The sequence below is a fragment of the Haloarcula hispanica ATCC 33960 genome (genome assembly GCF_000223905.1).
Lineage (GTDB): Archaea > Halobacteriota > Halobacteria > Halobacteriales > Haloarculaceae > Haloarcula > Haloarcula hispanica.
In genome coordinates this window covers 57,672-170,331 of the sequence record NC_015944.1, presented here as the reverse complement: position 1 = coordinate 170,331, position 112,660 = coordinate 57,672, and the positions used below count along the sequence as shown (strand labels likewise).

The following is a 112,660-nucleotide window of genomic DNA, read 5'->3' as shown; positions in this document are numbered from 1 at the left end:
CACTCGTTATCGTCGGCCTCCGACGTGTCTCGAAGCTCGGTCTCGACGACGCTCTCATCTACAATAAAGACGAGAACGTCGATAGATATCTCAACACCGTCCTTGTGATGAAAGGAGTTCGTGGGCTTGTCATCGGTGGTCTCGTCTTTGTCGCTGCGCCACTCATCGGCCAGTTCTTTTCAGAACCGGCGCTAATCAGTATTGTACGCGCAATGGCAATCGGTTCGGTTGTCATGGGCTTTCAGAACCCGGCGATTGTCTACTTCAAGAAGGACCTGAACTTCCATAAGGAGTTCGCGTACGAAGTCGGAGCTGAAGCCGTGTACTTCATCGTCGCGTTCGCGTACGCGCTCGTGAACCCCACAGTTTGGGCCCTTGCATTTGCATATATAGCTCGAAACGTCGCCCGGTTCGGGCTCTCGTATCTGCTCCATGAGTACCGGCCGTGGCCGTCCTTCGATACGGACCTGGCGCGTGAAATGATAGACTACGGGAAGTGGATCACTGGCTCAAGTATCCTGAACTACATCAGCAACGAGGGTGACGACATCTTCGTCGGCTGGCTGTTGGGGTCAGCAACTCTCGGGTTCTATCAATTCGCGTATCGGCTCTCGAACGCCCCTGCAACCGAAGTAACACATGTGATTTCCCGCGTTACGTTTCCGGCGTATTCGAAGATCCAAGACGACATGGAAGCGCTACGGGCCGGGTTCTACCGAACGATTCGGCTGTCGACGTTTTTGGTCGCTCCGATGGCCGTTGGCATCGCAGTCGTCGCTGAGCCGTTTGTCCTCGCGTTTCTGGGTGAGCAGTGGTTGCCGATGGTCCTGCCGATGCAGATCCTCGCTATCTATGGCTTGATCCGCGGGTACATCGCTTCATTTGGCTCTGTCTGGCGTGCAACTGGGAACCAAGATTATCTGGTCAAGCTACAGGCGCTGACTATCGGCCTCATCGCCATCCCGATATACCCAGCCGCAACCGAGTTTGGGATTGCAGGTGTTGCGGCGACAGTCGTGGGTGTGTACGTATTCATTATGATGCCTTTGGACATGTATCTCGCTGCTGCTGCTGTCGAGGGGAGTCTCCAACGGTTAGCCATTGAGTTCGCCTACCCGCTTCCAGGGGCAGCGGCAATGGCCGCAGTAGTGCTGTGGGTACAAGAGATGATCTCAGTCATTCCAATCGTAGAGTTCGCGGTGCTTGTCGTCGTAGGTGCGGCTACATACGCGGTATCCGTTTTGTTGATGGAGGCTGGCAGCGAGTGGGGGATCATCAACGAGTTGCGGTCACTAGTAAGGACTATCTGATAGCTGTGGCCGTAATATTCTAACAGTCTATATGCCAGTATCCAACATATAACAGAGTAGTGAAACGACCAGAATGCTATCGATGAGAGTCTGCGTTCACGGACTCGGGTACATCGGGATGGCCACTGCGTCGTTGTTTGCGAACAACGGCCACGACGTAGTCGGATTCGATACCGATGACCGAGTCCGCAGCCAACTCAAACGAGGCGAGCCAGATGTTTCGGAAGACCAACTCGAATCCTATGTCCGAGCGGCAATCGATTCGGGCCTGACGATAAGTGATGAGCCGGTGCCGGCTGCATATCACATTATCTGCGTCCCGACACCGTATGACAAATCGGCCGGCAGTGCTGATCTCCGATACGTCAAAGAAGCCTCCCAGACTGTCAGCTCGTTGCTACGCCCCAACGATGTCGTCGTCCTTGAGTCGACCGTTCCCCCCAGCACGACGGCAACAGTGGTTGCACCGATACTCTCTCAGTCGGGATTAGAACCCGGCGAAGACATCGGACTGGGATACGTCCCCGAAACCATGCTCCCGGGGAACGCGATCACCGAATTACGTTCAAACGACCGGATCCTCGGCGGATACGACAGTGCATCTACTGCCGCAATCAAGAACCTGTATGAGGCGGTTCCCACGGGCAGTCTCAACGTTGCCCCTGACGCTACAACTGCTGAATTCGTCAAACTCGTACAGAACGCGTTCCGGGATGTCAATATCGCGTACGCCAACGCCTTAGCGCTCATAGCCAGAGACTATGGAGTTAATGTACGCGATGCAATCGAATTAGCGAACAGTCATCCACGAGTCGATATTCTAAACCCTGGACCGGGTGTCGGCGGTCATTGCCTCCCTGTAGACCCGTTCTTTTTGGGCGCTAATTCGGATAATACTGACCTGATCGACACGGCAAGGCAAGTGAATCAGCGCATGCCACATTACGTCGTCGACAGACTCGCTGAGGAACTGGGACCGCTCGACGACAAGACGATTGCTATCTTGGGCGTCGCATACAAAGGGAATGTCGACGATACGAGGAACAGCCCAGGACTCGAGATTGCACGGACGATAGTGGGCGCCGAGAGCGAGGCCCCCAGTCTTGAACCAGACCGGCAAGATACTACTTCGCTCCGTTTATGTGACCCCTATGTATCGAACAGTCGGTACGATTTGGAACCGCTTTCCGATGCTCTAGACGGAGCAGACGCGGCGGTACTGGCGACAGCACACGATGAGTTCGCAGACCTTTCGCCGGAGCGGGTCGGTTCGCTCCTCGATACCCGCGTAATTTTTGACACGCTCGATGTCCTCGACTCGGAAGCGTGGACGGAAGCGGGGTTCGACCTGCTGCGTATTTAAGGACAGGGTGCGGGGTTGAAACCCGTTCCAGTGTCAGTGCCGATACCAGACATCGACGTGGTGGGCCGGACCGTAGGACTTGCCGACGATATCCAGCTTTCCGTCACCGTTCATATCAACTAACTGTGCTTCGTGCGTGGGAATCCCGGAAACGACGGTGTGGTCCCGGAACTCTCCGTCCCCGAGGTTTTCGAAAACCAACTGCTCGGGACTGGCGTTTTCCCCGAGCGACATCTCACCGACGTAGATGTCGGGATATCCGTTCCCGGTCAAATCTGCGGTTTGAAGGCTATGTGGACAGAACAGATCGTCTTTGAGAACCGTCGGCGACCCCGCCGGATACTCGACCACAGCGAGGCGACCCGGATGCGTCCCGTACGTTGGTGAATCACCCTCAGAGAGAATGATTTCCGGCGTGCCGTCTTGATCGAGATCGGCAACGGTGACCCGCGTATCGTCCCAGCCCGTACAGACATCTGAACGAACCCAGTCGCCGTTGTCGTGGTGATATACGTTCGTCCCAGCAACCACCTCCTTCGTTCCGTCGCCGTCGATGTCGGCCACAGCGAGCCCCTCGATACGGATGTCTTCGTCGATGATGTGAGCGTTCGAATCAGGCCACGGTTCCTGGGACGGAGCAGCCGGAATATCGTAGTAGAAGACGGTTTCGCTGTCCTGTGAGAGTCCGATCAGTTCGGCGTCCCCATCGTTGTCGACATCAGCGACGAGCAGGTCGTGGTACTTCTCGAACCGATCGGATATCAGATGCTGTTGCCAGGGATCCGTCGGCGATTCCGGTTGCTCGTACCAGTACACATTCGACCGTCCGAATCCCTGTCCGACGACGAGGTCGACGTTTCCATCGCCGTCGATGTCTGCGAGGTCGGTTCCGACGCCAGGGTGGAGATCGGTCTCCGTCGCAAGCGTGTGCCGTTCCCACCCCGGGTTCTCGTACCAGAAGATGTTCGTCTCAAGCCGAGGTGTGACTCGACTGAGTGGCCCGTGTGTCGGAACCTGAATTCGATTGCCCGCGACCGAAATTGTCGGATTTCCGCCCATCCCCGTTACGATGATATCTGGTCGACCGTTGCCAGTCAGGTCCGTGGTTTCAAGACTACTTAGTTTGCTACATGGCGGGTCGTCATCGATACGTTCGTGAGAGAACTCCATGTCGACGGATTCGAGGGACACCGGTATTGTTATTCTAACCCTATCAGGGAAGGATCACAGGGGTACAGATTAGAGATTGATAGGATGTCTTATTGAGTCCGGACCTGGCCATCCTATATCCGTAATGCGCTATGTTACAATAGACAATCATTAGAATGATACCACATATGAGAATACAGTTCTATATTGGCAGCATAGGAAATGGTATAATGAGAATATAATCCCAAAACCCAATTTTCAGTAGCCATGACACCAGGTCAAATATATAGATACTGGACGACCTATCTCAGTTAACAGGAGGTACTCTTCTCTACAGTATGCCGTTCGAAACAAACACGTCTCAGGCGTTCGTCAGCCCGCGATAGCTATCGGACACATACTTTTTTATTAGTACGGCTGGCAGGTAGATGTAGCGATCAGATGTCGTCAGACAACGCCACACAGCCAGCAACACGTGCAGCGTCGCATCTCAGAACGCTCGACCTCGACGGCAAGTCGTGGATCACCGGCGTCGCCATAAACGGCCTCCTCGCCGAGGGGAGCGAGCAGTCCGTCACGGCTGCGAAAGACCTCGTCGACAGGGCCGTCGCGACACAGGACGACAACGGACAGTTGGGATACGGACCGAGCTACCCCATCGAGGTGTTCAGCCACGGCCGGGAGTACGAGGCCAGCTGGGAGCTCACGGTGAAAAAGTGCATGAACACCAACAACACGACCGCTATCGGCCACGGCGTGCTCGACTTTTACGAGCGGACGGGCGACGAGCGATACCTCGACGCGGCGAGGGGCGAGTACGAGTGGCTCCAGTCAGTCGACCGGACGGAAACGGGGGGTATCCCCCACCACGACCCGGAGGTTGCCGGAATCAAATCGCTGTGGATCGATTCGGTGTATATGATGTGCCCGTTCTTCAGCCGATACGCCGAGGCCGCAGACGAGCCAGCGGCCCACGACGAAGCCGTCACGCAGTATCTGGTTCACGCCGAGCATCTCCGCGATCCCCGGACTGGACTGTTCCGACACATCTGGGTCGAAACGCCGGATCACTACCCGCAAGGGGCGTTCTGGGCGCGGGGCAACGGCTGGGCCGCCGCGGCGGCCGTCGAAATCCTCGACCGCTTGCCGGACGACCACGATCAGCGCGAGGATCTGGTCGAGCGCTTCAGGGATCACTGTGAGAGCCTGCTCCCACTGCAAGACGGGAGCGGCTTCTGGCACAACCTCGTCGACGACACGGATACGCCCCTTGAGTCATCTGGGACGCTGATGTTTGCCTACGCGTTCAACCGCGGCATCGAACTCGGACTTCTCGACGAGTCGCAGTACCGCGATTCAGCGGATGACGCGCTCGATGCTGTGACGCATGTCGTCGACGACGAGGGCGCGGTCGGCCGCGTCGCCGGTCCCCCGGGCGGACCCGAAGCGCCGCTGACGGTGACGCCGTACGGGCAGGGCTGGTATCTCATGGCCGCCGATAGCGCGCGCTGACCCCGCCCCGGCGAGGCAGATTTTTTACCGGCCCGGGCGGAAACAGTGGTATGATCCGAAACCGAGCGACGCTTGCAGCAAGCTCCGCACACGAGGTGGCACTCGACTGTATCGAGGCCGCCATCGATGCGGCTGCGCCGGATGTTGCCACCCGGTCGGCCGTAAGCCGTGAGGGTGAGACGCTCACTATCGGTGAGACGACGTACGATCTCGACAGCTACAGCGACGTTGTCGTCGTCGGCGGTGGGAAGGCCGCCGGCGGTGTGACGCGCGCACTGGAATCCATTCTCGGTGACCGTCTCAGCGGCGGGCACGTCGTCGTCAAGCAGGCTGCCGACACCGACACGGTCAGGAGTTCCGTCGGGGACCACCCGTTACCGTCTGACCGCAACGTCGAGGCCACGACCGACATTCTCGAAACAGTCGACGACGCCGACGAGGACACGCTCGTTCTGTTCGTCCTGACCGGCGGTGCGAGCGCCCTTCTGTCGGCCCCGGCCGGAGAGCTGACGCTGGAAGCCCTCCAGACGACGACTGACAGGCTCCTGAGCGGCGGCGTTGCTATCGAGGAGATCAACGCCGTCCGCAAGCACCTCTCGGACCTGAAAGGCGGGCAGATAGCGCGGCGTGCGGCTCCCGCAACCGTCGCCGGCCTGCTTCTCAGTGACGTGGTCGGCAACGACCGCTCGACCATCGGAAGCGGTCCGTCGGTCCCGGACGAGACCACGTACGAGGACGCGCTCGCCGTGTTCGATAGATACGATCTCACCCCACCACCAGCGGTTCGCAAACACCTCGAAGCCGGACGGGACGGAAAAATTCCTGAGACGCCGTTTCCAGACGACCCGGCCTTCGACAGGGTCCGGAACTATCTCGTCGGCGACAATGCGACCGCACTCGAAGCCGCCGCTGTCGTCGCACGGGATGCCGGGTACGACCCGCTCGTACTCACATCTCGCCTGCGCGGGGAGGCCCGGGAGGTGGCGAAGCCGCTCGTTGCTATCGCCGAGGAGGCCACATCGACGGGGACTCCGGTCGAGCCGCCGGCCGTCCTCCTCGCCGGGGGAGAAACGACAGTCACCGTGACCGGAGACGGGGGGCAGGGCGGTCCCAATCAGGAGTTCGTCCGCTCCGGCGCACTGGACCACGGCGGCGACGCGGTCATCGCGGCCGTCGACACTGACGGCGAAGACGGGAGCTCCGTCGTGGCCGGTGCCATCGCCGACGCGACCGTCATCGACGACCGCGAGCGCGCTCGTGAGGCGCTGCTCGCAAACGACGCCGGCTCGTACCTCTCGGCGGTCGGGGCGACGGTCGAGACCGGGCCGACCGGCACGAACGTCAACGACGTGGCCGTTCTCGTAGTTCCTGACTCGACCGAGTGACGACTGCGTTTGCCGTGCCCGAGAGCTGGTTCATCGAGCCTTTGGGTCACGTTTATGACCGGACGCGCTGATACGTCACGTATGGACGCAAGCGATCAACAGATCGCGGCCAGCGCGCTTTCCTTGCCGGAAGAGACAATCGTCGAGGCCTGTGGTGATCCACAGCTCCCCGAACTCGGCGTCATCGAACAGAACTGGGAGACGGACCCGATAGCGCCGGACGACGTCGCAACACACGCGGCCCGGGCGGTCGAGTCCCTGTCCTTTGCCGACGTGCCAGAAGGCGGCGAAGTCGCGCTGGGCGTCGGCAGCCGTGGTATCGCGAACCTGCCCACTATTGTCGCCGGTGTCGCCGACGCAGTTTCCGACGCCGGCTACGAGCCGTTCGTCTTCCCGGCCATGGGGAGCCACGGTGGGGCTACCGGCGAGGGCCAGCGAACGATGCTGAACGAACTCGGCGTGACCGAGTCGGCTATCGGCTGTGAAATCCGGTCGACCATGGACGTGGTCGAGGTCGGGCGAACGCCGGACCGGGACGTGCCCGTCGTCGCAGACGATACGGCTGTGGCGGCTGATGCAATCATTCCCATCAACCGCGTCAAACCGCATACGGACTTCGACGGGCCAGTCGAGAGCGGGCTCTCGAAGATGCTCGTCATCGGCATGGGCAAGCAACGCGGCGCACAGATCGCGCACAAGTGGGCCGTCGACTGGTCGTTCCGGCGGATGATTCCAGAGATCACCGGGCAGTTGCTCGACGAGTTGCCGATTGTCGGCGGCGTCGCAATCGTCGAGGACCAGCACGACGAGACGACGCTGATAGAGGGCGTGCCGCCAAGTGGCTTCCTCGACCGCGAGGCGGAACTGTTAGAGACCGCCTACGAACTGATGCCCAAGCTCCCGTTCGATGAACTCGATCTCGTGGTATTCGACCGCCAGGGGAAGGAAATCAGCGGCCAGGGACTCGATACTAACGTCATCGGCCGCCGACCGTTCTCGATAAACGAGCCGGCTCCGGAGACGCCAGACATCAAGCGCATCTTCACACGCGGGCTGACAGAGAAGACTCACGGGAACGCGATGGGCGTCGGTTCAGCCGATGTCGTCCACGAAGATGTCGTCGCGGAACTCGACGCGCAGACGTCGCTGATCAACGCGCTCACCGCGAGCACGATTCGCGGGGTGAAAGTACCGCCAGTGGTCGACACCGACACCGTTCGCGTGCTCCGTGCGGCCGACACGATGCATCTCCACCAGCTCTACGCGTCACCCGCGCTGGTCGAGGCCGCACGCGACCGTGACGACCTCCGAGTCGTCGAAGCGCCGTCGCCGATCGAGTTCGACAACGGACAGCTCGTCGCGCCGTCGCTTCGCGAGTAGCTGCCGGTAGCGGACCTGTGGACTTGCACTGCAGAGCATGAACAGGACAAGCAATGGTACATAAAGGTCGTCAGAGCACGGATGCGCGACCTCAGATCCCGGGATCCAATCCGACGTACGCCCCCGACATACAGGTGGATATAAGCACGGTATAAATAACGGGCGTACACGCGTTAGGTACAATGTTTCCTGCCTGCACGCAAATAACAAGCCGCAGCGGTCGCTTACGTCGCCAACAGCTCGATAGGATGGCGCGGCTGCCGCTCCAGTAGCGCGTCGATCTGCTCCAGACAGGAGGTCCCACTGGCGACGACGGGCCGGTCCTGTACGCCGTCGTCTTCCAACTGGGTCCGGAGCCGGTCGCCAACGTCCATGCTCAGTTCGTAGTAATCGGACTTGTACCCGAAGCTCCCGGCCATGCCACAGCACTCCACGTCGGATGTAACAACGTCGTAGCCACATTCTTCGAGGACAGCGACGGTATGAGCTTCAAGACCGAGTGTTCGCTGCTGGCAGTGGCTGTGATACGCGATTTCCGCGCCGGTGACGGTCGAGAGCGACTCGACGGACCCTCCATTGTCGAGCAGCCCGAACACGTATTCGAACACCTCGTAACTGTTCTCCGCGATGTCGGTGAAAGACGACTCATCAAGGAGTCGCTCGTATTCGCGGGTGAACATCGCGTGGTCGCTCGGCTCGATAACGACCACGTCGCGGCCGTCTGCGATATGTGGTTCGAGGGCCTCTGTGACCCGCTCAGCGTGGTCTGTCGCCGTCGCAACCATACCCTGTGACAGCGGCGCGCGGCCGCTGGATGGTACCGGTGGGACCACCACATCGACGCCCAGCGATTCGAGCACCTTCACCGCGGCTTTGCCGCGCTCGACCTGTACGTGATTCGTGTACAGGTCCGGGTAGAGCACCGCCCGGCGCTCGGGGTTTGTGACCTGTGAGTCACGGGCAGCGGCCCAGTCGACGAGCGTCTCCCGCTCGAACGTCGGGAGGTCACGTCGCGGGTCGATACCCAGAATTAGGGCCATCGCTTGCTGTGCGACTGTCGTGTCGGCCAGCCAGTTCGACACCGGTGCGGTGGCGCTGCCGAGCTTTGCGACGGTCTCGAAGTTGCCGAAGAAGCGCTTTTGCAGTGGCGCACCGTCGTCCTCCTCGTCGGGCGTGAGTCCGTCGACGAGCCACTCTCCGGGAGCGTCCTTGTCGCGGTTGATCCGGTCCCGGACGACGGTGTTGATCCATGGGATATCGATGCCGACCGGGCAGGCGTTCACGCAGCGGGTACACCCGGTACAGAGGTCGTTGAACTCCTCGGCCACGTCCAGCCCTTCGATGCCGGCCTCCCAGCCCGTCGCAATGCCACCCGAATACGTCTCCCCGCCGAAGGCGTGGCCGCCGACGCTCTGAAAGTTCGCACACGAGTTCGAACAGGCGGAACATCGGATGCAGTACAGCGTCTCCCGAAGCTGCTCGTCATCTCGCATCTCCAGTCGGCCGTTGTCGATCAACACGAGATGGAAATCGCGGTCGGAATCGAATTCCGACAGCGGTGTTTCGTCGTCGGTGAAATCGACGACCGGCGTGTCGACTGGCGGAGTCAGCAGCGAGACGTACGACGTGATGTCCTGTCCGGTGCCCGAGCGACCGATGAGTTCGATGAACGGGTGGAGGTCTCCAACCGTCGGGATGACCTTCTCGACGCCGGCCACTGCGACGTGCGTGTCCGTCGCGGCCACGGTTTTGCGGGCGTTGCCCTCACTGGTGACCAGCGCCATCGTCCCGGTATCGGCCGTGACGAAGTTCGCACCGGTGATGCCGACTTCCGCGTCGATGATCTGCTCGCCCAGCTTTTTCCGGGCGAAGCGGGTCAGTTCCTCGGCCGTCTCCAGCGGCTCGTCGGGCTCGAACCGTTCGTTGAACAGCTCCGCGATGCTCTCGCGGGACTTGTGAATCGCCGGGGCGACGATGTGAGAAGGGGCTTCGTCGGCGACCTGCAACACCCACTCGCCCAGGTCCGTCTCGACCACGTCCACGCCATCTGCTTCGAGCGCTTCGTTGACCTCGATCTCCTCGCTGGTCATCGACTTGCTCTTGACGACCCGGTCAGCCGCTCGTTCGTCGACGACATCGCGAATGTAGTCGTTCGCGTCGGCGGCGTCGTCGGCGATGTACACCGTTCCCCTGTTCGCTTCGACGGTCTCCGTCAGTTGGTCGAGGAGATCTGGAAGTTCCTCGATGGCGTCCTCCTTGATACTCCGGGCCGCTTGCTTGAGTTCCTCGTAGTCTCCCAGGTCCGCGACAGAGTCGTAGCGCCCCGTGTTGAACCCCTGCGTGTTCTCCGCGACTGCCGCGCCCTCGGTCCGCATCAGTTCGCGGAGTTCGTCGGCGGTCGCCATCGTCACGCACCCTCCTCGACGATGATGACGTGGACTTCCTTGGGTCCGTGTGCGCCTTTGACGAGCGCGCCCATATCGGCTGTCGCGCTCGGTCCTGTTGCGATGATCGCGCTCCCACCGGTTTCGTTGAACCGTTCGTCCAGTTCTGCCACTGCCGCGTCCATATCGGGCTGGATGTCTTCCTCGTGAAGAATGGCGACGTGACGCTCGACAAACAGGCTCAGGAGTTCGCTGGCCTCTTCGGTCATCGAGAGGACGAGCGAACCGTAGTCGCCGATGCCGAGTTCAGCACCGGTTACGCCGGTGGTCGCTTCGCGAAGCGCGACCGGAGTGGGGTCGACCGTGACCGGCGTCCCCGTGAGAGAAAACGCCTCGTCCCCGGCCGTTTTGTCGAGCGCGATCCCGACTGCAGGCTCCGTGACTGCCTCCGTAACAGCGGCTTCGAGGTCGGACTCGGCAGTGCTTGAAACTGTCACACCCAATGCTTCGAGAGCGTCCTCGAACGACGCGCGTTTGCTTTTCATCTATGCGCGAACCGAAAACCTACATCATCATTTAGTTTTTGTCTGAAACGGGCGGAAGTCCGACAAATCCAGTGGGCTGCCGCGTATATCCAGCTACGCTGGGCATCGTTTTACTAGATCAGCAGACAGTTACTGTATTTACTTATATTGCCACTCGCCCGATGTAATCTGATTAATATATTCGCCACACAAATACATCCAAATATCGGTACTCTCTACCGACATCTCTCATAAATAGGTGTATAAACCATAGATGCATTACCATATACGGCATTAATGGCGGTATCACAGTTTCAACGGTGTGCGGTTATTTCGGATCGAGTAATACCCGGGAGGCAAGGGGTTTTGTGGGTTCTCCGAGAAATGCCGACAACGGACCGATGGACGACCAATCCGGTGCACCTCCAGATTCAGAGATTGTGACGTTACTCGAACAAGGAGAGAAAGCTGACGCACTGACAGCACTTGAGCGGCTTTCGATGGCCGGAGCGGCTGACCAGCAGGCGTGCTTGCGGTCACTCAAAGCGGCTGCTGACGACCAGCCGAAACTGTTCGACGGCGTACTGACGTCGCTCACTGTGTTTTTGCAGAATAGCGAGCGGCCGACACGGCTCACGACAGCGAAATTGTTCGTCACGGTCAGCGAGAGCGCGCCGGACAGCGTGGTTCCGGTTGTCCCGACGCTTGCCGAGCGACTGGCGGATGAGTCGGAGTTCTACTACGTTCGCGCCCGGTGTGCAGAGGCGCTGGGCTACGTCGCCGTCGACCATCCCGATGCCGTCGTCTCACCTGAGGTCGTGGCAGACCTGCGCATCGGCCTGGAGTTCGACAAACCAGAAGTTAGGGAGAAATTAGCGAAGGCGCTGGCCCACGTCGCCATGGGCCGTCCCGACAGACTCCGCTATCAGGTCGACTCGCTCGCCGAGCATCTTCGAGCGGACAGCGAACTGGTTCGATATCACCTGAGCACAGCTCTCGTCGTTATCGGCTCTGCGTGTCCCGAACGGCTTACAGACGCCAGGGAAGCACTCGTCTCGTGTCTCGAAGACGAAAGCAGATACGTCCGCGGGCGGGCAGCCGAAGCGCTGGGGTTGCTTGCCGGCACTAAGAGCGTGGAAGCGTTCCCGGAAGCACAACTCGAAGAGTTCACTGTGGACGAGGAGTTTGTTGCCGAGCGAGCCCGGTTCGCTCTCTCCCAGTATCGCGGGGCGGAACCTGCTGATGGCTTTACAGGAATAGCCGCGAGAGATGCAATCCGCACACAGACATCCGACATTGTCTCGGAGATCCGGACGCCGGAAGGCGATGACGGGTGCCCACACTGCGGGCTTTCGCTCCCCGAATCCGGCCCCCCGCTGTGCCCGGGCTGTGGCACCCCATTGTGAGGGCACAGTCGGTTTTCCTGCAGTTCCCACAGAAACCGCATTGTCTCCGTCTCTGACAGGGTCACGGTTGCAGTAGTTATCTGGTGCTGCGTCGTCTCGTAGCGATACCCATCAGAGCTATCTACTTCCGTGGAAGATCAGATGTTGCGTATGGGACATACAGACTTGGATGGAATAGACGTATATCTGGCAATTCCATCTCCAATTTTGAGATATATGACCGGAAATGTGTCAATTATATATTCATATTAGCGGTGGGCGTGAGTTAGAGACCAATAGCCGCTGTTGTAGTCGGTGGGACTGTCCCCACAACACCTCGCTGTTCAATCCTGCGGCCTGTTCTGCTGTAGAGAACAGCACGCGATTGACAGCAGTAGCACTCACACGATGGTGCTTAATCTCACAGTCAGTACAGAGGGGGCATAAAGTGATCCGCGATTCCTTCGTGAGATTACTTCTGATGCCGGGGTGACCGGAAACTATCTTTTCGACGCATGAAGATCAGGCGTCGTCGGTAGCGGTGTGTGGCAGTGAGGCCGTTCGTCCATTCCGATGGCGGCCACCAACAGAATAGAATAACAGTAGTACGCCCGTTATTCAAGAACCCATCAATTCGATGTAAGGGCCACCTGAATGGATTTTGTCGTGCTGAGGACCTGCCCGGTGATATCCTCCCTGAGGTATCGGCCGTTCAAACGCTCAACGGGGCCACAGATGCCCAGTGCAGCGATCCGATCACCACTGACGTCAGGTAGCGGGGCGGCAACACCGATAATCCCCTCGTACTGTTCTCCTCTACAGAACGCAATGCCGTCATCACGAACCCGGCGCAGTTCCTCGATGAGTTCATCTGGGTCGACGAGAGTTGCGTCAGTCGGTGCGACAAGCTCTCTTTCATCGAGAACCGATTCGACGCGATCACTCGGGAGCGACGACAGCAGTGCCTTTCCCGGAGCGTTGACATGGAGTGGCAACCGTTCGCCCGCGTGGAACGGGACTCCCCAGCCGTCCTCGGGTTCGGAGATCGACACCGGGACACCGGCCGTTTCTTCGAGGACGAACAGTGTCGCTGTCTCCCCTGTTGCCGTCGCGAGATTGTCCAGTTGTTGTTTCGCCGCCTGATAGAAACTGAGTCCATCACGCGTTCGCTCACCGAGAAACAACGGGCGGAGCGACGCCTCGTACTTCTCTGCGCGCTTGACCACGTATCCGGCCGCACGCAACGTCGAGAGGTGGTTATGGGCGACGCTCTTGGAAACCCCGACGAGATTGGCAAGCTCTGTAACGCCGACAGGCCCCGTCGCGTCGACAAGCGCTTCGAGGATAGCCACCGATGTCTGGGTTGCTTCGACTGCATACTGTGGTTCGTCGGTCATTGACCGTCGTTTCGACCCGCCGCGACAAAAGCCTGTTCACTAGAGCAGAACAGATGGTGGCATGTGCAGTAGGCCCAGAAGATATCCTACATTATTTATCACTATTTTCTGGATCGCTACGAGTTCCGACTGTCGAAATTTATTCGTTCTTCTCTCCAGAACAACTGCGGCCGGTTGCAAGGCACCGCGTCAAGTGTGGACTGTACTGTTCGAGTTCACGAATTGCTTCCATAGCGATACCGTGGTCAAGCGCCACGACGACCGCATTTCCGGACAGTATCGAGGAGGTCGTACTCGCTCACTCGGAATCCCCTGGAACGACTACTTTCTTCAGCCCCTCAGCGTTGCCCATCCGTTCAAACGCTGTCGGGAGATCGTCGAGCCCGATACGTTCGGTGATGAGCGTCTCGGCATCGATGCGTTCGTGTCTGAGCAGTGTTATCGCTCGCTCGAAGTCCTCGGTCGTCAGGGAGAACGAGCCGCGGTAGTCGACCTCGTCGAAGAAGACATCGAACGGGCTGATTTCCATTGTCGCTTCTTGGTCAGGGACGCCGAAGATGAGTGTCGAGCCACCGGACGCAGTCACAGCGTTGGCCTGCTTGATTGTCGGGACGAGCCCAATAGCCTCGGCGCCGACGTCGACCGGTCCGCCGGCCGCCGCACAGATCGCCTCCTCGGGATCTTCTTCGTTGGGGTCGACGACGGCATCTGCGCCGAGGTCGGCAGCCAGCTCTCGTCGTTCGTCATCAAGTTCGGAAACCACGATTGGGGCAGCGCCCGCGTTGCGGAACGCCTGCAGGAGCAGCAAGCCAATCGGGCCAGCGCCGATAATACCGACGCTGTCTCCGGGTTTGATGTCTGTCTGCTCGACGCCGTGGACACAGCAGGCGAGCGGTTCGGCGAGTGCGGCCCGTTCGAATGACATCTCGCCGATGTCCTCGACGTTGATCGCCGGGACGCGGACGTATTCAGCGAAGGCACCGTCGAGGATGGTGTCACCGGCACCGCCGATGCTCGTGTTGTTCTCACAGAGGTGCGTCTCCCCCTTCTTGCAGTACGAGCAGGCGTTACAGGGGACGGTGGGGTTGATTGCGACGCGGTCTCCGACCGCGAAGCCCTCAACGTCGGCACCGACTTCCGCAACGGTCCCGGCACCTTCGTGGCCCAGGACCAGCGGTGTCTCTGCGGCGAAGGTGCCGTGGTACATATGATAGTCGGTCATGCAGACGCTACAGGCGCCGACCTGAACGAGAACCTCGTCATCCGCAGGGTCCGGTCGGTCACGCTCTTCGACGGTAATTTCGCCGACATCGGTCAACGTGCTGGCGCGCATCAGTCGTCCTCCGACGGTCGGGTCGCGGTCGTCACTACAGCAGTACCTCGGTCGTGAGTTGGTGTGGGTCGGGTCATGGGTGGTCTGGGCCGTAGCCCGTTGTCACTGGTCCAGCCGAGCTGGACGCACACAGCGGACTCAGCCACGATCCGTACTATCGATGTTTTCGGACCGTGTATTAAAATCTTGCCACGGTCTCCCGTAATCGGGCGACAGAGGAATTCGTAGATAGAGGCGTCCTAGTACTGCAAACCGTCGGATCTCCCCCAGTGGGATGGGTATTCTACCTTACAGATGATTACCTTTATTATGCATCGGTAATTCGGTAGTGACGAGGCAAACTGGCATGACCAACTCCAACAGGCGGACGTTTCTGAAAGCGACAGGTGTCGGACTACTCAGCGGTCTCGCTGGCTGTACACGAGGCGGCGATGGCTCAGATGGGAGCGGAAGTGACGGCTCAAGTGGGGGTAGTGATGGCGGAACCAGCACCGACGGAAGCGATGGCGAGCTCGCGATTCCACTCAGCGAGTACGAGGACGCCGATATCGACTGGCGACAGTTCGAGGGGTCCTCGATCAACATCGGGGCCGTCCAGCACCCCTGGGTTTCGGCCATCAAACCCGCGGTCCCGGTCTTCGAGGAACTGACCGGGATCGACGTCGTCTGGAACGTCCTGCCCGAACAGCAGTTCCGGACCAAGCGCCAGACGGACGTCAGTACCGGCGCTGGGCAGTTCGACGTTTTCTACATGGATCAGGTCGTCAACCAGTTCCGCGAGGAAGGCTGGATCCAGCCGCTCGACCCGTTCTTCGATGATGAGAGCCTCTTCGACGAGGACTGGTACGATCCAGACGACCTCTTCGAAGCGTCGCGGTGGCAGGCTCACGGTGGCGGCTACAGCGACACATGGACCGGGATGCCGATTACCGTCGAAGTCCAAACGCAGTTCTACCGCAAAGACCTCTACGACAAGCACGACCTAGAGGTCGCGGAGACGCTCGAAGAGTTCCGTCAGAACGCACAGACCATCCACGAGAACGAGTCGGACGTCGTCGGCACCGTCGGCCGTGGCGACAAGGGCTACGGGATGAACATCTACATCCTCAACACGTTCCTGCGCGAGTTCGGCTCCTCGCTCTGGACCGAGTTCCCGACCGATTCCGGCCTCGACTCCGACGGCGTCATCAACGCCGCGGAGTGGTACGTCAGCCTGCTGCAGGACTACGGTCCCGAAGGCGCGTCCACGCAGACCTGGTCGGACGTGCTCTCGACGATGCAGGAAGGGCGCGCCGGCCACATCGTCTCCGACGCGAACCTGTTCTGGCCCGGACTCACCGGCTCTGACTCCTCGGTCGCCGACACGATTGGTATCGCGAAGGTTCCCAGTCCGGCTGATGGCCAGTTCTCGCCCAACGCGTTCAACTGGCAGATCTCCACGTCCAAAAACGCCCAGAACTCCGAGCAGGCGTTCCTGTTCATGGTGTGGGCGTCCTCGCAGCCGACCAACACCTGGATGCACGTCAAGGGCGACGCCGCCTTCTCCGTCCGCCAGTCCGTCTGGGAGAACGACGAGTTCCGCTCTCGCGTCGGCGAGAACTTCGCACAGGTCACCCTCGAATCCCTGCAGGAAGCAGCGCCGGACCCGTTCGACCGGAAGTACCCCGAATGGGGCCAGCGGTACTCGGAGGAACTGCAGCGCGCCATCGCCGGGCAGAAGTCCGCTGAGGAGGCGATGACACAGGCGGCATCCATCGCAGAAGACATCTACAGCAATTAAGTCTCAGCCACACCTGCGCCACAACACATCCCACAAATGAGTACACCAACGCAAACGGAAACGACACCTCAATCGACCTTCGCCAGGCTGCGGGACCTGTGGAACGACTACCTCCCGTACTGGTTCATGGCACCGATGGTGGCGGTGATGGTGATGATCACCTTCTTCCCCGGTGCCTACGACCTGTATCTCAGCCTGATCGCGGAGCCGACACTCGATGTATTCGCAGCTGATTTCGTGGGGCTGCGCAACTTCGAGACGGCGTTTACCCGCGGCGGCGCGATCCACTCGTTCGTCATTACGATTACTGTCGTCGTCAGCGCGCTGCTCCTCGAAACTATCCTCGGGTTCGTCCTGGCCGCGCTCGTCGCCGGCGTCGGCTCCGGCCGGGCGAAGTCGTTCTACCGGGTGTTGTTCATCATTCCGATGGCCGTCGCCCCCGTCTCGCTCGCGACCATCGGCCGGATCATGCTGAACAGCGAAATCGGAATTATTCCGTACGTCATAAACACCGGCACGCCGTTCGCAGCGCCGAATTTCCTCTCGGAAATCCCGCTGCTGACGGTTATTCTCTTAGACGCGTGGAACTGGACGCCGTTCATGTTCATCATCTTCTACGCCGGCCTCTCGTCGGTGCCGAAGACGCTCATCGAAGCGTCGCGCGTCGACGGTGCGCCGATGTGGCGTCGCTACGTCCACGTCATCATCCCCTACATGAAGCCAGTCGTGTTCGTCGCGACACTCATCCGGTTAATCGACCTGTTCCGAACGTTCGGCGTGGTGTACGGGCTCACGGGCGGCGGCCCCGGGACGGCGACCCAGCTCGTGAGCATCAACATCTACGAACAGATGTTCATCAACAACCAGATCACCGTGGCCGCAGCGATCGCCGTCGTTTACCTCGTCCTCGTCGTTGCACTGTGTAACGTCATCATTGCGAAGGTCGGCTTCGAGGGGGTGTGGGACTGATGGCGACAACGGATAGCGACTCCGCGACCGCGTCACAGCGACTCGACAAGGATACGCGTGAGACCATCGTCACGGTGGTTCGACACACCATTCTCCTGACGTGGTCGTTCATCGTGCTGTTCCCGCTGTACTGGCTCGCTTCGATGTCGCTGAAGCCGCCCGGAACAGCGAATTCGCTGCCCCCGGACTGGATCTTCCTGCCGACGGTGTACAACTACATCCAGTTGATCCAGGATTCCGGGTTCGTCGCGGCGTTCGCCAACAGCCTCGTCATGGTGTCGGCGTCGGTCGTCCTCGTGCTGTTGATCGGCGTCCCCGCCGCGTATGTGCTCTCGCGGTACGATATCCCCATGGAGCGGGACGTGCTCGTGTGGATACTTTCCTCACGAATGCTTCCGCCGATTGCCGTCGTGCTCCCCTTCTTCATCATCTTCCGGGAGCTCAATCTGTTCGACACGCGGGTCGGGATGGTGCTGATGTACGTCAGCATCAACCTCTCGCTCGTCGTCTGGGTGATGAAAGCGTTCTTCGACGGCATCCCCGAGACGCTGGAAGAGGCGGCCCGTGTCGATGGCGCGACCCAGTTCCAGGGCTTCAGGAAGGTCGTCCTCCCGGCGGCCAAGCCCGGCATTTTCTCGGTCGCCATCATCAGCTTCATCTTCGCGTGGATCGAGCTGCTGTTCGGGCTCGTGCTGACGAGCTTCGAGGCCGTACCGGTGACGCTGTTCGTCTACTCGTTCATCGGCTCGCGCTCGATCGAATGGGGGATGCTCGCGGCCGCCTCGACAGCGATGATCGTTCCGGTCGTCATCTTCCTCATCGCGGTCAACAAGTACCTCGCGGCCGGGCTCAGCTTCGGCGTGGTGATCAAAGAATGACGACGCTGTCCACACCACGACAGGTATCGCTCGCAAACGACGCCCCTGCGGCGGCGGTAGCTTCACTTAGCCGCACATCGGAGGCAAGATAATGGCAAAGATCACAATCGACGACGTTACGAAGCGATTCGGTGAAGGAGATGAGTCAATCGTCGCGGTCGACGACGTCTCGCTGGACATCCGCGATGGCGAGTTTATCGTCTTCGTCGGTCCGTCCGGGAGCGGGAAGTCGACGCTCATGCGCATCGTCGCAGGGCTGGAAACGCAATCCGAGGGCGATATCAGAATCGGCGATAAGGTGGTCAATCAACTCGGCCCGCGCGCCCGGGATATTGCGATGGTATTCCAGAACTACGCGCTGTACCCCAACATGACCGTCGAGGAGAACATGTCCTTCGGGCTGAAGATGTCGACGGACATGTCCGCCGACGAGATCGAGGAAGCCGTCACGTCCGCCGCCGAGATGATGGACATCGACATGCTGTTGGACGACAAGCCCGGCGAACTCTCCGGGGGACAACAACAGCGTGTCGCGCTCGGCCGCGCTATCGTCCGTGACCCGAACGTCTTCCTGATGGACGAGCCGCTGTCGAACCTGGACGCGAAGCTCCGGGCGGAGATGCGCACCGAGATCAACCGGCTCCAGAACGACCTCGACGTGACGACGCTGTACGTCACCCACGACCAGACGGAGGCGATGACGATGGGCGACCGGCTCGTCGTCCTCAACTACGGGGAACTCCAGCAGGTCGGCACGCCGCTGGAGTGTTTCTACCGCCCGGCCAACCAGTTCGTGGCCGGCTTCCTCGGCTCGCCGTCGATGAACTTCTTCGAGGGCACCGTCGAGGGCGGAACCCTCCGCGCGGACGGCTTCGACTTCGACCTGACCGAGCGGATGCAGTCCGCTGTTGGGAGTCGAAACGAACTCGTCCTCGGTATTCGGCCGGAGGATATGACGCTTCACGACCGGGCGAACTCGGGCCACGAGTTCGAGGCCGTCGTCGACGTCGTCGAACCGATGGGGAGCATCTCCTACGTCTATCTCCAGGCCCGGTCACAGAGCCACGAGCAGACGTTCATCGTCGAGACGGACGGACAGCGCCCCATCAGCGAGGGCCAACACGTCTACGTCGAGATTCCGGACCGGGACGTCCACCTGTTCGACCCCGCCAGCGGCGAGACGATCCACCAGCGCCAGCTCGGTGATGACGCCGAGATGGCACTCGAAGAGCAGATGAAGCCCGCCGAGTGACGGCGATACACGTCGTCGCACCCGCTGCGACCGACCGATATCTACACACGACACATGACAGATCAAGACATTGCACACTACGAGACGCGAACCGCTATCTGCGAGTACGGCCGGAGCCTGCTCGAAGACGATCTGACAACCGGGACCGGTGGAAACCTGAGTGCCCGACTCGACGAGAACCACATCGCGATCAGCCCGTCGGGAATCCCCTACGAGGAGATCGAACCGGAAGACGTTCCTGTTGTACGGATGGATGGCACTGTCGTTGAGGGCGACGTCGAGCCGTCGACGGAGCTACCGATGCATCTGGCGGTCTACCGCGAGCGGCCCGCGGTCGGTGGCGTCGTCCACACCCACTCGCCGTACGCGACGACGTTTGCCTCGCTCGGGGAGGCGATTCCCGCCTCCCACTACCTCCTCTCGTTTACCGGGACGGAGGTCCCCGTCGCCGAATACCGGACGCACGCGACCGAAGAACTCGGCGAAGCGGCCGTCGACGCGCTGGGCGAGTCGTTCAACGCCACGCTGTTGCGCAACCACGGCGTGCTGACCGCCGACGAGTCGCTGGACGACGCCTACACGGTCGCGTTGATGGTCGAGTACTGCGCCCGCATCCACCATCAGGCCCGGGCCATCGGCGAGCCGGAGATCCTCCCGGACGAGGAGATCGACCGGCTGGCCGATAAGCTCGACAGCTACGGACAGTGACCACTCGTGCGAACCACACCTGAGAGCATCCCATGAACCACGTCGCAATCGACATCGGAGCGAGCGGCGGGACGGTGTTCCTCGGCGAGGTGACCGAGTCCTCGTTCGCGGTACAGGAGGTCCACCGGTTCGACAACCGACCCGTCGAACGGGACGGCCGCTACGTCTGGGACGTCGACGCGCTGGTCGACCACATCGGCGACGGGCTCAGTGCGGCCGACGACCGCGCCGACGGCCTCGACACGGTCGGTATCGACACCTGGGGGCTCGACTTCGGACTCCTGGCCGACGGCGAACTGCTCCGGGACCCGGTCTCCTACCGCGACCCCGAGTCGACGGCCACACGCGAGCAAGTGTTCGAGGCCGTCGGCAAGCGGCGGCTGTTCGACGCGACCGGCATTACGAACTGGAACACGCCGAACACACTGTGGCAGCTCCACACCATCGCTGAGCGGGAGCCCGAACGCCTCGAAGAAACCGACGGCCTGCTCATGATGCCACAGCTCCTGTCCGCACGGATTGGAGGGGTGCCGGCGGGCGAGGTGACGATTGCCTCGACCACGCAGATGGTCGATCCCGAGGAACGAACGTGGGCCACCGACCTGCTCGAAGAGCTGTCGGTGCCGACTGACCTGCTCCCGCCGCTGTCTGAACCCGGACAATGTCTCGGGGCGGTCGATGACGACGTCGTCTCGGGGTTGTCTTCGCCGCCGGAAATAGTGACGCCGGCGAGCCACGACACGGCGGCGGCCGTCGCCGGCCTCCCGCTCTTCGAGGACGCCGCGTTCCTCAACACCGGGTCGTGGTTCGTCCTCGGCGTCGAGCGCGACGACCCGGTGCGGACGGACGCCGCCTTCGAACAGGCCGTCTCGAACGAACTCGGCGTCGACGGGTCCGTCCGGCTCCTGAAGAACATCAACGGCTTCTTCATGCTCGAAGAATGCCGCAAAGCGTGGCGCGAAGCGGGCGAACCGCTGGAGTACGAGACGCTGTTGTCGGCCGCCGAGGAGGCCCCGCCACGGGCCGCACTCGTCGATACGGATGCCGAGACGTTCGGCATCGACGAGCCGATGCCCGAGCAGATCCGGGCCTACTGCCGCCGAACGGACCAGCCCGTCCCGACGGGGCAGGGCAGCATCGTCCGCTGTCTCCTCGACAGCCTGGCGGCGAAAACGGCGCTGGAACTCGACGCGCTCGCGGCAGTCGTCGACGACCCGCCATCGCATATCGTGCTCGGTGGCGGCGGTGTTAGAAACGAGCTGTTCTGTCAGCTACTGGCCGACGCCACCAACCGCCCAGTGTCGACTGGCCCAGTCGAGGCGACGGCTGTCGGCAACGTCCTCACACAGGCCGTCGCCGCCGGAACGGTTTCTGACATCGAAACCGGGCGGCAGTTGGTCGAATCGGCGTTCGAGACGACGACATACGAACCGGGTACCGCTGGCGAGTGGGCCGACGTAAAAGACCGGTTGGCCGCACTGACCGACGCCTCGTCGCCCGAGGCCTGACACCTCACCGCGAGGTGTAGCCGCCGTCCATCACGACGGTCGACCCCGTCATGTACGACGACGCGTCCGACGCGAGGTAGACGACGAGTTCTTTCAGTTCCTCCGGTCGACCGAGTCGGCCCATCGGCGTGTTCTCGAGCCACGTTTCTTCCATCTCGGGGCTCTCTTCGAGCACTTCGTCGACGAGTTCGGTCCGCATGTAGCCGGGCGCAATAGCGTTGACGCGGACGCCCTGCTCGCCCCACTCGACCGCCAGTGACTGGGTCAGCATCCTGACGCCGGCTTTCGTCGTGTTGTAGCTGGCCTGTTTCTGCGGGACGTTCACGTCGAAGCCTGACATCGAGGAGACGTTGACGATGCGGCCCTCGCCCCGTTCGAGCATCTGCTGGCCGACGTGTTTGGCACAGAGAAAGACACCGTCGAGGTTGACCGATACGACCCGCCGCCATGACTCGATGCTCGTCTCCTCCGCAGGGGAGTTCTCGACGATCCCGGCATTGTTGACCAGTACGTCAATCGGTCCGAGGCGGTCGGTCACGTCTTCGACCATCGCCTCGACCGAGGCTTCGTCCGTCACGTCGACCTCCGTCGCGACGACGTCCGTTTGACCGTCGAGTTCTGCGGCCGTCCGTTCCGCTTTCTCGATGTTCACGTCCGCGATAGCCACGTCGGCCCCCATCTCGGTGAGCCCGGTCGCCATCTGTTTGCCGAGACCCTGCGCCGCACCGGTGACGATAGCTGTCTCTCCGTCGAGGGAGAAGCTGTCAACTACACTCATGCGTACGCTTGGTGCTCCGGTAGCCTCCAGCATAAATGTACGCCTATTTTTGTTACAGTCTTTGTCGGGCCGATATCGGCAGCCAGTCATTACAAGTACTCCCTCGCAGATAACATAGCTATGCAAATCACCGACTTCGAACTGTTCGCCGTGCCGCCGCGGTGGTTGCTTCTTAAACTGGAGACTGACGAGGGGATCGTCGGCTGGGGCGAGCCCATCGTTCAGGGCCGGTTGGAGACAGTCCGTGCCGCTGTTACCGAGCTTATCGAGGCGTATCTCCTTGGGGCCGACCCACTTCGAACCGAGTATCACTGGCGGAAGCTCTATCAGAGCGGGTACTTCCGCGGCGGGCCGATACTCATGAGCGCGCTCGCGGGCATCGACCACGCGCTCTGGGACATCAAGGGGCGGCACTACGGCGCACCGGTGCACGAACTACTCGGCGGGCACGTCCGCGATAAGCTACTCGTCTACCAGTGGCTCGGTGGCGATGATCCGCAAGACGTGGCCGCGGCCGCGAAAGAGGACCGAGAACGCGGCTACAGAGCGTTCAAGTTCAATTTCGCCCGGGAGTTTCGGCCGATTGAGACGCCGAACGCTGTCGATCATGCGGTTGAGCGTGTGGCTGCAATCCGTGACGCCGTCGGTGACGACGCCCTCGTCGGAGTCGACTTCCACGGCCGCGTCTCGAAACCGATGGCCGCGGATCTCGTCGAGCGACTCGAACAGTTCGATCTGATGTTCATCGACCAGCCGCTGCTCCCCGAACACGACGACTCGTTTGCCAGTATCGCCGAGCGGACGACTGTTCCGATAGCGACTGGCGAACGGTTTTATTCGCGTTATGACTTCAAGCGCCTCCTCGTTGACGACGGGGTGTCGATACTCCAGCCCGACGTGACCCACGTCGGTGGCATCAGCGAGATGCGCAAGGTCGCGTCGATGGCGGAAGCGTTCGACGTAGCCGTCGTTCCACACTGTCCGCTCGGCCCCGTCGCGTTCGCGGCGAGCCTGCAGGTCGGGTTCTGCGCCCAGAACGTCGTGCTGCACGAACAGGACCTCGATCTACACGACCCGACGACGAGCCAGCGACTCAAGGTCCTGGAGGACCCGAAGACGTTCCAGTTCGAAGACGGCTACGTCAAACGGCCGACCGGCCCCGGACTTGGTATCGATCTCGACGAGACTCTCATCCGCGAACTGGCACAGACAGAGGTCAACTGGTACAACCCGGTATGGCACCACGAGGACGGGAGCGTCGCGGAGTGGTAGCTGGACACGGCAACCCAATGGGGCGGCCCACCCTGTGTATTTTTATGGCTCTGTTCCGTGCCAACAGGTATGCGAACTGCTGTACTGGTAGAACCAAATGAGTTCGAACTGGAGGACCGTCCCAGACCGTCGCCCGGGCCCGACGACGTACTCGTTGCCGTTCGCGACGTTGGGATCTGTGGCTCCGACGTCCACTACTACGAACACGGTCGTATCGGCGACTACGTCGTCGAAGACCCGCTCGTCCTCGGACACGAGAGCGCCGGTGAAGTCGTCGAAGTGGGCGAGAACGTTACCCACCACGAACCGGGCGACCGGGTCGCGCTCGAACCCGGTGTTCCGTGCCGGCGCTGTGCCCACTGCAAGCGCGGCGACTACCACCTCTGTGAGGAAGTGACGTTCATGGCGACGCCGCCACACGACGGCGCGTTCACGGAGTACGTCTCGTGGCCGGCCGACTTCGCCTACACGCTCCCGGAGGCCGTTTCCACTGCTGAAGGGGCACTGTGCGAGCCGCTTTCGGTCGGCATCCACGCCTGCCGCCGCGGCAGCGTCGGAACCGGGGATACAGTGCTGATAACCGGCGCCGGGCCGATTGGGCTGATGGTGCTGGAGGCCGCGCGTGCCGCGGGCGCGACGGACGTAATACTGACCGATGTCGTCGACGAAAAGCTGACCTTCGCCGAAGAACGGGGAGCGGACCTGACCGTCAACGTTACCGAAACGGATCTCGATGCGGCGGTCGCCGAGTACACGGACGGCGTCGGTGCTGATGTGGTCGTCGAAGCCTCCGGCGCGGAGCCGTCGATCAAGTCGACAATCGACGTGGTCCGTCGGGGCGGCACGGTCGTTCTGGTCGGACTCGCCAGCGAAGCGGAGGTCCCAATCGACGTGCTGGAACTCATCGACAACGAGGTCGACGTCCACGGCTCGTTCCGGTACAAGAACACCTATGACGCGGCTGTCGACCTGTTGGCCGACGGCGAAGTCGACGTTGAGGGAATCATCGACTTCGAATCCGAACTCGAAGATATCGACGACGCGTTCCGCCGAGCGATGGAGCCGACTGTGGTCAAGGGCATGATATCACTTGATTCGTAACCGGCACTGCATTGAGAAGACTGTCCCGGAAAAAGCGCGATATGATAGATATACAGGTATTTCTGAATATTGGTAGTAATTTCAGCAGGCCCGTTGTACGCACGACCCCGTGACGCGATTCTGAAACAATTAATGAGGCGGTATATTATCTGAATGTACGGCCTCATAGCGCTTGAGGCCCATGTATTTGGGATCCGGAGGGTTTCGGCAGGTGCCCGAGAGATATAATTCTCCGACCTTCACACTGCCCAGAAATAGCCAGTATAGCGAAGTGAGATATTCTGTTTATTATAGTATTGCATGAAACTATTGCTTTTTCTAGATATCAGTTATATCCGGGTGGGACGTTCCATCAGAGCGGCGTGCCCGAGTGAGATACTCACGCACTGTGAGTAGCCGAACGGTTAAACCTCGCCACCGTTGTGGGCGGATATGGACCTCTCAATCGTCGATCTCTCTCCGGTCCCGAATGACGGAACTGCGGCTGACGCGTATTCGAACACCGTCGACGCGGCCCAGCAGGCCGAACGCCTCGGCTATTCCCGGTTCTGGGTGGCGGAACACCACGGGATGGGAAACAAGCTCGCCGGAACAACACCCGAGGTACTGCTCGGCAACCTCGCCGCCGAAACCGACTCCATTCGGCTCGGGTCGGGTGCGGTCCTCCTCAACCACTACAGCCCGTTCAAAGTCGCAGAACTGTTCGGCTCCCTCGATGGCCTTGCTCCCGGACGAATCGACGCGGGGCTTGGGCGGGCAAACGGGTCTCCGGCCGTGGACCGCGCGCTCGGGACGGACCGCCGCGTCCGGAACCCCGACGAAGACCACGCCGAAAAAATCGAAGCCGTCGTTTCGCACCTCTACGACAGCTACCCGGACGGACACGCGTACAGTGATCTGGAAATCCCTCGTTCAGATGCGGAGACGCCTGTGCCGTGGGTTCTCGGGTCGAGCCCGTCGAGCGCCGCACTGGCCGGCGAGCTTGGTCTGCGCTACTGTTTCGCCGCGTTCATCCGACCGGGGTTAGCCACCCGTTCCTTCGAGGAATACCGAACCCACTTCGAATCGTCGGAGTTGGCCGGCGGCGTCGACGAGCCACAGGGGATGGTCGCAGTGAACGCGGTCTGTGCCGAGACCGACGCGGAAGCGGCGCGGCTCCGCGCCGTGGCCGAAGCGTCGTTCAAGCGGATGGAGCGAGGGGTCGTTGGCACGACTCCATCTGTCGAGGAAGCGATCGACGAACTCGGAGCGGTGCCCGAACCGACGCCCGCCACGCTGGATGCCGGTGAGTGGCCACGAGCGATCTCCGGGAGCCCGGAAACGCTCAATAACCTTCTCGAACAGCTGTCTGATCGTGTCGGAGTCGATGAGGTGATGATCCAGCACGTCGTCGGCGACCACGCTGACGCGCTCCGCTCCCACGAGTTGCTCGCAGACGGTGTCGGGCTCACACCGCGCTGACTCTCTCTATTGGCGTGGGATGTAAACGGAGTTCTGTGTTATACTATCAAAAGTCCAGTTTATGCCACTAAATATTCGCTTGATAGTCTCTATTTGCGTTGTTTACACCACTATTTACCATATATGGAAGTATCTATTTCTGATTGTAGACAAATTACATAGATAGGGTTATTTTGGAGTGGTTTTCTATTTTGAGTGTCTTTTATATAAGTTCAAAAAGTTAGTGTGCCAGCAGTTCCAGATACCGGCTGTTCGGGCCAGCTTAGTCGTTTGCGGCCGCGGGTGCGAACGGTTCCGTCGCTTCAGCTTCTGACAGGTCAGACACCGGCGACCACTCTAGGTCACGCTCGTACTCGAAGGCACGGTGGTCCTGCGTGGGATCGACGACTGTCAACGAGAGCCAGTTGTTGTCGAGTAGGTCTGCCAGTTCCGGGTGTTCAGCGAGGACGCCGTTGACGCGGTCGACCGGAGCGTGGATGACCGTCGAGAGGCGGAGCGGCTGGTGGTACGGGTCGTCGTCGGCCGCCATCAGCGACTGGAGCGGCAGGCCGGTCATCAGGTCGCCGCCGTTGCCCTGGTAGACGCCGACGTTGCCGACGGGGTTGTGGGTCACCTTCGAGCCGCTCCCGTAGACGGCGTTGTCGACCGTCGAGAAGTAGTACTGGGTGTTGATCCACTGCGTGACGACCATCGGGCCGGTGAGTATCGCTTCCAGCGCCTCGCCGTCAGCGTCAGTCGACCAGTCGTAGGAGTGGAGGAACGCGCGGCCGCCGAGGTCGACATCACTCGTCAGTTCGCGGGGGCCGACGACGAAGCCGGCGTTGCCGGCCAGGCCCCACTCGGGGCGGGTCTCGGCCCAGTCGGCGGCGCGGCGCTCCGTCTCGGTGACCCCTGATGAGGTGTCGGCACCCATGGACTCGGCACGCTCGGCGGCCGCGTTCTCGCGGGCAGTGGCGAGGTCGGCGCGCAACTGGTCGAGATCGGCAGCGTGGCTCTCGGGTACGTCGCTGTCGTACAGTTCCACCTCGTCAGTCGTCGTGTTGTGTTCGCCAGCGAGGAAGACGGTGTCTTCGGGGATTTCGAAACCGCGGTCGCGGAGCGCGGCCCTGACCTCGTCGTCGTTGCAGATTTTCGCCAGCACGCGGGCGTTCGGGCCGCCGGGATTTCCGGCGCAGGCCCCACAGTCCAGACTCGAATCGTAGGGATTGTTGGTCGTCTCACTGGCATGCCCGGTGAAGACGACGAGGCGGCTGAACGTCTCCCAGCCCATCAGGTCGAACGCGGTGGCGGCGTACTCGACTTTCTCGTCGGTGGTCAGTCCCACCGGCAGGTCACCGGCGTAGGTGTGCTGGTGGTGGACGAGCGGGTCACAGAACTCGTGTTCATCGGGTACCGAGTCGTCGACCGCATCGAACAGGTCATGCACGCGCCCGGGGACGAGGGTGCGGGCTGCGAGCGCGAGGCCGTACCCGCTCCCGGCAGTCTCGACGTAGCCGTAAGCTGTGGCGGCGTTGGCCTCTACCGTTTCGATGATTTCGTCGGCGGTCTCACGGATGCCCGACAAGCGGTCGTGGCTCGCCTGGGTGTCGTCGTCGGTCGGCACGTCGGTGACGTGGTGCTGCGGGTCGAGAATCGGTGGACAGGCATTGACAGACACGTCGGTGTCGTATCCCTGGTACTCCATCGGGATCCCGAAGAAACCGGCGTACCCATGGGTCTCGTAGTCGCCCGCGGCCTCGATGTGACGGCGGATGATCTCCGAGCGCGTGTCGATACAGAAGACCATCTGTGCGTCCGGGCAGCCCGATTTGTCACTGTCGGCGAGCGACTGGCTCTCCGCGGCGACGGTCTCGACGAGGTCGCCGCGGTAGGTCGCCTCCCAGGCGCGCAGGAACGCCCCGGCGAGTTCGGCGGCCGGGTCCGGGTCGATGCTGTCGTTCGAGGGGGCGATATCAGCACCGACGGCATCTAGCAGGGCCAGACGCGCCGCGAGGTACCCCGCCAGTGAAATCGGGTACGCCGACTGCCACACGCCCCCGTCGTCGGCACGCTGCTTGATGAGTCCTGTCCAGCCCGGGAGGGCGGTCAGTTGCTCCTCGAAAACCGGCACCCACTGACTCACCGGGTACGGTGCGAGCACCGCTTCGATGGCCGCAGTCGGCGTTTCGGGCAGATCAGTAATAATTCCCTCGTCGGGGATTTCGCTGTCGTGCTCAGCCACTCCGCGGAAAGCTGTGTAGAATCCCGCTTCGCGGTTCGGCATCGACCAGTGGGCGCTCCCCTCGTCGAGGAACGTCGACAGCCACTTCGTCAGCACCTGGTCGACGCGGTCGGTGGCGGTGTCGGAATCGCTTTTCGAGGCATCGGTCGCTGTGGCCATCCGGTCGAGCAGTACCTCGGGGTCGTTCTCGTAGCCGGCCTCGGAGAGTTCCGCGTCGAGAATCTCCGGGTCTATCTGGCCGTGTTGTAGCGCCGCACGGAACGTCTCCGCGCTGGGGTAGCCACGGCCGCCCAACAGGTCGGCTGCCTGCGTGACTGCCTCACTGAACGGCTGGTCCTCGAACCCCGTGAGGGGGTTTGCTGTCACGAACGAGTGGATGGGCCAGAGGGAGCCGACGGTGGTCGCTGCGGTGTCGATACTGTCGTGGATGGTGGATTCAGTACTCATTGTAGTCCTCCGTAGCAGTGAGCACAGTGTCAGCTGCCGGTTGACCGGCGTTCAGCAGCGCCACGTAGAGGCGCTGGCTGCGCTCGTGAACCCCGGTCTCGATGCCGGTGTAGATGCCGACGAAGACGACGGCGATAATGCCGTGGAGCAGGGTCAGTTCCGTCGTTGCCGGGCTGACAGGCATGAGCCCCGAGACGCCCGTATAGACCGCGGCGTAGATGACGATAGCCGGGAAGAAGACCACTGGGACGGCCCCGTAGCGGGCCGCCGTTGGAAGCGAGGTATGCTGTACGGCGCTACGGGCCGCGTGGAGCGTCGTGAACACCACAAAGAACGTCAGCAGGAGGCCGCTGCCGACCTTCGTCCCTTTCCCCGTCAGCACCGCGAACACTGCGCCGCCGGCGATGCCGGTCAGCAGTGTGACGATGACACCGATAATGCTCGTCGTCGTTCCTACCGTGTGTGGCGTCCCCTCGCTCGGGCTAGTGTGTTCAATTTGGCCGCCGGCACTGAGGAACTGGTAGGCCTTGTAGAAGCCGTGGAGGATGAGGTGGGTAATAGCAGCCCCGAAGAAGCCGAGGCCGGCCTGCATGATCATGAATCCCATCTGGCCGACCGTCGAACAGCCGAGTTTGCCCTTGATGTCAGTCTGGACCGACTTCAGGAGTTTCCCGCCGATGGCGCTTGCACCGCCGACGGCGACGATTGCGAGCATGAGCGCAGGGTCGACAGTGATGACTGGGGCGAAGCGGGTCAACAGGATGCCGCCGGCGTTGACGAATCCAGCGTGCATCAGCGCCGAGGCGGGCGTCGGTGCGGTCATCGAAGAGAGAAGCCAGCCGTGGAACGGGAGCAGAGCGGACTGAATCATCGCTGCGAGCACGAGCGCGCCGGCGGCGACCAGCCACACCGGGCCACCGAGTGCGTCGGCAGCCGCCGTAACTCCGGTGACTGTGGTCGCATCGGTCGTCCACCACAGCGCCGTTAGCGCGACGGCGAGAAGCGCGCTGCTGGCGATGAAGTACTTGCGGGCGACCGTCGCAGCCGCCTGTGCCTGGTCCCAGCCGCCGACGATTCCGATGAGTTTCGCCATCAGCAGCCCCATCGCGAGCCACAGCGCCCCGAACAGGGCAAGGTGGTCAGCCGCGACCAGTCCCATCACGACCACCGTGAAACCGAATACGGTGGCGAAAAAGCCCGTTTTAAGGCGGCTGCCTGCCAGGTAGCGGCGCGAGTAGCTGTGAACGATACCGCTGAAGAAGGTGGCGACCACCCACATCAGGACGGTCAGCCCATCGACAGCAACAACGCCGGGTATCTCCCACGCGACTCCGGTTCGGACCCGAACGGCAAGCACAGCAATGCTCGCGGCAAACATCGACCACACGAGCCATGTGAGTGCGACGGGTACGAGCGGCGAGTCAGCCGTCGTGTCCGGGAGTGATCCAACCGTCTTCGGTGAGTTGTGTCCTGACATCGTTTTTCGTGACTGATCACGGCAATCACGGAATGTGATTGACCAGTTCCGGTTGTCTTCATCCCTAGTGCGAACGGACTGATTATTAAATCCTTCTATACTACCAATTTGTTCCTAAAATAGTAGATTATAGAACATTATGTTTTTGTGGTTGAATCTCGGTCGAGAACCACCGCCAGGGGAGTAAGCGGGTACCTCGCGGCCTGTGCTGGCAACACCGTTCGATTACGAGTCCGCTGTACACACGTACACAGATTCGACTATGAGGGACCGAGTGAGTATTGAGATGGAGCGATATTACCAAACTGTTCGGAGAGGCTGCTCAGGAAATCAGATCGTTGCCGGGCATGAGACGGTTACTCTCATACCCTGTCTGACCGCGTCGTCCCGGGCACGCAGGTGTCCAGAGCGTAACCCTGTGGTCGCGGCGGCGTCGTCAGCTAGCTACCGTTTTCGGAATCGAACTTACCGAAAGGCGTCGTCTCATGGCTCCGAACGAGTACTTCGTCGGCCACTGTCAGGCCCATATCGAGAAGTGCCTGTGCGACAGGGGTGATATCGCTATCCGATTCGCCGACAGCCGTCACGAGGAGATTCTCCTCGCCGGTGACCAGTTCCTGTACCGATACCACACCGTCTATATCCAGAATTTTCGGGATTAAATCGCCTCGCTCGGGAATCGACGCAGTGCAGTAAAGCAGCATCCGGAGCGGATAGCCCGCCTGCTGATAGTCGACGTCAGCGCTGTAGCCCTTAATCACCTCGCTGGACTCGAGATGGTTAATGCGCTTGCGGACGGTGCTGTCGGACGTATCGGTTCGCTCTGCGATGTCCCCGGACGACATGTTTCGAGCATCCTCCTGTAATGCGTACAGGATTGCCCTGTCCACGTCGTCGATTTCCTCGTCAGCCATACTAGTGTGTCCACAGCAAGGACACTTTACTGTTGTACGTTCCCCCGATCCGCTGTTGTGGCTGTCAGCGGTAGCAGCGAGGTCTCGAACGCGCCAGCCGCAGTTTGTGAATAGATGCAGCATGTCTCAGGGTGGATAACAGCGGGGAAGTTGCGCTCTCGACGAGCATACGTGACACGGACTGCCGGGACAACCGACCGGAGTCCGTGACGGCGGCCAGTTTTCAGGCGCGCCTAAATTCCGAAGCAGTTATATATTTTTAGGTGGGCCTAACAACCATGTCGAGAGATGATACAAACCACAAGTCCCCGACTAGACGTGACTACATGAAGTATGGTGGCGCGGTGATAGGTGGGGGGTTGTTGGCGGGCTGTGTAGGTCAATCCGACTCCAAGTCAACTCCGAGCGAGCGAGGCACAGGCGACGGGTCGACCTCAATGGCCGAACCAACCACGGCTGATGACGGGTACTTGGTTACAATGTCGCCCATGGGAACCGTCGAGTTCGAAACGGTCCCCCAGAGTGTGTTCACGATACTGGGCCACCACGTAGACATGCTGGTCGCGCTTGGGCGAGGCGACGCGATCAACGCGATGCACGCGCCTGAATACCACCAATCGCTGTATCAGAAGTTCCTCCACCGACTGGAGGGAGTCTCAATCGACTGGGATGACCTGTACTCTTCGTGGCCGCCGTCGAAAGAGAAACTGTACGAACTCGATAGCGATGTCCATATAGCGGACCCAGCGAAGGTTGCGACGGCCGAGGGATGGGACGACAGTAGCCTCGAAGAGATAGGCTCGAACGTCGGCCCGTGGTTCGGGAACACGCTCAGCGGCACTCATCAGAAACCGCCATCAGGCTGGGCTGATGCGTACGAATACTATACGCTCTGGGAGATCTTCGGAAAGATCGCGCAGGTGTTCCGAGAGAGCGACCGGTACGAGGCACTCACATCGGTCCGCGAATCGATGCTGCAGACTATCAGAGCGGGCCTGCCCCCGGAACAGGAGCGGCCGAGCGCGGCCATGGTCCTGTTCTCCACATCCGACGAGAAAATATGGGGGTACAAAATGAACCATCCGGGCTACTACGCTGCCCACACCCGCCCGCTGGGTGCTACCGATGCGTTAGCCGACGCCGTTGGTGACGAGTACGGCGACGACGGGCGGAATATCACGCTCGACTCCGAACTGCTTCTCGACGCCGACCCGGACGTGTTGCTCGTCCTCGGGCCGATGACGGGGTACCACAACCTCGACGACATTCGGTCACAACTGGCAGACGACGAGGTACTGAGAAAGATAACTGCCGTCCAAGAGGGGCGGATATACGCTCAAGGTGCCCGTCGGCAGGGTCCGATCCTGAACCTGTTTCAGACTGAAATGACCGCGAAACAACTGTACCCCGACCAGTTCGGTGAGTGGCCGGGCTACGTCGACGGCGAGCCATACCCCGAACTCCCCGTCGAGGAACAGCTGTTTGACCGCCAGCGTGTCGCTGACGTAATCACGGGTGAGGGACAGTGACTGACCCCGGTAGACCGGCGCTTGAACAGCCGACACGCAGAGATTATATCAAGGGAGCCGGGCTGATTGCGGGCGGCAGTTTGCTCGCCGGGTGTTCGAGCAACTCCGCCACGGACTCTACCGCGACTGAGCCAACGGAGACAACCGAGACCCCAACAGCGACTGAGACTGAATCATACACTGTCAATATGGAGCCGGTGGGCGACGTTACGTTCCAGACGGTTCCCGAGCGATGGCTTCCCTACGGTGGCACCTACGCCGATATGGGCGTGGCACTCGGGCAGGCCGATGGCCTCACAGGTATCGGCGGGGCGGACCGCTACTACACGTACGTCTACGATGAGCTTCCCGGTGTGTCCGTCGACCAGGAGACGATTGACGCGAATCCGGAGGTCCGAACGAAAGAGGAGTTTTACGAACTCGACAGCGACGTGCACCTCTATGACCCAGGGATGCTCATCAACTGGTTCGACTGGTCGCAGTCGGACGTCGACGAAATCGCCGAAAACGTCGCTCCGTTCATCGGGAATCTGATCTTCCGTCGCTCCGACGAGTGGCACGACTACCGGTACTACACCCTGTATCAAGCCTTCGAGAAGGTTGCTGAGGTCTTCCAAGAACAGGCTCGGTACGAGGCGTTCAAACAGCTACACGACGACTACATCGCGGACCTGCAGAGTCAGCTCCCGCCAGCTGAGGAGCGTCCGAACGTCCTCCTTACGTTCGAGGGCACCGACGAACCGGAGTCGTTCTCGCCCTATCGGCTGAACGACAACGGCACGAGCAAGAAGCAGTGGCGTGATCTCGGCGTCACCGACGCGCTTGCCGGAACCGATATCGAGAACCTCAGCACAACCAATCGGGGCGAGTACGACTACGAAACGCTTCTCTCAGTCGATCCGGACGTTATCCTCGTCCGCGGCCACGAGCGAAAATCTGCGACCGAGTTCCGGGAGACCGTTCTACAGTTTATGCAAGACCACAGCGTCGGGAGCCAACTGACCGCGGTACAGAACGGACGCGTGTATCGCGGTGGCTACCTCCGACAGGGTCCGATTCACAATTTCTTCCTGACAGAACGGGCGGCCCAACAACTCTATCCCGATATCTTCGGCGACGTGACCTCAGACACCGAACTCTTCGACCGGGAGCGCCTCGCCGATATCGTCACGGGTGAGTTCGAATGAGTGGCCCGGACGGAGCAACGTTCGAACGACCGACGCGGAGAGAAGTCGTGAAAGGCGGTGGTACACTCGCCCTCGGTGGACTACTCGCCGGATGTTTGGGCAACAGCAGTCAGGAATCTTCGGAAGCTGGGACCGGTGACAGGGCCACGGATACCGAACCGAGCGCTACCGGGCCAGCGACTTCCGACGGAACGTATTCGGTGACGATGGAGCCAGTCGGAACCGTCGAGTTCGAAACTGTGCCCGAGACAATCGCCCCCTTCACCGCGGACTACATCGATATGCTGGTCGCGCTCGGTCACGGCGACGCAGTACAATCAATCTGGTACCGTGGACGGTACAAGACGCTGCACTACGAGGAACTCGATGGAGTGTCTATAGACCTCAACGCCCTCACACAGCTCTGGAGCGACGGCGTCTCGAAGGAGGCGTTCTACGAGATGGACGCGGATCTGCATCTCATCGATCCGCACGCACTGACACACTGGCTCAAAGCATGGGAACAGTCCGACCTCACGGAAGTCCGGGAGAACGTCGCTCCGTTTATCGGAAACCTCGTTTTCCGACGGACTGACGACTGGCACAACTACCGGTACTACAGCCTGTACGAGGCTTTCGAGAAGGTGGCTGAGATGGTTCAGGAACAGGCGCGCTTCGAGGCGATCCGTTCAATCCATGCCGAGCTAGCCGAAACGGTGCAGGCTCGGCTCCCGGCACCAGAGGAGCGACCGAACGCCGCGCTCATGTTCGCCGGCGAGGAGCCGGAAGCGTTCACGCCGTATCGGATCAGCGGGAACGGGGCCAACAAGGAACACTTCCAAACGCTCGGAATTGCCGACGCGTTCTCGGACACCGGAATCGAGGGGTACTCCGGCTCGGAGTCGCTCGATTACGAAGCGTTGCTGGAGATAGATCCAGACTCACTCCTTCTGCGATACCATCGCGAGGGGAAGACCCGTGAGGAGTTCGAGAACTCAGTGCTCGCCCATATGAAAGAGCACGAAGTGGGCAGCCGGTTGAGGGCCGTCCAGAACGACAGGGTGTTTCGCGGCGGTCCGATCTACACCGGCCCGTTGCACAACCTATTCATGATCGAACGGTACGCGAAGCGCTACTTCCCCGAGACGTTCACAGAGGCGCAGTTGTTCGACCGAGAACGCCTCGCGAGGATTATTACAGAAGGAGTTGCCGAGTGAGAGACAGGTCCGTGCCACCGCGACACCCGCTCTCAGAGGAGTAGGTGGATGTCCCCGTCGCGGTGGAAGCGGGTCGTATAGCTGAATACAAATAATTACTATAATTATAGTAAACTCATAGCAGCTTCTATTTACCCCGGCAGCGAATCTCAGTGCTGATGAATGAAATGACAGCAGCGACCGATACGCGCGGCCTCGAAACCGTGCTACTCGCGGTCGGTAGCCGCGACGACGCCCGCGTCGACACGCTCGTCGACGCCGTTACTGAAGTCACGGTGCCGACAGACGCGACAGTAATCATCGCACATGTGTTCGATCCGGACTCGTACCGGGAGGCGGTAGAGCAACTGCTCGAAACGCCGGACGAAAACATCGACCCGGACGAGCTGGCCGCACAGATGTCGGTCACCCAGGAGATCATCGACGAGCTGGAAGCCGAGTCGGTGACGACTGTCCCCCGTGCGACGACTGGGACGAGTGGGGAAGGTATCGTTTCCATCGCGAAAGACGTGTCCGCGGACCGCGTGATTGTCGGCGGGCGGCAGCGCTCTCCGGCGGGGAAGGCTATCTTCGGGAGCACGGCTCAGGAGGTGATGTTGAACGCCCCGTGCCCGGTTACGTTCGTTCGCGACCGATGACCGTGCAGACTGCGCTCCGGGCCTCGCCCGACGCCGCCCGCTCCCAGTGGCTTCGCCGTGGTACGAAAAGACTTGGAAAGACTTTTACACAGATTCGAGTTCATTTTTACACGGATGTCCACAGCCACCATACGGAACGTCCTCAGCGGTGACGGCGACCGGTTCGTCTACGTCGTCTCCGCGTTAGCCGCGCTGAACGGACTGTTGTTCGGGTTCGACACCGGGATCATCTCGGGCGCGTTCCTGTTCATTCAGGACTCGTTCGTCATGTCGCCGCTCGTCGAGGGAATCATCGTCAGTGGTGCGATGGCCGGGGCCGCGGCCGGTGCGGCCGTCGGCGGCCAGTTAGCCGACCGCCTCGGTCGCCGCCGCCTCATCCTCATCGCGGCCATCGTGTTCTTCGTCGGGTCGTTCACGATGGCTGTCGCGCCGAACGTCCCCGTCCTCGTCGCCGGTCGGCTTATAGACGGCGTCGCTATCGGTTTCGCGTCGATTGTCGGCCCGCTGTACATCTCCGAAATCGCGCCGCCCAGGATTCGCGGCGGGCTCACCTCCCTCAATCAGCTCATGGTGACCACCGGAATCCTGCTCTCGTATTTCGTCAACTACGCGTTCGCCGACGCGGGCGCGTGGCGCTGGATGCTCGGTGCCGGGATGGTCCCAGCCGTCGTCCTCGCTATCGGCATTCTGAAGATGCCCGAAAGCCCACGCTGGCTCTTCGAGCACGGACGGAAAGACGAGGCGAGAGCCGTCCTCAAGCGGACGCGGTCCGGCAGCGTCGAGGAAGAACTCGGTGATATCGAGGAGACCGTCGAGACACAGTCCGAAACCGGCGTCCGGGACCTGCTGGCTCCGTGGCTCCGCCCAGCGCTCGTGGTCGGGCTCGGACTCGCCGTGTTCCAGCAGATCACCGGCATCAACGCGGTCATTTACTACGCCCCGACGATTCTCGAATCCACCGGGCTGGGAAACGTGGCCTCAATCCTTGCGACAGTCGGTATCGGAACGATCAACGTGGTGATGACCATCGTGGCGATCCTGCTCGTCGACCGTGTCGGTCGTCGCCGACTGCTCCTCGTCGGTGTCGGCGGGATGGTCGCGACGCTGGCCGTCCTCGGTACTGTGTTCTACCTTCCCGGTCTCGGCGGGGGCCTCGGCGTCATCGCCACGATCAGTCTGATGCTGTTCGTGTCTTTCTTCGCAATCGGTCTCGGCCCGGTCTTCTGGCTCCTGATCTCTGAGATATACCCGCTTTCCGTTCGCGGGTCGGCGATGGGTGTCGTCACCGTCGCCAACTGGGGTGCGAATCTCCTCGTGTCGCTGACCTTCCCCGTCCTGACTGACGGCGTCGGAACCTCTGCGACGTTCTGGCTGTTCGGCCTCTGCAGCCTCGTAGGGTTGGTGTTCGTTTACCGCTACGTCCCCGAAACCAAGGGCCGGACGCTGGAGGCAATCGAAGACGACCTCCGGCAGAACATCTCGCTGGCTGACTGAGTCGACCATCGGAACGGCGGGCGGGTCCACCGCTCCCGCTTTTTACACCCCGAGGCGGTCTAACGCGCTGTCGAGCCTCGGGAGTCCGTCGTCGCCGAAAAACCGGACGTTCTCCAGGGCGTGGAAGGCGATATACACGTCGCGCCGTTCGTCGAAGTACCGCTCGGAGATATTGCGGTGGCGGCGGTACTCATCGTAGAACGCAGCGCCGATCGAGTCCAGTCGGTCGACGTACGCCAGGTCTACTTCAGCGTGGCCGAAATATATCGCTGGATCGAGGACGGCCCGAACGGTTCCGTCAGCCACGACAACGTTTCCGGGGTGGATGTCGCCGTGCAGCAGCGACGGCGTGGCCGGCTCGACGAGACGAGTATCGAGCGTTTCCGCCAGTCGCTGCACCCGGTCGAACTCGGTGGCTGGCAGAGCCCCAGCGTCCCGCGCAGTCCTTGCGAACGGGAGAAGCCGTCGCTCGCGGAAGAAGTCGATCCACGACTCGGTCCACGGGTTCGACTGGCTGAACGGCCCCGAAAGGGTATCGAACGGAAAGCCGAACGCGTCAGCCGAGACGTCGTGGAGAGACGCGACGTGGCGCGCGAGGTCGCGTTCGGCCCGTTCACCGAATCGGCCGTCTCCGCGGACGAACGACAGCACGAGCAGTTCCGGTTCGACGTGGAGGACGTCCGGAACGGGGAGCGGCGTGTCACGGTCGAGGTACTGAAGCATTGCCGCCTCGATTCCGAGCGGCGAGTCGTCGACTTTCACCGCCACGTCAGGACGGTCGCGAAACGTCACACGGTAGACCGACCCGACTTCCCCGCCGTCGAGTGCCGTCGCGCTTTGAGCGTCGGCGTCCAGTACGCTCGAAACCCGTTGTCGCACTGTCGCCGTCATCTGTTCCGCGCCCGTCTCCTCGTCCATATTCGGCATACGATAAGGCGTCCAATAGGTCTGTTTGTCTTCTGCCTCGGTAGCGAAAACAAAGCCATCCGAACCTCACTGCAGACTCCGATTACAGGCAGCACTCGAAACGAGTGGTGACGCTACACGGATCGGTCGGTGCTGTCACCGAACTGCACGACGAGGCGTTCCGTGGCGAGAGCGTACACTGTCATCTCTGTCCCCTTCTCCGAGTACCACGTTTCGGCGGGTTCGATAAGGTCAGCTTCACAGAGACGGTCGAGGTGATAGGAGACGCTCTGGAGCGAGCGGTCGACTGCATCGGCGATATCCGACGCGGTCCGCGGTTCGTTCCTGACCGCCCCCAGTATCTCCTGAGCAGCCTCAGACGAGAGAATCTGAAGGACGTCAGTCGGTTCGGTACCGTTGACTACGACGTTCGTCTGCTCTCGGGGTGCATAGTCAACTGGCGGGTGATGGGGGAAGACGCTTGCCATGGATTGTAGGGAGGGTATTGACGTTCGCTTCTGTTTGTTCGGCTCAATCCGAACAAACCAATCAAACAATTTAATACTTACGGAATAAATAGCCTGAGGTATGACGCAGCAGGACACGCGGCAAACAGGGCAGCCAGTTCGGATGCATGAGTGATGACGACAGCGCGGTCGCACGCGAACGCGTCATCGAATCGATGGAGCAATCGGCCGAGGTGTACGGCCTCAGCCGAAGCGCCGGGCGCATCTACGGCGTGCTGTACTTCGCATCGGACCCCCTCTCCATCCCAGAACTCGTCGAAGAAACCGGCTACGCGAAATCGACGGTGAGTAACGTCACACGGACGCTGTCGCGTATCGGGCTCATCCACCGCAGGTCGTCTGCAGGGGGCGGCAGACGAGTCCGGTTCGAGGCCGAACGTGAGGTCTGGTTCATCCTGCAGGACGTGTTCCAGCAGTACATCCAACGGGAAGTCCAGACGACGCTCAGGACCATCCGCCGGGCGGAAGAGCAGGTATCAGCAGAGACTCGCGAGCAAGAGCGCGTTCGAAATCTCCGTGAAACGTACGAAGACCTGGAGGAGATCGTACAGCTCGCGTCGGAGTACTCCGCCGCAGAACTCCGCGAGGCGCTCGAGTCCTACGAGCGGTAGTCACCGCGTTACCAGTAGACGGTGTACGTACACGTATCGTCACCGTTCCGACGACACGTCTGACCCGTTTCTTCGATGAACACGAACGCGCCGACCGGCGCGTATTGCTGGGCGACACCCCGGATGAGGCCACGGTCGAACGGGCACGGATACGGGTTCTCACACGTCACCTCGCCGGTCCGCTCGCCCACGGATTCGAAGCGATAGTGCCCGATATCCCCGCCACGGTGATTGCGCTGGTAGGCCTCGTCTATCGACTGGAGCCCCTCCGGAACAGAATCGAAATCGTTCGGCCAGTCAGCGACACGCGGGATCTGTTCGCCGAGTCGGTCGAGGACGTGCGGTTGCAGGTCGTCGGCAATCGTCTCGAACGCGTTCAGCCAGGCCTGTTGTGGGTACCACTCGTCGGCCGCCGGGTCGGTGATTCCCTCCGCATCGAGCGCCGTTAGCGCTCGTTCCCGGTACTCGTCTGAGAACTTCCCCATCGCCTCCTCGACTATCGTGAGTACCGTTTGCCCGTTGATTTCGACGGCTGGGTCAAACGCCTCGTAGGATGCCATTCTGTCCGGTAGTTCGCGGGGAAGGAAATAAAAACCGGCCATACACGCGGCGAATATGGCACTTTCAGCCCGTCGAGGGGAAGACAACCGCAGTTTTCTGCTCTACTGCCTGCAGTCCCAGTCTCTACAGCGCTTAGTCTTCACTCTTAGACGGGTCGCCGAGGGCTGGCGGCTCCATACAGACCGTACACGACAGCCCTGCCGTTACGACGCGTCCTGTGACTGTCCGCTACGTTCAGTACGGGCGTCGGTGACCCACGCCGGTCGATTCACTGTCGTCTCGCCCGAATCGAACTCGAAGGAGAGGTCGTATGTTTCCGGTGCCTTCCCTGCCAGTCTGCCCAAGGCGAGTTCTGCATACGTCCCCGCGGACTTCGTCAGGTCCCACGTAACTGTCGCGGAGCGAACGTCAGTCGTGTCACCGACTGTTCGCACTGTCCCCGTAGCCCCGGTGACGTGGTACGTTTCCCGCCCCTCGTACCAGCCGTTTTTCGGCTTGTAGACGGTCGCTGCCTGAGCGGCGTCGGCTTCCCGTTCGTATTCGACGAGGTACAGGCTCCTGACGACTACCGACGCCGCGCCCGAGACATCGTCCGCCACATCCTCTGACTCCTGCTTGAGGATGAACGTGACGGCCCCGTCAGTCCGGGTCTCCTGAAGGAGTTCCCGATCGGTATCGCTCTGGATCTGCTCTCGCCGGCGGTCGGTACTGCCGTCGTCGTCGACGACGATACGACTGTAGACCGGGTCGCCCGGCGACGCCTGATACTGTTCGGTTCGGACATCACCCTCGTCAATGAACAGGTAGCGGCCGCCGTCAGCGGTCACAGCGCCCTCGAATTCGAGCGCTGTTTCACTATCCGCGACAATCGCTCCCGACGCCCGGTATTCATCGGACTCGGGAACGGTAAACCGTTCGTCGACCGGGTTTTCCGCGTGTGGGCTCGCAGTACTGAACGGATACACGGCAGCGAAGACAAGCGCGAGACAGCATAGCGCTAGCACACCGTTCAGTAGTCTCGCGGTACGGCGGTCCATATCCGAGTACCAATACTGACCAACAAAAGCGATTCGGAAACCGGGACTTGGACTCCGAGTTTGTCGCTACTTCTTCGGGAGGGTCGCGATGAACTCGTTCGGCCCGATGCGGTCGACAGTGTAGCCCTCGGCGTCGAACGATTGTCGCTCCGCGGCCATCTGGTGATAGAGCGGCGTCGGCTTGTGGTCGTTGACAATCGTCAGTGCCTCTCCGCTGTCCAGTTCCTCGAACGCGTCGAAGATCTTCGGGTGTCGCTTCGGCGGTGGAATCTCTCGGAGATCGAGTTGCTGTTCTGCCATACGATCTATCGGTCGCTAGCTGCCGTAGAGAGCCTTTGTGCGAATATATTCAGCGCGGGAATCCGGCAGTGACGACACAGAGCCCGCATTCGGTTACGTCGACCGCATTACCGATACATTTCGGTGGCTTGTGTCCGATTCGTCGTCACGGACAGCTGTTTTGCAGTTCACGCCTGTTGATACCGCGTCGCCCACTTCGGTAACGACCGACGGTAAAGGCCGACGCCGACAGCGCCCAGGACGCCACCAGACCCACCGAGCGCGGCAAGCAGGGGCCCGGACAGCGGTGAGATGGCGAACCCGGCGATGAGGATCGGGACCAGCGGGAGGACCATTGCCGCGCCGAAAACAGCGAACAGGGCCGTGTCGAAGAGGAACTCGTTCGGAGAGAGGCCGGTGAGGTACACGGTGGTGCCGAAGATGTAGCAGGCGACACCGACGAGCAGGACGGCCCCGACGACCGCCTCGGCGACCGGCCCGCCACGCCAGGCCAGTGCGAGTCCGTAGAACGCGAGTCCGACCAGCGGGCCGAGCAGGAGGAACGCCCGGAACTTCCCCGCGAAAACGGCGTTCACAGAGAGGGGATGGGCGAAGTACAGGGTAACGTCGTCGGATTGCGTGAGCCAGTTATACGTCGTAAATCCCGAGAGCCCGAGAATCGCACCGAACGAGATTCCGGTCGACGGTGGCACGCCCGTTATCTGGCCGGCGAAATCGACCAGCGCGGCGGTGACACCAAACAGCACCGCCGCCGAGAAAAGGACCTTCCCGAACCCGCCTGCGCTCCGGTGGATGTCGAGCAGGCTCTTGGTCGCAACTGGGTCACCGATCCGTCGCCACCAGCGGCGGAAGACCGGTTCGACTGTTCGAGCGGAGCGAGGGGCGGTTGCGTCAAAGGTGAGCGCCCCGAGCAGAAAGACGCCGAGGATGACGGTCGCTGTCGCGCCGACCCGCAGGGGAGTCTGAGCGAGAAACAGGCCGTAGGGGGTGTAGGAGACGACATCGACACCACTGGCTAGCGCTGCACCGACTGCGACGAGTGGGGCCGCGAGTAGTGCCAGACCGGGAACGCCGCGGCCGGTGAGACCGAGGGCCGCAATCGTCGTTCCCATCCCGAGGACGAACGTCAGTGCCAGGGTCGTCCACAGAAGGGAGACAGTCGCAACGACGAGGAGAGGCCCGGCGACGCCATGGACTGCAAGCACCGTTCCCAGAGAGATCGGCAGCAGAAACAGCACTGCGTAGTAGACACTGTCCTTGACGACGAACAGCCCCAGCAACGTGTTCTGCGACAGCGGGAGCGTGCGGGCAGAGAACACCAGCAGCGTCACGTCACCGAGGAGGTTCCGGAGGGCATCCCGTCCCACAAATCCGAGAGACCCCGTGTGGAGACCGAAGACGAACACCAGTGCGTGGAGCCCGGCGAACACGGTTTTCGGTTCGGTCCCGGTAACAGCGAGAAGCTTGGCTGCGCCGCCAACGAGCAGGCAGATGAACACCGGAAACAGGGAGAAGTGACTGCCGCGGAAGAGCCGGCTGTGGAGTCGCCACTCCTCGCGGAGCATCTCGACGAACACCCTGCGCGCCCGACCGTCACTCATGTGTCAGAGGGTTGGCTCCCCGGTCCACTGTTGCGTCGACGTTGTCCAGAAACACGTCGAGGAGCGTTACATCGGCGTCGAGTTCCGCCGGACGGACGTCGGCGACGAGGTCGCCGCCGTACATGATGCCGACCCGCGAACAGAGTTCGGCGGCGACGTCTACGTCGTGTGTGGTGACGACGATTGTGTTGCCGTCGTCCCGGTAGGAGCGCAGGAAGCGCTTGACCCGCTCCTGAACGATCGGGTCGAGGTTCGCCAGCGGTTCGTCGATGAACACGACGGCTGGCTCGTGGAAGAACGCGCCGGCGATCATCACTTTCTGCTGTTGGCCCCGCGAAAGGTCCGATGACAGTGTATCGAGTTTCTCGGTAAAGCCGAGACGGTCGGCCCACGACTCGGTCTGCTCGGTCACCGCGTCGTCGGGCATATCCCGGATAGCACCGACGAAGTCGAAGTACTCGCGCGGCGTCATGAAACTCGGTGGTGACTCCTTCTCCGGGAGGATTCCCGCTCGTTCGCGGACCGCTGTTGGCTGCGTCGCCGGGTCGACACCGAGTACCGACACCTGTCCACCGTCCGGACTGAGCTGTCCGGTGAGTATCTCCATCGTCGTGGTCTTGCCAGCGCCGTTCGGCCCGAGCAACCCGAAAAACTCGCCGTCGTCGATGCTGAGCGAGAGGTCCGGTATCGCAGTCACGTCGCCGTACGACTTCCTGAGCGACTCGATCTCGATTGCTGTCACGGCGTTCTGCCTACCATCGTGGTTCTGTCGATATAAGTTGTTATACTGAATAAGAACATCCCAGATAATCAGACACCGGTTTCGTGGATACGTACATCTAAACTCGGACAACAGGCCGAAGGAGAAACTGTTTTAGGCAGTCCTAAACTATCGCTGGATACCCAAATGACGACCGCAAACCTGCAGAACGGAACAGCGGCCCGGTCCGCCGAGGGGCTGTCGAGCGATGCCATCGAAGCGGTGGCGTTCCTCGCCCGCTCGGAACACCGCCTTCGCGTCCTCGAACTCTTGTCTGACGGTCCCTGCAGTCGTGACGAACTGAGCGACCGGACGGGGGTGACGCGCGTGACGCTCAGTCGAATCCTCGGTGACTTAGAGGACCGTGACTGGATCACGCGACGGAACGGGGAGAAGGTGTACGCGCTAACCGGCCTGGGAAAGCTTGTTTACGACGATTTCACGCAGTTACTCGGGACGGTTTCCATCGGACAGGAGTATCCCGACGTCGTCCAGCGACTGCCGACAGACTGGTTCGACTTCGATCTGCGGTGTCTCGCCGAGGGACAACTCGTGGCCGACCAGAGTGCCGACCCACTCGCCGCGGCCCGCATCGTCGCTAACGCTATCCAGAACGCGTCGTCGTTCCGCTCGCTCCTAGGAACGTTCATCGCGCTCCCGATGTACACGTACGAGGAGGCGGTACGGGCAGGCAACGAAGCGGATGGGACCGTCGTGTTCGACACCGACCTGACCGAGACGATGCTTTCAGACGCTGACCTCCGTGGCCGCTGGCAGACTATCGAGGCCGCGACGGCGTCCGTGACGTACTACAGTCTCGACGAATCTGTTCCCTGCAGTATCGACCTCATCGACGGCGAAACGGTGTTTCTGACCATCGACCGGGAGCGCGACATCGGATTCGATATCATCCGCTGTACGCACCCCGATGTGATCGGGTGGGCAGCAGGAGTAATCGACGAGGCCCAAACGGCGGCCGCTCCGCTCAGCCACCACACTGACACCGCCGATACTTGAATACGGCCTGAATCGTCCACGCGATATGTATTAGACGGTACAATTGTCAGAGATGTTTTGGCCGAAGTGTCACTCGCCGTCCGTGTTGGTATAACTGTTGTTTGAGTAATCGATAGCTCTTAACACATGACAAGGTAGATATGTTATATGGCCCCGCATCGACTCCACCACCTCGCCCTCCTCTGTCTGGTCTGTGCGTCGCTCCTCGTCACTGCCATGCCCGCTGGTGCAGCGCCGCCGCCGCGGCCGCTGTGTGACGCCTGCGGTGACACGTTCGAATCGACGGCCGAGTCCCACGGCGTCTCGGTCACTGTCACCCACAGCAACGCTACCGTCGCCGTCAACGCCAACGGAAGCGCAACGTGGGTCGTCCACAACCGCCTGTCCGACTCAGATGGGGTTGCACGTCTCCGGGCGAACGAGAGCCTCCGAACCGCTATCGCCGACAGAGCGATGTGGGACACCGAGCTTCTGAGCGCGAACGTCTCCGGCGACGGCGTCATAACGCTGCGCTACCGCGAGGCCGATTTCGCCGAGCAGTCTGTCGGCGGGGCGGTCCGCACTGGCGAGTTTACCGAAGCCTACGGCTATCGAAACCTCGACGGCCTCGGCGCTGACCGCCTCGTCATCGTTGCCCCCGATGGGATGCGAGTCGGGCGGACCATTGACGGCGCGACCGTCTCAGACGACGGCCAGCGGATGACGCTGACCGAACTGAACGACGGGCGTGTCGTGACGTTCGTCCCCCGTGATACGGCCGTTGGGCCGGTGTTGAGTCTCCTCGCGGTCGGAACACTTCTCGGTCCCGTGATGGCGGTGAAGGCGCTCGCATACATCACGCTCCCCGCAGCGGTGTTTACCCTCTTGATCGGCGCGGCCGCTGGAGGGCTCTCTTGGCTCGATTGGGACCTCAAACGAGTCCGGGACTCCGCAGGCGTCGCATTCGCCGGGTTCGGCGCGTTAGCGACTGCCCTGTCGCTGCTTGGAGCGACGGGCGTTTTGCGGTTGGGTGGGATAGCGGCACCGCTGTTCGGTGGTGGCACTGCGCTGTTCGTGTGTGGAATAGCACTTTCACAGCGGCGTGTCCGTGAGCGTGCGAGCTATCGTGCGGTCGTTGGCGGTGCAGTAGTCGGAGCGGGCATCGCGCTGGGGGCGACGATAGTGGCGGCTCCGATGGTCGTCACGGACGGATTCACGCCCCCGGTGTCGGCGCTGTTAGTTCTTGGACCCGCGTTCGTGCTTCTCCCGGCCGGGTACGCAGTCGGCCACGGGAACCGTCGGTTAGCGATGAAAACGGCCGCTATCGGGTTCGTACTGTCGATGCTACCGGTACTCCCGGTACTGCCTGCGCCGTTCGGACTGGGCGTGCTTTTTGTCCCTATTGCCACAGCCAGCGCCGCCGTCGTTGCTATCGCCGGCCTCCCGATATTCCTCACCGGCGTCTCGCTCGGCGTTCCATCATCGGCCCACTGACCGATCCGCAGGCTGCAGTCGCAGTGAGTTGCTCAGCCGTGTGTGGCTGTGGCACTTCGTATCTTATTACTCGACAGATACTGACTGATAGCGTCGGTGTCACCTGATTGTGGCTGTGTTGCCATCAATACATAAGCGGGCGTACCGAACGACCGTACACGATGTCACAGACGTATTACAGCCGTAGCCTCGACGACGAGATTTCGGAACACCGGGACCCTGCTCACGACGTCGACCCGCTCTTCGTTAATCGCTGGTCGCCGCGTGCGATGGCTGGTGATTCGCTTGCTGAAGATGACCTGCTGCCGCTGTTTGAAGCCGCGCGCTGGGCACCGTCCGCATTCAACAATCAGCATTGGCGATTCGTCTACGCCACCCGTGAGGACGACGAATGGGAGTCGTTCCTCGGCCTGCTGAACGAAGCCAACCGCTCATGGGCACGCAATGCTGGCGCGCTCATCGCCGTTTTCTCGAAGGTCACCCTCGAGCACAACGGCGAGTCCGCTGGGACGCGTTCGTTCGATACCGGTGCTGCGTGGCAGAATCTCGCTCTGGAGGGCGCCCGGCGCGACTTGGCTGTTCACCCGATGGCGGGCTTCGACTGGGATCGGATCCACGAAGCTCTGGGCGTCCCAGAAGACGAATTCGACGCCGAAGCAATGATCGCCGTCGGTGAACGGGCTGATCCCGAGACGTTACCTGAGGACCTCAAAGAGCACGAAAAGCCGAGCGGTCGGAAACCACTTGACGAAATAGTCTTCAGCGGCCAGTTCGAATGAGCGATGGACTGAGATCTAAACACTAGCCTGAACGTTCACACTGGCCGTGGCGAGATCAGGACTCCCGACGATGATATCGAATTAACCGGTAGTCCTGAGAAGTGGATTAGCGGACCGGAACGCGATTACGAACCGATTGGGACGGTCTCGTGTTCCGTGCAGACCTGTTCCATTGAGTGACTGGACGATATTTCGACGGCTCCCGTCTCCAAGTAGCTACTCTTATACCTGTGGCCGTCAGAGGTATCGTATAGGCGGCCACAGCGGTGGGGTTGCCTCCCGTACCCATCCCGAACACGGAAGATAAGCCCACCAGCGTTCCGGGGAGTACTGGAGTGCGCGAGCCTCTGGGAAATCCGGTTCGCCGCCACCATTCATATCTGTTCATACGAACTGGCGAGCGACGCGGCCTCGCTGTAGGACAGTCGCGCCGCGGAGACCAGCATCACAGCAAGGTCAAGTTCCGGAGCACTCAGCCTGAATCGGTCAGTTTCGCTCGAAGCCGAATCCCTCATCACCGCCATCTCGCTGGACGGTCAGTACTGCGTTTTCGGATTCGTCCGTGACGGCCGCAGTCACCGAGCCCGTGACGAACTCCCGGAGGCGGCTCTGGGTCGGTTTGCCCATCACTGTGACATTGTAGTGAGCGGACTCGTTGATAATTGCCTCCGCGACATCGGGTGCTTCGAGATGCCACGTATCTACTGTGACTGCCTCGGGGAGGCGGCTTCGTGCTGTTTCGAACAGCGTCGATGCTCGTGCCACCGCAGTCTCGTCTTTCGTTTCGGACACATGGAAGAGGTCGACAGGTGCATCTGCACCCATCGCTAACGCGCCGCCGACGACAACGCCGAGGGCGGAATGCGTGCCCTCTGCAATCGGGACAAGTACCGACGAAATTCCCGAGTCAGCCCGTGAGTACGTGACTGAGACCACATCACACGATGCTTTCTTTCGCATCCGGTCGGCTGCGTCACCTCGGAGCCCCTCGCCGAATAATTCGGGCGTGTGCTCGTCCAGTACAGCCAACTGGACGTGGCGCTGCTGTGCGACGTTGATTGCTGTCTTGAGTGGCGTGTCGGTCTCTTCGACGATCAAATGCGCGTCAGCGGTGTGCGTCTCGTCCAGTCGCGCCTGCAGTAGCTTTCGACCGACGGACGTGGTCTCCGAACTCCGGGTAGCATCACCCGTGAACAGATCGAGAACGAGCAGTTCCCCGCCGACACCGTCTGCAATGTTCAGTGCCGTCTCGAACGTGAAGTCGTCGTGTGTCCCGAAAATCGGATAGAGGATTCGTTGTGGTGGCGCGGTATCGGACCGCTCCAGAAACTCCTGCAGACTAGTTTCAGCGTGAGCCATGCTACGTACTGATTGTTTATCCGCAATAAATACGCCGGTAGATTGTGCATACCGTAGTATGTATCGAATGCAATTCATATTCGCCAAAGAGCGGCGGCAGCGACACCCGAGCACAAGCGAGCGTAGTGAATGGTGACCCATAGACCGGAACTCGGGGCCAGTTCGGTTGCAAAAGCTGTCCCGATGAATAGTCCAGCGGAAATGTAGTTTGCCGCTTCCAGAGTTCCGGACGCCGACCCGGCCTGGATACCAGTATTTGAGAACCGCACGACCGCTGTGCACCGCCACAAACGTTATCACGCTGTCAGCGTCAGCATCCGCTCGTCGTGATTTCGAACCACAGGCCGGCGTCCGTCGCGCTCAGGGGAAAAAGGGATTGGCACGCACCCTGTAGTCCCCGTATGAGTCGGCGTCTCGACGAAATCGACAGGCGCATCATCCACGCGCTGCAGCAGGACGCTCGGAACATCTCGGCCCCGATGGTCGCGGAGGAGATGGACGTCTCTCCGGGGACGATTCGCAACCGCATCAATCAGCTCGAAGATGCGGGCATTATCAAGGGGTATCACGCCGATATCGACTACGAGCGGTGTGAGAGTCGCTTGACCAATCTGTTCGTCTGTAACACCTCTGCGAGCGAGCGGGAGAACCTGGCCAGAAAGGCGCTCACGGTCCCCGGTGTGGTGAACGTTCGGGAACTCCGGACCGGCCGCGGCAACCTCCAGATCAAGGCCGTCGGCGAGGAAATGAGTGACCTCACTCGGATCGCCCACCAGCTCAGCAAGCTCGGCCTGGAGATCGAGGACGAGGACCTGATTCAGGAGGAGTATTTCACGCCCTACGAACCGTTCGGGCCGGACGGCGCGAGCAAGCAGGGGGCGATGACCGACATGGTGTCACTCTCCGGCGGCGCGGAAGTGGTCGACGTGACCGTCAGTCCGGAAGCCCCGATTGTGGACACGACACTTCGTGATGCGAACGAACAGTCACTACTCGACGAAGAGGTCCTTATCATCGCTATCGAACGAGGTGACGAGATGATTACGCCGAAAGGCGATACAGAAATCCGTGCCGGCGACCTTATCTCCGTGTTTGCTCGGGACGGGGTACCCGAGTCGACGCTGGACGCGTTCGGTGAGACGAACGAACCGATTACGCCGTCGTAAACCCTGTCTGGTGACCGTTCTCCCGACGCAGGGTTTTGTACTGAATTGCACATCGCGCTTTTTTTGACCGCGTTCGAGCAGGCAGCCACTACAAGCGCTGATACCATATCCCAATTGACAGTATTTCGGAGTGCTGAATTTAGTAGGCATAAAATACGTATTCAGTAGTTAATCGGCAACACTTATTACGAGTCAGTATTCTAGCAGTGACTACGATCTCAGCAACAGCAGGGATAGGAGGCCGGAAGATGCGCCGACTGTCCGTACGAGGTACGCAACGAATATATGACTGTACTCGATACCCAACCGCCTGAAAGCGTCCCCGAGGAAGCGATCACTGCACTGCAGGACAGTAGTGACAGCCAACTCAGCGATATTGTCCATTACGCACAGCAATTGCTCCGCGAACACCCGCCGCTCACTGAGGCTATCGAAGCCCGGGAGGGCGAGACACTCGTTCGGACGGAGGACCACGGGGCATACACGATTGTCGTCGTGAAACGGCCTGACGAGACCGGAGAGGGGCGTGGCCCCTTCGCCTACCGTGTCCAGTGGGAACCCGATATCGAGGGTGAGGGCGGCAAGTACCGGTGGCACTATCTCGGGGAAGTCTTCGATTCGGAGCGGACGGTGAGTGAGGCGTGATCCCTGGTGTCTGCGGATTTTACAGCACCTAGCACACAGAACATATGTACATAATCACTGTCGGAGCAGGCGATATCGGAACGCCGCTCATCGAGATTGCAACGGGAACCGGAAACGAAGTCGTCGTCATCGAGCGGGACGCGGCGAGGGCGGACGAAGTCGCCAGCGAGTTCGACTGTATGGTCCTCAACGCGGATGCGACCGTCAAAGAGACGCTTGAGGATGCCGGTGCCGACCGCGCGGATGCCATCATCACGACGACGGACCAGGATGCGACCAACGTCATGGTGTCCCTCCTGGCACAGGAACTGGAAATCCCCGCAATCGTCTCGGTCGTCCACAATCCGGAGCACATGAACCTCTTTAAGCAGATCGGCGTCAATACGATGGAGAACCCACAGCGCCTCATTGCGGAGTCACTCTTCCGGTCCGTCGACCGGCCATCGATTGTTGACTACATGCGGGTCGGCGACGTTGCCGAAGTGTTCGAGATTACAGTCACCGAGGCGGCACCGATTGCCGGGCTGACACTCATTGAAGCCGACGAGGAGGGACTGTTGGATGCCGATACGCTCGTTGTCGCGATTGAACGGAAAGACGCCGACGCACCCATCACGCCCCGAGGGCAGACCCGTATCGAAGCAGGCGACCTGTTGACGGTGTACTCCGGATCGGGGGCGACGCCCGAGGTGACGGACATCTTCGGCCATTACGAAGACCACGCAACGAACGATTCGAACGGGTTCGGCCTATGAGCAGTCCGTTGCCCACCACTCTGAGAATCCGGTGACCGATATGCCGATGATGAGACTTCGATTACGCCGCTGTTTCCGCCTCGGTTGTCGGCCTAGTCGTTATTGCTAACATGATTGTAAACGGACGAACCGTCGGACGTGACGTCGGTCGCATCGTGCAAGCCATATCGTTGATGATGGTGATCTCGGTTCTCGTCGCAGCGGTAAACGGCGAGTTCTTCGCGGTTCCGGCCTTCATCATCTCGGCGCTCGTCATGGCCGCTCTCGGGAGCGGACTCGTCTGGCGCTATCAGGACGCCGAGCCGCCGGAGAAACGCGAGGCGATGGTCACCGCAGCCACAGCATGGGGACTTATCGGTATCCTCGGCGGCCTCCCGTTCCTCCTCATCGCATGGACCATCCAGCTCGACCCGCTCCCCGTCTGGATGAACACGCCAGCGATGGATGAGACCACAGCTGTGTTTCTCAACCCGCTGGATGCCGTGTTCGAAAGCATGAGCGGTTTCACCGGAACCGGGCTTACGGTGGCCGAAACCGAAGAGCAACTGCCGCGGTCGCTGCACTGGTGGCGGTCGTTCATCGAGTGGGTCGGTGGCGTCGGCGTGATTGTCCTGACCGTCGCTATTCTTCAACGCGGCGGCGGGAGCAGTGGCTCGTATACGCTCTACGAGAGTGAGGCCCGCTCCGAGAAGATTCATCCGAGCATCGTCACCACCGTCCGGGAGATCTGGAAGATCTTCGTCGGACTGACACTCGGCTCGATTGCCCTGTTCCTGCTGGCTGGCATGCCGTTATGGGACGCTATCAACCACGGGATGACCGGTATTGCGACGGGCGGCTTCTCCGTTCACTCGGCGTCGATTGGCTTCTACGACAGCCCGTTGATCGAGTACGCGACGGTGCCCGTCATGGTCGCGGGTAGTATCGCCTTCCCCATCCACTATCTGATCTTCAAAGGCGAAATACGGAACCTGTACGCCGACTTACAGACCCGGTGGGTGTTTATCTGGTTTACCGCTGGCTCCCTCGTCCTGACGGGGATTCTATACGCGAACGGTCAGTACGCGACACTCGAAGAGACGTTCAGGGTTGCGCTGTTCCAGTTCGTCTCCGCGACCTCAAACACCGGCTTCGGAAGCGCGTCAATCGGCGGCGGGACCGAGCAGGTATGGAGTGCGGGCGCGACACTGTGGGCCTGTCTCGGGATGCTCACTGGCGGTGCAGCAGGGTCGACAGTCAGCGGCCTCAAGCTCATCCGAGTGGTAACATTAGTCAAGGGGACCGTCTGGCAGATACAGGACGTGTTCCGCCCGCAAACCGCTATCAAGTACTTGCAGATCGGCGAGCGCCGTCTCAGCGAAGAACAGGCACAGCGCGAGTACACCGAAGCGACGGTCGTGTTCATCCTCTGGATTACGTTCCTCGTCATCGGTGTCGCGGTCCTGCTCCGCGTTCTCTCACCGGCTCACCCGCTCGAATACGTCATTTTCGACGTGATGAGCGCACAGAGCAACGTCGGCCTCAGCAGTGGCATCACTGGGCCAGATATGCCCGACACTGCGAAGGCTATGCTGATACTCAATATGTGGGTCGGCCGGCTCGAAATCATTCCCATCGCCGTACTGATCGGGTCGGTCCTGCAGCGACTCGATTTGTACCGACGCGGGTGACCAGTGCATCCACGCGAACGTAGCGCGGACTACAAGACACCGAGTTCGAACACTGCGAGATAAATCTGTCCGCCGCCGGCTACTATCATCACGACGGCTGCAAGCTGGTGCATTCGTTGCAGGTGCGTACCAACGGTGCGCCAGAGTTCGATGCCAGCGCCCGCAAGGAGTGTCACACCGACAAGCGGAATTGCTACCCCGAGCGCGTACACCGCCAGTACGAGAACGCTTGTGCGGAGTGGCAACGCGAGGGCCTGAGAGACCACACCGAAGAACAACGGGACGACACAGCCCGCTGCAGCGACCGCGTACACAGCACCGAACACACCGAACCCGGTTACCGACGCCGGTCGTGCTGGTAACGGGACGCGGAGTTCTGGCTCACTGTTCAGGAGCATCACGACGCCGAACGCGATCAGACCGAGTCCGATTACCGGTTCGAGCATCGGGAGTGCGTTTTTCAGTGGCTGCCCGAGTGCGAGGACGAGCAGCGCGACGAGGGTAAGCGCAAGGAGTGCCCCACCAGCAGCGGCGGTGGCAGGTGGTAGCATACCGACATCTCGGTCGCTCTCGTTCATGTAGTACCCGATATACCCCGGGAGCAGCGGGAACGCACACGGCGCGAAAAACGTCGTGATGCCTGCGCCCGCGGCGAACGCGAGTGTCCCGAGTACGGCAGCTCCGGCCATCTCACACCAGTGCGTCGAGTTCGTCTCGAAGCGTCCCTTCCCCGGCGAGTCCGCTGTGGCCGAACTGGACGGTCCCGCTCTCGTCAGTAATCGCGATGTACGGGAGTCCGTTCGCCCCGAGTGCCGCCAGCAACTCGCTTCCGGGGTCGAGGCCGACAGTCCAGACACCGCCGTTCCGGTTCCACCACGCGCTGATGTCAGCCCTCGTCAGTGTCTCGCTGGGCCGCTCGTTCGTCACTGAGACGAACGACACGTCAGTGTACTCGGGCTGCATCGCGTTTAGTATCCGGAGTTGGTCGTCACAGGGCGCACACCACGTAGCGAAGAGGTCGATCACCGTGACAGTTCCCGGGGTCGGCACGGCTGTCTCGCCTGCCGACGAGCCGTGTGCATCTAGCGTCTCCACGCGGATCGGAAGCTGTTCTGTGTTCCCGGTCTGGCTACCCGACAGCCCGTTCTGGGCAACCCATAGACTCCCACCGGTGAGACCGAGCCCTGCCATCGCTGCCACGACCTGTCGGCGGTTCACGCGTTTCTCACCGTGTTCAGGTCGGAAATGATGGTTTCTTCGTCCGGCGACTTCGAGCGGTAGGCACGCTCGACGAACCCATCAGCGTTGACCAGGAGCGTCAGTGCTGTGTGCGTGAACATGTACATATCCATGTCCTCAGGTTCGGTTCGCTGGAACACAACCCCGAACTGTTCCTGTATGACATCCTTGGCTCGCTGCTTCGACGCTGGCCGAAGGAACTGCCAGTTCTCGCTATCGACGTCGACGTTCATCTCGTCCGCGTACGCCCCGAGTCGTTCTGCAGTGTCACGAGCGGGGTCGAAGGTCATCGGGAGGAACCGGACCGCATCAGCGTAGCCGTTGTTCTGTGCGTGGCTCTGAATGTTCCGCTGGGTCGAGATGAGAACGGGGCACACGGTCTGGCAGTGGCTGTAAAAAAACGTGAGGAGGGCTGGGGTTTCAACGTCGCGCAGTCGAATCTCTGTGGATTCGGCCGGCGCAGGGACACTCACGTCCGGAATCTGCTCACCCCACGCAGGATACGGAACGTCGCTGCTCTCGAACTCGCGGTCGGGCTCTTCGAGGACGACATCGGGGTTCGAATCCCCGAAGCGACCACCACCGAGACACCCGGCGACTCCAACAATCGTTCCAACCGCACCGGTCGATTTGAGAACCGTCCGTCGGCGCATATGCGGTACTTGCGCCCTCTAATATTTGGCTAATCTGGTGTGACTCTCGTAAACCGTCTCTCGCCTGCTTTCGCGTGGTTTCGGACTCTGGGAACGGTAAAAGTACAGCGAAGCAAAGGAAATGGATTCCGGCCCGGTGTGACTCCGGTGCCTTGGAGTGACTCCTGTATTGGGAGTACGTATCACAGCTTACCGAGAAGCCGTGTACCTCGAACTATCTGGCGATCACAGCCGTGTATTACAGTTCCTCCCGAAGGATACTGGCCGTTCGCAGTGTGGCACCGTCGGCGTCTCCGGACGCCCACTGAACCGATATGTCGTCCTCACTGTACCGTGAGATAACATGGACGTGAGCGTGGCAGGCGTCTATCCGTGGTCGGTGGTGAACTGAACCCGGGAGGGCTATCATGCACCAACGACCACTTAGCCGACTGGGTGAGTTACTCGTCCTCGTCCTCCGGAGCGGGTTCGCGCTGGACCACGAACACCGGCCCGAGAAATCGCTCGGCGATCTGGTCGGCAGGCATCCCGAACACGAACGTCGCCAGGGACGGGTCGGTTTCACCCATGACAACCGTATCGAACGAGTCAGCTATGTCTGCAATCGCGTCGAGGGGATCCTGATCGCGGTCGATACGGGTCTCGACCCTCAAGGGGTCCATCCCGAACTCCGCCAACCGATCCGCCATCCCCCCGAGGAGTGTCTGGATATCGTCGTCCGTCGTGTCTTCATCCGCAACGTGATACAACGTTACGTCGGCGTCCATCTCTCCGAACACACTCGCGACGACACGGGCGAGGCGGTCGACCCCGATGGCCCCGCGGACTGGGACTAGCACGTCTTCGACCGGCCCCGTCGCGTTCGGAACGAGGACAGCCATGCAGTCGTGCTCAGCAATCATACGGTCGATGGTCTTCTGGCCGTCGTGGGTGAACACGAGCCGCCGCTCGACAGTGGCTCCGGCTCCCTCGAACATGGCTTCGTAGTCATCGAGCCGTTCCAGGGCCCGGTCCTCGAACTGCATCCGCGCCTGTCCGGGAGCAGTCTGTTCCGGGATGACGTGATACCCCAGCAGGACAATGTGAGCGTGTGCGAGAAGTTCGGGGACACCCTCGGGGACCGATTCCCCTTCGAGCACGCGGAGCGGAACGAGTATTGATGGTCGGTCCGTCATAATCAGATGTCTCCTTTGAGTGTCACGTCCCCAGCGTAATAACGGTACCAGAGATACGAGGCGAGCATGACCACGATGCCGATACCGATTGACGCGGGCTGCATGAAGACGATTAGTCCGAAACTCGCGAGCGCGCCCACGACCGGGACCACCGGATAGCCCGGCACCTGATAGCTTGGCGAGTACCATTCCGGGTTCCGACGGCGCAACACGATCAGGGCGATACACATCAGCCCGTACATAATCAGGTGGAGGAACGAAGCGACTTCGGCGAGGAGTTCGACCCGCCCAGTCGCGACGAGGACGAGGATCGGGCCGCCAGCGGAGAGCAGTGCGACGTGTGGTGTGCCGTAGCGGAGGTTGACCTCGCTCGCCTTTCTGGGGAGCAACGCATCGCGGCTCAGAGCGTACACTGCCCGCGAGGCACTGAGAATCGACGCGTTCGCGCTCGAAAACGTCGCCAACAGCCCGGCACCCAGGATCGCGACCGCACCGGGTAGCCCGAGGAAGTCACGGGCGACTTCGACCATCGCAGTCTCCCCGAATTCCCCCAGCCGATCAGCACCGAACGCGCTGGTCGCGACGAAAATCGTGACAACATAAAAGACGGTAACGATCAGGACCGAGCCGACCATCGCCAGCGGGAGGTTCCGACCCGGTTGCTTGATTTCACCCGCGACAGTTGCGACCTGAGCGAACCCCAGATACGACGTGAACACGAGCGCAGCGGTCGTCAATACTGGGAGGTACCCTTTCGAGAAGAACTGCTCCGGCACGGTGCCGCCACCGAATACGCCAACAGCGTCGAGGACACCGTAGGAAAGGAAGCCCGTGAGTACGACGAGGAGAACCCCGACCACCACGTTCTGAATCTTCGCGGTATTTTCCGTGCCGCCGATACTCAATGCAGTCAGTGCGGCCCCGAACAACAGTCCGATGCCGATGACCGGACTGAACGGGAGCGCGACGTTGAGCTCGGCGAACACAGCGCTCGCGTAGTGACCGAGCCCGACCAGATAGAACGCCGAAGCGAACATCAGCCCCAGCCACAGCCCGAGGCCGACGATTGCGCCGTAGGCCGTCCCCATCCCCCGCGAGATGAAGTAGTAGCCGCCACCACTTCGGGGCATCGCCGTGGCGAGTTCGGAGGTCGGCAGCGCCACAAGCAACGCGATCAGGCCGCCGATCGCAAAGGAGAGCGTGGCTGCGAGCCCAGCGTTGGCGGCCGCCAGCCCTGGAAACACGAAGATTCCGGCCCCGATCATCGTCCCGATTCCGATTGCCAGCCCGCCAACGAGCCCGATAGTCCGTTCGAGTTCGACGTCGTCGTGGACGACCGCGTCGTCGGTGACGGATTCCGGCTCCTCGGCGGGTGCCTCACCGGCGACGTTCTCGCCTCCCGGTTCGACGTCGACAGGCTGGTCAGTCATATGACAGGGATAGTTTCACCTGTCGGATAAAACCGCCGACGGAATGTGTGACCGACGCCGCGGGTAGCACTGGTCGGCAGCCTCGTACAGGATCAAACCTCTCAGCACCGAAGACAGATGAACAGGCCATTATGCCTGTATCCGAAATGGTCCGTAGAGGATCATATTCATGGTCTCGCTGCTTCTCGTCCTCGGTTTACTCGTCGCCGGGTTTGTGGGATTTAACATCGGCGGTTCGTCAACAGGCGTCGCGTTCGGGCCGGCTGTCGGGAGCAAGCTGGTCAGGAAGGTAACAGCGGCGGCACTGTTCAGCGTGTTCGCGTTCATCGGAGCGTGGACAGTCGGCCGCAACGTCATCGTCACGATGAGCGAGGGGATCGTACCGGCCGCACAGTTCACCCCGGTAGCCGGTGTCGGCGTCCTGTTTTTCACTGGCCTCTCGCTGCTGGTTTCAAACATCTATGGCGTCCCCGCATCGACCTCGATGACGGCTGTGGGGGCGATTGTGGGGCTCGGACTCGCGACGGGATCACTCAACGAGGCGTTGATGTTTACAATCGTCTCCGCGTGGATCGTCGCCCCGCTCATCGGCCTCGTCATCGGGGCGGCCATCGGTCGGTACGCCTATCCGCAACTCGAAGCTCGACTGTCGTTTACGCGCCTCGAACGGCAGTTGGTACAGATCGACCGGTCGGGCCGGTTCCCCCGCCTCCGCCTCAACAGAAACGCGTCCCCCCGTGACCTCATCGGGTCGGCGCTGGTGTTGGCCATCGCCTGTTACATGGGTTTCAGCGCGGGGGCCTCGAACGCTGCGAACGCAGTCGCCCCGCTGGTCGGCAACGGGGCCGTCAGTATCGATCAGGGCGTGCTCCTCGCGGTCGCAGCCATCAGCCTCGGTGGGTTCACCATCGCCAGACGCACTCTCGCAACCGTCGGCGACGGCATTACTGACCTACCGATTCTGGCAGCCCTCATCGTCTCCTCCGTCGGTGCGACGATCATCACCGTCCTCTCGTACTACGGCATTCCGGCGAGCCTCGCGGTGAGCACGACCTGCTGTATCATCGGTCTAGGGTGGGGCCGAGCGAGTCGCGCTGTCACGCTTACGGAACTCGCGACGCCACCATCCGAGTCCAAGCCGGGGCCGAATCTCAGTACTGGCGCTCTCGCCGCCCCATCAACCGAGGAAGAGAAGCCAGCGGGTCCAACTGTGGGCGAACTCGCAGCCGGAGAGTCCCCTACCCCCGAGACGTCTCCATCAGTCCCAGCCATTGGCGAGGAGGACATCGAGGAACTGACCGCCGAGAACCTGTTCGATCCGGCAGCGACGAGCCGGATCGTCATTCTCTGGGTCCTCACGCCGTCGCTGTCTGTCGTCGGGTCGTACCTCCTCTTCGCTCTCCTGCTGTGAGCCGGTCATCCGACCGGCCCCGTCGGTGATTTGGGAAGTACTTGGACCCAGGGGCCGCCCTCGGTCCGCAGGAGAGCCCGTCAGACGAATGTCGACTGGAACCGACTGATGTTCTCGTCGATTCCGGCGACGATGAGTTCGTCCCCGGATTCGATCACGAACGACGCGGCAGGGTTCGTGATGACACGCCTCTCCCGTTCGGCGGCGACGACGGTACAGCCGGTCCGGTTACGGATGTCGGCATCAGCGAGCGATTTGCCGACAGCGTCCGTGACTGTCGTTCGAATGAGTTTCAGTTGCGTTCCCGGGGAGAGGATTTCCTCGTCGAGTACGATTGACGCGAGCATCCGCCCGCTGACGGCGGCGAGCGAGAGCACGTAGTCGGCACCGGCGCGGTACAGTTTCGACACGTTTTCGTGCTCGTTCGCTCGGGCGATGATTTCTATCCGGGGGTTCAGTTCACGAATCGCGAACGTCGCGAAGATAGCAGCCGTGTCGTCGGGCAACGCGAGGACGACAGTGCCGGCGTCCATAATGTCCGCCTTACGGAGGACATCGCGGTCCGTCGCATCGCCGACCACGTCGACCGTTGGGTGGTCCTCGGGGTCAATGGTCGTGTATTCGAACCCGGCATCTGTGAGCGAGCTCGTGACGGACCGTCCAACGACACCCATCCCCGCGATGACGACGTCTCCCCGACGGTGCCAGCCCTCGAACAGCGTCATCTCCTTCAACTGGTCGAGTTCCGTCTCTCGCCCGGTCGCAACGAGCACACTTCGGGCGTCAAATCGGACATCCGGCGGGGGTGGACTGTGGAAATTCCCCCGAACCCACACCCCGATGATGGCGGCACCTGTCCGCTCGAAGATACCGCTCTCGGCGATGGTCTGGCCGATCAGTTCGCTGCCGCTCTGGAGCGGGAACTCCGCGATGTCGAAGTCTTCGTCGATTTCGACGCCTTCGATAGCTTCGGGGTCGAACGTGCCGATGGCTTTGCCCGCGAGCTGTTCGCCCAGTATTCGCTTGGGCGAGAGGACATGATCGGCCCCGGCGAACCGATGGTAGTCCGCGGTGGTCGGATCTTCAGTCAGGCTGACCGTCCGTACCTCGGAATCGACCTCCCGAGCCGAGAGGAGGACGCTCGGGTTGGTTTCGTCGTCGACGTTTGCGATCAGGGCGTCGGCGTGCTCGAGTCGGGCACGCTTGAGGGCCGCGTCCGACTCCGGATCTCCGGACATAACCGTATACCCTGCCGCGTGGAGTTCGTCCGCGGCTTCCCGATCCTGCTTGATGATGACGTACTGGACGCCGCGTGCGGTGAGTTCGTCGATGAGAACTTCTTCACGGGGCCCGTAGTTACAGAGGACGACGTGGTTATCGAGCCCACGAACCGAGGCGGGGGCACTGGAGGTGAACGCGTCCTCGAAGAGCGGGACCACGAGCACCGGGAGGGCCGCGAAAATAAGCACGAGTCCCGAGAGTGCCATGAGTGAGACGAGGTAGTTCATCTGCGGGCTCGTCCACGGGGCGTCCCCAGCCGTAGCCGACGGTGGTGACCGTTTGAACGACGACCTCTACCGAGCGGTACAACGGCTGGGGCCGCCCCTCCCATGTAGCCATCCCGTAGTTGTAGAGAACCACGAACCCAGAGAGCACGCTGACGACGATGGCGAGATAATAGACGATGAGCCGCGTTCGCCGGTCCATGCTTCGGCATCAGGTGTCAGACCCATAATAGCCACTCCCGAGAGGGAGCGGTTCAATCACCGGTGAGCTGCCAACCGACTCATCATCGAGGTCATGGGGAGTGTGGCACTCGCCGAAAAGGGACTCGAATCGGGCGACCCGATCAAGCCCAAGGAACCGCTCGGTTCCACCGAGGAAGCCGAGACGCCCGCCGACGACTACCCTCACAGGCGTTCATATCGGTAGAGCAGTACAGCCCCGCAAACCGCTCTACCTCATCCTGATACCGGACCCCATGTCGCGTTTCCGATATCAGACGCTATCGGCGGTTTCCGATCCGTCGCTATCCCGCCGTGCGAGTAGGATGCCGGCAATGAAACAGGCAGCCCCCAGCCCGTAGAGGCCATAGCTCAGAGGTGCCGAGACGAGGAACCCTGCGACGATCAGTACTCCGAACGCGGCGTGCAGAATCGCAGTCTGGTTCACAGCCAGTGTAGCGGGTTCAGAAGCAAAAATGGCGCGGTACCGGCCTCGCTGGTCGAGTCTGATCGATAGGGATCTGTGGGAGTATGGGACCAGAACGGCCCCGATCACCGTTGGTGCATCGCTCCAACACTAATTCAGATTACGGACACAGGTCGCCAGCCCACACGGTTGTCGCCGAATCACTCGATTCAGGCGGGGCGGAGTCGCACGATAGGTGCGTCAGACGAGTCGATTGCAGCGAGGACGTGTCCGGTTTCGGGCTCGACCACCACGTCGCGGATGCGCCACCCGCGGTCGGCGAGGAGGGGCGTCGCTTCTTCGACTGTTCGCCCATCGACGGTGAACCGGGCGAGATACTGTGAGGCCAGCCCGCCGACGAGCAAGTCGCCGGTCCACTCCGTGAAGGCGTCACCGGTGTAGAACGTCGTGCCGCTGGGCGGGAAGCCACCCGATCCGCAGTCCCACGAATACACTGGTGCAACAACGTCGTCGCGCTCCGCGTGGCTGACGCCGATCGGATCGCCGCTGCCGTAGGTACAGCCCTCGTCGGCGACCGGCCAGCCGTAGTTGGCGCCCCGTTCGACGATGTTGATTTCGTCGCCGTCCTGCTCGCCGAACTCGGTCTGCCAGATGTCGCCGGTGTCGGGGTGGACGGTCATCCCCTGGGCGTTGCGGTGGCCGTAGCTGAATATCGAATCGACCGCGTCCGGGTCGTCGGTGAACGGGTTCGCGTCGGGAATCCCACCCGAGGGCGTCAGCCGAAGCGTGGTCCCGAGTTCGTTCGTCCTGTCCTGCGCGACGTGGTCGGGCCCGAAGTCCTTGAACTGTCTGTCGCCGACAGTCACGTACACCAACCCGTCCGGGCCGAACACGACGCGAGACCCGAAGTGCCCGTCAGAGTCGATAAAGGGCTCCGCGACGTGCAGTTGTTCAAACGTCTCGAACTGCGCGTCAGCGGCGTTCAGGCGACCACGGCCCAGATGTGTCGCCGACGCACCGCTGTCGTTGGCTTTCGAATATGTCAGATACACCCAGGCCGGGTCCGGAAAGTCGGGGTGGAGCGCCGCATCGAGCATCCCGCCCTGACCGCTCGCGTACACCGACGGTGCGCCAGTGACAGGCGTAATTGTTCCGTCGGCCGAATCGACCACCACCACGCGGCCGACGCGCTCTGTGACTAGCAACTGTGAGCCGTCGGGCAGCGGCGTGACGCTCCAGGGCGATTCGAGTCCGTCGGCGACGGTCTCGACAGCCGTCTCTGAACCGTCGGCCTGTCCGGAAGCCGTCGCTGTCGCGCCGTCCCCTTGCTGGTCGTCACTGGGGGCACTACAGCCTGCGAGTGTTCCAGCGGCCGTGAGCCCGCTCACAGCGAGGAACGTCCGTCGGTCCATTGTAGCTACAGCTACGGTCGCGGGGCTGTTAACTGCGGTCCCGATTGGTTTATCAGAAACCCGACTCATCAGTAGCCGGTACTCACGGGACGCATCCTGCCATCCCTCGCCTATCGCGGCGAAGTGTCTTTTAGCCACCCGCAGCTACGCATTATTGATGGACCGTCACAATCAGCCAGCAGGTGAGAGAGAGCGTCTGCCAGCGGAGACGCTCTCGCCGCTGGCGACGCGGGTCGACGAGCTGCTGGCCCTGTATCGATACGAACTCACCCCCGCTATCGATGCGATCAATGCTGCCGTCGCTGGCTACGGTGGCCTGTTCGACCCGGAGACATCCGCCGATGAAATACGGACCGCAATCGACGAGCTTGTTGTATCTGGCCCGCCCCCGTCACAGCAGGGCGCGGCTACCTCCGACGTGGCACAGGTAGTGCTCTATGTGGACGGCAGCGCACACAGTAACGGGCCGGCCGGTGCCGGTGCTGTGATTCAGGCCGATGAGACACCGATTGCCCGACTCGGGCGTCCGGTCGGCTCTCGGACGAACAACAACGTCGCCGAATACGCCGCCCTCCATCTCGGACTGCGGGCACTGGCGGCACGGTGTGACCCAGAGACGGTCGAGATACGCATCGATTCGATGACCGTCATCAACCACATCTGGGGTAACAAAGAGAGCACCGTGAAAGCGACGCCGTACAGCACGGCGATCACTGACCACCTGTCGGCGCTGCCCGCCCACGAATGGACGCATCTGGCCGACAGTGATCCGAACCCGGCTGATGCACAGGCGACGGTCGGGGCCGACATCGCAGCCCTCGGCCCTGGGTGAGACAGGGGTGCCAGCGAGCCTGTCGTTCGCGTCGCTCGCGGAGCGTAACACCAGCGTCGAATTGCTGTGTAGATGGCCGCTGTTCTGCTGTTTTTATTCCTCGAGCACGTATTCTGTGTTAATGTACACCGATGGGCGGTACGACTATGACGTGGCCGTGGTCGGCGGCGGGCCGGCCGGGCTGACGAGCGCACTGTACACCACCCGACTGGGGATGGACACGATCGTTATCAACCGCGGTGGCGGCCGCGCCGCGATGATGACCGACACGCACAACGTCATCGGCGTCACCGAGGACGTTTCGGGGAACGAATTCTTAGAAACTGCACGCGAGCAGGTGCAGGATTACGGCGGGACCTACGAGCGGGGCTTCGTCGAATCGGTCGAACCACTCGCCGACGACAACGAGGACGGGTTCACCGTGACGACGAGCGACGATGAGTTGGCAGTAAAGCGAGTCGTCCTTGCGACCGGGTTCGCCGACGAACGTCCGGATCCGCCGCTGCCGCGGACCGGGAAAGGGCTGCACTGGTGTCTCCACTGTGACGCGTTCATGTTCGTCGGCGAGCCCGTCTTCGTCATGGGCACCGGCGAAGCCGCGGCCCACGTCGCGATGATTATGCTGAATTACACCGACGACGTGGACATACTGACTCGCGGCGACGAGCCGGAGTGGAGCGACGAGACGCAGACGATGCTCGACAATCACCCGGTCGATATCGTCGATACAGAGCTGTCGGGCAAGCGGACTGACGACGACGGCTGGCTATCAGCGTACGAGTTCGAGGACGGGAGCGTTCGGGAGTACAAAGGCGGCTTCCCGATGCTGGGATCGGACTACCACGCTGAACTGGCCGACGAACTGGGACTCGATAGAAACGACGACGGGACTGTGGCCGTCGACGACCACGGCGAGACCAGTATCTCCGGCGTCTACGCCGTCGGAGATCTGACGCCGGGCCACAATCAGATCCCGATCGCCATGGGTGAGGGCGCGGACGCGGGCATCGCGATCCACAAAGACCTCAGGAAGTACCCCCGTTCAGTCGACGACATCAAGTCCGAGGGTGCAGTCGAGGATGTGGACGTTCCCGCGGTCTCCGAAGAACTGTTCGCGACAGCGCTGACGCACGAAGGACACGCCGCCGGGCCACATTCGGAGGCGACGCCAGAAGCCCGCGCTGACGACGACTGACGCGCCGTAGAATAGTTCAACCGGAGAGGCGACGAGGGAGCCGAGTACCGGCTCCGGGAAACGACCTATTCGTCTTCGGTTTCGCGCTGTCGGTAGGGTTCGAGCAAGTCGTCAAGGAGCAAACAGCGGGGGTCGGTGACGGGGTACGCAGTGTCGATATACTCCTCTGCCGTCTCGATGTCACCGCGGATCGCGAACTGCCGGACGCGCGCCGCGTTTTCGTAGAAGTTCTCGTTGATCTCCGGCGACATCTCGGCCCCGCTGGAAGCCGGCTGGTGCTGGAAGACCTCTTTCTGTAGCTCGTCGAAATCAACCATCTCGGGCTCGTAGTCCTCGATCTCCGAAAGGACGTACTCGACAGCGAAGCGTTGAAACTCGGACTTGTTCGAGAAGACACCCTCCGCTACCATCTCCTCGACGCAGTCCATCACCGTTTCGGGAAACCGGACCGTCGATTTGACCACGTTGTTGGTATCAGACTGTCGACCCATATAAAATATACTCACGCGAGGCCCGACCCAGTGCGTCTTGAGAGTATAGCGTAGCTCCAGCAGCGACGAACTACCTCGAAGTGGTGAGAATATCGCGAGCGTCTTGTATCGCAGCGAGAGACAAATCAGACGCGTACTGGTAGAAGATCTCGGTGCTGGTCACTGGTGCTGTCGTGAAAGATAGCGGTTACAGAACATACTTTTGCCGTGGATACCTTCTAAAGCCTGACAATGGGTCGCCCGAACGTGTTACTCGTCGTTCTTGATTGTGTCCGTGCGGCGAACACCTCGCTGTTGGGTCATCGACGCAGGACCACCCCCTTTCTCGAAGCGTTCGGTCGTGAGGCGACGGTGTACACGCAGGCACGGACAACCGCGAGCTGGTCGTTGCCGGCCCATACGAGCCTGTTCACCGGAGTTCCGGCGGAGGGCCACACGCTCAAGATTACCGAACGGCTGCAGCCCGGCCAGACGATCTTTGATTTCCTCCACAAGGAAGGATACGAAACTGGCGTATTCACCGAGAACCCGTATCTCACCGTTCATCCATCCGGGCTCAGCGACAGCTTCGAGACCGTCGTCACGGAACGGCCCGATTCAACAGACGTTGACGACCCGTCCGAAACCCGCAACGGTGTCGACGGCTTCTGGTACGCCGACGAGCTGACTGAGTGGGTCGACGAGCAAACTGAGTCCTGGGCCGCGTGCCTCAATCTGATGGACGCGCACATGCCGTACGCGACGCGGGACGCCTACGACGAGTGGGGCGCGGACCTGTACTGGGGAATGCACGACGAACTCCCGATCAAGTGGGAGTGGAGCGTCTACGGAGAGCAACTCCCGCCGGGCGTCGGACAGCTGCTCGAACCGCTGTACGACGGCGCGATTCGACAGACTGACGCTATTCTGGAGCAGGTGATTGGTGACCTGGAAGCACGCGGCGTTTTAGACGACACGCTGGTCGTCATCACGGCGGACCACGGTGACGGATTCGGAGAACCCCCACAGGCCGCCACAGAGCCACCCGCGGTCATGCACGGGATGGGCACGCAGGAGGAACTGTTTCACGTCCCACTCGTCGTCCGAGGACCGGGGCAGACCGAGAGCCGGCGAATCGAGTCCCTGGCGACGCTGTCACGGTTTCCCGATGCCGTTCTGGCCGCCTTTGACGGCGAAAAGGACGACTCCGGATGGTTCGTCGCCCCCGACGGACAGACCACTGCGTACCAGGCACCCCCGACCGGGCAGACGGCAGAGTACGCCGAGCAGTACACTGACGAGCCGGACCGGTTCCAACAGCCGGCGTCGCTCGTGTACCAGAACGGACCCGGTGACACCGTATACAAGCGCGCAGCGTGGGGAGCGGATGAGTACGAAGCGGTCGTGCGGGGCCGGCGGTCCGAGCCCAGCGACGGCACACCTATCGATCGCCCACCGTCAGACGTTGTCGCTGACTCCGCAGAGCAAAGTGAGACACTCGACATCACCGAACTCGCTGCCGGGGAGGACGAAATGGCAGAATACGATATCGATGGCTTCGACGACGTCGACCTCGAGTCGCGGTTGGAGCGACTCGGCTATCTCTAAGTCGGTGCCACGCAGGCCTGCACCGAGCATCGTCCGCCACAATCGTGGTACGGCTGCCGTGTTTGCGATGCCTGAACAGAATCGAAAGGGATGTTTGTGACAACTTGATTTGTACGAACGATGTATAGCGATATTCTCGTTCCAACGGATGGGAGTGCGTCAATGAAGCAGGTACTGGAACACACAATCGACATTGCCGACGGGCGGGACGTCACCGTCCACGCGCTGTATGTCGTCGACGACCGAGCGTTCCTGTCGATGGATGACAAGATGCAGGACGAGGTGCTAGAGAACCTGCGAACGGAGGGCGAAGAGGCCACGTCGGTCGTCCGAGACACGCTGGAACAGGAAGGAATCGAGGTCTCGACGGCTATCCAGCGGGGCAAACCAGCAGACCGCATCGTATCGTACGTTGCTGACGCCGACATCGACCTGGTTACGATGGGAACGCAGGCAGACAAGTACGAAAAGAACATGCTCGGGAGCACAGCGCAGAAGGTCGTCACGAAGTCGTCCGTTCCGGTACTCACTGTTGACGTTTCCGAGTCGGACTAGGTGTGTAGTCACACACTGGCCGCAAGCAGTTCTCCGGCGGTAGCGATTGTTACGGGCTCGACGGACCGTGGTGCGACTTGAGCAGGCCAGAACAATCCCATCACCCGTCGCTTAAAGGTTCCAGCAGCCGCGTCGCTCTTGGACTAGACCCGCTGCCAATCGGCTGTGAGAGCTATGGACACGCCTCGGCGGTACTTATTGTCGGTCAGAACCGGATACTGAGATGAGTTCCGCTATCGGCGAGACTGGCCGAGCGCTACTGGGCGTAAATCTGGAACGGTTCGATACTTCTCTGTGTTGAGTATAGATCCAAGTATTGATAATAATCTCATATAGAAGCACTATGTATTGAATTGTTGAAACCAACTATACTTATCCAGATGTCACTATTAGGTGCTGTTCTGGCGGGTAAGTCGTAACCCAGAAGTTCTGCGCATCCTTCGTCAAAACTGCTATGTCTACGACGTTGACCGTCGAAGGGATGAGTTGTGGTCACTGCGAGCAAACCGTCGAGGAGGCCATCGAGGCGCTCGCTGGTGTCCAAGGCGCTGAAGCCGACAAAGACGCCGAGCAGGTGTCTGTCGACGGCGACGTCAGCACAGAACAACTCATCGCCGCTGTGGAGGACGCGGGGTATGACGCAAAGGCCTGAGGCAGTCCCACCGCGAATACTGTTGTAGCTGTTGTCGACACGACTTCGTTAGCTACTGCTGAGTAGCGACTACCCATCACGCAGTCAGGCGGTGTGAGGAAAGTCCCGCTCAGTCAAACAGCCCCTCTTCCCGAAAGCCAACCATCAGATCGTCGATAAGGGCTGCAGCTGTCTCGTAGGGATAGTCCTGATACTCAGCGTATTCTGTGCCAAAATCCATCACCCCCACGCTGACGTCCCCTGCTTCGAACGTCGTACTTGGGCCGTCCGGCAGAACTGGCACCAGCTCCATCGGTTCCTCGACGGGGTATTCGGCGCTGGTGAAAACTGCCTCTAATTCCGCTCTAAGCTGTTCGGCAGTGTCTTCTGTCATAGTGGAGACTTGGTTGAGAAAGACAAAAGGCTTGTTCTGTGACAACGGTAGGAGTAGCGGATCACTCGGTATAGCCGAGGTCGCGGAGGTTTTTCAGGATCTCTTCGTCTTCAACGGCAGTATCGATGGCTTCGTCCACGATATCCTGTCGCTGTTGCACTACTTGGAGAAGCTGTCGCGCACTTCTGAGTTTGTATCGGACATCGGGGTCGTCCACGTCGTCGAAAGCGCCCTCCAGCAGTTCGTCAATTGTGGCGAGTGTCGTTTCAGCCATAGAACCGCTATTGGGAGTGATTTACTAAGTTTTGCTGGATTTGCCCGTGAAGTGAGCCTTGATTAATAGGAGAGAGTCTCCCACACTGTTGCTCAGAGTGTGTGTGAGTCTTCTGGAAAACCGGAAGCTGAAATTCTTGCATATTGAGATATCATATTAACATTTTTTATTGAGCTATCGAAATGAGCAGTCGATGCCCTCCACGTTGCGGCGGACATTCCTCGGAATGGTCGCCACTGGATCAGTCGCCAGCATCGCTGGCTGTTCGTCGTCGTGCCCTGACGACGGCGCACCAGACCCATCGCATACAGTTGACCCGGGAGTCAACAGCGCCGGCTTCGAGACAGTGCCCGACGGCTCGTGGCCGTTGCCGCGGTTTGACACGACGAACACAGGCTATGCGCCGGTCGGGATGGAAACCACGACGCCGTCGGTCAGATGGCACGCAGATATTTCAACATCGTCTGGTGGCGGTGAAACCGCCGGTGCAAGCGCGGGGGTTGTCGCCGACGGAACTGTCGTGCTAACGACAGCGACCGGTGTCGTCGCCCTATCGCTCCGTGACGGCACAGAACAGTGGCGGCGCGATCTCACACCGGCGACAGTTCCGTCAGTGGTCGACATTGGAGACGAACCAGCGCCGCCGGTAATATCCAACAGTCGCGTCTTTCTCGCGACAGCGGACAGTGTCACTGCACTTGAAATTGGAGATGGATCTGTTGCGTGGCGAAACACCGACACGGCCGGGGCAGGCGTTCCGACAGTGACTGATGACGCCCTGTTCGTTCCCACGACTGACGGGGTAGCGAGATTTGCGACCGACGACGGACGCCGGCAGTGGACGGCGACCGCCGACGGGACGAGGCTGGCCGCAGCCGACAGTACCGTCGTCATCGCCGGTGAGAAGATAACGGCAGTGGATGCCGCAGCCGGCGAGGTCCAGTGGGAACACTCGGACCGACCTTCGGGATACCCCGTCGTCTCTGACGGGACCGTTTATGTGAGCGGTACGTACGGCGACCTGATAGGTCGGTCACTCACCGACGGGACCGAGCAGTGGCGTCTCGACGACAGACGGTCACTCGAATTTCCGGTCGTGACGCCCGATAGCGTGTACGCAATCGAGCGCCCCGGTGAGTCATCCAGCGCGACGTTCGCCTTCGACCGCGTCGATAACGGGCCACCGAAGCCCCGGTGGTGCTCCGAAATCAATATCGGTGGCGCGGTGACTGCCGCGGCTGACGACGCTGTGTTCACATTCCAGAGTGACGATGGCCTCACCGCGTTCACCACGCGCCTCGGCGAGGCAGTATGGCAGTATCCGGCCGAGTATCAGGCTGTCTCACTGGCGGTACTCGATGGCGGAATCGTGAGCGTGTCGCCGGACGGAACCGTCGTGGCTCTCGGAGGTGAGTGATCCGCTATGTGGCGTCGCTCATATCGGCTCGCCGGTCCGATCCTCGGTTTGAGTGCAGTCTGTCTGCTCATCACCGCGGTGCCGCTCGAACTCTGGCCGACACCGCGGCCGGGTGATTCGTATGTGTTCAACCCACCGGCGTTTAGCGCAATTTGGGTACAACGGACGCTCAGGCCGGGACTCATCATAAGCGCGAATGCGCTGCTGTTAGTCGGGCTGAGCACAGTACTCAGGCGTGACAGCGCGTCGATGTCTCGCTTGCAGCGCGCGTTCGCATTCGGCGCTCTCTTTGGGACTGGCGGCTGTGTGCTTGGAACGCTGTTGTTCACCACAGCCGGCACAAACGATATCGGGAGAGAAATAACCGCCTTCCTCATCTGGGCTCTTGCGATCCCGTTCGTAATCCTGGGACTCGTCGGCTGGGGCATCGGCTACCTGCGGGCAGACAGTACTCGACTCGGTGCCGCCCTCACTGTCCCACCAGTACTCGCTGTTGCGTACATCGGTCTCTCGATGGCAGGTGTCGACTTCTCACCCGTTGGCAGGCTGCTGTTGATTATCCCGACGAGTGGCATGGCGCTTGTCGTCGGCTACGACCTGTGGACCGACAACACCGTCTCCGAGGAAAGATAACGGGGCCAACGGCGACCTGTTCCAGACAACGAACAGCCGACTCACCCAAGTAACCCAGCCCGACCAGGGATTACCTGTTCTGAACGCTCGGGTTGGCGGTCAAACACCGCGACGACCGAGGCGGCATCGGGTAGATGTGGTAGTATATACTCCCCCTCAGCGTGTTCGATAGTAACCGTCTCTGTTCCGAGCAGCGAATCGAGCGGCGTCTGCTCGACGCGGAGGCCACTTTCCTCCCACGACTCGATGCGCCAGAGTGCCGTGCCGAACAGACAGTCATATGCGACGAGCGCACCAGCGTCAGGGTCAATCCGGTATTCGATTGTCCCGTATCGCAATAGCTGATCGAGACACAGCAGGAGAGCCGGGACGCTAACGCTTGCGAGAACGATCACGGCGACGATGTCCCACGCACTGCCAATTGCAAACAGGACCGCAACGAGCAGCCCCATGCCACCGAGAAACAGGCTTCCTGGGTGATACGGAAACCGGAGGAGGCCGCCGATGACCCGTCCCCAGCAAACTGGACGCACCCGCTCAGGTGCATCAGTGAGCGTCCCGTCGACGGAGCGAGCCTTCGGCGGGGCCGTTTGCCAGCCGTATTCCTCATCGTATGTCTTGAAATAGACGACAAGACGGTCGCTGTAGACGCCCAGGAGGTCGGACGTGAATTTGAAACAGACGACCATGAGTAGCAGTGGCAGTCCGACGACAGTCGGATCAAGACTGCCGAGTTCTGCTTCAGGCCCCTCCGTAGCTGCTGTTATCAGTGCCAGCGTGAGTATGCCGCCGAAAAAGACGGTTACGATCCGAGGTAACAGTCCTCGAAACGCCGTCGTCGAGTTGTGTTTCCGATACTCCCCGTTGTAAAAGTAATTCCGTACCGTTGTGATTCCCGTCAGAACGAAAATCCCGATAGTCGCCAGCAGCACACCAGTTACCGTCTCTGTACTGGGTTCCGGCAGTGGACCGATGAGCAGGCCCCCAGTAAACAACCAAACGACTGCCAGAATTAGAACGGTAATTGGGAGCGCGAGTAGCGTCGTGAGATAGACTCGTAAACCGGTTCGCGGGACGGAGAGGGCGAACTGTCGTTCCGCCAGCGGGCCCATAAGCAAGGTGCTGGTCTCAATATCCGGCGGGCGACCAGCGAACACTGCCCGAACGAGTGCCCAGACCGAGTCGACGCCGAGCTCGAACCAGTACAGAAACAGCAATGCAGCCGCACTCCAGTCAAACAACCCGACGCCAACGACGGGGAGAGAATTCGAGACGATGGTGCTGAGGAGTTCTGTCCGACGGCTATTCTCCGCGTAGAGAACCCGTCTGGTGAAGGGCATTATCCGTGGTGACGGCTAATGGCATATGAACGAAACGATTGCACGGCCAGCAGTGTGCTACGCTACAAGCGGAGTTTCAGTACGCTGGCGACCTCCTGAATCGCGGATAAGACTGGCTACGCACTGCCATCGAATGGATTATAGAACGCTTCGTATGCACTGTTGGTCTCATCAGGGCTTGCGTGTCAGAGACAGCAGATACGCTCGCATTCCAATTACCGGTCAGAACAGGTCGGTAGCGGTCAGTACAGGCCGTACGCTTGCCAAAGTCTGGGTCCCATCCTGAGCTAACCGCCGGTCTAGTTACACGGAAACTGACTCACCGGCTTTGTTCAGTGTTCAGTTCTGCTGTGGATGGAGAATCAGCGCTGGCCGCGCTATCTACTAAATTGTCAAGCGGTGTCGGTTCTGACTGGTCACGCTGATCAGTGTCTTCGGATTGGAGCAGCGTATTCAACCGATGTTCGAATTCCTCGTCAGTGATTGCCCCCGTTGCGTACTGCTTGCGAAGTATGTCGATCGCTGAAGCGGTATCTTCGTCTTCTGTGCCTCGGTCAGTAGTGTTCGATTGCTCACTAAGCGTGTAGAACAGATATATCGAACTCAGAATGAATCCGGACCCAAGGAGGAACGAGATAAACGCACTCGCTGACACATAACTAGGATGGAGGACATAGTTTCCGACTCTGATAAGCCAGCTACTCAGGAATATCACACCGATCACGAAGCCAGATACAGCCAAATTAGCCCGCTTCCGTGGATGTTCGGGAATTAACCGAGCTATCCGATTATACATGACTTCGTTCTGTCCGGGATATCTTTGGAGGACATTCATATCAAAGAACACGTTGTTGATACAAAATGTTTTCTCATACCACCTGATCGACCGGATTGGTGGCTGTGACGATAACGGAGACACGCAGCACAGCCAATGTGACAGTGTAAAATCTGGACCGTTGCTGGGCGGCGTAACAGTCACTCCGGACGTGCTCTGAACGATTGACTCGACCGAGTGTGGTCTCCAATCCAACGATATATTCGGCGAGAACCCCTAATATGTGTATGGCCAGATATGGCTCGGTTCTCAGTTACGACGGGGAGTGTCCGTACTGCTCGGTGGCTGCGAAAGCCCTCGAACAGGTCGAGGATATCGGTGCCATCTCGTGGTATGAAGAGTCGGCCCAGTCGTTTCTGACGGCCCAGTTCGACGACCCACCGTTCGCGATGGTACTGATCGATCAGCCGGCAAAGCAGGTGTGAGCCGCCAGCGCCGGACCTCTCGGTGTGTGTTGAACCCGACCAAGCCTTTCAGGGTGAGTTGCTGGAGATGTGTCGTGACATACGGTTTCGGGGCCGCAAGGCGTACAGAGATTGGGCTGTCGGGACCGCCGTCGCCTCACAGTCTTCGAGTCCTGCCAGAACCTCGTCGTTTGTTAGTGGGTCAATCGCCATACTACCCATTCGGGCTGGCAAGTAACAAGTTCTGGCACTCCGCTTCTGGTATCCTTCTGGAAGGAATGCAGCGTCGGTATGATGGGGACATACCCTTATTTGATTGAATATATAGAAATTCCCGCTATAATTTTTAATCCTGTTCACCATATAGCATTTAATACACTAGTTACTCATCCTATCCGAATTACTTCCCCAAATATTAAGATAGTCCAACACAATACCGAACTACATGAAGAGGCGGTTGCGAAAAGCGCTGGAAACGATACCTCTCTCACGGGATGATAGCACCACAAACCTTGATGCTTGCACAGAATGTGGTGGGCCCTCACTACCCGGTGCTGGCCGCTGCACTGACTGTTTAGAAGCGTAAAGTCATTCATAGTCCTGACGAGACGAAAGCCGGTTCTTCTATAGTAACAATTGAAACGATGTACACACTGATCGCACTGCCGTCGTGCGATCAGGTGTGCGTTGGTTTTCAATGGCTACTATAGTTACTACCCTCAGCGAAGCGGTTCGTAGACAGTATCATCGCGGTCAATATCGAGCAATGACGGCAATATCCGTGACCGTTCGGTTGCAGATGAAAATAACCAGTACAGAAAGCCGAGCCAGCAACAGATCCGCTGCCGACTGATAGGGAATAGTATCCAGATTTCGACATATATTTATCCGATAGCTATCATCTCTCAGTGATGGCTTCTCGCAGATCAGTGTGTCTTGAGGAGATGGTATGGCCGGAGATAGAATCTGCCCTCGACAACGGAACACGGACGGTTATCATCGCTGTCGGCTCGATCGAACAACACGGCCGACACCTGCCACTGAACATGGATACGCTGGACGGGGACGAACTCTCGCGCCGAATGGCGGCCGAAATGGGTGATGCTCTTGCCGCCCCCACAATTCGCCCCGGATGTTCGGGACATCATATGGAATTCCCCGGCACAATAACCGTGCCACCCGAGACATTGATGGATGTCATCCGGTCGTACTGCAGATCCCTCGACACCCATGGCTTCGAACACATCGTTCTCGTCCCGACTCACGGTGGAAACTTCGGGCCGGTCAAAACCGTGGCTCCTGACATTGCACGTGAACTCGAAGCCTCGGTGATCCCGCTCGCTGATCTCGACGAACACATGCAGTTGCTGAATGAGGGTCTCAGCAAGGCCGGTATCGAGTACAAACAGGATGTAATCCACGCCGGGGCCGCCGAAACAGCGATTGTGCTGGCCATCGATGAGGGTCTCGTCAGGACGGAGAATATCGAACCCGGGCCTGAAGGTGACATTTCGCCGGCTCGGCTGCTAAGTGAAGGGTTCAAATCAATCACCGAAAACGGTGTCCTCGGTGATCCGACAGCGGCGACCACCGAGGCCGGAGAAGCGATTATCGAGAACGTCGTCGAGGCGTACGTCGAGGCAGTCGAGACCGAACGCAACGCAGTGTAGTCGAAGGCGTGAGAGCGTGTGTCCACTTTGGCGCTGGCTGAGAGAAGACGGATACCAGCAGGCCTCGCCGATGCATACTAGTTTGTGACTACGACTCGAATACACGTCAACACCTGAGTGCGTACGTGGCAATCTCGCAGGCTGTCTCAGATTGTTCCGGTGGGAGCGATGCCGTCTCAGCTATGGGCCAGAACACGGCTAAAAACGAGCGGTCTCCACGTTACTGGCACGTATCCCACAGCTTGGCTGTGTCGTCACTCGTCGGTCTCGCGGCGGATCATGGCTGTCGCCTCGTATGAAATAACCAGTTCGTCGTCCTGATTCAGTCCTTCGTGGCGGGTGGTGATGTACCCACGACTCGGGTCGCTGTCGGAGGGTCGCTTGTCGATGATTTCGGTTCGTAGTCGTAGCGTGTCACCGGGTTGGAGCGGTTGATGCCAGCGGAGATCGTCGACACCGACGCCAGCCTGTGTTGCCATATCCTCGCTGTTCTCGACGTTGAGACGCATACAGATCGCGGCGGTCTGCCACCCGGAAGCGACTAGCCCGCCGAAGACGGAGTCCTTCGCTGCGTCCGCATCGGTGTGGAACGGTTGCGGATCGTACTTCTCGCCGAATTCTACGATCTCGGATTTCGACACAGTGTATCCATCGGATTGTCGTACGTCGCCAACCGAAACATCCTCGTAAAGTTTCATACGATCATGCACAGGGTGCACAAACAAAAAACCGGCGCGATCACCGACAGAATGCAGTTCCGTGGGTATGGCAGCAATACCGGATTCAGGAATTATTGCGATGCGTTCGAGAGGCGCTGGCGAACAATATGCAGTAAGCCAAAGCGGCGAACAAACCCTCTCGGTGGTGCCGTGCTCAGAATAGCAGCGGAATCAAGCGCGGCGTACTTAGCTCGAACTCAGTCGGTCGCTCCAGTTTCCGCTCGTAACTGCGACGGCGAGGGCAACAGTGCCGACCACAGCGATAAGCGCTCGGCCGCCGAGTCCCAGCGACATCCCAGCGAGCGACGCGAGCGTGTTCGTCAGCAGGAACAGCACGACGACGGGGAGAACCCAACTGACCGTCAGGAGCCACGGCCTGGCCAACCACCCGAAGCTTTCGGTTCCGGCGCGGAACTCCGTCAGCGCTTCCCCGCGCAGTAGCCAGCCGACGATGACGGTGAACGCGAACAGTCCGACGGTCAACATTAAGTCTGCGAGCGTGCCGGAGACGAACTGGAACACCGGGCTTGTGAGTGCCAGCCCGCTCCCGGTGGCCGCAAGCAGGGCCGAGACCAAGACCGTTGCCCGGCGTCGCGGGACGCCGAAGCTATCGACGAGCGTGGCGACCGGCGTTTCGAGCAGGCTGATACCGCTGGTCACCGCGGCCATCAACACGGTCGCGAAGAACGCCGTCGCGACGAGTTCCCCGCCCGGAAGCGTCGCAAAAGCCGTCGCGAGCGCGACGAACAACGCGCCAGGGCCGCCCTGTCCGGGGTCGACACCCTGGGAAAACAGCAGCGGAATGACGACCAAGCCGGCGAGGACACCGATGAACGTGTTCGAGACAGCGATGACCAGCGTATCTCGCGGAAGGGATGCGTTGTCGTCGAGATACGAGGCGTACGTCAGCATTACCCCAGCGCCGAGCGAGAGCGTGAACAGCGCCTGGCCCGCCGCTGGCCCGATAACGCTCAGGAAGTTGGCGGCGAGATACTCGGCGTCGAAGCTGAGATAGAACGCGTAGCCGGCGGCCGTACCCGGCTGGGTGGCCGTCCATACCGCGAGGCCGAGCAGGATTAGCACGACGCCGGGCAGCATCACCTTCGAGACGCGTTCGATACCGTGGCTCACGCCGAAGAAGACGATCCCGGCGACGCTCCCGAGAAACAGCAGGTGAAAGGCGACCGCTTCGAGGCCGAAGCTCATTGCTCCGAAGTACTGCTGGGGCTGCCCGAAGTACGCCCCGACCGGCGAGACCAGCGTGTAGCGAAGGATCCACCCGCCGACGACAGAGTAGAACGAAAGGATGACGAGCGTCGTGAGGACGTTGAACGCGCCCAGCCACGACCCCCAGCGGGAGCCGGTGAGCGAGCGAAGCGCCGCGGTCGGCGTCTGTCGGCCACAGCGGCCGAGGACGAACTCAGCGAGCAGTCCCGGGACGCCGATGCCGACGACGACGAGCAGGTAGACGATGAGGAACGCGCTGCCACCGTTCCCGGCGGTCAGCCACGGGAACCGCCAGATGTTCCCGAGGCCCGCGGCACCGCCGACGGCGGCCAGCACGAAGCCGAGGTTCGATATCCATGAATCACGATCGGACATTCGTGTACACGTCTGTACAGTGGGTACTCAAATCCCTGTTGATTCGGTTGCTTGCCCGTGATTATGAAGTTATCAGATAGACAACAGCCGGGCCCGTATGCCGACTATGCCACAGCAGTCCGTATCGACTGCCAGCACACCAGCCACCTGGCGCGAAAATCCCGTAATCCGCCTCAGACCGCGAGGTACTCCGCAATCGCGTCCTCGTCGGCGATTGTCGACGGACCGAGTTCATCGACGACCGTCCCGCGCTCCATCGCGTAACAGCGGTCGGCCATCTCGCGGATGACCCCGAGGTTCTGCTCGACGAACAGAATCGTCGTCCCGAGGTCCTCGTTAATCGTCTGCATGTCCTGGCTGATTTGGTCAACGATAGATGGCTGGATGCCCTCGCTCGGTTCGTCAAGCAGGAGCAGGTCGGGGTTCGAGACCAGTGCCCGGCCGATGGCAAGCATCTGCTGTTGTCCGCCCGAGAGCGTCCCAGCCTCCTGACTGGCCCGCTCTTCGAGGACCGGGAAGTACTCGTATATCTGGTCGTACAGCGTCTCGTCGCTGTCCGACCGGATGGTCTCGCCCATCTTGATGTTCTGCTCGACGGTTAGCTTGGGGAACACGTCCCGGCCCTGCGGTATGTAGCCGATGCCGGCCCGTGCGCGCTCGTCGGCCGAGGTAGTCGTCAGGTCGGTGCCGTTGTACCGGATGGCCCCGTTGCTGGGTTCCAGTAGCCCCATCACAGTCTTCAGGAGCGTCGTCTTTCCGACCCCGTTTTTCCCCATCACGCCGACGATTTCCCCTTCCTCGACGGAGAGGTCCACGTCCCGCAGTATCGGTGTCGTGTCGTAGGCGGCGGTGACACTGTCGAGTTCGAGCATCACGACTCACCTCCCAGATATATCCGCTGGACCTCGGGGTCCGACTCTATCTCCTCGATTGGCCCTTCACGGAACACCTCACCGTTGTGCAGCACAGTCACTTCTTCGGCGATGTTCGCGACGAAGTCGGTGTCGTGTTCGATGACGACGAAGGCGATGCCTTGCTCCTCGTTGAGCCGAGTGATCCGCTCGGCGATGGCTTCGCGCTCGGCCACGTCGAGGCCGGCAACCGGTTCGTCAAGCAGGAGCAGGTCGGGTTCGAGTGCAGCGGCCATCCCGATTTCCAGTTGTTGTTGCTGCCCGTGTGAGAGTTGGCCGGCGTCAACGTCCTCGTAGCCGGTGAGCCCCGCGGCCTCGATGGCCTCGGCGACCAGCCGCCGTCGCTCCTCCCCGTCGGCGAACTGCTGAACGGGAAGCCTAACGTTCTCTCTGACGCTCAGGTCACCGTAGACGGACGGGACCTGGAATTTCATACTGATCCCGCGTGAGATCCGCTCGTGTGGGTCGAGATCGGTGATGTCGTGGCCGTTGTAGTAGATACTGCCATCGGTCGCCTCGTAGGACCCGGTAATCAGGTTCAGCAGTGTCGACTTGCCAGCGCCGTTGGGACCGATGAGACAACGTAGCTCCCCCTCGGCGACGGAGAAATCCACGTCGTCCGTGGCGGTGAACCCGCCGAACTGCTTCACGAGCCCGTCGGTCTGCAGCAGCGTCTCCGTCCTGTCGCCCGTTGCCAGTTCCGCGGCGGTCTGTCGGACGTTCGGTCCGAGCGAATCGATGTCGGATTCGGTTTCAGTATCACTCATTAGTCACTCACCTCACTCGACGCGTCGGGTGCGTCAGCCCCGCCGGCCTCGCCCGGACCGAGCCGGGCTTCGACGATCTGCTGGTGGACCCACGGGACGAACCCGCCGGGGAGCACCAGAATCGTCACCAGCAACAGGGTCCCCAGCAGGACCAGCGCCAGTTCTCCGGCCATCGAGATGCGGAGGTATTCGACGCCCAGCGTGGCGACGACAGCCCCGAGCAGGCTCTTTCGGCCGCCGAGGCTCACCCAGATGACCGGCAGCGTCGCGAACAGCAGCGAGAACACGGTCGGGTCGATGTAGACGTTCCGTGCGGCGTACAGCACGCCGGAAAGGCCCGCCAGCGCGCCCCCGAGCGTGAACACGACGAACTTGACGCGGGTCACGTTGTAGCCGAACATCTCGGTTCGGTCCTCGTCCTCGCGGACGGCGACCATCACGCGGCCGTAGTCCGAGTTGACCAGGGCGCGCAGCCCGAGGTACGCCCCGACCAGCAACGTCAGCACGAGGTAGTAGAACGGGCTGATCTCGACCGCCCCGATGCCGATTATCCGCATCGGGAACGGGTTGTAGATGAACTGGTAGGACGCCCCGCCGACGCCGAGGGTCAACAGGGGGATGTCCGGCATCCCGTTGAAGCCGCCCAGCGCCGCCTCGCCGATGGCCCACTCGGACCCGGCGGTCTGGGCCATGAACGTGTGCAGCACGATTGTCGAGACGAGCGTGATGATGGTCACGTAGACGTCGCGCACCCCGCCGTAGAACATGAAGTAGCCCAGTATCGCCGCGCTGACGCCACCGCCGACGATGCCGGCGATGACAGCAGCCGTGATACCGCCCGGGGTCGCATAGTTGATCGAGACGACGCCGAACGTGTAGGCCCCGATGCCGAAGAAGACGACCTGGCCGAAGCTCAGCACGCCCGAGTAGCCCCAGACGACCGACAGCGAGAGCCCCAGCAGGGCCAGTACCATGAACAGCGACAGCTGGGACCTGTCGCCGAACAGCGGGTAGACCGCAAGCGCCGCGACGGCGACGAGGAAGCCGACCCAGAACCCCCGCGAGTCGCCGATGGTGTTCGGCCCCTCGAACCGACTGCGGAGCCGACTCGGGAGCGAACTGTTCGCCTCGCCGTGTGCAGTGTCTGTCGACATTTATTCGCTCTCCTGTCTCCGTTTCCGTAGTTGTTCGATGAACCCGGTGATGCCGTCGGGGAGGAACCGCAGCGCGACGAGCGCGGCCACGAGCAACGCGATGCGGCCGATGAACGTCCCGTAGAGGTTCGAGAACACGGCCAGTATCGCCCCGAGGACGCCCCCCGACAGCGCGGTCCCGAGGACGACGCTCGGGCCCCCGACCACGACGGCGACGAACGACTCGACGAGGAACTGGTCCCCGAGCGTCGGCCGCATCGTGACGACCGGCGCGAAGAGCGCGCCCGTCAGTCCCGCCAGTGCCGACCCGATGCCGAACGTCAGCATGTACATGCGCTCGGTGTTGACGCCCATCGCCTGTGCGGTCTCCTTGTCCTGTATCGTCGCCCGGGCGCGCATCCCGAAGTCGGTCCGGGTGAACAGGTAGTAGGTGGCGACGAGCAGCCCGATGCTGACGCCGGCGAGGACGATTCGGTACGTCGAGTAGGAGAACGCACCGTACTCGATGGGGCCAAAGGGCGTCGAGAGGCCGTCGATGGAGTTGCCGTAGGCGATTCGGGTCCCCTGGGTCAGTATCAGGCTGAGCCCGAACGTGGCGACCATCGAGTCGGCCAGCCGGTCGTACAGCGGCTCGATGATGTCACGGCCGAGGGTCCGCTGGCTGACCCAGTTGGGCCACGCCCCGGAGATGATGACCCGCTCGGTCAGAATCCCGAACAGGCCGGTGACCAGGCCGCCGGCGACCATCGCCACGACGAGCGGGAGGCCGAGTTGCGTCACTGCCAGCGTCGCGGTGTAGGCACCGATGAGGATGAACTCCCCGTGTGCCAGGTTGATGACGCCCATGATCCCGAAGATGATGGCCAACCCCGCCGCGGCGAGCACGATGAACGCGAAGCTATCGAGGAACTGTAACGCGAGGTTGATGCCGTTTACCATCCCTATTCGGCCTCCTCGTAGTAGTCGACCGGGGTGTACTGGGTCTGTTCCGGGTTCTCGGGGAGGTTACAGCCGGCCGTCTCCGAGAGGAACGTTTCGGGTATCTGGCGGTTCTCGACGGCTTCGACGTTGTGTTCCTCGTCTGCGCGCATGATCCACATGTGGTGGTCGACGTGGTGGGTCGCACCATCGAGACGGATCGTCTCACCCTCTGGCGCTTCGGGTGCCTCTTCCGTGCCGAGTTCGATCCCCGACTCCAGGGCGTCGATGACTTCCGGCTGTTCGGTGGTGCCGGCCTGCTCGACGGCCTTCTTGTACATGTACGTCGAGAAGTAGTTGGTCTCGGCCTCCTCGTTGAGGTACGGCGCGTCGGGATACATTTCGAAGTACCGGTCGACGAAGCCGCCGTCGCCCGTGTTGCTCTCGGTCGGTACCTCCTCCATGTAGTTGACGCCGGCGTAGATATTGGCCATCGCCGGGGCATCGAGCCGTCGGTGCTCGTACCCCTGTGCCATCGCCGTCGAGGTGCCGATAGGAATGTCGAGGCCGGCCGAGGCCTTCTGTTCGTAGAACGACGTGTGGTTCGCGCCAACGAGCATCGACATCACGAAGTCCGGGTCGGCCTCCTGAATCCGGTTGATGGTCGACCCGAAGGAGGACTCGCTCAGCGGGATGAACTCCTCGCCGAGGACGTTCGCGTCGTTTTCGTTGGCCAGCACCTTCACCCAGTCCGCGGAGAGCTGGCCGAAGTTGTAGTCAGCCGCGATAGTGTAGATGTCCGGGCCGAACTCCTCGACCAGGTACGGGAGGACGATGCCGAGTTGCTGGCGCGCGGTCGGGCCGACCGCGAAGGTGAACTCGTCGCAGACGCCGCCCTCGTACTGGGTGGTGTAGAAGTACAGCTGTTCGTTGCGGTCGATTATCGGCCGGATGGCCTCCCGGGTCGCCGAGGAGTAGCCGGCCCACAGCGCGTCGACGTTCTCCTCGTTGATGGCCGTTCGGGTGAGTTCCTGATAGCGCTGATTGTCCGACTGTGGGTCGCGCTGGAACGTCTCGATTTGCTTCCCGTCGATACCGCCGTTGGCGTTGATTTCCTCGATAGCGAGCATCGACGCCTTTGCTTTCGGGTCGCCAACGAGGGCGAAGTTCCCGGACTGATCCTCGAGGACGCCGATTTTGAGTGTCTCGGCGCTGCTCGCGGTATCGGTCGAAGTTCCACCTTCACCGGCCGAACAGCCGGCGAGGCCAGTGACGAGTGCGGCCCCGCTCGCGCCGAGGAACTGGCGCCGACTGACAGACGGACGACTCATGCTTTCACCACCAGTTTCTGATTGTTGTTGGAGCTATTATACCCACATTCCTTGTTCATATCTCGTCCTTTGTTCGTGATATCCGAACGTTCGTCCATGATTTCGATCACAGTGTTGCCGTCCGGGAGGGGGAAAATAAGGTTTACCACTCTTATCTTATATTGTCCGCCATACAGACTGGAGAGTATAAGGTCGTCAAAGGATATGACGAATAGGCATCGAAATCACTAGAATTGGCGTGCAAATTTGCATTATTTAGTAATTTTAGCATTTTTCTAGTCAATGCGGCAAAAATAGAAAATAATGGTATTTTTCCGTCGCAGCGGTTTGTCTTGCCGCAGTCGGCGAGTTTTGTGCTCTTGTCCCTCCAAATCGCCCGTCATATTCTCGCCCGCGCTACAGGAGCCACCTATCGTCGGCACTGCCAGCAGACTGGACGTGAGTCGTGTTGGCTTCGGGAAGTAGGACAATTCGATAGTCGAACCCCTTTATGTAGGGCCGAAACTTTAGCATTTAATCCGGTTCTCGATATAGAGGCGTCACTTGCGCAGAGAGCAATCATTTTAGTATGTGTATTCAAAGAGAAGGGCAGATGATAGACAAACAGTCAGAAATACTCGAGGCGGTGGCGCGATGAGCGATGGACTCGTGCCCGGTGAGGTCATCCCGGGTGAAGGGACAGTGACGCTGAACGAAGGCCGAGAGACGACGGAAGTGACTGTCGGGAACACCGGCGACAGACCCTCGCAAGTCGGGTCGCACTTCCACTTCTTCGAGGCTAATGCGGCCCTGGAGTTCGACCGCGAGGCGGCCATGGGAATGCGGCTGAACATCCCCGCCGGGACGGCCGTCCGGTTCGAACCCGGCGACGAGCAAACGGTCGAACTCGTCGAAATCGGCGGGAAGCGACGCGCCCACGGGATGAACGGACTTGTCAACGGGAGTGTCGACGGCGAGACGGGCGACGCGGTCGAACGCATGCGGGCGGCCGGGTTCCGGGAAACCGGGGCCGACGGCGACGAGGAGGGAGCGGAGTGACACGCGACATCGACCGCGAGAACTACGCCGAGCTGTACGGGCCAACGACGGGTGACAAGGTCCGCCTGGGTGACACGGAACTGTTCGCCGAAGTCGAGGACGACCTGCGGACCCACGGCGACGAGGCGGTGTTCGGCGGCGGGAAGACGCTCCGGGACGGGCTGGGAATGGCCCCCGGCGTCACACAGGCGGAGGGCGCGCTCGACTGGGTGCTGACGAACGCGACGATTATCGACCCGATACTCGGTATCGTCGCCGCCGACATCGGCATCCGGAACGGCGAGATCGCCGGCATCGGGAAGGCCGGCAACCCCGACACGATGGACGGCGTCGACATGGTCGTCGGCCCGTCGACGGACGTCTACCCCGCCGAGGGGAAGATTGCCACCGCTGGTGGCCTCGACATCCACATCCACTTCAACTCCGCACAGCTCCACGAACACGCGCTCTCGGGCGGTATCACGACAATGCTCGGTGGCGGGTACGGCGGCGGCGCGACGACGACCACGACCGGCCCAGAGAACGTCAAACGCTTCCTGCAGGCCGCCGAAGCGTGGCCGGTCAACGTTGGCTTCTACGGGAAGGGCAACGCCTCCGACCCCGGCCCGCTCCGCGAGCAGGTCGAGGCCGGTGCCTGCGGGCTGAAACTCCACGAAGACTGGGGGTCGACGCCCGAGACGATCAACACCTGTCTCGAAGTCGCCGAGGACGAGGACGTGCAGGTGTGTATGCACACGGACACGCTGAACGAGGCTGGCTTCGTCGAGAACACCTTCGGTGCCGTCGACGGCCGGACCATGCACCTGTTCCACATCGAGGGCGCGGGCGGCGGCCACGCCCCGGACATCATGGAGATGGTCGGCGAGCCGAACATGCTCCCGTCGTCGACGAACCCCTCGATGCCCTACACCGACAACACGTTCGATGAACATCTGGACATGGTAATGGTGTGTCATCACCTCAACCCCGACGTGCCGGAGGACGTGGCCTTCGCCGAGTCCCGCGTTCGCGCAGAGACAATCGCCGCCGAGGACGTGCTTCACGACATGGGCGCGATATCGATGATGACCTCCGACTCGCAGGCGATGGGCCGGATGGCCGAAGTCATCCCGCGGACGTGGCAGACGGCCTCGAAGATGAAGTCCCAGCGCGGCCCGCTCCCCGAGGACGAGGGGACCGGCGCGGACAACCACCGCATCAAGCGCTACATCGCGAAGTACACCGTCAACCCCGCAATCTCGGCTGGTATCGAGGACCACGTCGGGACGCTCGAACCCGGCAAGCTCGCCGATATCTGCCTGTGGGACCCTGCGTTCTTCGGCGTCAAGCCGGCGATGACGTTCAAGGGCGGCTTCCCGGTCCACTCGGAGATGGGCGAGGCCAACGGGTCGTTGATGACCTGCGAACCGATTCTCCAGCGGGAACGCGCTGGTGCGGTCGGCAAGGCCAAACACGCCCTCTCGCTGTCGTTCGTCTCGCCGGCGGCCGCCGAGGCCGGCATCGGCGACGAGTACGGACTCGACTCCCGTGTCGTTCCAATCGAGGGCGCTCGCACGCCCGGCAAGGACGACATGGTGTACAACAGCTACTGCCCCGACGACATCGAAGTCGACCCCGAGACCTTCGAGGTCCGGGTCGACGGTGACCACGTCACCTGCGAACCGGCTTCCGAACTCCCACTCGCACAGCGGTACATGCTATGAAACTCACAGCCAAAGAACAGGAACGACTCACGGTCTTCACCGCTGCAGAGGTCGCGCGGCGGCGCAAGGAACGCGGCGTCCCGCTGAATCACCCCGAAGCGGTCGCCTACATCAGCGACTGGTGCATCGAGCGCGGCCGGGACGGCCAGTCGGTCGCCGAAATCCGCTCCGGCGCGTCGAAGCTGCTCGGCCGCGAAGACGTGATGGACGGCGTCCCGGAGATGATCGACATGATTCAGGTCGAGCCGGTGTTCCCCGACGGTACGAAACTCGTCACGGTTCACGACCCGATTCGCTCCGACAGTGTCGGGTCGGCCGACGACGATGCACCTGAGGGAGAGACGGCGACCAATGGCGGAGACTCAGCGGGGACAGACGAATGAGTCTCACACATCGGGACGTGGCGACGGTCGGCATCGGCGGCCCGGTCGGGTCCGGAAAGACCTCACTGCTGACCGCGCTCGTCCCAGAGCTGCGCGAGCAGGGACTTGACGTGGGCGTCATCGCCAACGACATTCTCACGCAAGAGGACGCAGACGTGCTACGCGAGCGCTTCGCCGGAGTCGTCCCCGAGGACCTTGTGGCCGGCGTCGAGACCGGGGCGTGCCCACATACGGGCATCCGTGAAGACCCGTCGATGAACCTCCAGCAGATCGACTCGTTCCTGGCTGACCACCCGGAACTTGACCTGGTGCTGGTCGAGAGCGGCGGCGACAACCTCGCGGCGACGTTCAACCCCGAACTCGCCGACTACTCGCTGTACGTCATCTCGGTCGCGGAAGGGGAAGACATCCCTCGAAAGCGCGGGCCGGGAGTGGTCGATTGTGACCTGCTCGTCATCAACAAGACGGACCTCGCGCCCCACGTCGGCGTCGACCTCGACGTGATGGAGCGGGACGCCGACGAGGTCCGGGACGGGCCGGTCGTCTTCACCAACTGTAAGGACGAGACGAACATCGACGAGGTGCTGTCACACGTCCGCGAGGGGGTGCTGTTCGCCTGATGGCCGCCGACGCGCCCCATCCGGCGTTCGAGGGGTATGCGACCGAGGCCGTGCCACAGGCCGCCGTAGGGTCGCCGGGGAAAGACGGCGTGCTCGAACTGACCTTCGAGCGGACGGCCGACGGGACGACCCTGGTCCACGACTACGCGACGGTCCCGTTCCACATCTCGGGGACGCTGGGGCACGACCCCCATCCCGACGCCAACACCGTCTTCGTCCAGTCGCCGACCGGCGGCGTCGCCCAGGGTGACCGCCACGACGTGTCGATAACTGTCGGAGACGAGGCTGTCGCTCACGTCTCGACTCAGAGCTCGACGAAAGTCCAGACGATGACGTGTAACTACGCCGCCGCCGACACGACCCTCAGCGTCGGCGCCGGCGGCCACCTGGATTACGTGCCCGAGCCGACGATTCTCCACGCCGATTCAAGATACGTGCAGGAGATGACGGTAGACCTGTCGCCCGGCGCAACCGCCGTCGTCAGTGACGTGGTTGTCCCTGGACGCCTCGCTCGGGGCGAGCGCTTCGAGTTCGAGCGATATCTCTCCCGCGTGCGCGGGACCGGGCCTGACGGACTCTTGTTCGAGGACGCAACTCATCTGACGCCGGAAGACAGGGACCCGACAGTACCCGGCGTTCTCGGCGAGTTCACCGTCTACGGGACGACGTTCGTCCTCGCGCCGGACCACGACGAATCCGAACTGAGTGACGCGCTACATGCGGCCGTCACCGACGACGAGGCCCGGGCCGGTGCGACAGCGCTCCCCAACGGGGCTGGCGTTGCGGTCCGTGCTCTGGGCGACCGGGCTGAGACCGTACAGGCTACGCTCCACGCGGCCTGGGACCACGCCAGACAGGAACTGCTGGACGCGCCCGCGCCGTCCGGGAGGAAGTACTGATGCTGGTCGCAGACACCTATCTCGGCCACCGCGACGACGCGACCGTTGCGGAAGATATCGATACGTCGGACCACGCTACGGTCGTGCTCTCGGACACCGAACGCCAACGCTCGCGAGTCCGCACTGAGACGACAGACGGCTGTGACCTCGGTATCGTGGTCGCCCGCGACCTCGCTGACGGCGACGTGCTGGAAGCTGAAGACGGCACACTCGTCGTCGTCGAACTCGCCGCCATCGAGGCCCTCGTGCTCGATTTCGCCGACAGCGATGTTTCACCGACCGCGGCGCTGGAACTCGGTCACGCAGTCGGGAACAGACACTGGAACCTCGCGGTCCGCGACCGAGAGACCCTGTTCCCCGTGACCGACTCGAAGGAACGGATGGAGACGACTGTCGCAGAACTGCTGCCCGCAGACGTGCCGACGCGGTACGAACACGTTCCGCCGACAACGTTCGATGATGAAGGGGTTGACCACACGCACCGCGACGGTACCGGCATGCACGACGGCGGCGGCCACGCCCACGACCACGGCGTCCGGACTATCGATGGGGGCGACCAATGAGCGACGCCGCAGCGCTCGAATCGTTCCGGCTCGCGGACTCGTTCCTCCCGGTCGGGACCTACACCGTCTCCTACGGACTGGAACAGTTCATTCAGGACGACCGGGTCGAAGACGCGGCAGACCTCGAAGCGCTCCTGTCGACGTACCTCCGCCAGCAAGTCGGACCCGCCGAACTCGTCGCGCTCCGGGCTGCACACGCCGCCGCAGCCGATGGGAATTTCGAAGCGGTCTGTCGGGCCGACCGGCGGCTTTCGGCCGTGACGCTGGCCGCGGAGTTCCGCGAGAGCGCCCAGCAGTCCGGCGACCGACTGCTCTCGCTTCAGACAGAACTGTGTGAGGAGGCGCTGCTGGACCGCTACGCCGAACGCGTCGACGCCGACGAAGCGCCCGGCAACTACGCCGTGGTGCTCGGCGTTGCGACAGCCCTGGCCGATGTGGCTGTCCGTGACGCCTGCTTGCTGTGCTGTCACGGGTTCGTCACCGGACTGTTGGGGGCAGCCCAGCGCCTCCTCTCGCTCGGCCACACAGATGCCCAGCGAATACTGGATGACCTACAGCCGGTGATGACGGCCGCAGTCGACGATAGCGCGGATCAGGGGATAGACGAGATGACACCGTTCGCACCGCTGGTGGATGTGCTGGCCGCCGAGCACGAACGTGCGGAGCGGCGGCTGTTCGCCAGTTAACGGCCGACCCACGACGGCGGAATCCCTTGACCCGGAGGGTCCGAGTTGCACTCGGCCAGAGCAGAAATGACGTGACCGGTAGCCAGTTCTGTTATTCGGCACTCGCAACGAGCAGGAACGTCTCCGGTCGCACCGCCTCGAACTCGATTGTGAATCCGTGCTGGCGGAGCGTGTCCGTTGCCTCAGTAGCGGAAAACCGCTCGTCGACGGGCGGGCCGTTGCGACCACTGCCGGAGGCCGCCCAATCGGCGATGGCGAACGTCCCGCCTGAGTTGAGCACCCGTGCGACCTCGTTCAGCGCCCCGTCGCTAGCGAATTCGTGGTACGTCATCGTCGAGAACGCCCCGTCGAGACTGCCGGTATCGAACGGGAGGTCGTCGACCGCACTCGTCACGAGGTCGACGTTGTCAGGGACGCCTTTCTCCCGATAGTAGTCGTGCATCGCTTCCTGGATGTCGACAGCGTACACTGATTCGACGGCCGGTGCGATGTCGTCGGTGTAGAACCCGGTCCCGCTCCCGAGGTCCGCGACCGTCTCGTCACTCTCGGGTGAGAGCGCCCAGTGCAACTCTTCTGCAGAGAGTGAGCGGTACCGTTGCTGGGCGTCTTCGAGTTTGTCGGCCCGGCCGGCGTCGAACGTGTGATACCCCATGTTAGAGGTTCCGGAACGCCTCGTCGACGATTTCGCCGGTGTCGGCGACGATGTCCGCCATCTCCTCGTTGTCGGGAGCCATCCCGACGAGGCGGGCGATTCGCATAATCGAGACGTGATAGACGCGCTGTTGTCCGGGTTCTTCCTCCCAGATGACGACGTTACAGGCCATGAGCGCACCGAGTTTGTTGTCTGTCGCATCGAGAGCGCGGTCAGCGACTTCGGGGTTACAGGCCCCCAACACGTAGTAGGGGTCACGGTCCGCATCGATCTTCTCGTTGAGCATTTCGGAGGGCGAGAACTCGACGGGGACACCGAACCCGGCGTCGGTGAACACGTCTCGGACGTGTTCGATGGCGTCTTCGTGGCTCATTTCGAGCGTCGCCTGTTGTTCGCCGATGTCTTCGGGGTCGATCTGGCTCGGGTCGATTGGGAGTACCATTCGTGTGTTGTATTGTGCCTACAGAGCAAAGTCTCTTCGGATACGGTGTCGAAAGGACGGAGAGAATTTTCGAGTACCGGATCGAGAAGTGGGGTCGCCACTCGTCGATATTGCAACCGTAGCTCGTCGGCGGAGTATGTCTTGTATGTGGTACGTCGGAATCGATGTGGCTATCAAATGGCTAGTAAAGTACGCCATTACCGACCACTTCCACGGGTACTGAGGCAATTCTACCTGTGAACCCCACACGATAGGCCACACCGACTTGTTGTCATATATGAGACTGGCCGGCCCCGGTTACCGTTTGAGAGAACCGACGGCTGTGACGCCGAGGGTGAGAATCGACTGCTGGTCAGATCACACTCTTGACTTTCGTATAGACTCCCGCAGTGCAACCCAGTATTGCAAAGGATGTACAAAACAAATAAGTCGATCCGGTCCGAATGTCGGAGTGATGACTGACGAGCTAGAGGAGATCAGACGACAAAAACTGGACGAGCTTCGTACCCGGGGTGAGTCGGGTAGTACCAACGAATCTGAATCAGGAGACCCCTCTGAGCCGATTACGGTCGATGGAAAAGCCGAGTTGTCCGACACGACTACCGATCACGACGTGGTTCTGGTCGACTTCTACGCCGACTGGTGTGGGCCGTGCCAAATGCTTGAACCCGTCGTCGAAACCGTCGCGGCCGAGACCGCCGCGACAGTGGCGAAAATCGACGTCGACGCGAACCAGGAGCTCGCCGCCGAGTACGGCGTTCGAGGAGTCCCGACGCTGCTTCTGTTTGCCGACGGGGAGCCGGTCGAGCGACTCGTCGGAATGCAGGACGAATCACAACTGCGTGCCGTAATCGAAAAGTACGCGTGATTCGGGCGGTAGCGAGTTTCCCTGAGAGAAACGGAGGCAAATCCCGTCTTACAAGCGTGGGGGACTCGTAGCGGTTCATCTGGACTCCGTTCTGTAGTCGTTTCTCTCCACGGCCGGGCTCCACGTATAATACTACACAGTATTGTAATATCTGCGAAATACTTTTGCGCACACTGATTCTATTATAAGATATGACGTTGGTTTTCACCCACCCAGAAACGGCCTGGACGACAGCAAAGGACGTTAACGGTATATTCGGCCACACATGAGTCCCGCTGTTCCCCTCACCTACGTTCGAGACCGCCGCGAGGAACTGGTCACACTCGCCCTCGACCTCCTGGCGATAGACACGTCGAACCCGCCCGGGGATACGCGTGCGATTGTGACCGAGATCGAGGGATTCCTCGACCCGCTGCCGGTCGACGTCAAGCGGTTCGCAGTCGACCCGGCGAAGCCGAACCTCCTCGTTGGGATTCCCGGTGAGTCGGACCGAACGCTGCTGTACAACGGGCATCTCGATACGGTGCCCTTCGAGGCCGACGCATGGACTCACGCTCCGCTCGGCGAGCGCGTCGAAGACCGCGTGTATGGCCGCGGCGCGACCGATATGAAAGGTGCCGTGGCATCGATGCTGCTTGCCATCCAGGCTTTCGCCGCAACCGACGCTGAACCGCCTGTCACGCTCCTGTTTGCCTTCGTGAGCGACGAGGAAGTGGGCGGTGACGCCGGCCTTCCCGCGCTGCTGGAGGCCGAGAAACTCGACGCGGACGCGTGCGTTATCGGCGAACCGACCTGCGAGGCGGGCCGTCACTCCGTCACGGTTGCTGACCGGGGCAGCATCTGGTTGACGCTCGAAGCCAGCGGCGAGGGGGCCCACGGTTCCCGGCCGATGCTGGGCATCAACGCGGTCGACCGACTCTACGACGCCGTCGAGACGCTGCGTGACCGCTTTGGCTCTAGACGACTCGATATCGCCCCCAAAGTGGAACCGATTGTCGACGAGTCGGTCGAATACTACGCCCCATCGCTGGGTGAAGATGTCGCGCGGGACCTGTTCCGGTACCCCACGATAAACCTCGGCATTTTCGAAGGTGGCGACGCGGTAAACAGTGTTCCGCAGTCCGCCCGCGCCGAAATCGACATCCGATTGACCGCCGGGGTTGAGACGCCCGACGTGCTCTCGGAGATCCGGTCCTGTGTCACCGACTGTGAGGGGATTACGATTACCGATGTCTCCTGGAGCGTCGGGACTGCCGAGGAGTCCGACAGCCCGCTCGTCGAAGCGGTCACGTCGACGGCGGCGGACGTCACAGGTGAACGCGTCTTCCGACGGAGTGCCACGGGCGGCGGCGATGCCAAGACGCTCCGGAACGCGGGCATTCCGACCGTCGAGTTTGCGCTCGGGACCGATACCGTCCACACCCCCGACGAGTACGTCCCGGTCGATGTGCTCGTCGACAATGCAGCCGTCTACACGAGACTGCCGGCAGTGTGGGCGTCACAGACAGCACCGTAGCAGTCCGTTGCGGTGTGATTTTGTCGGCGCGACTGCTCCGGTGGTCACCGTGCATCGAGTAAGACTTAGGTAGATGTATTGCGTATTTGTGGGTATGGAGAACAATATTGGAGCGACTGATAGACTGACCCGCATCGCTGTTGGCCTCGTGCTGGCAGTTGCTGGACTGGCGACGCTCGGCGGTCTGCTGGGCTTCGGAACGACGGTCGGCGCGGTCGCGACACTGCTTGGTGTCGTCCTCGTCGCGACTGGCCTCGTCCGGATGTGCCTCCTGTACCGACTGCTGGGTATCGACACGTCGGGTTCCCGCTAGGGATGGACCGGTTCCAGAACACCGGCCAGCCCGACTGGGACTGGTGGGGCAAACTCTGGCCGACGCCCGGCGCGACGCTCCGGACACTCGGTGTCGCGTCCGGCGAGTCAGTCGCCGAGGTCGGCTGTGGAAGCGGGTACTTTGCGCTCCCAGCCGCCCGCATCGTCGAGCCCGAGCCGGTGTACGCGCTCGATCTGGATGCGGCCCTCCTCGACGAACTCGAAGATCTCGCCGACCAACAGGAGATCGAGAACGTCGTCCCAATCCACGGCGATGCTCGGAACCTGCCTTCGGCGCTCACTGCCCGCGTCGACACGCTCATGATAGCAAACACGTTGCACGGCGTCGACGACCAGTCCGGCTTTATCCGACAGGCCTTCCGGGCGATTGAGGCTGGCGGGAGCCTACTCGTCGTGAACTGGCACGACCGTCCGCGCGAAACCACGACCGTTGCGGGCGAACCGCGAGGGCCGCCGACGGGGCTTCGGATGCCCCCAGCGGCAACCGAGGATGCGGTGCTCTCGGCGTCGGAGTTCACGCTTGAGCGGCAGGTCGAACTGCCGCCGTACCACTACGCCCTCGTGTTCACCCGATAGAGATAGCGGCGCGCTCCCGGCGGTTCCGTACTCGCCGTACGATCGATACGCTTGCTCCACTGCGCCGGACTCATCTGTTTTCATAATCTTGGAATTTACGCACAATACTAATACAGGTGAGCTCCAACTACCTCCTGTGAGACTCCCATGACTGACATCGAACCCGACGAAACCGTCGACGCCCGAGGCGCAGCCTGTCCCGGTCCGCTGATGGACCTCATCGGACAGATCCGAGATGCCGAAGCCGGTGACGTGGTTCGGCTCCTGAGCGACACCGACCAGTCGCTCACCGACGTTCCGGAGTGGGCCGAAGAGGCCGGCAACGAACTGCTCGCTATCGAGGAGCTCGACGACCACAACGCGTTCTACCTGGAGAAAGCATGACCGAGCACGTCGTCATCGTCGGTGGTGGGACCGGTGGCACCGTCCTCGCGAACGACCTCGCCGACCGACTGGACGTCGAGCTTGCCGCCGACGACGTCCGAATCACGCTGATCAACGACGGACCTGACCACGTATATAAGCCGGTCTGGCTGTACGTGCCGTTCGGACAACGCGAACCGGCAGACGGTCGGCGACCGCTCGACGAGCTCGTCGACGACGCCGTCGACCTTCGAATCGACCGCGTGACCGCAATCGACACCGAAGCCCAGCGACTGCGGTTCAACGGCACCGCTCCGGCAGTCGACTACGACTACCTCGTGCTGGCGACCGGGTCGACGCTAGAGCCCGAACGGATACCCGGCCTCGCGGACGGTGGGCACGATTACTACAGCGAGTCGGGCTCGACCGCCCTCCGTGACGAACTGCTTGGGTTCACCGAGGGGCACCTCGTGTTGAGCGTCATCGGGTCGCCCCACATGTGCCCGGCGGCACCACTGGAGTTCGTCTTCATGGCCGACGACTGGCTCCGCGAGCGCGGGCTCCGCGACGACGTCGACATCACCTACACATACCCGATCCAGCGCGTCCACGGCAACCCCCATATCGCCGAATGGGCCCGACCGATTATGGACGAACGCGGCATCGAGGTCGAGACGTTCTTCAACGCCGAGGAAGTCGACCCGGATTCGGAGACGCTCACCTCGATGGAGGGGACCGACCTCGACTACGACCTCCTCGTGACGATTCCGCCCCACGGCGGTATCGACCTCATCGAAGAGGCGGGGCTCGGCGACGACGGGTGGGTCGACGTCGACAAGCACACGCTCGAAGCCGAAGCCGCCGAGAACGTCTACGCGCTCGGCGATACCGCCGATACCGGCGTCCCGAACGCTGGGAGCGTCGCCCACTACCAGGCCGGCGTCGTCGGGCAGCGCCTCGCCAGTGAAATCCGCGGCCGTCCGGCAACAGCGACCTACGACGGGAAGACGCTGTGTTTCATCGAAACGGGGATGGACGCGGCGTCGTTCGTCGAGTTCGACTACGAGAACCAGCCGTCGCCGGCGCCGCCCTCGGAGAAACTCCACTGGTCGAAGCTGGCGTACAACGAGTCCTACTGGCTCACCGCACGGGGGTTGCTCTGACCATGTCCGGAGAAGAGGTTTCCGAGCAGACCGACCTCGAAGCGGCAATCCAGCAGAATCCCGAGGCCGTCGCGGAGTTCGTCGAACACCTCGACGCCGTCAACGAGTTGCTGGACGTGCTCTCGCTCGGCGAGAGTGCGCTCTCCGATGAGATGGTGCGTGAGCTCTCGGCCACCGGCTCGACCCTTGCCGAGTCTGCAGACGGGCTTGCGACCGACGAGACCGTCTCCCTGGCCGAGACCGTCGGTGAGAACGGCGATGAGTTGCAGGACGCGCTGGAAACCCTGCTCGCGCTCCAGCGAAGCGGCACGCTCGACGAACTAGCCGAGCTCGCCGAAGTCGGCTCGCTGGCGACCGCCGCGCTCGACGACGAGATGGTCACGTCGCTGGCCGGTACCGGTGCCGCGCTCGGCGAAGTCGCACAGACGGCAGCAGACGACGACACCCGCGACGGTATCGAGACGCTACTGGCGGGCCTCGGTGAAGCGGAGCGCGAACCGGCCGAGCCGGTCGGTCCCGTCGGTCTGCTTCGCGGGCTACGCGACCCGGACGTTCAGTACGGGCTCGGCTACTTGCTGGCGCTTGCCGGCGCAGTCGGCCGTGAGCGCGCCGAGGAAAAGACAGAATAGTTGTCTGCCGCAGCTAGCTGTGCGCGATTGGTCGTTTCAGACAAGAAGTTGGATGTCGGCGTCGGCCATGTCCTGCAGCGCTGTCGCAGCGCCGACACCGGTGGTAACGCCGTCGTAGAAGTCGGCCTCGTCGTAATCCATCAGGTCGATGGTCATCTGGCAGGCCTGGAACTCCACGCCCATATCGAGGCTCGTCTCCAGCAGCTCCTCAATCGTCGCGGTGTCGTTGTTCGCGATGCGCTTTTCCATCATCTTCGTCGTTACGCGGTCCATGCCAGGAATCGCGGCGACCGCGTTCGGCATCGGCATATTCGGATTCCCGACGGAGCTCAGTTTGAGGTTCTTCGAGCGTTCCTCGTGGAGGATGTCTAGCCCCCAGAACGTGTGGAAGACAGTCACCTCGTACCCGAACGCAGCGGCGGTGCTGGCGAGGATGAGCGGGGGGTACGCCATGTCGAGCGTGCCCTTCGTCGCAATGATGCTCATCTTCTTCGTGTCGTCCTCGCTCGTGGCCTCCGCGAGCGCGTTTTCCAGTTCGTCGACGCGGGCGGCCAGCTCCGCACGCGAGGGAGTGTCGTCGGACGCCGCGTCTGGTGTGTCCGTGCTCATCGTTACTCCGTCTTGCGGACGTAGTGCTTGTACACGTCGTCGCCCTCCTCCTGGTCGACGAGTTCGACGCCCTCAGTACCGGCCGCCCAACCGTCGATGTCGCTCATGCTGCCCGGGTCGGTCGCTAGTACTTCGAGGACGTCACCCTCGGCGAGGTCGTCGGTAGCCGACTTCGTCTTCACCACTGGCATGGGACACGATGCACCTTTCACGTCGAGCGTCTCCGCGATATCGAATTCAGCGTTCATTGGTTATTCGCTCCGTTGAGTTGTCTTGGAGCTAACGCACAATACCGCCCGGTCAAGTAAAAGATTGTCGATTCTTGTGAGTTTAGCAAACAACTACTCACCTAATTTTCGGCCTCAAATGCCCTATTATGCTAATTCAGGCCATATTTTATTTACTCGTGGGTCTGTTTGGCCGATAGTATTGTTTAGAATGTGGATTACTATGCAAATGCTTTTGTGCGTCCGCCCGGTAGAAACGAGTGCACAAAATGAACGCTGACGACTTTCCGACGCCAGACGTCGACGTGGAAACGACCGATCCGGAATCGCTCAAAGACCGCATTGACGCTGGTGAAGACGTGACGCTTCTCGACGCGCGTATGCAATCAGACTACGACGAGTGGCGCATCGACGGCGAAAACGTCACCTCGCTCAACATCCCGTACTTCGAGTTCCTTGAGGACGACATCGACAGCGACGTCCTCGCTCAGATTCCCGACGACCGCGAAGTGACCGTCCTGTGCGCGAAGGGCGGCGCCAGCGAGTACGTCGCGGGCACACTCGCGGAACACGGCTACGACGTCAACCACCTCGAAGACGGCATGAACGGGTGGGCGAGCATCTACGAGGCCGTCGAAGTCGAACGCTACGACGGCACCGGCACACTCCTGCAGTACCAGCGACCGTCCTCAGGTTGTCTGGGCTATCTCCTCTACGACGACGGCGAAGCCGCCATCATCGACCCGCTACGTGCGTTCACCGACCGGTATCTCGATGACGCCGCTGAACTCGGTGTCGAACTCAAGTATGCACTCGATACGCACATCCACGCCGACCACATCTCCGGCGTTCGCGACCTCGACGCAGAAGGCGTCGAGGGCGTCATTCCAGAGGCCGCCGTCGACCGCGGCGTCACCTACGCCGCGGAGCAAGGCTCCACGGGCCCTGCCTCGCAAGCTCGGCAGGACACCGACGACCTGACGACTGCCGAAGACGGCGACACGTTTCAGGTCGGCGACGCGACTATCGAGACAGTCTCCACGCCCGGCCACACGACCGGGATGACCTCCTATCTCGTCGACGGGAGCCTGCTCGCGACCGGTGACGGGCTCTTCATCGAGAGCGTCGCTCGCCCCGACCTCGAAGAGGGCGACGAGGGCGCGCCCGAAGCCGCGCGTATGCTCTACGAGTCCCTTCAAGAGCGTGTGCTAACACTGCCTGATGGCACGCTTATCGGCGGCGCGCACTTCAGCGACGCGGCCGAACCCGCAGAGGACAGTACATTTACCGCCCCAATCAGTGCGCTCGTCGAAGAGATGGACGCGCTCACCATGGACGAGGACGCGTTCGTCGAGCTCGTCCTCTCGGATATGCCGCCGCGGCCGGCCAACTACGAGGAGATCATCGCGACGAACCTCGGGCAGAACGCCGTCGACGACGAGGAAGCGTTCACGCTGGAACTCGGGCCGAATAACTGCGCCGCTAGCCAGGAATCCCTTGCGGGTGACTAACGACGCCAATGGTGATTGAGGCACTCCCACTGCAGGCAACCGCCGAACTGTTTCCGAACGGCATCAGTCGCTACGCCGTCGGTGGCTTGCTGGTGGGGCTTGGGACTGTCGTCATCTACCTCGGAACCGGCATCAGCGCCGGCGCGAGCACGTTTCTGGAGTCGACGCTGTCGTACGTCTCGGACCGGTCCCGGTTCCAGCAGTATGTCAGCTCCCGTGACTGGCGTGTCGTGTTCACGCTCGGCATTATCCTCGGGGCGGCCGTGTACGCGGTCGTCTATCAGGGCGGCGCGTGGACCACGGACGTCCAGCCGTGGCGACTCCTCCTCGGCGGGGTATTCGTCGGTATCGGGACGCGCGTCGGCAAGGGCTGTACGTCAGGCCACGGCGTCTGTGGCGTCGGCTCCGCGTCGAAAACGTCGATAGCCGGCGTCCTGACGTTCCTCGCCGTCGCCATCATCACTGCACAACTGGTTTCGGCACTGGGGGTGAGTCCGTGAGCTGCGAGACACGAGCGGAACGAGAGTCTCGAAGCGAGCGACCGGGAGCGGCCGGAGGGAACGACACATGAGTGACGACCGCCACCCCGCGTTCATGCCGCTGATTCTCGTCGGCGGGCTCATCTTCGGGTTCGGACTCGCGTACAGCCACATGGCGCGCCCGGAAGTCGTTCTGGATTTCCTCCAGTTCGAGGACTTCGGGCTGGTGTTCGTGATGTTCGGCGGCGCTGCCGTGACAGGGGTGGCCTTCGTTCTCGGACCCCGCCTCCTCGGCCGCGCGCCGCTGACCGGCGACACCTTCGAACGGCGTCTGAAGTCCTTCGACCGGAACGTCCTGGTCGGCGGTGCCATCTTCGGCGTCGGGTGGGGACTGTCCGGTATCTGTCCGGGGGCCGCCTACGCGAGCCTCGGTATCGGCAACGTCACCATCCTCTGGGCGCTCGCCGGGATGTTTCTCGGCGCATATCTCCAAGGCTACTGGCGAACCCGGAGCGAGACCAGCGATACAGCCGCGACGGGCGCAGACTAACAGTTCGCAGGCATGTGTGTCGGCTGTGAGGTGAACGGCCTTGACCACCCATCCGAGGGCAGTTTTTGCCGGATCGTGCGTGCATTTGTGCGAACCGTACACAAGTCTTATATCTGGGTAGTAACTACAGAGAGGTGATAACGATGCCAGATTCGATGTCTGAACAGCTCCGTCGAGATATGCAGTGCGAAGGACTGCTGGAGTGTTTCCACGGGCTCAAAGAACTCGACAAGGAGTGCTTTCGGGCGCTCGTCGAGGCCGAGGAACCACTGACCGTCGACGAACTCGCCGAGGCAGTCGACCGCGAGCGCTCGACCGCGTATCGCGCCGTCCAGCGACTCCTCCAGACGGGCTTTATCGAGAAAGACCAGATCAACTACGACCAGGGCGGCTACTACCACGTCTACTCGCCGACGGATCCGTCCCAGATAGCAGACGAGATGCAGCGCATGCTCAACGACTGGTACGCGAAGATGGGCCAACTGATTCAGGAGTTCGAGAACAAGTACGAACAGTCCGAGTCCTCGGCCCCGACTGTCGAAAGCTAACGCCGCCGTCTTCTCTCTATTACACGCTGTCGCTCACGAGCCGAGCCGATTTCTGCGCCTGCACGAATAGACATCCCGCTACCATTGGCTTGCGAAGAGTATTTCATAGTATTGTATATTTTGTGCAAACTCTTATTTGTCGCTGCCGCGTACAGTCTATTGATGGCAACTGATACTGCATCCGACGCCGAGACGACCGCGACGGACGAACCGCTTCACATCGACGGAACGGACCATCTCGACGATGTCGTCGACAAGCACGACGTCGTCCTCACGGACTTCTATGCCGACTGGTGTGGCCCGTGCCAGATGCTCGAACCGACCGTCGAGACGCTGGCCGCAGAGACCGGCGCGACCGTCGCCAAAGTCGATGTCGACGCCAACCAGCAACTCGCACAGTCCTACGGCGTCCGTGGCGTTCCAACACTCATCCTGTTCGCCGATGGGGAGCAGGTAGAAGAAGTCGTCGGCCTCGAAGGCGAAGAAGCGCTCAGAGCGCTCATCGAATCATACGCGGAATAAGGCCACGCCTGTAGACGACATCCTGTATATCGACGTATTCACTGCCCGATTGGCACTAGTTGATAAACACTTGGTGCGAGTTCAGCGCCGTCGCACGCACCCACTCATAATATATTAGCGAGAGCGCTATTACGCCACGTAATGACGAAAGCAGCCGTCATCATCCTCGCAGGGACAGAGGGACACGAGAATCTCGGCCGACTCGCAAACGGCCTCGAAGCAGCAACGGAGTTCGCGGAAAACGACGAGGACGACCTCGAACTCATCTTCGACGGGGCCGGAACACAGTGGATTCCGGAACTCGAAGACGAGGACAGCGACTACCATGAACTGTACCAGACCGTCAAAGAGGATACGGCCGTCTGTGACTACTGTTCCGGTGCATTCGGCGTCGAAGACGCCGTCGCCGACTCCGGACTCGTCACGCTGGACGAGCACGACGGCCACCCGAGCATTCGCTCGCTCGTCGACGACGACTACGAAGTTATCACGTTCTGATCCCGACAGCGGGGCGGTCACGTTCGACCCCACTGTAGTGAAACACGACGCGGCTTTATCCAGGGCCGTGTGATTACTTCACAAGAACCACTGCCCAGCCCGAAGTCGGTTACGGGCCGCTGTGGGCGTCGCACAGGACCCTGATACCATATGATTCTGCCAGTCTCGTGGACGATGGTCGTGATAGTGACGGCTATCGTCCTCGTCGCCGGGGCGACAAACGGGCTTGCTGGCTTCGGCTTCGCCGTCGTCGGGACGATGGCGCTTGCGACGGTCATCGACCCGGCGACAGCCGTCGTGTTCATGATTCTCCCCATTCTCGCGGTGAACGTTTCACTGGTTCGGGACCTCTCACGGCGTGAACTGCGTACCTGTAGCCAGCGGTTCGGACCGCTTATCGCTGCGGCGCTTGTCGGGACTGTTGTCGGGATGGCTGTACTCGACAGGCTCCCGGAAGCGCCGCTCCGTGTCGGACTCGGCCTGCTGACCCTGGGGTTTGTGGCGACCGCCCAGCAGCGGGTGCCGCTTCCCGGATGGGTGTCAGTGGGCAACAGCGACCTCGGGAAGACACCGCTTGCGATGGTCGGCATCGGCGGCGTTTCGGGGGCGCTGTTCGGCGGAACGAACGTCGGCGTCCAGCTCGTCGCGTATCTCCGGAGTTTCGACCTCTCGCACAGCGTGTTCGTCGGCGTCGTCGCGCTGGTGTTTCTGGGACTCAGCGTCACGCGGGTCGCTTTTGCCGGCGTCTTCGGGCTCTATCCCAACGCGGTTGTCGCTGGAACGTCCGTTCTCGCAGCCGTGCCGGCCGTTGCCGGTGTCGCAGTCGGGAAGCGACTCAGAACCGCTGTCAGTGACCGGGTCCGTCGAGCCGCCGTGCTAGCCTTACTATCGATTATCGGCTTCAGACTGGTCGCCAGTGGCCTTGGAGTCGTGTGAAAGTTGGCTCAGCATGTCCTCAACCACGTTCAGCCGTAGATGGTGGTGACGGTCGACCTTGGAGAGGGGACAGACCGACTGGCTGGTTCGAATCCGTCCCGAACACAATCGCTTCCAGTAGCCCACGCAGTTACCCGAACCTCACGCAATCATTAGTACCGCAGCGATACGAGGGTCTGTATGACGGACCCGTTCGTAGTCATCGGTGGCGACGCGGCCGGACTGAGCGCCGCGAGCAAGTTCACCCGAGAGGCACCGGACCGTGACGTGATCGTCTTCGAGAAAGGCGAGTGGGTATCCTATGCCCACTGCGGGACGCCGTATTACGTGAAGGGGACCGTCGAGCGGCTGACGGACCTTCTCTCGCTGTCGCCCGAGCAGGCGTCTGAGCGCGGTATCGACCTTCGCCGGAACCACGAAGTCGTCGGCGTCGACACCGACGCAGAAACGGTCACCGTCGCACAAGACGGCGAGACGTTCAGCCAGCCATACGGCGACCTGCTGGTCGCGACGGGCGCACACGCGGTGACCGGGCCGATACCGGGGGCGGAACTCGACGGCGCGTTCACGATGCACGGGCTCGATTCGGCCGCCGCGGTCCGCGCTGCGCTGTCCGAACCCGGCGACTCTACCGTCGACACGAGCATCGAGTACGTCGATACAGCACTCGTCGAGAAGTACGCCGACTGGGAGCCACCGGAGCGAGTCGCTATCGTCGGCGGCGGCTACGTCGGCGTGGAAATGGCCGAAGCGTTCCGGGCCCACGATGTCGAAACGCACCTCTTCCAGCGGTCAGGCCACCTCCTGCCGCCGTTCGGGGAAGCAGTGGGCGAGCGCGTTGCCGATCACCTCCGGGAACAGGGCGTGACACTGCATCTGAACACCGCCGTCGAGGAACTCGTCGGCGACGAAGGCGGGCGCGTCGCGTCGGTTGTACACGGCGACGGCAATACCGATGTGGACCTCGCGCTTGTCGGTATCGGCATCAAGCCGAACACCGCCCTCGTCGAAGACACACCGGTCGAACTCGGGGCCTCCGGTGCGATAGCGGTCGACGAGTACGGTGCGACGAGCGTTGACGGCGTCTACGCCGCCGGAGACTGCGCCGAGGACACCCACGCCGTTACCGGCGAGCCCGACTGGGTCCCGCTCGGACTGACCGCAAACCGGGCCGGTCGCGGGATCGGACAGACTGTGGCGGGCGACCCGTCGCCCGTCGGCGACATCGCCGGAACGGCCGTCGTCAAAGCGTTCGACCTCGAATGCGGTCGCGTCGGCCTCCTCGACCACGAACAGGCCAGCGCCGCCGGCTTCGACCCGGTGTCGAAGACAGTCACGGCTGGTTCTCGGTCGGGGTACTACCCCGGCGGCGACGATACCGACGTGACGCTCGTCGCCGACCGGGAGAGCGGTCGCCTGCTGGGCGGCGCAATCGTCGGGGCAGACCGGGCGGCGATACGTATCGACACGCTTGCGACGGCCATCGAGGCGGACATGACCATCGACGAGCTCGAACGACTGGACCTGGCGTACGCACCGCCGTTCAGCCCCGTCTGGGACCCGGTGCTGGTCGCCGCCAAAGTGCTCAACGGACAACTGGATTGAGAGCGGTACGGTAGACGGCTTTTCGAGAGGAGCGGCCCAACGATAGCCAATCACTCCGGGGCAAAGGGCCGCCCGGTCACCGTCTGCAGGCGCACGCCTGGCGGAATCGGCAACGAGATGTGGAAACCCAGACCGAACGGCCGGTGCTACCGGATCGGAGCGTCACAGGCGTTTCACACCGCTGGCGACAGCGAGGTACAGTGGCAGGGCGAGTAAGAGGACGCCACCGATCAGCCCCCAGTCGGTGAGTCCGAGCGGGACCGTCCCGAAGTAGACGTTGAGAGGGGTGTATAGCACAGCGAGTTGCAGGAGTATCGACCCGCCTACTGCGGACGCCAGCCACCGATTCGACAGCGTCGGTGTCTCGCGGAGCCAGCGGATCACGTACAGTTTCTCGAATTCGAGGAACACGAACCCGGTGAATATCATCGTCATCGCGTACGGCGTGACTGCGGGTGCGCCGGCAAGCGTGACCAGTAGCAGGCCGAGCATCACAGTTGTCGAGATGACGCCTGTACCCCCGATAAGCGCGAGCATATCGTGGTCGACGATGCCGCGATCCGGGTCTCTGGGCGGTCGCTGCATCACGTCATCGCTTTTGGGGTCGGCCCCGAGCGCAAGCGCTGGCAGACCATCGGTCAGTAGATTGATCCACAGCAACTGGACCGCCGGCAGGACGAGGTAGCCAAACAGTGAGGCGATAAAGACGATGGCGACTTCGGCCACGTTGGCACTCAGCAGGTAACCGACGAACTTCCAGACGTTGTCGAAGATCGCCCGCCCGCGCTCGATCGCCCGTTCAATCGTCGCGTAGTTATCATCCAGCAGGATAACGTCGCTGGCCTGTTTGGCCACGTCAGTTCCGCGGACGCCCATCGCGACGCCGATGTCGGCGTTTTTCAGCGCCGGTGCGTCGTTGACCCCGTCGCCCGTCATTGCGACGGTGTGGCCGTTCGCCTGTAACGCCTGCAGGATCCGGACCTTGTGCTCCGGAGACGTGCGTGCGAACACGTCGACTGTCTCGACGCGGTCTCGGAGCGCTTCTTCGGAGCATTCCTCGACGTCGTGTCCTTCCATCACTCGTTGCCCCAGGCCGAGTTCGCCAGCGATGGCCGCGGCGGTCCGGACGTTGTCACCGGTTACCATCTTCACGGCCACGCCTGCACGCTCGGTCGCCGCAATCGCATCAGCGACCTCCTCGCGGGCCGGGTCGATCATGCCGACCAACCCGGCGAAGATCAGGTCGGCACTGACATCGTCGGCCTCGCCAGTGGTGTCGTTCCGTTCTACCACGGAGGTATCCTCAGTGTACGCCACTGCCAGTACCCTGAGCGCGTCGTCAGCGAACGCGCCGACCTGCTCCCTGATCTGCTCGGCTCTGTCGGGCGTCAGGTCCGCCGGCCCGGTATCGGTGAGGACGCGGGAGCACTTCGAGAGGATTACTTCGGGCGCGCCTTTTACGTAGACCGTGTCATCGTGAACAGTGCCCATCCACTTGCGCTCCGACGAGAACGGGATCTCGGCTGTTCTCGGGTGCTCTTCACGGAGGCGTTCGACATCGATACCGGACTCATCAGCCGCCATGACGATGGCCTGCTCCGTCGGGTCCCCCGCTTCGAGCGTCGCATCGCTACACAGTGTCCCGGCGCGGAGCACCGTGGCAACGCGGTCCGGCAGGGGTTCCCCCTCTATTTCGTCACTGTCGACGACAGCGTCGTTGACCCAGATCCGACTGACTGACATTCGCCCCTCGGTCAGCGTCCCGGTCTTGTCGGTGCAGATGACATCGACGGAGCCCAGCGCCTCGACGGCGGGCAAGCGCCGCACGAGAGCGTTCTCGTCGGCCATTTTCCGGACACCGAGGGCCAGCGTTAGCGTCACAACCGCTGGCAGTCCCTCGGGGACCGCGGCCACAGCGAGTGAAATCGCGGTGAGTGCCGCCTGTACCAGTTCGGTCCCCCGGAAGACGAGGAGTGGAACCACGAGGGCAGCAAGTACCATCACGCCGACGCCGAGCGTCCGGCCCAGCGTGTCGAGTTCAGTCTGTAGCGGTGTGTCAGTTTCCTCCGTTCCTGCGAGTTGGCGGGCGATGGCTCCGACCTCAGTGTCCATCCCAGTCGCCGTGAGGACGGCAGCGCCCGAGCCGCGCGTGACGTTCGTTCCCTTGTACACCATCGGTTCTCGCTCCGCAAGCGGTGCGTCGGCGTCGACCGGGTCGGTTCCCTTCGAGACCGGCGTGCTCTCTCCAGTGAGCGCCGCTTCGTCGACCTCCAGAGACCGACAGTCGATCAGTCGACCGTCGGCCGGAACGACGTCGCCACTTTCCAGTTCGATAACGTCGCCCGGAACGAGTTCGGTCGCGTCGACCTCGACGGACTGCCCATCGCGTCTGACTGTCGCGGTTGGGGCGGTCAGTTCCCGCAAGGATTCGAGCGTCCCCTCTGCGCGGTAGTCCTGGACGAAGCCGAACAGGCCGTTCCCGACCACGATCACGGCTATCAGGACTGCGTCGACAGCGTGTCCCGCCCACACGGACAGTATCGCGGCCGCAACGAGAACCCAGATAAGGGCGCTGTCGAACTGGGCGATAGCGATGTCGAGTGGTGTCCGTTTGCTCCCCTGCGTGATCTCGTTCTCGCCGTGTCTGTCACGCCGCGTTCGGGCTTCCGACGCCGACAGCCCATCAGACTCGCTGTCGAGCCCCGAAATGACGTCGGCAGTCGGTTGTGTGTGGGCGGCTTCGGACATGGAGGGTGATCTGCCGCTATGTTGATATGAGTTCCCTTATCCAGTACAGTGGTTCTTCTTCGAGTCGGTACTGCGGAGAACCGTCCGCCCTAGGATTCGGTCCGTCCGGTTAGCTCATTCGGTACGAGGCGGTAGAATTCGAAGTCAACCTCGCGGAGGGGGCGTTCGAAGATGTCGACCATGGGCATATCGACGTGTTCCAGTCCTTCCAGTGTTTCCGTCTCGATTCCCTCCCGTTCGACGTCTTCGAGCCGACCGTTCGCGACCACGCTTTGCCATCCCGAATCCGTCTCGTCATAAGTCACGAACGTCGCCGCGCGGTCGTCGAGTTCGCCCTTCGACCGCTCTACACCGACCGCTAGCCGGAAGTAAAATGTGGTGGTGGGCGCGTCGTACCCGTACGAAACCGGGACTGAATGCGGGGGCGCGTCGCCGGCGGCGAGCGAAAGGATGCCCGTCCCCCCGTTGTCCAGAAACGCGTCCCGTTCCTCGTCCGTCATCGTAACCGGGTTGTCCGCAGCCATAGGTAGTGTCACGACAGGAACAGTAATAAGTGCATGGTCGTGTCGGTCTGACTGCCGCCTCGCCGGGGACACGACGGGCCCCGCACGCAGTCGGACGCTGACAGACAGGAAGACGGTGCTTGTCTTCAGGCTTCGTCACCGCGCTGGTCTCGGGCGTTGACTGCGAGGACAGGCATATCGGCGTGTCTGATGATCCGTTCTGTCGTACTTCCCACGAGGAACCGATTGAGACCGGTCCGACCGGCCGTCCCCATGGCGATCAGATCGATGTCGTTCTCGTCAGCGTACTCAAGGATATCTGCCGCCGGGAATCCACTGACGACTCGTGTGACAGTTTCCACTCCGGATTCGCGTGCCCGTGCCGCAATCCGCTCTGTCACTTTCTCCCCTTGCGACTCCAGGGACTCGATCAGGTCTTTCGGTAGCGTGTATTCGGAGCCGGTTGCGATATTGCTGAGATTGACGACGTTCAGGGCATGAACGCGGGCATCGAACTGCGCCGCAATCTCGCATGCGGGCTCGATTGCGGCCGCTGCGGGCGCGCTTCCATCCGTCGGTACAAGGATATCGTCGTAGGGAGCGGTGTCGCGACTCCGGTCGGTTGCGCGCACGGTGAGAACAGGGACGTCAGCCTGCCGAACGACGCTCTCTGTCACGCTCCCGGCGAGATATCGCCCGACGCCTGTGCGGCCGTGCGTTCCCATCGCAATCAGTTCCACATCGTGGTCGTCGCGGTATGCGCAAATCTCGTCAACTGGATCTCCCTTGCGGATAGTCGTCTGTATCGCTCCGGCGGCGTCCACCGCGTCCGTGATAGCCGCGACTGTGTCTTCGGCGTCGGCCGTCATGCGGTCGAGTGTCTCGTCTTCGAGATCGTCGCCGTTGAACGGCCCGCCTGCTGTTCGCGTATCGATGACAGCGATGACGTGCAGGCTCGCGCCGAATGCACGGGCCAGCGCTGCCCCGTGCTCGGCGGCCCGGGTCGCGTGTTCGCTGCCGTCAGTCGGGACCAGTATTGAATCGAACATTGCTGTGTTTACGAATTGTTGCTGTCAGTAAATAAACTGTAGTCGCGATTCTCACACTATTAGAAATCCGGCGGCTGAGATCGGCGTCTCGAATAGTTAGACTGCGTTGCCAGCAGTCCTCGCCGGACACCCCCAAAGTATGAGGGGAGAGCGTAACAATCGTACAGTTATTACCATATTATGTCAAGGCATATTCGTTTGAAAACGACATGAGAGCTGCTACTGATTGTCCCACTGAGGGGCTTCAGCAGACTTTTGTGGACCACCGCCGGTTTGCGCCTCTTCCGCCTCGCCCCAGCCACCGGCATCGACTATGCTGAAGAGTTCGCGCCAGTTTTCTTCGTCCGCACTTTCGGGGAGTTGGCCGCGGAGGTCCTGAAAATCGGCGGCCGGGACCGCCGTATGCATCAGGTCAACAACGACGCGTGCGTGGTACGCTGCGTCCGACGGTTCAACGCCTTCTATTTCGGCGACACGGTCGACGAACTCCGTCCAGTCAAACCGCTGCCCGTGGTCGCGGACGGCGCCGGTCATATACCACTTGATTTCCATCGGGAGGGAGGCAGCGAAGTCCGCGGCGTTCTCCGCGGGTATGCGCTGTCCCAGGGGTAGCAGTGTCGCGCGGGTCGCCCGAACGGCCTCACCAGTACCGGGTAGTTCAAGCCTGTGCTGTATCTCGCCGGTGAACTCATCGAAGTCCATGTACTCTTGTTGGCAGTGCAACAATATAGCGTCCGGTGGGACTTCTCACTGGCTGAAAACCAGCAGGCATACGTACTACCGTCCGACGAGTATCGGCAGATTTCATAGATATAACAGTATCTGTGCCGTATTGTGAACAGCCACACCCTCTGAGAAGTCCGCTCTACTTTTTTTAGCGTGGGGTTGCATTCGTGATACGTAACTGGATGATCAGACGCGACCTATGACACTCGACCAATTAGAAGAGTACGGACTCGAACAGATGGACGACGAAGCGATTCGGGAATTCCTCGCCACACACTCGACCGGAGTCTTGGGGCTGCCGACGACAGACGTCCCGTACCTGCTACCACTATCGTACGGCTTTGACGACGGAGCCTGCCTCTATTTCACCTACCTCCTCGGCGAATCGAGCCGGAAAGCGGAACTGACTGAGCGAGCCGGCCGTGGCCGGTTTCTCGTCTACGACATCGACACCGCGTTCGAGTGGCAGAGCGTGATGCTCGCCGGCGATATCAGCAGTGTGCCTGAGGACGACTGGTCGGATATCACGGCGATGACACAGAACGCCTGGCGACCCAACACGCTCCAGACTGCCACCACCTCCGGCGGAGTCGCACTCTACGAGTTCGAGATAACGGATCTTGCCGGGATCCGACAGACCGGACTGGCACCCGACTTCCGGGAGAACATCGAACCGTGATTGCCACCGACTTTGGACGGGAATGACGTTTTAGCCGTTGTAAATACGATACGCGACACCTCCAAAAATCGAACGGATCGATATGTGGACGGGTACCCAATACAACAATAGATTATTAGCTTTTGATAATGGTCAGCGGATTGAAATAGGAAGCGGTGCATTCTTTTAGTATGTACGACACGATTGTGGTCGCGACCGACGGCAGTGCTGACGCGAACCGCGCAGCGACACACGCGCTCGAACAGGCCGAGCAACACGGTGCCGAGCTTCACGCCGTCTTTGTTGTCGATACGGACCGACACGCCGAGCCAGCCCTCAGTAGTATGGAACTGGAGACCATCGAAATCGAGGAATGGGGGAACGATGAACTCGCAGAGGTCGCCGAGAGGGGTGACGCGCTCGGCGTCGAGGTCACCACTCGCTGCTGTCACGGGAAACCGTACGTGGAGGTCATCAGCTATGCCGACGAGGTCGACGCCGACCTGATCGTGCTCGGATACCACGGCCATTCCCACACGAAAACTGACCAAATCGGCAGTGTGACCGACCGAGTCGTCCAGAACGCGGGACGACCGGTACTGGTGGCTACCTGAGAGAGTTACACAGAGACCATTTCAAACAGGCATACACCGGCGGAGCTGTCTCAGAGCACTCACCTCGGCGTAAGAGTCGGGCACAGCTACGACTGCGACCGAAACCGATTCCAGTGTCACCGTCTGATCTATGATCTGAGCGATGCTCCAACCGACGGCTGACTGGATTAGTCCCGGTCAATCCGCAATGTTAATCGCCGTGCTGGGACTCGCTACGCTCGGAACGCTAGCGCTGTTTTTTGTCGCGGCGGCCAGTACACACCGACGCCGGTCACGGCCGTACGTTCTGTTGACTGTCGCTATCGGGCTACTGGTCCTTCGGTCCGTGGTCGGTATTGGGACTGTCCTCGGTGCTGTCCCGATGGTAGTACATCACCTCACCGAACACGGGTTCGACTTCCTCATCGCGCTGCTGGTGCTGAGTGCGATCTATTCGGTCGCGCCGCCGAGCGTCCCCGACTGACCGGCGTTTCGACGGTCGCACCACGAACCATTTGGTGTCGTCTAGTGTACTATCTAGTATGTCTGACTATGCACCAGCCCTGACACGCCGGCACTTCATCGTCGGGACCGCGACAGTCGCGTCGCTCTCGGGGTGTCTGGGGACCAGTGAAGAGGTGGAACCGGTCGCCATCGAGAGCGGACAGAACTGTGACCAGTGTGGGATGGTCATCGACCAGCACCCGGGGCCAGTCGGCCAAACGTACTATCAGGACAACACGCCCGAGGGGCACGACCCGCCAGCACGGTTCTGCAGTACGACCTGCACGTATCGGCATCGGTTCGCCAAAGAACAGTCGGGGTGGACGCCTGCGGAGACGTTCCTGACCGACTACAGTGCAACCGACTACGATGTCCGGACTGATGGGGGCAAGACCATCATCTCCCGGCACTTGGAGTCAGAGGCGTTCGCTTCGACTGAAGAGCTCACAGTCGTCGCGAATTCGGAGATAGAGGGGTCGATGGGGACTGCTATCGTCCCGTTCAGCGACAGTGCGGACGCCGAGTCGTTCGCCGAGGAGTACGGCGGCCAGACCCTCCCTGCCGAGGACATAACCCGAGAACTGGTGGGCGGAATGTAGGCGAGTTCCCGCGCAGTGAGAACGTCCGATACCCTGTTGTCCCGGAGGCTGGAAAGCCGTACTGAAGACTATGTCCACGGTTACTGAGCAAGTGCGTTCCCACGTCGAGTCCAAACCGGGGGTCCATTTCAACGCGCTTGCGGCAGATCTCGATATCGCGACTGGGCAGGCACAGTATCACCTGCGGAAACTGCGTCGTGCCGGCGACGTGGTTGCCGAGGAAATCCAGGGCAAGACGCACTATTACAGCCGGGAGTACGACCCCTGGGAGCGACGTGTGCTCGCGTTTGCCCGGCGCGAGACTGCGCGCACGATTCTCCTGCATCTGCTTGAAGCGGAGTCCCTGTCGGCAGACGAACTGACCGACCGGCTGGGAGTCGCCCGGAGTACGGTCTCCTGGCACGTTTCGGCACTGGCCGACGCGGGGATACTCGAAAAGTCGTACGGCGAACGGGGGCGTGTCGTCGTGGCCCTGGCCGACCCGGACGAGACGCGGCGGCTGCTCGCTGCAGTCCGTCCATCGCTCACGGACCGTCTCATCGACCGGTTCACGCGGCTGGTCGACGGCGGACTCGCGGCCGCAACGGACGACGGCTGAAATCAGGCCGCATCCGTCGCAAGCATCGCCCCCACGAACGTGAGTCCCCACCAGAATAGGAGCGAGAGGGCGGCGACCCACGTCGGGACGAACGCTGACCGGCCCGGAACAGCGACGTACAGGACCTGATCGAACACGAGTCCGCGATACGCGCCCGCCGGAGTCATGGCGAGCGCGCCACCGAGTGTGCCCGTCGTGACGCCGGTGTCGAGCGCTGCAAACACCGCGAGGTCACTGCCGACGGTGAGGACAAGCAGCCCGGCGAGTGCGAGCACGAGTGCTCGGCCCCGGCTTCGGGCGAGCGCCGACAGCAGGAACGCGATAGTCAGGGACGTGAGCGCGTACAGGACCGTCAACGCCACGAACCGGATGAACAGGAACGGCGAGTCGACGCCGCGATGGCTCGCAAACACCGTTGTCTCCGGTCCCGCGGTCGTCGCCACGTTGACGCCCAGCGCCAGCAGCGGGACGACGACAATGGTGAGCAGCAGGAGGGCACGCCCCGCGTACACCCCACCGACGTACGACCACGTCGAGAGTGGGTAGGTGTCGAGGATATCGAGTTCACCCCGGACGGCGGGGTCGGCTATCGCGCGATAGCCGACCGCGAAGGCAAGCGTCGGCACGAGTACTTCGACGGCGACGAGCGTATCGACGACGGTGGGAACGTAGCCGCCGGCGGGGCCGCCCCCGGCATAGGCGAGGCCGAACAGGACAATCCCCGTGACTAGCCCGAGCGCGAGATAGGTCCGTGTCCTGACCGCGCTCCGGACCTCTCGCACGAAAACGGTCCAGAAGCGGTTACCGTCGATCATGGCTGTGTCCCCTCTGGTGCAGCGATAGTGGCTCTGTCCTGTTCCAGAAGCGCTGTGAACGTCTCGTGGAGCGGCCCGCCGGTCTGTTCTCGCAGAGAGTCAACCGACCCGGTCCGCACGAGGCGGCCGGATTCGAGCACTACCAGTCGATCAGCTGTCTCCTCGACGAGCGGCAGTTCGTGTGAGCAAAGAACCACGGCGCGACCGGCGTCGGCAATCGACTCGACGATGTCGAATATCAGCCGACTCATCGCCGGGTCGAGACCGCTTGCCGGTTCGTCGAGCATCACGATGGGTGGGTCACCGGCCAGTGCCTGTGCGATTCCCAGGAGGCGCGTCATCCCCCCGGAGAGCCCGGACACGGGACGGCCGGCCACTTCTTCGAGGCCGACACGTTCCAGGAGCCGGTCCGGGTCGTCGTCGACGAGGTCCGCGTAGAACGCGGCGGTCTCCCGGACGCTAAAGCCCGGGCGGAAGGTCGGCCGCTGGGGCAGGTAGCCCAACTGTCGTTCGGCCTCCGGCCCGCTGTACGAGACGGTGCCGCTGGTCGGTCGCTCGACGCCCAGAAGCACGCGCAGGAGCGTCGATTTCCCGGACCCGTTCGGGCCGATGAACCCAGTCACGGCGTCGGACGGCACGTCGAGTGACACCTCCGAGACGGCTGTGACATCGCCGTACTTCTTCGTGACCTCGTCCGCCGTGAGGTACGTCTCCCCGGTCATGCTGCCTCCTCCATCGAGGTCTCGTTTCGAAGATGCCTGACGGCCCCGGGGTTAGCAGGGTCTGTCAGGGGTGCCCTGTCGACGATGCTTCCCCGGCGAAAGCCGGGCGTGGTGCCGCGGAGCGCCCGGAGCCCCCGGACACTCGGTGCCGCCCTGAGGACGACCGCAGCGTCGGTCTGGTGGAGACGGCGGTCGACAGAATCGGTGGGCGAGTAGGACTGGGCCAACACCGGGCCAGTCCCGCCAGTGAGATCGTACGCGCCGCTCCAGTAGTTCCCCCTGCCGTCGTGCGTGTACACGCGCAGCGGCCCCGGTCCCGAGACGGCGTGGCGGTCGTTGGCGATGAAATCGTTCTCGGTGACGATGTTCGACGGGACGACCGTCGATGCTCGCACGCCGATGTCGTTCCCGTAGAGCACGTTGTGCTCGTACAGGGACCGGTCGGCGTTTGTCGACATCGCCTGGTCGGTGTCGACTACCACGTTGTGCGCGATATAGCTCCGGGACCCAGCTAACATGACGCCACTGCCGGAGTGGCGCACGTCGTTGCCGACGATGGCGTTGGCCACAGGGTTCGTCATGACGACGACGCCAGCGTACTCCTGTCCCCGGGCGACGTTGTCCGCAACGAGCGACCGGGAGGTGTACATCAGGTGGACGCCGAAGCGATTGTCCCTGAACGTGTTGTTCCGGACAGCGGTCCCGTCGGCCCGGTGGAGGTAGACGCCGTCACGCCCGCCGTTGAACACCGAGTCCTGCACGACAATCGGGCCGTGCATCCCGATAACGCCCATGAACCCGTCTTGCCAGTCTGCCGTCCCGTTGACCGTGACATTCTCGACGACCGCGCCGGGTGTCCGCCGCAGCACGACGCCGCTGGCGGGTGTCTCGACAGTGATGTTCGCAACGTAGAGCCCGGACGCGTTCCGGCCGGTCACGGCGGCATCGCTGTTGCCGTAGGCGGTCGTGACGGTGGCGTCCCAGGCGCTGTCGTTG

Annotated in this window: 114 protein-coding genes, 1 rRNA gene and 1 pseudogene (2 of these 116 only partly in view); 68 read left to right on the top strand and 48 right to left on the bottom strand. The window is 61.5% G+C overall.

The features are described from left to right. Positions 1-1,310 carry the 3' portion of a lipopolysaccharide biosynthesis protein gene (locus HAH_RS18070; RefSeq protein WP_023842997.1) on the top strand. Its footprint begins 208 nt before the window's first position, so only the last 1,310 of its 1,518 coding nucleotides appear in the window; the start codon falls outside the window, past its left edge; its stop codon occupies positions 1,308-1,310. Positions 1,311-1,392: 82 nt separating this feature from the next. Beyond that, positions 1,393-2,673: a nucleotide sugar dehydrogenase gene (locus HAH_RS18065; protein ID WP_044952871.1), complete on the top strand. Its 1,281-nt coding sequence runs from the start codon at positions 1,393-1,395 to the stop codon at positions 2,671-2,673. Between the two features lie 33 nt (positions 2,674-2,706). On the opposite strand, the gene HAH_RS18060 is transcribed toward HAH_RS18065, so the two are convergent. Continuing rightward, on the bottom strand, positions 2,707-3,843 hold the full coding sequence (locus HAH_RS18060; protein WP_044952869.1) for an FG-GAP repeat domain-containing protein: 1,137 nt from the start codon (positions 3,841-3,843) through the stop codon (positions 2,707-2,709). 420 nt (positions 3,844-4,263) lie between these two features. On the opposite strand from HAH_RS18060, the gene HAH_RS18055 reads away from it, so the two are divergent. The 3 genes from HAH_RS18055 to HAH_RS18045 all read left to right on the top strand — a co-directional run bounded on the left by HAH_RS18055 (position 4,264) and on the right by HAH_RS18045 (position 8,099). Continuing rightward, positions 4,264-5,334: a glycoside hydrolase family 88 protein gene (locus HAH_RS18055; protein ID WP_014031144.1), complete on the top strand. Its 1,071-nt coding sequence runs from the start codon at positions 4,264-4,266 to the stop codon at positions 5,332-5,334. Positions 5,335-5,384: 50 nt separating this feature from the next. Continuing rightward, on the top strand, positions 5,385-6,719 hold the full coding sequence (locus HAH_RS18050; RefSeq protein WP_014031143.1) for a glycerate kinase type-2 family protein: 1,335 nt from the start codon (positions 5,385-5,387) through the stop codon (positions 6,717-6,719). An 81-nt stretch (positions 6,720-6,800) separates the two neighbouring features. Then, positions 6,801-8,099, top strand: a complete 1,299-nt coding sequence (locus HAH_RS18045; protein WP_014031142.1) for a hypothetical protein — start codon at positions 6,801-6,803, stop codon at positions 8,097-8,099. Between the two features lie 224 nt (positions 8,100-8,323). Here HAH_RS18045 and HAH_RS18040 read toward each other — a convergent pair whose 3' ends face one another. Further along, positions 8,324-10,504, bottom strand: a complete 2,181-nt coding sequence (locus HAH_RS18040; RefSeq protein WP_044952799.1) for an LUD domain-containing protein — start codon at positions 10,502-10,504, stop codon at positions 8,324-8,326. A gap of 2 nt (positions 10,505-10,506) precedes the next feature. Continuing rightward, on the bottom strand, positions 10,507-11,028 hold the full coding sequence (locus HAH_RS18035; RefSeq protein ID WP_014031140.1) for a LutC/YkgG family protein: 522 nt from the start codon (positions 11,026-11,028) through the stop codon (positions 10,507-10,509). 380 nt (positions 11,029-11,408) lie between these two features. Between HAH_RS18035 and HAH_RS18030 the strand changes: the two genes are divergently transcribed. After that, positions 11,409-12,413, top strand: coding sequence for a HEAT repeat domain-containing protein (locus HAH_RS18030; protein WP_014031139.1), 1,005 nt, complete (start codon positions 11,409-11,411; stop codon positions 12,411-12,413). Positions 12,414-13,021: 608 nt separating this feature from the next. Here HAH_RS18030 and HAH_RS18025 read toward each other — a convergent pair. Next, complete coding sequence (locus HAH_RS18025; protein ID WP_014031138.1) at positions 13,022-13,789, bottom strand: IclR family transcriptional regulator; 768 nt, start codon at positions 13,787-13,789, stop codon at positions 13,022-13,024. A 298-nt stretch (positions 13,790-14,087) separates the two neighbouring features. Then, the gene (locus HAH_RS18020) at positions 14,088-15,122 is read right to left on the bottom strand and encodes a galactitol-1-phosphate 5-dehydrogenase (RefSeq protein ID WP_014031137.1); all 1,035 of its coding nucleotides are present in this window, start codon (positions 15,120-15,122) and stop codon (positions 14,088-14,090) included. Between the two features lie 346 nt (positions 15,123-15,468). On the opposite strand from HAH_RS18020, the gene HAH_RS18015 reads away from it, so the two are divergent. The 6 genes from HAH_RS18015 to HAH_RS17990 all read left to right on the top strand — a co-directional run bounded on the left by HAH_RS18015 (position 15,469) and on the right by HAH_RS17990 (position 22,217). Then, the gene (locus HAH_RS18015; RefSeq protein WP_014031136.1) at positions 15,469-16,902 is read left to right on the top strand and encodes an extracellular solute-binding protein; all 1,434 of its coding nucleotides are present in this window, start codon (positions 15,469-15,471) and stop codon (positions 16,900-16,902) included. Positions 16,903-16,938: 36 nt separating this feature from the next. Then, positions 16,939-17,871: a carbohydrate ABC transporter permease gene (locus HAH_RS18010; protein WP_014031135.1), complete on the top strand. Its 933-nt coding sequence runs from the start codon at positions 16,939-16,941 to the stop codon at positions 17,869-17,871. Further along, positions 17,871-18,749: a carbohydrate ABC transporter permease gene (locus HAH_RS18005; protein ID WP_044952797.1), complete on the top strand. Its 879-nt coding sequence runs from the start codon at positions 17,871-17,873 to the stop codon at positions 18,747-18,749. The genes HAH_RS18010 and HAH_RS18005 overlap by 1 nt, the downstream gene beginning before the upstream one ends. A 91-nt stretch (positions 18,750-18,840) precedes the next feature. Next, positions 18,841-20,001, top strand: a complete 1,161-nt coding sequence (locus HAH_RS18000; RefSeq protein WP_014031133.1) for an ABC transporter ATP-binding protein — start codon at positions 18,841-18,843, stop codon at positions 19,999-20,001. Positions 20,002-20,055: 54 nt separating this feature from the next. Further along, positions 20,056-20,709: a class II aldolase/adducin family protein gene (locus tag HAH_RS17995; protein WP_014031132.1), complete on the top strand. Its 654-nt coding sequence runs from the start codon at positions 20,056-20,058 to the stop codon at positions 20,707-20,709. Positions 20,710-20,741: 32 nt separating this feature from the next. Beyond that, a complete protein-coding gene (locus tag HAH_RS17990; protein ID WP_014031131.1) occupies positions 20,742-22,217 on the top strand; it encodes a rhamnulokinase in 1,476 nt (491 codons plus the stop codon). 4 nt (positions 22,218-22,221) lie between these two features. Here HAH_RS17990 and HAH_RS17985 read toward each other — a convergent pair whose 3' ends face one another. Next, entirely contained in the window at positions 22,222-22,995 is a 774-nt protein-coding gene (locus HAH_RS17985) for an SDR family NAD(P)-dependent oxidoreductase (protein ID WP_014031130.1), read from the bottom strand. A gap of 120 nt (positions 22,996-23,115) precedes the next feature. Between HAH_RS17985 and dgoD the strand changes: the two genes are divergently transcribed. The 3 genes from dgoD to HAH_RS17970 all read left to right on the top strand — a co-directional run bounded on the left by dgoD (position 23,116) and on the right by HAH_RS17970 (position 26,829). Next, entirely contained in the window at positions 23,116-24,267 is a 1,152-nt protein-coding gene (gene dgoD / locus HAH_RS17980; protein WP_014031129.1) for a galactonate dehydratase, read from the top strand. A gap of 69 nt (positions 24,268-24,336) precedes the next feature. Beyond that, on the top strand, positions 24,337-25,368 hold the full coding sequence (locus HAH_RS17975; protein ID WP_014031128.1) for an NAD(P)-dependent alcohol dehydrogenase: 1,032 nt from the start codon (positions 24,337-24,339) through the stop codon (positions 25,366-25,368). Between the two features lie 432 nt (positions 25,369-25,800). Continuing rightward, positions 25,801-26,829 carry an LLM class flavin-dependent oxidoreductase gene (locus HAH_RS17970; protein ID WP_008311924.1) on the top strand — a complete coding sequence of 343 codons (1,029 nt, stop codon included), beginning with the start codon at positions 25,801-25,803 and terminating at the stop codon, positions 26,827-26,829. Between the two features lie 262 nt (positions 26,830-27,091). On the opposite strand, the gene HAH_RS17965 is transcribed toward HAH_RS17970, so the two are convergent. The 3 genes from HAH_RS17965 to HAH_RS17955 form a co-directional block, all read right to left on the bottom strand. Beyond that, positions 27,092-29,497, bottom strand: a complete 2,406-nt coding sequence (locus HAH_RS17965) for a DUF2309 domain-containing protein (RefSeq protein ID WP_014031127.1) — start codon at positions 29,495-29,497, stop codon at positions 27,092-27,094. After that, positions 29,487-30,974, bottom strand: coding sequence for a proton-conducting transporter transmembrane domain-containing protein (locus tag HAH_RS17960; RefSeq protein ID WP_014031126.1), 1,488 nt, complete (start codon positions 30,972-30,974; stop codon positions 29,487-29,489). The genes HAH_RS17965 and HAH_RS17960 overlap by 11 nt, the downstream gene beginning before the upstream one ends. A gap of 440 nt (positions 30,975-31,414) precedes the next feature. Further along, entirely contained in the window at positions 31,415-31,888 is a 474-nt protein-coding gene (locus HAH_RS17955) for an Lrp/AsnC family transcriptional regulator (protein WP_014031125.1), read from the bottom strand. Between the two features lie 278 nt (positions 31,889-32,166). Here HAH_RS17955 and HAH_RS17950 point away from each other — a divergent pair, with 278 nt between their 5' ends. From HAH_RS17950 to HAH_RS17930, 5 genes are all read left to right on the top strand, one after another. Further along, complete coding sequence (locus HAH_RS17950; protein WP_369802699.1) at positions 32,167-33,417, top strand: ABC transporter substrate-binding protein; 1,251 nt, start codon at positions 32,167-32,169, stop codon at positions 33,415-33,417. Next, positions 33,414-34,604: an ABC transporter substrate-binding protein gene (locus tag HAH_RS17945; RefSeq protein ID WP_014031123.1), complete on the top strand. Its 1,191-nt coding sequence runs from the start codon at positions 33,414-33,416 to the stop codon at positions 34,602-34,604. Before HAH_RS17950 ends, HAH_RS17945 begins: the two co-directional genes overlap by 4 nt. After that, a complete protein-coding gene (locus HAH_RS17940) occupies positions 34,601-35,800 on the top strand; it encodes an ABC transporter substrate-binding protein (protein WP_014031122.1) in 1,200 nt (399 codons plus the stop codon). The genes HAH_RS17945 and HAH_RS17940 overlap by 4 nt, the downstream gene beginning before the upstream one ends. Positions 35,801-35,967: 167 nt before the next feature. Next, positions 35,968-36,438, top strand: a complete 471-nt coding sequence (locus tag HAH_RS17935) for a universal stress protein (protein WP_014031121.1) — start codon at positions 35,968-35,970, stop codon at positions 36,436-36,438. Between the two features lie 114 nt (positions 36,439-36,552). Continuing rightward, complete coding sequence (locus tag HAH_RS17930; RefSeq protein WP_014031120.1) at positions 36,553-37,932, top strand: sugar porter family MFS transporter; 1,380 nt, start codon at positions 36,553-36,555, stop codon at positions 37,930-37,932. A 42-nt stretch (positions 37,933-37,974) separates the two neighbouring features. On the opposite strand, the gene HAH_RS17925 is transcribed toward HAH_RS17930, so the two are convergent. Continuing rightward, complete coding sequence (locus HAH_RS17925; protein WP_044952795.1) at positions 37,975-38,850, bottom strand: fructosamine kinase family protein; 876 nt, start codon at positions 38,848-38,850, stop codon at positions 37,975-37,977. Between the two features lie 122 nt (positions 38,851-38,972). Next, positions 38,973-39,326 (bottom strand): ArsR/SmtB family transcription factor, encoded by a 354-nt coding sequence (locus HAH_RS17920; RefSeq protein WP_014031118.1) that lies wholly within the window; start codon positions 39,324-39,326, stop codon positions 38,973-38,975. Positions 39,327-39,472: 146 nt separating this feature from the next. On the opposite strand from HAH_RS17920, the gene HAH_RS17915 reads away from it, so the two are divergent. Next, positions 39,473-39,976: a GbsR/MarR family transcriptional regulator gene (locus tag HAH_RS17915; protein WP_014031117.1), complete on the top strand. Its 504-nt coding sequence runs from the start codon at positions 39,473-39,475 to the stop codon at positions 39,974-39,976. Positions 39,977-39,984: 8 nt separating this feature from the next. Here HAH_RS17915 and HAH_RS17910 read toward each other — a convergent pair whose 3' ends face one another. The 5 genes from HAH_RS17910 to HAH_RS17890 all read right to left on the bottom strand — a co-directional run bounded on the left by HAH_RS17910 (position 39,985) and on the right by HAH_RS17890 (position 44,217). Next, complete coding sequence (locus HAH_RS17910; RefSeq protein WP_014031116.1) at positions 39,985-40,536, bottom strand: hypothetical protein; 552 nt, start codon at positions 40,534-40,536, stop codon at positions 39,985-39,987. Positions 40,537-40,740: 204 nt separating this feature from the next. Continuing rightward, entirely contained in the window at positions 40,741-41,574 is an 834-nt protein-coding gene (locus HAH_RS17905; protein ID WP_014031115.1) for a hypothetical protein, read from the bottom strand. 66 nt (positions 41,575-41,640) lie between these two features. Next, the gene (locus tag HAH_RS17900; RefSeq protein WP_014031114.1) at positions 41,641-41,874 is read right to left on the bottom strand and encodes a DUF2249 domain-containing protein; all 234 of its coding nucleotides are present in this window, start codon (positions 41,872-41,874) and stop codon (positions 41,641-41,643) included. A gap of 167 nt (positions 41,875-42,041) precedes the next feature. Next, positions 42,042-43,475 carry a hypothetical protein gene (locus tag HAH_RS17895; protein WP_044952793.1) on the bottom strand — a complete coding sequence of 478 codons (1,434 nt, stop codon included), beginning with the start codon at positions 43,473-43,475 and terminating at the stop codon, positions 42,042-42,044. Beyond that, positions 43,468-44,217, bottom strand: a complete 750-nt coding sequence (locus HAH_RS17890; protein WP_014031112.1) for an ABC transporter ATP-binding protein — start codon at positions 44,215-44,217, stop codon at positions 43,468-43,470. Before HAH_RS17890 ends, HAH_RS17895 begins: the two co-directional genes overlap by 8 nt. Positions 44,218-44,382: 165 nt before the next feature. On the opposite strand from HAH_RS17890, the gene HAH_RS17885 reads away from it, so the two are divergent. The 4 genes from HAH_RS17885 (at position 44,383) to rrf (ending at position 47,877) form a co-directional block, all read left to right on the top strand. Continuing rightward, on the top strand, positions 44,383-45,252 hold the full coding sequence (locus HAH_RS17885) for a helix-turn-helix transcriptional regulator (protein ID WP_014031111.1): 870 nt from the start codon (positions 44,383-44,385) through the stop codon (positions 45,250-45,252). 147 nt (positions 45,253-45,399) lie between these two features. Continuing rightward, complete coding sequence (locus HAH_RS17880; protein WP_014031110.1) at positions 45,400-46,725, top strand: hypothetical protein; 1,326 nt, start codon at positions 45,400-45,402, stop codon at positions 46,723-46,725. A gap of 161 nt (positions 46,726-46,886) precedes the next feature. Continuing rightward, entirely contained in the window at positions 46,887-47,504 is a 618-nt protein-coding gene (locus tag HAH_RS17875; protein ID WP_014031109.1) for a nitroreductase family protein, read from the top strand. A gap of 250 nt (positions 47,505-47,754) precedes the next feature. Beyond that, positions 47,755-47,877 (top strand): 5S ribosomal RNA (gene rrf, locus HAH_RS17870). Between the two features lie 113 nt (positions 47,878-47,990). Here rrf and HAH_RS17865 read toward each other — a convergent pair. Further along, positions 47,991-48,863, bottom strand: coding sequence for a universal stress protein (locus tag HAH_RS17865; RefSeq protein ID WP_014031108.1), 873 nt, complete (start codon positions 48,861-48,863; stop codon positions 47,991-47,993). A 401-nt stretch (positions 48,864-49,264) separates the two neighbouring features. Between HAH_RS17865 and HAH_RS17860 the strand changes: the two genes are divergently transcribed. From HAH_RS17860 to HAH_RS17845, 4 genes are all read left to right on the top strand, one after another. Next, complete coding sequence (locus HAH_RS17860; protein ID WP_014031107.1) at positions 49,265-50,029, top strand: Lrp/AsnC family transcriptional regulator; 765 nt, start codon at positions 49,265-49,267, stop codon at positions 50,027-50,029. Positions 50,030-50,314: 285 nt separating this feature from the next. Continuing rightward, entirely contained in the window at positions 50,315-50,674 is a 360-nt protein-coding gene (locus HAH_RS17855; RefSeq protein WP_014031106.1) for a hypothetical protein, read from the top strand. A gap of 44 nt (positions 50,675-50,718) precedes the next feature. Further along, entirely contained in the window at positions 50,719-51,429 is a 711-nt protein-coding gene (locus HAH_RS17850; protein WP_014031105.1) for a potassium channel family protein, read from the top strand. A gap of 110 nt (positions 51,430-51,539) precedes the next feature. After that, positions 51,540-53,099 (top strand): TrkH family potassium uptake protein, encoded by a 1,560-nt coding sequence (locus HAH_RS17845; RefSeq protein ID WP_014031104.1) that lies wholly within the window; start codon positions 51,540-51,542, stop codon positions 53,097-53,099. 29 nt (positions 53,100-53,128) lie between these two features. Here the strand turns inward: HAH_RS17845 and HAH_RS17840 are convergent, their stop codons facing one another. The 5 genes from HAH_RS17840 to HAH_RS17820 all read right to left on the bottom strand — a co-directional run bounded on the left by HAH_RS17840 (position 53,129) and on the right by HAH_RS17820 (position 57,596). Continuing rightward, a complete protein-coding gene (locus HAH_RS17840; protein WP_014031103.1) occupies positions 53,129-53,788 on the bottom strand; it encodes a cytochrome c biogenesis protein CcdA in 660 nt (219 codons plus the stop codon). Between the two features lies 1 nt (position 53,789). Next, positions 53,790-54,317: a TlpA family protein disulfide reductase gene (locus tag HAH_RS17835; RefSeq protein WP_014031102.1), complete on the bottom strand. Its 528-nt coding sequence runs from the start codon at positions 54,315-54,317 to the stop codon at positions 53,790-53,792. Beyond that, the gene (locus HAH_RS17830; protein WP_014031101.1) at positions 54,314-54,991 is read right to left on the bottom strand and encodes an SCO family protein; all 678 of its coding nucleotides are present in this window, start codon (positions 54,989-54,991) and stop codon (positions 54,314-54,316) included. The genes HAH_RS17835 and HAH_RS17830 overlap by 4 nt, the downstream gene beginning before the upstream one ends. Positions 54,992-55,431: 440 nt before the next feature. Beyond that, positions 55,432-56,166: a universal stress protein gene (locus tag HAH_RS17825; protein WP_014031100.1), complete on the bottom strand. Its 735-nt coding sequence runs from the start codon at positions 56,164-56,166 to the stop codon at positions 55,432-55,434. Between the two features lie 2 nt (positions 56,167-56,168). After that, positions 56,169-57,596 (bottom strand): APC family permease, encoded by a 1,428-nt coding sequence (locus HAH_RS17820; protein WP_008311883.1) that lies wholly within the window; start codon positions 57,594-57,596, stop codon positions 56,169-56,171. A 169-nt stretch (positions 57,597-57,765) separates the two neighbouring features. Here HAH_RS17820 and HAH_RS17815 point away from each other — a divergent pair, with 169 nt between their 5' ends. Beyond that, a complete protein-coding gene (locus HAH_RS17815) occupies positions 57,766-59,007 on the top strand; it encodes an inorganic phosphate transporter (protein ID WP_014031099.1) in 1,242 nt (413 codons plus the stop codon). 80 nt (positions 59,008-59,087) lie between these two features. On the opposite strand, the gene HAH_RS17810 is transcribed toward HAH_RS17815, so the two are convergent. Further along, the gene (locus HAH_RS17810; RefSeq protein ID WP_014031098.1) at positions 59,088-60,515 is read right to left on the bottom strand and encodes a potassium channel family protein; all 1,428 of its coding nucleotides are present in this window, start codon (positions 60,513-60,515) and stop codon (positions 59,088-59,090) included. A gap of 52 nt (positions 60,516-60,567) precedes the next feature. On the opposite strand from HAH_RS17810, the gene HAH_RS20220 reads away from it, so the two are divergent. Together HAH_RS20220 and HAH_RS20370 are read left to right on the top strand one after the other, a co-directional pair. Then, entirely contained in the window at positions 60,568-60,780 is a 213-nt protein-coding gene (locus tag HAH_RS20220) for a hypothetical protein (RefSeq protein ID WP_233425883.1), read from the top strand. A gap of 36 nt (positions 60,781-60,816) precedes the next feature. Next, positions 60,817-60,939 (top strand): hypothetical protein, encoded by a 123-nt coding sequence (locus HAH_RS20370; RefSeq protein ID WP_255355560.1) that lies wholly within the window; start codon positions 60,817-60,819, stop codon positions 60,937-60,939. Between the two features lie 66 nt (positions 60,940-61,005). Here the strand turns inward: HAH_RS20370 and HAH_RS20070 are convergent, their stop codons facing one another. Next, on the bottom strand, positions 61,006-61,179 hold the full coding sequence (locus tag HAH_RS20070; protein WP_014031096.1) for a hypothetical protein: 174 nt from the start codon (positions 61,177-61,179) through the stop codon (positions 61,006-61,008). Between the two features lie 188 nt (positions 61,180-61,367). After that, the gene (locus tag HAH_RS17805) at positions 61,368-62,570 is read right to left on the bottom strand and encodes a PQQ-dependent sugar dehydrogenase (protein ID WP_014031095.1); all 1,203 of its coding nucleotides are present in this window, start codon (positions 62,568-62,570) and stop codon (positions 61,368-61,370) included. Between the two features lie 157 nt (positions 62,571-62,727). Here HAH_RS17805 and HAH_RS17800 point away from each other — a divergent pair, with 157 nt between their 5' ends. Together HAH_RS17800 and HAH_RS17795 are read left to right on the top strand one after the other, a co-directional pair. Further along, positions 62,728-63,402 carry a ribonuclease HI family protein gene (locus tag HAH_RS17800; protein ID WP_014031094.1) on the top strand — a complete coding sequence of 225 codons (675 nt, stop codon included), beginning with the start codon at positions 62,728-62,730 and terminating at the stop codon, positions 63,400-63,402. 121 nt (positions 63,403-63,523) lie between these two features. Further along, the gene (locus HAH_RS17795; RefSeq protein WP_014031093.1) at positions 63,524-64,597 is read left to right on the top strand and encodes an NAD(P)/FAD-dependent oxidoreductase; all 1,074 of its coding nucleotides are present in this window, start codon (positions 63,524-63,526) and stop codon (positions 64,595-64,597) included. A 65-nt stretch (positions 64,598-64,662) separates the two neighbouring features. On the opposite strand, the gene HAH_RS17790 is transcribed toward HAH_RS17795, so the two are convergent. Continuing rightward, entirely contained in the window at positions 64,663-65,088 is a 426-nt protein-coding gene (locus HAH_RS17790; RefSeq protein ID WP_014031092.1) for a ribbon-helix-helix domain-containing protein, read from the bottom strand. A 231-nt stretch (positions 65,089-65,319) separates the two neighbouring features. Between HAH_RS17790 and HAH_RS17785 the strand changes: the two genes are divergently transcribed. The 3 genes from HAH_RS17785 (at position 65,320) to HAH_RS17775 (ending at position 67,882) form a co-directional block, all read left to right on the top strand. Further along, positions 65,320-66,675, top strand: coding sequence for a sulfatase (locus HAH_RS17785; protein WP_014031091.1), 1,356 nt, complete (start codon positions 65,320-65,322; stop codon positions 66,673-66,675). Positions 66,676-66,795: 120 nt separating this feature from the next. Further along, positions 66,796-67,230, top strand: a complete 435-nt coding sequence (locus HAH_RS17780; RefSeq protein ID WP_014031090.1) for a universal stress protein — start codon at positions 66,796-66,798, stop codon at positions 67,228-67,230. A 454-nt stretch (positions 67,231-67,684) separates the two neighbouring features. Beyond that, on the top strand, positions 67,685-67,882 hold the full coding sequence (locus HAH_RS17775) for a heavy-metal-associated domain-containing protein (RefSeq protein WP_014031089.1): 198 nt from the start codon (positions 67,685-67,687) through the stop codon (positions 67,880-67,882). Between the two features lie 109 nt (positions 67,883-67,991). Here the strand turns inward: HAH_RS17775 and HAH_RS17770 are convergent, their stop codons facing one another. Both HAH_RS17770 and HAH_RS17765 read right to left on the bottom strand, forming a co-directional pair. After that, positions 67,992-68,255, bottom strand: coding sequence for an MTH865 family protein (locus HAH_RS17770; protein ID WP_014031088.1), 264 nt, complete (start codon positions 68,253-68,255; stop codon positions 67,992-67,994). Between the two features lie 61 nt (positions 68,256-68,316). Then, positions 68,317-68,529, bottom strand: a complete 213-nt coding sequence (locus HAH_RS17765; protein WP_014031087.1) for a hypothetical protein — start codon at positions 68,527-68,529, stop codon at positions 68,317-68,319. 226 nt (positions 68,530-68,755) lie between these two features. Between HAH_RS17765 and HAH_RS17760 the strand changes: the two genes are divergently transcribed. Together HAH_RS17760 and HAH_RS17755 are read left to right on the top strand one after the other, a co-directional pair. Continuing rightward, positions 68,756-69,946: an outer membrane protein assembly factor BamB family protein gene (locus HAH_RS17760; protein WP_014031086.1), complete on the top strand. Its 1,191-nt coding sequence runs from the start codon at positions 68,756-68,758 to the stop codon at positions 69,944-69,946. A gap of 249 nt (positions 69,947-70,195) precedes the next feature. Next, positions 70,196-70,579 (top strand): hypothetical protein, encoded by a 384-nt coding sequence (locus HAH_RS17755; protein WP_044952865.1) that lies wholly within the window; start codon positions 70,196-70,198, stop codon positions 70,577-70,579. 41 nt (positions 70,580-70,620) lie between these two features. Here the strand turns inward: HAH_RS17755 and HAH_RS17750 are convergent, their stop codons facing one another. Both HAH_RS17750 and HAH_RS19390 read right to left on the bottom strand, forming a co-directional pair. Further along, the gene (locus tag HAH_RS17750; protein ID WP_014031084.1) at positions 70,621-71,919 is read right to left on the bottom strand and encodes a DUF6498-containing protein; all 1,299 of its coding nucleotides are present in this window, start codon (positions 71,917-71,919) and stop codon (positions 70,621-70,623) included. Between the two features lie 319 nt (positions 71,920-72,238). Beyond that, positions 72,239-72,715 (bottom strand): SHOCT domain-containing protein, encoded by a 477-nt coding sequence (locus tag HAH_RS19390; RefSeq protein ID WP_129756327.1) that lies wholly within the window; start codon positions 72,713-72,715, stop codon positions 72,239-72,241. Between the two features lie 266 nt (positions 72,716-72,981). Here HAH_RS19390 and HAH_RS17740 point away from each other — a divergent pair. Beyond that, a pseudogene (locus tag HAH_RS17740) lies at positions 72,982-73,176 on the top strand (DUF393 domain-containing protein); the annotation flags it as partial. An 893-nt stretch (positions 73,177-74,069) separates the two neighbouring features. Beyond that, entirely contained in the window at positions 74,070-74,828 is a 759-nt protein-coding gene (locus HAH_RS17735; protein ID WP_044952791.1) for a creatininase family protein, read from the top strand. 254 nt (positions 74,829-75,082) lie between these two features. On the opposite strand, the gene HAH_RS17730 is transcribed toward HAH_RS17735, so the two are convergent. From HAH_RS17730 to HAH_RS17700, 7 genes are all read right to left on the bottom strand, one after another. Further along, on the bottom strand, positions 75,083-75,526 hold the full coding sequence (locus HAH_RS17730; RefSeq protein ID WP_014031079.1) for a MaoC family dehydratase: 444 nt from the start codon (positions 75,524-75,526) through the stop codon (positions 75,083-75,085). Positions 75,527-75,733: 207 nt separating this feature from the next. Next, positions 75,734-77,149, bottom strand: a complete 1,416-nt coding sequence (locus tag HAH_RS17725; protein WP_014031078.1) for a sodium-dependent transporter — start codon at positions 77,147-77,149, stop codon at positions 75,734-75,736. A 173-nt stretch (positions 77,150-77,322) separates the two neighbouring features. Beyond that, positions 77,323-78,021 carry an ABC transporter ATP-binding protein gene (locus tag HAH_RS17720; protein WP_014031077.1) on the bottom strand — a complete coding sequence of 233 codons (699 nt, stop codon included), beginning with the start codon at positions 78,019-78,021 and terminating at the stop codon, positions 77,323-77,325. Further along, positions 78,021-78,827 (bottom strand): ABC transporter ATP-binding protein, encoded by an 807-nt coding sequence (locus HAH_RS17715; protein WP_014031076.1) that lies wholly within the window; start codon positions 78,825-78,827, stop codon positions 78,021-78,023. The genes HAH_RS17720 and HAH_RS17715 overlap by 1 nt, the downstream gene beginning before the upstream one ends. Next, on the bottom strand, positions 78,827-79,981 hold the full coding sequence (gene urtC, locus HAH_RS17710) for an urea ABC transporter, permease protein UrtC (protein WP_014031075.1): 1,155 nt from the start codon (positions 79,979-79,981) through the stop codon (positions 78,827-78,829). The genes HAH_RS17715 and urtC overlap by 1 nt, the downstream gene beginning before the upstream one ends. After that, on the bottom strand, positions 79,982-80,920 hold the full coding sequence (urtB, locus tag HAH_RS17705) for an urea ABC transporter, permease protein UrtB (protein ID WP_014031074.1): 939 nt from the start codon (positions 80,918-80,920) through the stop codon (positions 79,982-79,984). A 2-nt stretch (positions 80,921-80,922) separates the two neighbouring features. Further along, positions 80,923-82,230 carry an urea ABC transporter substrate-binding protein gene (locus HAH_RS17700; RefSeq protein WP_014031073.1) on the bottom strand — a complete coding sequence of 436 codons (1,308 nt, stop codon included), beginning with the start codon at positions 82,228-82,230 and terminating at the stop codon, positions 80,923-80,925. A gap of 633 nt (positions 82,231-82,863) precedes the next feature. On the opposite strand from HAH_RS17700, the gene HAH_RS17695 reads away from it, so the two are divergent. From HAH_RS17695 to HAH_RS17665, 7 genes are read left to right on the top strand one after another with little or no spacing between them, the layout of a single operon-like run. Next, entirely contained in the window at positions 82,864-83,268 is a 405-nt protein-coding gene (locus tag HAH_RS17695) for an urease subunit beta (protein ID WP_014031072.1), read from the top strand. Then, positions 83,265-84,971, top strand: a complete 1,707-nt coding sequence (ureC, locus tag HAH_RS17690; RefSeq protein ID WP_014031071.1) for an urease subunit alpha — start codon at positions 83,265-83,267, stop codon at positions 84,969-84,971. The genes HAH_RS17695 and ureC overlap by 4 nt, the downstream gene beginning before the upstream one ends. Then, a complete protein-coding gene (locus HAH_RS17685) occupies positions 84,968-85,354 on the top strand; it encodes an urease subunit gamma (RefSeq protein ID WP_014031070.1) in 387 nt (128 codons plus the stop codon). Before ureC ends, HAH_RS17685 begins: the two co-directional genes overlap by 4 nt. Further along, a complete protein-coding gene (ureG, locus tag HAH_RS17680; RefSeq protein ID WP_014031069.1) occupies positions 85,351-85,974 on the top strand; it encodes an urease accessory protein UreG in 624 nt (207 codons plus the stop codon). The genes HAH_RS17685 and ureG overlap by 4 nt, the downstream gene beginning before the upstream one ends. After that, positions 85,974-86,873, top strand: coding sequence for an urease accessory protein UreD (locus HAH_RS17675; RefSeq protein ID WP_014031068.1), 900 nt, complete (start codon positions 85,974-85,976; stop codon positions 86,871-86,873). The genes ureG and HAH_RS17675 overlap by 1 nt, the downstream gene beginning before the upstream one ends. Beyond that, positions 86,873-87,436: an urease accessory protein UreE gene (locus tag HAH_RS17670; RefSeq protein WP_014031067.1), complete on the top strand. Its 564-nt coding sequence runs from the start codon at positions 86,873-86,875 to the stop codon at positions 87,434-87,436. Before HAH_RS17675 ends, HAH_RS17670 begins: the two co-directional genes overlap by 1 nt. Next, positions 87,433-88,122, top strand: coding sequence for an urease accessory protein UreF (locus tag HAH_RS17665; protein ID WP_014031066.1), 690 nt, complete (start codon positions 87,433-87,435; stop codon positions 88,120-88,122). The genes HAH_RS17670 and HAH_RS17665 overlap by 4 nt, the downstream gene beginning before the upstream one ends. 91 nt (positions 88,123-88,213) lie before the next feature. On the opposite strand, the gene HAH_RS17660 is transcribed toward HAH_RS17665, so the two are convergent. Further along, the gene (locus tag HAH_RS17660; protein WP_014031065.1) at positions 88,214-88,774 is read right to left on the bottom strand and encodes a class I SAM-dependent methyltransferase; all 561 of its coding nucleotides are present in this window, start codon (positions 88,772-88,774) and stop codon (positions 88,214-88,216) included. Position 88,775: 1 nt separating this feature from the next. Beyond that, a complete protein-coding gene (locus HAH_RS17655) occupies positions 88,776-89,216 on the bottom strand; it encodes a DUF302 domain-containing protein (RefSeq protein WP_014031064.1) in 441 nt (146 codons plus the stop codon). A 454-nt stretch (positions 89,217-89,670) separates the two neighbouring features. Here HAH_RS17655 and trxA (HAH_RS17650) point away from each other — a divergent pair, with 454 nt between their 5' ends. The 7 genes from trxA (HAH_RS17650) to HAH_RS17620 all read left to right on the top strand — a co-directional run bounded on the left by trxA (HAH_RS17650) (position 89,671) and on the right by HAH_RS17620 (position 94,664). After that, complete coding sequence (gene trxA, locus HAH_RS17650; RefSeq protein ID WP_014031063.1) at positions 89,671-90,084, top strand: thioredoxin; 414 nt, start codon at positions 89,671-89,673, stop codon at positions 90,082-90,084. A gap of 265 nt (positions 90,085-90,349) precedes the next feature. Then, on the top strand, positions 90,350-91,600 hold the full coding sequence (locus tag HAH_RS17645; RefSeq protein WP_014031062.1) for a M20 family metallopeptidase: 1,251 nt from the start codon (positions 90,350-90,352) through the stop codon (positions 91,598-91,600). Between the two features lie 94 nt (positions 91,601-91,694). After that, positions 91,695-91,913 (top strand): YgaP family membrane protein, encoded by a 219-nt coding sequence (locus HAH_RS17640; RefSeq protein ID WP_008311830.1) that lies wholly within the window; start codon positions 91,695-91,697, stop codon positions 91,911-91,913. A gap of 2 nt (positions 91,914-91,915) precedes the next feature. Beyond that, the gene (locus HAH_RS17635; RefSeq protein WP_014031061.1) at positions 91,916-92,509 is read left to right on the top strand and encodes a class I SAM-dependent methyltransferase; all 594 of its coding nucleotides are present in this window, start codon (positions 91,916-91,918) and stop codon (positions 92,507-92,509) included. Positions 92,510-92,656: 147 nt separating this feature from the next. Further along, positions 92,657-92,893 (top strand): sulfurtransferase TusA family protein, encoded by a 237-nt coding sequence (locus tag HAH_RS17630; RefSeq protein ID WP_014031060.1) that lies wholly within the window; start codon positions 92,657-92,659, stop codon positions 92,891-92,893. Beyond that, positions 92,890-94,035 carry an NAD(P)/FAD-dependent oxidoreductase gene (locus HAH_RS17625; RefSeq protein ID WP_014031059.1) on the top strand — a complete coding sequence of 382 codons (1,146 nt, stop codon included), beginning with the start codon at positions 92,890-92,892 and terminating at the stop codon, positions 94,033-94,035. Before HAH_RS17630 ends, HAH_RS17625 begins: the two co-directional genes overlap by 4 nt. A gap of 2 nt (positions 94,036-94,037) precedes the next feature. Next, positions 94,038-94,664, top strand: a complete 627-nt coding sequence (locus HAH_RS17620) for a DUF1641 domain-containing protein (RefSeq protein ID WP_014031058.1) — start codon at positions 94,038-94,040, stop codon at positions 94,662-94,664. 36 nt (positions 94,665-94,700) lie between these two features. On the opposite strand, the gene HAH_RS17615 is transcribed toward HAH_RS17620, so the two are convergent. After that, the gene (locus tag HAH_RS17615; protein WP_014031057.1) at positions 94,701-95,273 is read right to left on the bottom strand and encodes a DsrE/DsrF/DrsH-like family protein; all 573 of its coding nucleotides are present in this window, start codon (positions 95,271-95,273) and stop codon (positions 94,701-94,703) included. 2 nt (positions 95,274-95,275) lie between these two features. Beyond that, the gene (locus HAH_RS17610; protein WP_014031056.1) at positions 95,276-95,521 is read right to left on the bottom strand and encodes a sulfurtransferase TusA family protein; all 246 of its coding nucleotides are present in this window, start codon (positions 95,519-95,521) and stop codon (positions 95,276-95,278) included. Positions 95,522-95,769: 248 nt separating this feature from the next. Between HAH_RS17610 and HAH_RS17605 the strand changes: the two genes are divergently transcribed. The 8 genes from HAH_RS17605 (at position 95,770) to HAH_RS17570 (ending at position 102,149) form a co-directional block, all read left to right on the top strand. Next, the gene (locus HAH_RS17605; RefSeq protein ID WP_044952789.1) at positions 95,770-97,011 is read left to right on the top strand and encodes an MBL fold metallo-hydrolase; all 1,242 of its coding nucleotides are present in this window, start codon (positions 95,770-95,772) and stop codon (positions 97,009-97,011) included. Positions 97,012-97,019: 8 nt separating this feature from the next. Beyond that, a complete protein-coding gene (locus HAH_RS17600; protein ID WP_014031054.1) occupies positions 97,020-97,511 on the top strand; it encodes a YeeE/YedE family protein in 492 nt (163 codons plus the stop codon). Between the two features lie 67 nt (positions 97,512-97,578). After that, positions 97,579-98,040, top strand: coding sequence for a YeeE/YedE family protein (locus tag HAH_RS17595; RefSeq protein WP_014031053.1), 462 nt, complete (start codon positions 97,579-97,581; stop codon positions 98,038-98,040). A 143-nt stretch (positions 98,041-98,183) separates the two neighbouring features. Then, positions 98,184-98,588 (top strand): helix-turn-helix domain-containing protein, encoded by a 405-nt coding sequence (locus HAH_RS17590; RefSeq protein ID WP_014031052.1) that lies wholly within the window; start codon positions 98,184-98,186, stop codon positions 98,586-98,588. A gap of 162 nt (positions 98,589-98,750) precedes the next feature. Further along, complete coding sequence (gene trxA, locus HAH_RS17585; RefSeq protein ID WP_014031051.1) at positions 98,751-99,110, top strand: thioredoxin; 360 nt, start codon at positions 98,751-98,753, stop codon at positions 99,108-99,110. A gap of 141 nt (positions 99,111-99,251) precedes the next feature. Continuing rightward, positions 99,252-99,608 (top strand): DsrE family protein, encoded by a 357-nt coding sequence (locus tag HAH_RS17580; protein ID WP_014031050.1) that lies wholly within the window; start codon positions 99,252-99,254, stop codon positions 99,606-99,608. Between the two features lie 150 nt (positions 99,609-99,758). Then, the gene (locus tag HAH_RS17575) at positions 99,759-100,544 is read left to right on the top strand and encodes a sulfite exporter TauE/SafE family protein (protein ID WP_014031049.1); all 786 of its coding nucleotides are present in this window, start codon (positions 99,759-99,761) and stop codon (positions 100,542-100,544) included. 180 nt (positions 100,545-100,724) lie between these two features. Then, positions 100,725-102,149 carry an FAD-dependent oxidoreductase gene (locus HAH_RS17570; protein WP_014031048.1) on the top strand — a complete coding sequence of 475 codons (1,425 nt, stop codon included), beginning with the start codon at positions 100,725-100,727 and terminating at the stop codon, positions 102,147-102,149. A 162-nt stretch (positions 102,150-102,311) separates the two neighbouring features. On the opposite strand, the gene HAH_RS17565 is transcribed toward HAH_RS17570, so the two are convergent. The 4 genes from HAH_RS17565 to HAH_RS17550 form a co-directional block, all read right to left on the bottom strand. After that, entirely contained in the window at positions 102,312-104,897 is a 2,586-nt protein-coding gene (locus HAH_RS17565) for a calcium-translocating P-type ATPase, PMCA-type (protein WP_014031047.1), read from the bottom strand. Between the two features lie 89 nt (positions 104,898-104,986). Next, a complete protein-coding gene (locus HAH_RS17560) occupies positions 104,987-105,421 on the bottom strand; it encodes a pyridoxamine 5'-phosphate oxidase family protein (RefSeq protein ID WP_014031046.1) in 435 nt (144 codons plus the stop codon). 125 nt (positions 105,422-105,546) lie between these two features. Next, positions 105,547-106,449, bottom strand: a complete 903-nt coding sequence (locus HAH_RS17555) for a universal stress protein (RefSeq protein WP_014031045.1) — start codon at positions 106,447-106,449, stop codon at positions 105,547-105,549. Positions 106,450-106,668: 219 nt separating this feature from the next. After that, positions 106,669-107,151, bottom strand: coding sequence for a DUF2267 domain-containing protein (locus HAH_RS17550; RefSeq protein WP_014031044.1), 483 nt, complete (start codon positions 107,149-107,151; stop codon positions 106,669-106,671). A 223-nt stretch (positions 107,152-107,374) separates the two neighbouring features. Here HAH_RS17550 and HAH_RS17545 point away from each other — a divergent pair, with 223 nt between their 5' ends. The 5 genes from HAH_RS17545 to HAH_RS17525 all read left to right on the top strand — a co-directional run bounded on the left by HAH_RS17545 (position 107,375) and on the right by HAH_RS17525 (position 110,127). Beyond that, positions 107,375-107,854 (top strand): pyridoxamine 5'-phosphate oxidase family protein, encoded by a 480-nt coding sequence (locus HAH_RS17545; RefSeq protein ID WP_014031043.1) that lies wholly within the window; start codon positions 107,375-107,377, stop codon positions 107,852-107,854. 170 nt (positions 107,855-108,024) lie between these two features. Beyond that, positions 108,025-108,447 (top strand): universal stress protein, encoded by a 423-nt coding sequence (locus HAH_RS17540; RefSeq protein ID WP_014031042.1) that lies wholly within the window; start codon positions 108,025-108,027, stop codon positions 108,445-108,447. Between the two features lie 187 nt (positions 108,448-108,634). After that, on the top strand, positions 108,635-108,910 hold the full coding sequence (locus tag HAH_RS17535; RefSeq protein WP_004595131.1) for a DUF7471 family protein: 276 nt from the start codon (positions 108,635-108,637) through the stop codon (positions 108,908-108,910). 58 nt (positions 108,911-108,968) lie between these two features. Then, entirely contained in the window at positions 108,969-109,529 is a 561-nt protein-coding gene (locus tag HAH_RS17530) for a nitrous oxide reductase accessory protein NosL (protein ID WP_014031041.1), read from the top strand. A 70-nt stretch (positions 109,530-109,599) separates the two neighbouring features. After that, on the top strand, positions 109,600-110,127 hold the full coding sequence (locus HAH_RS17525; RefSeq protein ID WP_023842989.1) for a winged helix-turn-helix transcriptional regulator: 528 nt from the start codon (positions 109,600-109,602) through the stop codon (positions 110,125-110,127). A 2-nt stretch (positions 110,128-110,129) separates the two neighbouring features. Here the strand turns inward: HAH_RS17525 and HAH_RS17520 are convergent, their stop codons facing one another. The 3 genes in view from HAH_RS17520 to HAH_RS17510 are tightly spaced (each overlapping or abutting the next) and all read right to left on the bottom strand, a layout consistent with a single transcriptional unit that may run on beyond the window. Continuing rightward, on the bottom strand, positions 110,130-110,942 hold the full coding sequence (locus HAH_RS17520) for an ABC transporter permease (RefSeq protein ID WP_014031039.1): 813 nt from the start codon (positions 110,940-110,942) through the stop codon (positions 110,130-110,132). After that, positions 110,939-111,664, bottom strand: coding sequence for an ABC transporter ATP-binding protein (locus HAH_RS17515; RefSeq protein WP_014031038.1), 726 nt, complete (start codon positions 111,662-111,664; stop codon positions 110,939-110,941). Before HAH_RS17515 ends, HAH_RS17520 begins: the two co-directional genes overlap by 4 nt. Then, positions 111,661-112,660: the 3' portion of a NosD domain-containing protein gene (locus tag HAH_RS17510; RefSeq protein WP_014031037.1), read on the bottom strand. 914 nt of this gene lie beyond the right edge of the window; the window shows 1,000 of its 1,914 coding nt (coding positions 915-1,914); its start codon lies beyond the right edge, outside the window — the gene reads right to left on this strand; its stop codon occupies positions 111,661-111,663. Before HAH_RS17510 ends, HAH_RS17515 begins: the two co-directional genes overlap by 4 nt.

Coding starts and splice junctions, on each gene's coding strand:
- HAH_RS18065 (WP_044952871.1), top strand. CDS start 1,393: ATGAGAGTCTGCGTTCACGGACTCGGGTACATCGGGATGGCCACTGCG.
- HAH_RS18060 (WP_044952869.1), bottom strand. CDS start 3,843: ATGGAGTTCTCTCACGAACGTATCGATGACGACCCGCCATGTAGCAAA.
- HAH_RS18055 (WP_014031144.1), top strand. CDS start 4,264: ATGTCGTCAGACAACGCCACACAGCCAGCAACACGTGCAGCGTCGCAT.
- HAH_RS18050 (WP_014031143.1), top strand. CDS start 5,385: ATGATCCGAAACCGAGCGACGCTTGCAGCAAGCTCCGCACACGAGGTG.
- HAH_RS18045 (WP_014031142.1), top strand. CDS start 6,801: ATGGACGCAAGCGATCAACAGATCGCGGCCAGCGCGCTTTCCTTGCCG.
- HAH_RS18040 (WP_044952799.1), bottom strand. CDS start 10,504: ATGGCGACCGCCGACGAACTCCGCGAACTGATGCGGACCGAGGGCGCG.
- HAH_RS18035 (WP_014031140.1), bottom strand. CDS start 11,028: ATGAAAAGCAAACGCGCGTCGTTCGAGGACGCTCTCGAAGCATTGGGT.
- HAH_RS18030 (WP_014031139.1), top strand. CDS start 11,409: ATGGACGACCAATCCGGTGCACCTCCAGATTCAGAGATTGTGACGTTA.
- HAH_RS18025 (WP_014031138.1), bottom strand. CDS start 13,789: ATGACCGACGAACCACAGTATGCAGTCGAAGCAACCCAGACATCGGTG.
- HAH_RS18020 (WP_014031137.1), bottom strand. CDS start 15,122: ATGCGCGCCAGCACGTTGACCGATGTCGGCGAAATTACCGTCGAAGAG.
- HAH_RS18015 (WP_014031136.1), top strand. CDS start 15,469: ATGACCAACTCCAACAGGCGGACGTTTCTGAAAGCGACAGGTGTCGGA.
- HAH_RS18010 (WP_014031135.1), top strand. CDS start 16,939: ATGAGTACACCAACGCAAACGGAAACGACACCTCAATCGACCTTCGCC.
- HAH_RS18005 (WP_044952797.1), top strand. CDS start 17,871: ATGGCGACAACGGATAGCGACTCCGCGACCGCGTCACAGCGACTCGAC.
- HAH_RS18000 (WP_014031133.1), top strand. CDS start 18,841: ATGGCAAAGATCACAATCGACGACGTTACGAAGCGATTCGGTGAAGGA.
- HAH_RS17995 (WP_014031132.1), top strand. CDS start 20,056: ATGACAGATCAAGACATTGCACACTACGAGACGCGAACCGCTATCTGC.
- HAH_RS17990 (WP_014031131.1), top strand. CDS start 20,742: ATGAACCACGTCGCAATCGACATCGGAGCGAGCGGCGGGACGGTGTTC.
- HAH_RS17985 (WP_014031130.1), bottom strand. CDS start 22,995: ATGAGTGTAGTTGACAGCTTCTCCCTCGACGGAGAGACAGCTATCGTC.
- dgoD (WP_014031129.1), top strand. CDS start 23,116: ATGCAAATCACCGACTTCGAACTGTTCGCCGTGCCGCCGCGGTGGTTG.
- HAH_RS17975 (WP_014031128.1), top strand. CDS start 24,337: ATGCGAACTGCTGTACTGGTAGAACCAAATGAGTTCGAACTGGAGGAC.
- HAH_RS17970 (WP_008311924.1), top strand. CDS start 25,801: ATGGACCTCTCAATCGTCGATCTCTCTCCGGTCCCGAATGACGGAACT.
- HAH_RS17965 (WP_014031127.1), bottom strand. CDS start 29,497: ATGAGTACTGAATCCACCATCCACGACAGTATCGACACCGCAGCGACC.
- HAH_RS17960 (WP_014031126.1), bottom strand. CDS start 30,974: ATGTCAGGACACAACTCACCGAAGACGGTTGGATCACTCCCGGACACG.
- HAH_RS17955 (WP_014031125.1), bottom strand. CDS start 31,888: ATGGCTGACGAGGAAATCGACGACGTGGACAGGGCAATCCTGTACGCA.
- HAH_RS17950 (WP_369802699.1), top strand. CDS start 32,167: ATGTCGAGAGATGATACAAACCACAAGTCCCCGACTAGACGTGACTAC.
- HAH_RS17940 (WP_014031122.1), top strand. CDS start 34,601: ATGAGTGGCCCGGACGGAGCAACGTTCGAACGACCGACGCGGAGAGAA.
- HAH_RS17935 (WP_014031121.1), top strand. CDS start 35,968: ATGACAGCAGCGACCGATACGCGCGGCCTCGAAACCGTGCTACTCGCG.
- HAH_RS17930 (WP_014031120.1), top strand. CDS start 36,553: ATGTCCACAGCCACCATACGGAACGTCCTCAGCGGTGACGGCGACCGG.
- HAH_RS17925 (WP_044952795.1), bottom strand. CDS start 38,850: ATGGACGAGGAGACGGGCGCGGAACAGATGACGGCGACAGTGCGACAA.
- HAH_RS17920 (WP_014031118.1), bottom strand. CDS start 39,326: ATGGCAAGCGTCTTCCCCCATCACCCGCCAGTTGACTATGCACCCCGA.
- HAH_RS17915 (WP_014031117.1), top strand. CDS start 39,473: ATGAGTGATGACGACAGCGCGGTCGCACGCGAACGCGTCATCGAATCG.
- HAH_RS17910 (WP_014031116.1), bottom strand. CDS start 40,536: ATGGCATCCTACGAGGCGTTTGACCCAGCCGTCGAAATCAACGGGCAA.
- HAH_RS17905 (WP_014031115.1), bottom strand. CDS start 41,574: ATGGACCGCCGTACCGCGAGACTACTGAACGGTGTGCTAGCGCTATGC.
- HAH_RS17900 (WP_014031114.1), bottom strand. CDS start 41,874: ATGGCAGAACAGCAACTCGATCTCCGAGAGATTCCACCGCCGAAGCGA.
- HAH_RS17895 (WP_044952793.1), bottom strand. CDS start 43,475: ATGAGTGACGGTCGGGCGCGCAGGGTGTTCGTCGAGATGCTCCGCGAG.
- HAH_RS17885 (WP_014031111.1), top strand. CDS start 44,383: ATGACGACCGCAAACCTGCAGAACGGAACAGCGGCCCGGTCCGCCGAG.
- HAH_RS17880 (WP_014031110.1), top strand. CDS start 45,400: ATGGCCCCGCATCGACTCCACCACCTCGCCCTCCTCTGTCTGGTCTGT.
- HAH_RS17875 (WP_014031109.1), top strand. CDS start 46,887: ATGTCACAGACGTATTACAGCCGTAGCCTCGACGACGAGATTTCGGAA.
- HAH_RS17865 (WP_014031108.1), bottom strand. CDS start 48,863: ATGGCTCACGCTGAAACTAGTCTGCAGGAGTTTCTGGAGCGGTCCGAT.
- HAH_RS17860 (WP_014031107.1), top strand. CDS start 49,265: ATGAGTCGGCGTCTCGACGAAATCGACAGGCGCATCATCCACGCGCTG.
- HAH_RS17855 (WP_014031106.1), top strand. CDS start 50,315: ATGACTGTACTCGATACCCAACCGCCTGAAAGCGTCCCCGAGGAAGCG.
- HAH_RS17850 (WP_014031105.1), top strand. CDS start 50,719: ATGTACATAATCACTGTCGGAGCAGGCGATATCGGAACGCCGCTCATC.
- HAH_RS17845 (WP_014031104.1), top strand. CDS start 51,540: ATGATTGTAAACGGACGAACCGTCGGACGTGACGTCGGTCGCATCGTG.
- HAH_RS17840 (WP_014031103.1), bottom strand. CDS start 53,788: ATGGCCGGAGCTGCCGTACTCGGGACACTCGCGTTCGCCGCGGGCGCA.
- HAH_RS17830 (WP_014031101.1), bottom strand. CDS start 54,991: ATGCGCCGACGGACGGTTCTCAAATCGACCGGTGCGGTTGGAACGATT.
- HAH_RS17825 (WP_014031100.1), bottom strand. CDS start 56,166: ATGACGGACCGACCATCAATACTCGTTCCGCTCCGCGTGCTCGAAGGG.
- HAH_RS17820 (WP_008311883.1), bottom strand. CDS start 57,596: ATGACTGACCAGCCTGTCGACGTCGAACCGGGAGGCGAGAACGTCGCC.
- HAH_RS17815 (WP_014031099.1), top strand. CDS start 57,766: ATGGTCTCGCTGCTTCTCGTCCTCGGTTTACTCGTCGCCGGGTTTGTG.
- HAH_RS17810 (WP_014031098.1), bottom strand. CDS start 60,515: ATGAACTACCTCGTCTCACTCATGGCACTCTCGGGACTCGTGCTTATT.
- HAH_RS17805 (WP_014031095.1), bottom strand. CDS start 62,570: ATGGACCGACGGACGTTCCTCGCTGTGAGCGGGCTCACGGCCGCTGGA.
- HAH_RS17800 (WP_014031094.1), top strand. CDS start 62,728: ATGGACCGTCACAATCAGCCAGCAGGTGAGAGAGAGCGTCTGCCAGCG.
- HAH_RS17795 (WP_014031093.1), top strand. CDS start 63,524: ATGTACACCGATGGGCGGTACGACTATGACGTGGCCGTGGTCGGCGGC.
- HAH_RS17790 (WP_014031092.1), bottom strand. CDS start 65,088: ATGGGTCGACAGTCTGATACCAACAACGTGGTCAAATCGACGGTCCGG.
- HAH_RS17785 (WP_014031091.1), top strand. CDS start 65,320: ATGGGTCGCCCGAACGTGTTACTCGTCGTTCTTGATTGTGTCCGTGCG.
- HAH_RS17780 (WP_014031090.1), top strand. CDS start 66,796: ATGTATAGCGATATTCTCGTTCCAACGGATGGGAGTGCGTCAATGAAG.
- HAH_RS17775 (WP_014031089.1), top strand. CDS start 67,685: ATGTCTACGACGTTGACCGTCGAAGGGATGAGTTGTGGTCACTGCGAG.
- HAH_RS17770 (WP_014031088.1), bottom strand. CDS start 68,255: ATGACAGAAGACACTGCCGAACAGCTTAGAGCGGAATTAGAGGCAGTT.
- HAH_RS17765 (WP_014031087.1), bottom strand. CDS start 68,529: ATGGCTGAAACGACACTCGCCACAATTGACGAACTGCTGGAGGGCGCT.
- HAH_RS17760 (WP_014031086.1), top strand. CDS start 68,756: ATGGTCGCCACTGGATCAGTCGCCAGCATCGCTGGCTGTTCGTCGTCG.
- HAH_RS17755 (WP_044952865.1), top strand. CDS start 70,196: ATGTCTCGCTTGCAGCGCGCGTTCGCATTCGGCGCTCTCTTTGGGACT.
- HAH_RS17750 (WP_014031084.1), bottom strand. CDS start 71,919: ATGCCCTTCACCAGACGGGTTCTCTACGCGGAGAATAGCCGTCGGACA.
- HAH_RS19390 (WP_129756327.1), bottom strand. CDS start 72,715: ATGTATAATCGGATAGCTCGGTTAATTCCCGAACATCCACGGAAGCGG.
- HAH_RS17735 (WP_044952791.1), top strand. CDS start 74,070: ATGGCTTCTCGCAGATCAGTGTGTCTTGAGGAGATGGTATGGCCGGAG.
- HAH_RS17730 (WP_014031079.1), bottom strand. CDS start 75,526: ATGAAACTTTACGAGGATGTTTCGGTTGGCGACGTACGACAATCCGAT.
- HAH_RS17725 (WP_014031078.1), bottom strand. CDS start 77,149: ATGTCCGATCGTGATTCATGGATATCGAACCTCGGCTTCGTGCTGGCC.
- HAH_RS17720 (WP_014031077.1), bottom strand. CDS start 78,021: ATGCTCGAACTCGACAGTGTCACCGCCGCCTACGACACGACACCGATA.
- HAH_RS17715 (WP_014031076.1), bottom strand. CDS start 78,827: ATGAGTGATACTGAAACCGAATCCGACATCGATTCGCTCGGACCGAAC.
- urtC (WP_014031075.1), bottom strand. CDS start 79,981: ATGTCGACAGACACTGCACACGGCGAGGCGAACAGTTCGCTCCCGAGT.
- urtB (WP_014031074.1), bottom strand. CDS start 80,920: ATGGTAAACGGCATCAACCTCGCGTTACAGTTCCTCGATAGCTTCGCG.
- HAH_RS17700 (WP_014031073.1), bottom strand. CDS start 82,230: ATGAGTCGTCCGTCTGTCAGTCGGCGCCAGTTCCTCGGCGCGAGCGGG.
- HAH_RS17695 (WP_014031072.1), top strand. CDS start 82,864: ATGAGCGATGGACTCGTGCCCGGTGAGGTCATCCCGGGTGAAGGGACA.
- HAH_RS17685 (WP_014031070.1), top strand. CDS start 84,968: ATGAAACTCACAGCCAAAGAACAGGAACGACTCACGGTCTTCACCGCT.
- ureG (WP_014031069.1), top strand. CDS start 85,351: ATGAGTCTCACACATCGGGACGTGGCGACGGTCGGCATCGGCGGCCCG.
- HAH_RS17675 (WP_014031068.1), top strand. CDS start 85,974: ATGGCCGCCGACGCGCCCCATCCGGCGTTCGAGGGGTATGCGACCGAG.
- HAH_RS17670 (WP_014031067.1), top strand. CDS start 86,873: ATGCTGGTCGCAGACACCTATCTCGGCCACCGCGACGACGCGACCGTT.
- HAH_RS17665 (WP_014031066.1), top strand. CDS start 87,433: ATGAGCGACGCCGCAGCGCTCGAATCGTTCCGGCTCGCGGACTCGTTC.
- HAH_RS17660 (WP_014031065.1), bottom strand. CDS start 88,774: ATGGGGTATCACACGTTCGACGCCGGCCGGGCCGACAAACTCGAAGAC.
- HAH_RS17655 (WP_014031064.1), bottom strand. CDS start 89,216: ATGGTACTCCCAATCGACCCGAGCCAGATCGACCCCGAAGACATCGGC.
- trxA (WP_014031063.1), top strand. CDS start 89,671: ATGACTGACGAGCTAGAGGAGATCAGACGACAAAAACTGGACGAGCTT.
- HAH_RS17645 (WP_014031062.1), top strand. CDS start 90,350: ATGAGTCCCGCTGTTCCCCTCACCTACGTTCGAGACCGCCGCGAGGAA.
- HAH_RS17640 (WP_008311830.1), top strand. CDS start 91,695: ATGGAGAACAATATTGGAGCGACTGATAGACTGACCCGCATCGCTGTT.
- HAH_RS17635 (WP_014031061.1), top strand. CDS start 91,916: ATGGACCGGTTCCAGAACACCGGCCAGCCCGACTGGGACTGGTGGGGC.
- HAH_RS17630 (WP_014031060.1), top strand. CDS start 92,657: ATGACTGACATCGAACCCGACGAAACCGTCGACGCCCGAGGCGCAGCC.
- HAH_RS17625 (WP_014031059.1), top strand. CDS start 92,890: ATGACCGAGCACGTCGTCATCGTCGGTGGTGGGACCGGTGGCACCGTC.
- HAH_RS17620 (WP_014031058.1), top strand. CDS start 94,038: ATGTCCGGAGAAGAGGTTTCCGAGCAGACCGACCTCGAAGCGGCAATC.
- HAH_RS17615 (WP_014031057.1), bottom strand. CDS start 95,273: ATGAGCACGGACACACCAGACGCGGCGTCCGACGACACTCCCTCGCGT.
- HAH_RS17610 (WP_014031056.1), bottom strand. CDS start 95,521: ATGAACGCTGAATTCGATATCGCGGAGACGCTCGACGTGAAAGGTGCA.
- HAH_RS17605 (WP_044952789.1), top strand. CDS start 95,770: ATGAACGCTGACGACTTTCCGACGCCAGACGTCGACGTGGAAACGACC.
- HAH_RS17600 (WP_014031054.1), top strand. CDS start 97,020: ATGGTGATTGAGGCACTCCCACTGCAGGCAACCGCCGAACTGTTTCCG.
- HAH_RS17595 (WP_014031053.1), top strand. CDS start 97,579: ATGAGTGACGACCGCCACCCCGCGTTCATGCCGCTGATTCTCGTCGGC.
- HAH_RS17590 (WP_014031052.1), top strand. CDS start 98,184: ATGCCAGATTCGATGTCTGAACAGCTCCGTCGAGATATGCAGTGCGAA.
- trxA (WP_014031051.1), top strand. CDS start 98,751: ATGGCAACTGATACTGCATCCGACGCCGAGACGACCGCGACGGACGAA.
- HAH_RS17580 (WP_014031050.1), top strand. CDS start 99,252: ATGACGAAAGCAGCCGTCATCATCCTCGCAGGGACAGAGGGACACGAG.
- HAH_RS17575 (WP_014031049.1), top strand. CDS start 99,759: ATGATTCTGCCAGTCTCGTGGACGATGGTCGTGATAGTGACGGCTATC.
- HAH_RS17570 (WP_014031048.1), top strand. CDS start 100,725: ATGACGGACCCGTTCGTAGTCATCGGTGGCGACGCGGCCGGACTGAGC.
- HAH_RS17565 (WP_014031047.1), bottom strand. CDS start 104,897: ATGTCCGAAGCCGCCCACACACAACCGACTGCCGACGTCATTTCGGGG.
- HAH_RS17560 (WP_014031046.1), bottom strand. CDS start 105,421: ATGGCTGCGGACAACCCGGTTACGATGACGGACGAGGAACGGGACGCG.
- HAH_RS17555 (WP_014031045.1), bottom strand. CDS start 106,449: ATGTTCGATTCAATACTGGTCCCGACTGACGGCAGCGAACACGCGACC.
- HAH_RS17550 (WP_014031044.1), bottom strand. CDS start 107,151: ATGGACTTCGATGAGTTCACCGGCGAGATACAGCACAGGCTTGAACTA.
- HAH_RS17545 (WP_014031043.1), top strand. CDS start 107,375: ATGACACTCGACCAATTAGAAGAGTACGGACTCGAACAGATGGACGAC.
- HAH_RS17540 (WP_014031042.1), top strand. CDS start 108,025: ATGTACGACACGATTGTGGTCGCGACCGACGGCAGTGCTGACGCGAAC.
- HAH_RS17535 (WP_004595131.1), top strand. CDS start 108,635: ATGTTAATCGCCGTGCTGGGACTCGCTACGCTCGGAACGCTAGCGCTG.
- HAH_RS17530 (WP_014031041.1), top strand. CDS start 108,969: ATGTCTGACTATGCACCAGCCCTGACACGCCGGCACTTCATCGTCGGG.
- HAH_RS17525 (WP_023842989.1), top strand. CDS start 109,600: ATGTCCACGGTTACTGAGCAAGTGCGTTCCCACGTCGAGTCCAAACCG.
- HAH_RS17520 (WP_014031039.1), bottom strand. CDS start 110,942: ATGATCGACGGTAACCGCTTCTGGACCGTTTTCGTGCGAGAGGTCCGG.
- HAH_RS17515 (WP_014031038.1), bottom strand. CDS start 111,664: ATGACCGGGGAGACGTACCTCACGGCGGACGAGGTCACGAAGAAGTAC.